The 111914-nt window shown below is 70.9% G+C and carries 100 protein-coding genes, 1 tRNA gene and 6 pseudogenes (2 of these 107 only partly in view); 50 read left to right on the top strand and 57 right to left on the bottom strand.

Going from position 1 to position 111914, the window contains the following annotated elements; translation table 11 throughout:
- Positions 1–541 carry the 5' portion of a DUF72 domain-containing protein gene (locus tag ABZ396_RS13765; protein WP_358915527.1) on the bottom strand. Its footprint begins 230 nt before the window's first position, so 541 of the gene's 771 nt are visible here — the first part of the coding sequence; the start codon lies at positions 539–541; the stop codon falls past the left edge of the window.
- Positions 542–556: 15 nt separating this feature from the next.
- The gene (locus ABZ396_RS13760; protein ID WP_358915525.1) at positions 557–1651 is read right to left on the bottom strand and encodes a DUF5925 domain-containing protein; all 1095 of its coding nucleotides are present in this window, start codon (positions 1649–1651) and stop codon (positions 557–559) included.
- Positions 1652–1824: 173 nt separating this feature from the next.
- Between ABZ396_RS13760 and ABZ396_RS13755 the strand changes: the two genes are divergently transcribed.
- Complete coding sequence (locus ABZ396_RS13755) at positions 1825–3258, top strand: xylan 1,4-beta-xylosidase (RefSeq protein ID WP_358915523.1); 1434 nt, start codon at positions 1825–1827, stop codon at positions 3256–3258.
- 6 nt (positions 3259–3264) lie between these two features.
- Here ABZ396_RS13755 and ABZ396_RS13750 read toward each other — a convergent pair whose 3' ends face one another.
- The 6 genes and pseudogenes from ABZ396_RS13750 to ABZ396_RS13725 all read right to left on the bottom strand — a co-directional run.
- Positions 3265–7062: a lipopolysaccharide biosynthesis protein gene (locus tag ABZ396_RS13750; protein WP_358915521.1), complete on the bottom strand. Its 3798-nt coding sequence runs from the start codon at positions 7060–7062 to the stop codon at positions 3265–3267.
- Positions 7055–7855: a polysaccharide deacetylase family protein gene (locus tag ABZ396_RS13745; protein ID WP_358915519.1), complete on the bottom strand. Its 801-nt coding sequence runs from the start codon at positions 7853–7855 to the stop codon at positions 7055–7057. Before ABZ396_RS13745 ends, ABZ396_RS13750 begins: the two co-directional genes overlap by 8 nt.
- Entirely contained in the window at positions 7848–8846 is a 999-nt protein-coding gene (locus ABZ396_RS13740) for a glycosyltransferase family 2 protein (RefSeq protein WP_358915517.1), read from the bottom strand. Before ABZ396_RS13740 ends, ABZ396_RS13745 begins: the two co-directional genes overlap by 8 nt.
- Positions 8843–9664: a glycosyltransferase family 2 protein gene (locus ABZ396_RS13735; protein ID WP_358915515.1), complete on the bottom strand. Its 822-nt coding sequence runs from the start codon at positions 9662–9664 to the stop codon at positions 8843–8845. Before ABZ396_RS13735 ends, ABZ396_RS13740 begins: the two co-directional genes overlap by 4 nt.
- 421 nt (positions 9665–10085) lie before the next feature.
- Complete coding sequence (locus ABZ396_RS13730; protein ID WP_358915513.1) at positions 10086–10520, bottom strand: hypothetical protein; 435 nt, start codon at positions 10518–10520, stop codon at positions 10086–10088.
- 139 nt (positions 10521–10659) lie between these two features.
- A pseudogene (locus ABZ396_RS13725) lies at positions 10660–11589 on the bottom strand (S8 family peptidase); the annotation flags it as partial.
- Positions 11590–12197: 608 nt separating this feature from the next.
- Here ABZ396_RS13725 and ABZ396_RS13720 point away from each other — a divergent pair.
- Positions 12198–12995 (top strand): SGNH/GDSL hydrolase family protein, encoded by a 798-nt coding sequence (locus ABZ396_RS13720; RefSeq protein WP_358915511.1) that lies wholly within the window; start codon positions 12198–12200, stop codon positions 12993–12995.
- Positions 12996–13047: 52 nt separating this feature from the next.
- On the opposite strand, the gene ABZ396_RS13715 is transcribed toward ABZ396_RS13720, so the two are convergent.
- From ABZ396_RS13715 to ABZ396_RS13700, 4 genes are all read right to left on the bottom strand, one after another.
- Positions 13048–14649: a serine/threonine-protein kinase gene (locus tag ABZ396_RS13715; RefSeq protein WP_358915509.1), complete on the bottom strand. Its 1602-nt coding sequence runs from the start codon at positions 14647–14649 to the stop codon at positions 13048–13050.
- A 46-nt stretch (positions 14650–14695) separates the two neighbouring features.
- A complete protein-coding gene (locus ABZ396_RS13710; RefSeq protein ID WP_358915587.1) occupies positions 14696–16231 on the bottom strand; it encodes a sulfite exporter TauE/SafE family protein in 1536 nt (511 codons plus the stop codon).
- A gap of 29 nt (positions 16232–16260) precedes the next feature.
- Complete coding sequence (locus tag ABZ396_RS13705) at positions 16261–17667, bottom strand: tetratricopeptide repeat protein (RefSeq protein ID WP_358915507.1); 1407 nt, start codon at positions 17665–17667, stop codon at positions 16261–16263.
- 175 nt (positions 17668–17842) lie between these two features.
- Complete coding sequence (locus tag ABZ396_RS13700) at positions 17843–19369, bottom strand: DUF4331 domain-containing protein (RefSeq protein ID WP_358915505.1); 1527 nt, start codon at positions 19367–19369, stop codon at positions 17843–17845.
- A 206-nt stretch (positions 19370–19575) separates the two neighbouring features.
- Here ABZ396_RS13700 and ABZ396_RS13695 point away from each other — a divergent pair, with 206 nt between their 5' ends.
- The 3 genes from ABZ396_RS13695 to ABZ396_RS13685 all read left to right on the top strand — a co-directional run bounded on the left by ABZ396_RS13695 (position 19576) and on the right by ABZ396_RS13685 (position 21315).
- Positions 19576–20118 carry a sigma-70 family RNA polymerase sigma factor gene (locus ABZ396_RS13695; RefSeq protein ID WP_358915503.1) on the top strand — a complete coding sequence of 181 codons (543 nt, stop codon included), beginning with the start codon at positions 19576–19578 and terminating at the stop codon, positions 20116–20118.
- A complete protein-coding gene (locus ABZ396_RS13690; RefSeq protein WP_358915501.1) occupies positions 20115–20918 on the top strand; it encodes an anti-sigma factor in 804 nt (267 codons plus the stop codon). The genes ABZ396_RS13695 and ABZ396_RS13690 overlap by 4 nt, the downstream gene beginning before the upstream one ends.
- Positions 20919–21045: 127 nt before the next feature.
- On the top strand, positions 21046–21315 hold the full coding sequence (locus ABZ396_RS13685) for a hypothetical protein (RefSeq protein WP_358915499.1): 270 nt from the start codon (positions 21046–21048) through the stop codon (positions 21313–21315).
- 15 nt (positions 21316–21330) lie between these two features.
- Here ABZ396_RS13685 and ABZ396_RS13680 read toward each other — a convergent pair whose 3' ends face one another.
- The 3 genes from ABZ396_RS13680 to ABZ396_RS13670 all read right to left on the bottom strand — a co-directional run bounded on the left by ABZ396_RS13680 (position 21331) and on the right by ABZ396_RS13670 (position 24330).
- The gene (locus ABZ396_RS13680; RefSeq protein WP_358915497.1) at positions 21331–22527 is read right to left on the bottom strand and encodes a CaiB/BaiF CoA-transferase family protein; all 1197 of its coding nucleotides are present in this window, start codon (positions 22525–22527) and stop codon (positions 21331–21333) included.
- Between the two features lie 94 nt (positions 22528–22621).
- Complete coding sequence (locus ABZ396_RS13675) at positions 22622–23398, bottom strand: ABC transporter permease (RefSeq protein WP_358915495.1); 777 nt, start codon at positions 23396–23398, stop codon at positions 22622–22624.
- Complete coding sequence (locus ABZ396_RS13670; protein WP_358915493.1) at positions 23395–24330, bottom strand: ATP-binding cassette domain-containing protein; 936 nt, start codon at positions 24328–24330, stop codon at positions 23395–23397. Before ABZ396_RS13670 ends, ABZ396_RS13675 begins: the two co-directional genes overlap by 4 nt.
- Positions 24331–24393: 63 nt before the next feature.
- On the opposite strand from ABZ396_RS13670, the gene ABZ396_RS13665 reads away from it, so the two are divergent.
- Positions 24394–25101: a TetR/AcrR family transcriptional regulator gene (locus ABZ396_RS13665; protein WP_358915492.1), complete on the top strand. Its 708-nt coding sequence runs from the start codon at positions 24394–24396 to the stop codon at positions 25099–25101.
- A 22-nt stretch (positions 25102–25123) separates the two neighbouring features.
- Here ABZ396_RS13665 and ABZ396_RS13660 read toward each other — a convergent pair whose 3' ends face one another.
- Genes ABZ396_RS13660 through hmgA form a run of 3 tightly spaced genes read right to left on the bottom strand, consistent with a single transcriptional unit; the run spans position 25124 to position 28419 of the window.
- Positions 25124–26275: a type ISP restriction/modification enzyme gene (locus ABZ396_RS13660; RefSeq protein WP_358915490.1), complete on the bottom strand. Its 1152-nt coding sequence runs from the start codon at positions 26273–26275 to the stop codon at positions 25124–25126.
- 12 nt (positions 26276–26287) lie between these two features.
- A complete protein-coding gene (locus ABZ396_RS13655; RefSeq protein WP_358915488.1) occupies positions 26288–27037 on the bottom strand; it encodes a GntR family transcriptional regulator in 750 nt (249 codons plus the stop codon).
- 26 nt (positions 27038–27063) lie between these two features.
- Positions 27064–28419 carry a homogentisate 1,2-dioxygenase gene (gene hmgA, locus ABZ396_RS13650; protein ID WP_358915486.1) on the bottom strand — a complete coding sequence of 452 codons (1356 nt, stop codon included), beginning with the start codon at positions 28417–28419 and terminating at the stop codon, positions 27064–27066.
- Positions 28420–28576: 157 nt separating this feature from the next.
- On the opposite strand from hmgA, the gene ABZ396_RS13645 reads away from it, so the two are divergent.
- From ABZ396_RS13645 to ABZ396_RS13600, 10 genes are all read left to right on the top strand, one after another.
- On the top strand, positions 28577–29140 hold the full coding sequence (locus ABZ396_RS13645) for a hypothetical protein (protein WP_358915484.1): 564 nt from the start codon (positions 28577–28579) through the stop codon (positions 29138–29140).
- Positions 29141–29204: 64 nt separating this feature from the next.
- Positions 29205–29822: a TetR/AcrR family transcriptional regulator gene (locus tag ABZ396_RS13640; protein ID WP_358915482.1), complete on the top strand. Its 618-nt coding sequence runs from the start codon at positions 29205–29207 to the stop codon at positions 29820–29822.
- Between the two features lie 109 nt (positions 29823–29931).
- Positions 29932–32172, top strand: coding sequence for a molybdopterin oxidoreductase family protein (locus ABZ396_RS13635; RefSeq protein ID WP_358915480.1), 2241 nt, complete (start codon positions 29932–29934; stop codon positions 32170–32172).
- A 122-nt stretch (positions 32173–32294) separates the two neighbouring features.
- Positions 32295–33674 carry a citrate:proton symporter gene (locus tag ABZ396_RS13630; protein ID WP_358915478.1) on the top strand — a complete coding sequence of 460 codons (1380 nt, stop codon included), beginning with the start codon at positions 32295–32297 and terminating at the stop codon, positions 33672–33674.
- A gap of 23 nt (positions 33675–33697) precedes the next feature.
- The gene (locus ABZ396_RS13625; protein ID WP_358915476.1) at positions 33698–34942 is read left to right on the top strand and encodes an MFS transporter; all 1245 of its coding nucleotides are present in this window, start codon (positions 33698–33700) and stop codon (positions 34940–34942) included.
- A gap of 101 nt (positions 34943–35043) precedes the next feature.
- The gene (locus ABZ396_RS13620) at positions 35044–35778 is read left to right on the top strand and encodes a hypothetical protein (protein ID WP_358915474.1); all 735 of its coding nucleotides are present in this window, start codon (positions 35044–35046) and stop codon (positions 35776–35778) included.
- Complete coding sequence (locus ABZ396_RS13615) at positions 35765–36412, top strand: class F sortase (RefSeq protein ID WP_358915472.1); 648 nt, start codon at positions 35765–35767, stop codon at positions 36410–36412. Before ABZ396_RS13620 ends, ABZ396_RS13615 begins: the two co-directional genes overlap by 14 nt.
- Before the next feature lie 148 nt (positions 36413–36560).
- The gene (locus ABZ396_RS13610) at positions 36561–37013 is read left to right on the top strand and encodes a DUF3574 domain-containing protein (RefSeq protein WP_358915470.1); all 453 of its coding nucleotides are present in this window, start codon (positions 36561–36563) and stop codon (positions 37011–37013) included.
- A gap of 90 nt (positions 37014–37103) precedes the next feature.
- Positions 37104–38492 (top strand): aldehyde dehydrogenase family protein, encoded by a 1389-nt coding sequence (locus ABZ396_RS13605; protein ID WP_358915468.1) that lies wholly within the window; start codon positions 37104–37106, stop codon positions 38490–38492.
- A gap of 13 nt (positions 38493–38505) precedes the next feature.
- Positions 38506–39594, top strand: coding sequence for a Zn-dependent alcohol dehydrogenase (locus ABZ396_RS13600; protein WP_358915466.1), 1089 nt, complete (start codon positions 38506–38508; stop codon positions 39592–39594).
- Between the two features lie 3 nt (positions 39595–39597).
- Here ABZ396_RS13600 and ABZ396_RS13595 read toward each other — a convergent pair whose 3' ends face one another.
- Together ABZ396_RS13595 and ABZ396_RS13590 are read right to left on the bottom strand one after the other, a co-directional pair.
- Positions 39598–40539: a DMT family transporter gene (locus ABZ396_RS13595; protein ID WP_358915464.1), complete on the bottom strand. Its 942-nt coding sequence runs from the start codon at positions 40537–40539 to the stop codon at positions 39598–39600.
- A gap of 1 nt (position 40540) precedes the next feature.
- A complete protein-coding gene (locus ABZ396_RS13590; protein ID WP_358915462.1) occupies positions 40541–41254 on the bottom strand; it encodes a TetR/AcrR family transcriptional regulator in 714 nt (237 codons plus the stop codon).
- Between the two features lie 66 nt (positions 41255–41320).
- Here ABZ396_RS13590 and ABZ396_RS13585 point away from each other — a divergent pair, with 66 nt between their 5' ends.
- Together ABZ396_RS13585 and ABZ396_RS13580 are read left to right on the top strand one after the other, a co-directional pair.
- Positions 41321–42472: an acyl-CoA dehydrogenase family protein gene (locus ABZ396_RS13585; RefSeq protein WP_358915585.1), complete on the top strand. Its 1152-nt coding sequence runs from the start codon at positions 41321–41323 to the stop codon at positions 42470–42472.
- A 127-nt stretch (positions 42473–42599) separates the two neighbouring features.
- A pseudogene (locus ABZ396_RS13580) lies at positions 42600–42833 on the top strand (transposase); the annotation flags it as partial.
- 13 nt (positions 42834–42846) lie between these two features.
- Here ABZ396_RS13580 and ABZ396_RS13575 read toward each other — a convergent pair.
- A complete protein-coding gene (locus ABZ396_RS13575) occupies positions 42847–43515 on the bottom strand; it encodes a peptidase E (RefSeq protein ID WP_358915460.1) in 669 nt (222 codons plus the stop codon).
- A gap of 151 nt (positions 43516–43666) precedes the next feature.
- On the opposite strand from ABZ396_RS13575, the gene ABZ396_RS13570 reads away from it, so the two are divergent.
- Positions 43667–43954 carry a YiaA/YiaB family inner membrane protein gene (locus tag ABZ396_RS13570; RefSeq protein ID WP_358915458.1) on the top strand — a complete coding sequence of 96 codons (288 nt, stop codon included), beginning with the start codon at positions 43667–43669 and terminating at the stop codon, positions 43952–43954.
- A 91-nt stretch (positions 43955–44045) separates the two neighbouring features.
- Complete coding sequence (locus ABZ396_RS13565) at positions 44046–44669, top strand: TetR/AcrR family transcriptional regulator (protein ID WP_358915456.1); 624 nt, start codon at positions 44046–44048, stop codon at positions 44667–44669.
- A gap of 19 nt (positions 44670–44688) precedes the next feature.
- On the opposite strand, the gene ABZ396_RS13560 is transcribed toward ABZ396_RS13565, so the two are convergent.
- Entirely contained in the window at positions 44689–45150 is a 462-nt protein-coding gene (locus ABZ396_RS13560; protein WP_358915454.1) for a MaoC family dehydratase, read from the bottom strand.
- 122 nt (positions 45151–45272) lie between these two features.
- Between ABZ396_RS13560 and soxR the strand changes: the two genes are divergently transcribed.
- Positions 45273–45731, top strand: a complete 459-nt coding sequence (gene soxR / locus ABZ396_RS13555; protein WP_358915452.1) for a redox-sensitive transcriptional activator SoxR — start codon at positions 45273–45275, stop codon at positions 45729–45731.
- 70 nt (positions 45732–45801) lie between these two features.
- Here soxR and ABZ396_RS13550 read toward each other — a convergent pair.
- Positions 45802–46379, bottom strand: a pseudogene (locus tag ABZ396_RS13550) (3-keto-5-aminohexanoate cleavage protein); the annotation flags it as partial.
- Between the two features lie 43 nt (positions 46380–46422).
- Positions 46423–47025: a hypothetical protein gene (locus ABZ396_RS13545; protein WP_358915450.1), complete on the bottom strand. Its 603-nt coding sequence runs from the start codon at positions 47023–47025 to the stop codon at positions 46423–46425.
- 268 nt (positions 47026–47293) lie between these two features.
- On the opposite strand from ABZ396_RS13545, the gene ABZ396_RS13540 reads away from it, so the two are divergent.
- Positions 47294–50083 (top strand): penicillin acylase family protein, encoded by a 2790-nt coding sequence (locus ABZ396_RS13540; RefSeq protein WP_358915449.1) that lies wholly within the window; start codon positions 47294–47296, stop codon positions 50081–50083.
- A 24-nt stretch (positions 50084–50107) separates the two neighbouring features.
- Here the strand turns inward: ABZ396_RS13540 and ABZ396_RS13535 are convergent, their stop codons facing one another.
- Positions 50108–51427 carry a serine-threonine protein kinase gene (locus tag ABZ396_RS13535; protein ID WP_358915447.1) on the bottom strand — a complete coding sequence of 440 codons (1320 nt, stop codon included), beginning with the start codon at positions 51425–51427 and terminating at the stop codon, positions 50108–50110.
- Between the two features lie 80 nt (positions 51428–51507).
- Positions 51508–52743: a DUF1343 domain-containing protein gene (locus tag ABZ396_RS13530; protein WP_358915445.1), complete on the bottom strand. Its 1236-nt coding sequence runs from the start codon at positions 52741–52743 to the stop codon at positions 51508–51510.
- A gap of 170 nt (positions 52744–52913) precedes the next feature.
- On the opposite strand from ABZ396_RS13530, the gene ABZ396_RS13525 reads away from it, so the two are divergent.
- Genes ABZ396_RS13525 through ABZ396_RS13515 form a run of 3 tightly spaced genes read left to right on the top strand, consistent with a single transcriptional unit; the run spans position 52914 to position 55974 of the window.
- Positions 52914–53678, top strand: coding sequence for an SDR family NAD(P)-dependent oxidoreductase (locus tag ABZ396_RS13525; protein ID WP_358915443.1), 765 nt, complete (start codon positions 52914–52916; stop codon positions 53676–53678).
- Entirely contained in the window at positions 53675–55351 is a 1677-nt protein-coding gene (locus ABZ396_RS13520; protein WP_358915441.1) for an AMP-binding protein, read from the top strand. The genes ABZ396_RS13525 and ABZ396_RS13520 overlap by 4 nt, the downstream gene beginning before the upstream one ends.
- A 29-nt stretch (positions 55352–55380) precedes the next feature.
- Complete coding sequence (locus tag ABZ396_RS13515; RefSeq protein ID WP_358915439.1) at positions 55381–55974, top strand: TetR/AcrR family transcriptional regulator; 594 nt, start codon at positions 55381–55383, stop codon at positions 55972–55974.
- An 84-nt stretch (positions 55975–56058) separates the two neighbouring features.
- Here the strand turns inward: ABZ396_RS13515 and ABZ396_RS13510 are convergent, their stop codons facing one another.
- From ABZ396_RS13510 to ABZ396_RS13500, 3 genes are all read right to left on the bottom strand, one after another.
- Positions 56059–57273 (bottom strand): acyl-CoA dehydrogenase family protein, encoded by a 1215-nt coding sequence (locus tag ABZ396_RS13510; RefSeq protein WP_358915437.1) that lies wholly within the window; start codon positions 57271–57273, stop codon positions 56059–56061.
- Between the two features lie 6 nt (positions 57274–57279).
- Positions 57280–58302, bottom strand: coding sequence for a phosphotransferase family protein (locus tag ABZ396_RS13505; protein ID WP_358915435.1), 1023 nt, complete (start codon positions 58300–58302; stop codon positions 57280–57282).
- Between the two features lie 169 nt (positions 58303–58471).
- On the bottom strand, positions 58472–58768 hold the full coding sequence (locus tag ABZ396_RS13500; RefSeq protein WP_358915433.1) for a hypothetical protein: 297 nt from the start codon (positions 58766–58768) through the stop codon (positions 58472–58474).
- 129 nt (positions 58769–58897) lie between these two features.
- Here ABZ396_RS13500 and ABZ396_RS13495 point away from each other — a divergent pair, with 129 nt between their 5' ends.
- Entirely contained in the window at positions 58898–59824 is a 927-nt protein-coding gene (locus ABZ396_RS13495; RefSeq protein WP_358915431.1) for an NADP-dependent oxidoreductase, read from the top strand.
- A gap of 82 nt (positions 59825–59906) precedes the next feature.
- Here the strand turns inward: ABZ396_RS13495 and ABZ396_RS13490 are convergent, their stop codons facing one another.
- The 4 genes from ABZ396_RS13490 to ABZ396_RS13475 all read right to left on the bottom strand — a co-directional run bounded on the left by ABZ396_RS13490 (position 59907) and on the right by ABZ396_RS13475 (position 62155).
- Positions 59907–60221 (bottom strand): DUF202 domain-containing protein, encoded by a 315-nt coding sequence (locus ABZ396_RS13490; RefSeq protein ID WP_358915429.1) that lies wholly within the window; start codon positions 60219–60221, stop codon positions 59907–59909.
- On the bottom strand, positions 60218–60610 hold the full coding sequence (locus tag ABZ396_RS13485; protein ID WP_358915427.1) for a DUF202 domain-containing protein: 393 nt from the start codon (positions 60608–60610) through the stop codon (positions 60218–60220). The genes ABZ396_RS13490 and ABZ396_RS13485 overlap by 4 nt, the downstream gene beginning before the upstream one ends.
- A 108-nt stretch (positions 60611–60718) precedes the next feature.
- A complete protein-coding gene (locus ABZ396_RS13480) occupies positions 60719–61228 on the bottom strand; it encodes an NUDIX domain-containing protein (protein WP_358915425.1) in 510 nt (169 codons plus the stop codon).
- A gap of 33 nt (positions 61229–61261) precedes the next feature.
- Positions 61262–62155, bottom strand: a complete 894-nt coding sequence (locus ABZ396_RS13475) for a DMT family transporter (RefSeq protein WP_358915423.1) — start codon at positions 62153–62155, stop codon at positions 61262–61264.
- A 446-nt stretch (positions 62156–62601) separates the two neighbouring features.
- Between ABZ396_RS13475 and ABZ396_RS13470 the strand changes: the two genes are divergently transcribed.
- The 3 genes from ABZ396_RS13470 (at position 62602) to ABZ396_RS13460 (ending at position 64919) form a co-directional block, all read left to right on the top strand.
- Positions 62602–63516, top strand: coding sequence for a hypothetical protein (locus ABZ396_RS13470; RefSeq protein WP_358915421.1), 915 nt, complete (start codon positions 62602–62604; stop codon positions 63514–63516).
- 73 nt (positions 63517–63589) lie between these two features.
- Positions 63590–64312, top strand: coding sequence for a molybdopterin-dependent oxidoreductase (locus tag ABZ396_RS13465; RefSeq protein WP_358915419.1), 723 nt, complete (start codon positions 63590–63592; stop codon positions 64310–64312).
- Positions 64296–64919, top strand: a complete 624-nt coding sequence (locus ABZ396_RS13460; RefSeq protein ID WP_358915417.1) for a cytochrome b/b6 domain-containing protein — start codon at positions 64296–64298, stop codon at positions 64917–64919. The genes ABZ396_RS13465 and ABZ396_RS13460 overlap by 17 nt, the downstream gene beginning before the upstream one ends.
- 73 nt (positions 64920–64992) lie before the next feature.
- Here the strand turns inward: ABZ396_RS13460 and ABZ396_RS13455 are convergent, their stop codons facing one another.
- The 4 genes from ABZ396_RS13455 to ABZ396_RS13440 are packed head-to-tail and all read right to left on the bottom strand — an operon-like array spanning position 64993 to position 68747.
- Positions 64993–66000 (bottom strand): L-idonate 5-dehydrogenase, encoded by a 1008-nt coding sequence (locus tag ABZ396_RS13455; RefSeq protein WP_358915583.1) that lies wholly within the window; start codon positions 65998–66000, stop codon positions 64993–64995.
- Between the two features lie 14 nt (positions 66001–66014).
- Positions 66015–66779, bottom strand: a complete 765-nt coding sequence (locus ABZ396_RS13450; RefSeq protein ID WP_358915416.1) for an SDR family oxidoreductase — start codon at positions 66777–66779, stop codon at positions 66015–66017.
- A 13-nt stretch (positions 66780–66792) separates the two neighbouring features.
- Positions 66793–68190, bottom strand: coding sequence for a gluconate:H+ symporter (locus ABZ396_RS13445; protein ID WP_358915414.1), 1398 nt, complete (start codon positions 68188–68190; stop codon positions 66793–66795).
- Positions 68191–68225: 35 nt separating this feature from the next.
- Entirely contained in the window at positions 68226–68747 is a 522-nt protein-coding gene (locus ABZ396_RS13440) for a gluconokinase (protein WP_358915412.1), read from the bottom strand.
- Positions 68748–68907: 160 nt separating this feature from the next.
- On the opposite strand from ABZ396_RS13440, the gene ABZ396_RS13435 reads away from it, so the two are divergent.
- Positions 68908–69609 (top strand): FadR/GntR family transcriptional regulator, encoded by a 702-nt coding sequence (locus tag ABZ396_RS13435; RefSeq protein ID WP_358915410.1) that lies wholly within the window; start codon positions 68908–68910, stop codon positions 69607–69609.
- Here ABZ396_RS13435 and ABZ396_RS13430 read toward each other — a convergent pair.
- From ABZ396_RS13430 to ABZ396_RS13415, 4 genes are all read right to left on the bottom strand, one after another.
- Positions 69606–70025, bottom strand: coding sequence for a YchJ family metal-binding protein (locus tag ABZ396_RS13430; RefSeq protein ID WP_358915408.1), 420 nt, complete (start codon positions 70023–70025; stop codon positions 69606–69608). The two genes, ABZ396_RS13435 and ABZ396_RS13430, sit on opposite strands and share 4 nt — an antisense overlap.
- An 83-nt stretch (positions 70026–70108) precedes the next feature.
- Entirely contained in the window at positions 70109–71482 is a 1374-nt protein-coding gene (locus tag ABZ396_RS13425) for a M1 family metallopeptidase (RefSeq protein WP_358915406.1), read from the bottom strand.
- Positions 71483–71559: 77 nt separating this feature from the next.
- On the bottom strand, positions 71560–75426 hold the full coding sequence (locus ABZ396_RS13420; RefSeq protein ID WP_358915404.1) for a Pls/PosA family non-ribosomal peptide synthetase: 3867 nt from the start codon (positions 75424–75426) through the stop codon (positions 71560–71562).
- Between the two features lie 405 nt (positions 75427–75831).
- Positions 75832–76161: an ATP-binding protein gene (locus ABZ396_RS13415; protein WP_358915402.1), complete on the bottom strand. Its 330-nt coding sequence runs from the start codon at positions 76159–76161 to the stop codon at positions 75832–75834.
- Between the two features lie 355 nt (positions 76162–76516).
- Here ABZ396_RS13415 and ABZ396_RS13410 point away from each other — a divergent pair, with 355 nt between their 5' ends.
- Both ABZ396_RS13410 and ABZ396_RS13405 read left to right on the top strand, forming a co-directional pair.
- Positions 76517–77383, top strand: coding sequence for a helix-turn-helix transcriptional regulator (locus ABZ396_RS13410; RefSeq protein ID WP_352220058.1), 867 nt, complete (start codon positions 76517–76519; stop codon positions 77381–77383).
- A 3-nt stretch (positions 77384–77386) separates the two neighbouring features.
- Entirely contained in the window at positions 77387–77614 is a 228-nt protein-coding gene (locus ABZ396_RS13405; RefSeq protein ID WP_358915400.1) for a DUF397 domain-containing protein, read from the top strand.
- Positions 77615–77778: 164 nt separating this feature from the next.
- Here ABZ396_RS13405 and ABZ396_RS13400 read toward each other — a convergent pair.
- Positions 77779–77916 (bottom strand): annotated as a pseudogene (locus ABZ396_RS13400) (2-oxoacid:ferredoxin oxidoreductase subunit beta); the annotation flags it as partial.
- A 6-nt stretch (positions 77917–77922) separates the two neighbouring features.
- Here ABZ396_RS13400 and ABZ396_RS13395 point away from each other — a divergent pair.
- Positions 77923–78120: a hypothetical protein gene (locus ABZ396_RS13395; protein ID WP_358915398.1), complete on the top strand. Its 198-nt coding sequence runs from the start codon at positions 77923–77925 to the stop codon at positions 78118–78120.
- Here ABZ396_RS13395 and ABZ396_RS13390 read toward each other — a convergent pair.
- Positions 78085–78169: transfer RNA gene (locus ABZ396_RS13390), tRNA-Leu, on the bottom strand. The genes ABZ396_RS13395 and ABZ396_RS13390 overlap by 36 nt on opposite strands.
- A 201-nt stretch (positions 78170–78370) precedes the next feature.
- Here ABZ396_RS13390 and ABZ396_RS13385 point away from each other — a divergent pair.
- The 3 genes from ABZ396_RS13385 to ABZ396_RS13375 all read left to right on the top strand — a co-directional run bounded on the left by ABZ396_RS13385 (position 78371) and on the right by ABZ396_RS13375 (position 80999).
- Positions 78371–79696 (top strand): M20/M25/M40 family metallo-hydrolase, encoded by a 1326-nt coding sequence (locus ABZ396_RS13385; protein ID WP_358915396.1) that lies wholly within the window; start codon positions 78371–78373, stop codon positions 79694–79696.
- Positions 79697–79841: 145 nt separating this feature from the next.
- Positions 79842–80075 carry a chaplin ChpH gene (gene chpH / locus ABZ396_RS13380; RefSeq protein ID WP_123978334.1) on the top strand — a complete coding sequence of 78 codons (234 nt, stop codon included), beginning with the start codon at positions 79842–79844 and terminating at the stop codon, positions 80073–80075.
- A gap of 135 nt (positions 80076–80210) precedes the next feature.
- Complete coding sequence (locus ABZ396_RS13375; protein ID WP_358915394.1) at positions 80211–80999, top strand: chaplin; 789 nt, start codon at positions 80211–80213, stop codon at positions 80997–80999.
- 84 nt (positions 81000–81083) lie between these two features.
- On the opposite strand, the gene ABZ396_RS13370 is transcribed toward ABZ396_RS13375, so the two are convergent.
- A complete protein-coding gene (locus ABZ396_RS13370) occupies positions 81084–81272 on the bottom strand; it encodes a DUF5703 family protein (protein ID WP_046732800.1) in 189 nt (62 codons plus the stop codon).
- Positions 81273–81319: 47 nt separating this feature from the next.
- Between ABZ396_RS13370 and ABZ396_RS13365 the strand changes: the two genes are divergently transcribed.
- Positions 81320–82024, top strand: a complete 705-nt coding sequence (locus tag ABZ396_RS13365; RefSeq protein WP_358915392.1) for a hypothetical protein — start codon at positions 81320–81322, stop codon at positions 82022–82024.
- A gap of 133 nt (positions 82025–82157) precedes the next feature.
- Here ABZ396_RS13365 and ABZ396_RS13360 read toward each other — a convergent pair whose 3' ends face one another.
- Both ABZ396_RS13360 and ABZ396_RS13355 read right to left on the bottom strand, forming a co-directional pair.
- Positions 82158–84350 carry a helix-hairpin-helix domain-containing protein gene (locus ABZ396_RS13360; protein WP_358915390.1) on the bottom strand — a complete coding sequence of 731 codons (2193 nt, stop codon included), beginning with the start codon at positions 84348–84350 and terminating at the stop codon, positions 82158–82160.
- On the bottom strand, positions 84347–85330 hold the full coding sequence (locus tag ABZ396_RS13355; RefSeq protein ID WP_358915388.1) for an aldo/keto reductase: 984 nt from the start codon (positions 85328–85330) through the stop codon (positions 84347–84349). Before ABZ396_RS13355 ends, ABZ396_RS13360 begins: the two co-directional genes overlap by 4 nt.
- A 264-nt stretch (positions 85331–85594) precedes the next feature.
- On the opposite strand from ABZ396_RS13355, the gene ABZ396_RS13350 reads away from it, so the two are divergent.
- Positions 85595–86650, top strand: coding sequence for an LLM class F420-dependent oxidoreductase (locus ABZ396_RS13350; RefSeq protein WP_358915386.1), 1056 nt, complete (start codon positions 85595–85597; stop codon positions 86648–86650).
- 228 nt (positions 86651–86878) lie between these two features.
- The gene (locus tag ABZ396_RS13345) at positions 86879–87667 is read left to right on the top strand and encodes a ferritin-like domain-containing protein (protein ID WP_358915384.1); all 789 of its coding nucleotides are present in this window, start codon (positions 86879–86881) and stop codon (positions 87665–87667) included.
- A gap of 45 nt (positions 87668–87712) precedes the next feature.
- Here ABZ396_RS13345 and corA read toward each other — a convergent pair whose 3' ends face one another.
- A complete protein-coding gene (corA, locus tag ABZ396_RS13340; protein WP_358915382.1) occupies positions 87713–88717 on the bottom strand; it encodes a magnesium/cobalt transporter CorA in 1005 nt (334 codons plus the stop codon).
- Positions 88718–88779: 62 nt separating this feature from the next.
- Here corA and ABZ396_RS13335 point away from each other — a divergent pair, with 62 nt between their 5' ends.
- The 6 genes from ABZ396_RS13335 to ABZ396_RS13310 all read left to right on the top strand — a co-directional run bounded on the left by ABZ396_RS13335 (position 88780) and on the right by ABZ396_RS13310 (position 93416).
- Entirely contained in the window at positions 88780–89466 is a 687-nt protein-coding gene (locus ABZ396_RS13335; protein WP_358915380.1) for a histidine phosphatase family protein, read from the top strand.
- A gap of 108 nt (positions 89467–89574) precedes the next feature.
- Complete coding sequence (locus tag ABZ396_RS13330) at positions 89575–90165, top strand: DUF3090 domain-containing protein (protein WP_358915378.1); 591 nt, start codon at positions 89575–89577, stop codon at positions 90163–90165.
- The gene (locus ABZ396_RS13325) at positions 90129–90944 is read left to right on the top strand and encodes an SCO1664 family protein (RefSeq protein WP_358915376.1); all 816 of its coding nucleotides are present in this window, start codon (positions 90129–90131) and stop codon (positions 90942–90944) included. The genes ABZ396_RS13330 and ABZ396_RS13325 overlap by 37 nt, the downstream gene beginning before the upstream one ends.
- Positions 90945–91047: 103 nt before the next feature.
- On the top strand, positions 91048–92277 hold the full coding sequence (gene mshC, locus ABZ396_RS13320) for a cysteine--1-D-myo-inosityl 2-amino-2-deoxy-alpha-D-glucopyranoside ligase (RefSeq protein ID WP_358915374.1): 1230 nt from the start codon (positions 91048–91050) through the stop codon (positions 92275–92277).
- Positions 92278–92478: 201 nt separating this feature from the next.
- Positions 92479–92883, top strand: a complete 405-nt coding sequence (locus ABZ396_RS13315) for a hypothetical protein (RefSeq protein WP_358915372.1) — start codon at positions 92479–92481, stop codon at positions 92881–92883.
- Positions 92877–93416, top strand: a complete 540-nt coding sequence (locus ABZ396_RS13310; RefSeq protein ID WP_358915370.1) for a hypothetical protein — start codon at positions 92877–92879, stop codon at positions 93414–93416. The genes ABZ396_RS13315 and ABZ396_RS13310 overlap by 7 nt, the downstream gene beginning before the upstream one ends.
- A 56-nt stretch (positions 93417–93472) precedes the next feature.
- Here the strand turns inward: ABZ396_RS13310 and ABZ396_RS13305 are convergent, their stop codons facing one another.
- From ABZ396_RS13305 to ABZ396_RS13270, 8 genes and pseudogenes are all read right to left on the bottom strand, one after another.
- Positions 93473–94513, bottom strand: coding sequence for a PAC2 family protein (locus tag ABZ396_RS13305; RefSeq protein WP_358915368.1), 1041 nt, complete (start codon positions 94511–94513; stop codon positions 93473–93475).
- Between the two features lie 163 nt (positions 94514–94676).
- Entirely contained in the window at positions 94677–95348 is a 672-nt protein-coding gene (locus ABZ396_RS13300; RefSeq protein WP_358915366.1) for a FadR/GntR family transcriptional regulator, read from the bottom strand.
- 104 nt (positions 95349–95452) lie between these two features.
- A pseudogene (locus ABZ396_RS13295) lies at positions 95453–95614 on the bottom strand (purine-nucleoside phosphorylase); the annotation flags it as partial.
- Between the two features lie 16 nt (positions 95615–95630).
- Positions 95631–95846, bottom strand: a pseudogene (locus ABZ396_RS13290) (SMI1/KNR4 family protein); the annotation flags it as partial.
- Between the two features lie 178 nt (positions 95847–96024).
- Positions 96025–97641: a glycerol-3-phosphate dehydrogenase/oxidase gene (locus ABZ396_RS13285; RefSeq protein ID WP_358915364.1), complete on the bottom strand. Its 1617-nt coding sequence runs from the start codon at positions 97639–97641 to the stop codon at positions 96025–96027.
- A 53-nt stretch (positions 97642–97694) separates the two neighbouring features.
- A complete protein-coding gene (glpK, locus tag ABZ396_RS13280) occupies positions 97695–99233 on the bottom strand; it encodes a glycerol kinase GlpK (protein WP_358915362.1) in 1539 nt (512 codons plus the stop codon).
- 64 nt (positions 99234–99297) lie between these two features.
- The gene (locus tag ABZ396_RS13275) at positions 99298–100092 is read right to left on the bottom strand and encodes an MIP/aquaporin family protein (RefSeq protein WP_358915360.1); all 795 of its coding nucleotides are present in this window, start codon (positions 100090–100092) and stop codon (positions 99298–99300) included.
- Between the two features lie 377 nt (positions 100093–100469).
- Positions 100470–101234, bottom strand: a complete 765-nt coding sequence (locus ABZ396_RS13270; RefSeq protein ID WP_358915358.1) for an IclR family transcriptional regulator — start codon at positions 101232–101234, stop codon at positions 100470–100472.
- Positions 101235–101598: 364 nt separating this feature from the next.
- Here ABZ396_RS13270 and metH point away from each other — a divergent pair, with 364 nt between their 5' ends.
- The 3 genes from metH (at position 101599) to ABZ396_RS13255 (ending at position 107981) form a co-directional block, all read left to right on the top strand.
- Complete coding sequence (metH, locus tag ABZ396_RS13265) at positions 101599–105114, top strand: methionine synthase (protein ID WP_358915356.1); 3516 nt, start codon at positions 101599–101601, stop codon at positions 105112–105114.
- Between the two features lie 137 nt (positions 105115–105251).
- Entirely contained in the window at positions 105252–105953 is a 702-nt protein-coding gene (locus ABZ396_RS13260) for an HAD family phosphatase (protein ID WP_358915354.1), read from the top strand.
- Between the two features lie 423 nt (positions 105954–106376).
- The gene (locus ABZ396_RS13255; RefSeq protein WP_358915352.1) at positions 106377–107981 is read left to right on the top strand and encodes an ABC transporter substrate-binding protein; all 1605 of its coding nucleotides are present in this window, start codon (positions 106377–106379) and stop codon (positions 107979–107981) included.
- A gap of 91 nt (positions 107982–108072) precedes the next feature.
- Here ABZ396_RS13255 and ABZ396_RS13250 read toward each other — a convergent pair whose 3' ends face one another.
- Together ABZ396_RS13250 and ABZ396_RS13245 are read right to left on the bottom strand one after the other, a co-directional pair.
- Positions 108073–108744, bottom strand: a complete 672-nt coding sequence (locus ABZ396_RS13250; protein ID WP_020939010.1) for a response regulator transcription factor — start codon at positions 108742–108744, stop codon at positions 108073–108075.
- Between the two features lie 15 nt (positions 108745–108759).
- Positions 108760–109701: a RecB family exonuclease gene (locus tag ABZ396_RS13245; protein ID WP_358915350.1), complete on the bottom strand. Its 942-nt coding sequence runs from the start codon at positions 109699–109701 to the stop codon at positions 108760–108762.
- A gap of 140 nt (positions 109702–109841) precedes the next feature.
- Between ABZ396_RS13245 and ABZ396_RS13240 the strand changes: the two genes are divergently transcribed.
- Both ABZ396_RS13240 and ABZ396_RS13235 read left to right on the top strand, forming a co-directional pair.
- Positions 109842–111548, top strand: coding sequence for a site-2 protease family protein (locus ABZ396_RS13240; RefSeq protein WP_358915348.1), 1707 nt, complete (start codon positions 109842–109844; stop codon positions 111546–111548).
- A gap of 73 nt (positions 111549–111621) precedes the next feature.
- Positions 111622–111914, top strand: the beginning of a protein-coding gene (locus tag ABZ396_RS13235) for a tRNA (adenine-N1)-methyltransferase (RefSeq protein WP_358915346.1). The gene runs 610 nt beyond the window's last position; 293 of the gene's 903 nt are visible here — the first part of the coding sequence; its start codon is at positions 111622–111624; the stop codon falls past the right edge of the window.

The following is a 111914-nucleotide window of genomic DNA, read 5'->3' as shown; positions in this document are numbered from 1 at the left end:
CGTAGGCCCAGTCGGTGGTGCGCCACAGGGGGGTCATGGGGCGGGCCTGGATGTCGGCCCAGCAGAGCGCCGCGGCCCGGGACTCCAGGACCTTGCGGGTCTCCCGCGTCCACCATGAGTCATGGCGGGGTTCCACCGCCACCCTCGTACCGCGCGGGAAGCACGCCAGGCAGGCGTCCAGCAGGGGCGGGTCGGCCTTCAGGGTCGGTGGGAGCTGGAGGAGGACCGGGCCCAGCCGGTCGCCCAGGCCCGCCGCGTGGGTCATCAGGCGGTCGACCGGCTCCTCAGGATCCTTCAGGCGTTTGATGTGCGTGAGATAGCGGCTCGCCTTGACCGCGATCACGAAGTCCGCGGGGACCCGGTCCCGCCAGGACTCGAAGTTCTCGCGGCTCGGCAGCCGGTAGAACGCGTTGTTCAGCTCAACGGTCGTGAAGTGTTCCGCGTACACCTCCAGCCACGAGCGCATGGGCACGTCGGCCGGGTACAGGACGTTCCGCCAGTCCTTGTACTGCCAGCCCGAGGTTCCGATGAACAGGGGCATACCCCCATCAAAGCACTACAGGTACAGGCCCGCGTCCGAGCCCTCCCGGGCCCCCGGCACCGACGTCGGCGCCGTGCCCCGGCGCAGCGCGTACAGCTCCGCCAGGCTCGCCCCGTCGCGGCCCACGCCCTCTTCCGTACCGAGCCAGTTCACCGCCTCGCGGTGGGTCAGCGGGCCCACTTGGATACGGGCGAGGCAGCGGCCGGGGCGGACGACGGCGGGATGCAGACGCTCCAGGTCCTCGTTGGTGGTGACGCCGACCAGGACGTTACGGCCCTGGCCGAGCAGCCCGTCGGTGAGGTTCAGCAGCCTCGACAGGGCCTGCCCCGCCGTGTGCTTGGCCTCGCCGCGGATCAGCTCGTCGCAGTCCTCCAGCAGCAGCAGCCGCCACCGTCCCTTGCCGGCGCCGTCCTCCTCGCCGATCGCGATGTCCATCAGATAGCCGACGTCGGAGAAGAGCCGTTCGGGGTCGAGGACACAGTCCACCTGGCACCAGTCCCGCCAGGAACGGGCGAGCGTGCGCAGGGCGGAGGTCTTGCCGGTGCCGGGCGGGCCGTGCAGCAGCAGGAGACGGCCGGCGATGTCCTCCGGGGTCGTCTTCATCAGGTGGTCCATCGCGTCCGCCACCGGTGCCGTGTAGTTGGCGCGTACCTCGTCCCAGGTGCCGGCGGAGATCTGCCGGGTGGTGCGGTGCGGGCCGCGCCTGGGGGAGACGTACCAGAAGCCCATCGTCACGTTGTCCGGCTGGGGTTCCGGCTCGTCCGCCGCGCCGTCCGTCGCCTCGTTCAGCACCTGCGCGGCCAGCTCGGCGCTGGTCGCGGTGACGGTGACGTCCGCGCCCCGGTTCCAGCGGGAGACCAGCAGCGTCCAGCCGTCGCCCTCCGCGAGCGTCGCGCTGCGGTCGTCGTCGCGGGCCACCCGCAGCACCCGCGCCTCCTTCGGCAGCAGGGTCGCCCCGGTGCGCACCCGGTCGATGTTGGCCGCGTGCGAGTACGGCTGCTCGCCCGTCGCGAAGCGGCCGAGGAACAGCGCGTCGACGACGTCGGACGGTGAGTCGGAGTCGTCGACGTTGAGCCGGATCGGCAGCGACTCGTGCGGCTTGGCAGACATGCCGCCATGATCCGCCACCGGCGCCCGCCGCGCACCCGTTTTCCGAAGTGGGCGGAGAGTGCCGGATGTGCGCCGAGCTTCCGGAGTGTCCGGAGTGCCCCCCGCCCCTGTTACACAGCTGTCGATCCCCGATACCTGCCCCCGGGACGATTTCCGCCATTAGTGTGTCCTTGATGAGACGGCATGGGTGGAATTCGGGGGCTCGGCGGTGGCGGCTCACCGCCCTGCTCGGTGTGGGCGTGGCCGCTCTCGCCCTGATCGTGACACTGATCAACACGCTTCCCGGGGGCGGCGGCAGCACCGCGGGCACGACCCGCGACGGCGACAAGGTGCACGGCACCCCGGCCACCCCGCCCGACTCGACGGAGCCGTATGTCGGCTGGGGCTTCACCCACACCCAGTACAGCGCCGACGAGGGCAGTGCGACCGCCACCGGCCGGGTCGAGAACATGCTGGCCAAGGACGGCGGGCTGCCTCAGGACCAGGCCGTCATGGGCTGGGGCGCCGACAACCCCGAGCCGGTGCAGGGGCGTTACGACTTCGGCGCCCTCGACCGCCGGGTCGACTTCATGCGCAGGTCCGGCGGCACCCCGGTGATCACCCTGTGCTGCTCGCCGGACTGGATGAAGGGCGGCAAGGCCGGTGTGAACAACACCGACTGGAGCCAGGCCGCCCTGGAGACCGCCCCCACCCCCGACCACTACCAGGACTACGCGAACCTCGCCGCGACCGTCGCCAGGCGCTACCCCGATGTACGGCACTTCGTCGTCTGGAACGAGTTCAAGGGCTTCTGGAACAACGACAAGGCGCGCTGGGACTACGAGGGCTATACCCAGCTCTACAACCTGGTCTACAAGGCGTTGAAGGCCGTCGACAAGGACATCATGGTCGGCGGGCCGTATCTCGTCATGGACAGCTTCGACCCGCGCCAGACCGAGAACGCCTCCACCACCCTCAAGGGCGCCTGGGGCGTGCTGGACCAGCGGGTCATCGATGCCTTCGGCTACTGGAACACCCACAGGGCCGGCGCCGACTTCGTGGTCGTCGACGGGTCCAGCTACACCAACGACGACGACATGCTGCCGAACGAGTTCGCGGCCACCGAAAAGCTGACGTACGTCAGCGAGTGGGTACGGCAGCAGACGCACGACCTGCCGCTGTGGTGGGCCGAGTACTACGTGGAGCCCGCCGACGGCAACGACGAACGCAACGGCTGGACCGAACCGCACCGGGTCGCCGTCCAGGCCACCGGCATGATCGCCCTGGTGAAAGGCGGCGCCGACTCCGGCTTCTACTGGAACCCGGAGGACGAGAAGGGCGGCGACTGCGCCGGCTGTCTGTGGACCACGACCGACAGCGCCGGAGGCGGACGGCGACTACCCATGTACGACCTGGTGTCGAGGTTCGGGAAGGCGTTCTCGCCGGGGACCGGGTACGAGACGGTCTCCGTCGCGAAGGACGACGTGCCCAACGTGCGTGTCCTCGCGAGCGACAGGACCGTCCTCGTCGTCAACACCCTCGGCCGGACGATCAGCGCGCAGGTGGACGGGAAGCAGTTCGACATGAAGGGGTACGAGGTCAAGTGGCTCACCAGGTCAGCCACTTGACCCCTTCTACTTGAGCGTCAGGAACCGCTGCGCCAGCGACGCCAGCAGTACCGCGAGCAGCGGCAGCGAGAACCAGAAGCTGCCCTGCAGCCACCGCAGTTGACGCACCCCTGGCCGGACCGCGACCCGGAGCACCTCGCGTGCCGTCAGCAGCAGGATCAGTGCCACGGCGGCCAGACCGCCGACCACCGACCACGGCGTCCAGGTGATCCGCGGCCCGATCGGCCCCGGATCCGGTTGCTCCACCGCGCCCGCCGGCTGCGTCCGCAGCGCGTACATGGTCACGTCGTCGTTGACCAGGACCTGCGTCAGATCCTGCCGGCCGTCCAGGTTCCGGATCAGCCGGCTCTCCCAGGCCGCCGAATAGCCGGCATCCATCTGGAGATAGGTGATCTGACTCCTGTTGATCATCAGATACGAGTTCGGGCCCGCGTCCTTGAGTGCCTTGACCAGGCCCGACACCAGCACCGGGTCGGTCGGCGCCGGCGTCGGCACATAGTCGACCCGCTCCATGTCCTTCGCGCCCCACGGCATCGCCGGGGTCACGTCGTTGACCGTGTCGTTGCTCAGCCACAGCAGCCGTACGGTCGGCTTGTCATGGGCGTAGACATAGTCCATCGCGGCGACCTCGCCGGGCCGGACCCGCTCGAAGGGCTCGTTTCCCCAACGGGCCACCAGGAAGCCGCCCATGAGCAGCAGACCCGCCATCAGCGCGGCCACCGGGGCCAGGCTGACCCGGTCCTTCTCGCGCTCCTTCGCCGTGGCGCCGGTCCGCGGGAACAGGGCGAGAGCCGCCAGCAGGGCCGCGCCCGGCAGGGCGAACATAAAGACCCGCAGAGCCATTTCGCCGCCGTACGACTGCATGCCGAAGCCCAGGAACGGGACGAAGGTCAGGACCGGCAGGGAACGCTCGCGGTACTTGTGGAAGCGGCGGCGCCACCAGCCCCAGACGGCGAAGGCCATCATGCCCCCAGCCAGCAGGACCCGGACGTACAGGACCAGCTTGTGGGTCGAACTGCCGCCCTGGATACGGCCGGAGACCGAGGTCGAGACATTGCTGCCGACCCCGCCGACCCCACCGAACAGGTCGTTGAAGTGACCGGACCAGTACGGCTCGGCCATGAACCCCAGCCAGACGGCCGCGACCACCCCGAACAGGACGGGCAGACCGCGCAGTTCGGACCTGCCGGCCAGGACCAGGGCCGCCAGCACGCCCAGCATCACGAACGGCGTCAGCTGGTGTGCCGGGACGGTCGCCGCGTACAGGCTGATCAACACCAGGAGCAGCACGGCCTGTTGACGGCGGTCGGTCGGCTCGACCTCCGCCTCGCCGGGGCGGTACCTCGTCCAGATGACGTGCGGGGCGCGGAACCAGACGAGCAGGACCGCCACGAAGACCAGATACAGCAGATACGTGAAACCCTGCGGGGAGAAGTAGTCTTGGCCGACCCAGCCGCACAGCACGAAGATCCAGATGCCGGTCCACTTCGCCCGCCAGCTCGCCCGCAGCGACCGTACGAGCAGGAACATCGGTGCCAGATAGGCGAGTTGGACGAAGGTCGGCCACCAGCGGATGACCTCGGTGAAGTCCGAGACCCCGCAGGCCCTGCCGATGAAGGCCGCCGCCGCGAAGAAGCCCGGCCAGCTCCAGCGGGCGTCCAGATCGGGCACGGCCGACCCGGTGCGGTCGATGTAGTCGATGAACCCGAGGTGCTGCCAGGCCGTCGGGAACCGCGGCTCCGTCTCGATCACGGCGGGCAGCGCATGGAGCGATACCACCGTCGCCAGCAGGGTGACCAGGAGCAGCGCCTTGTGCTCGCGGCGCAGCCACAGCAGCGCGGCGAACACCGTGACCAGCAGCGCCGCCCCGACCAGCGTCGGCAGCGGCAGCACCGAGACCAGCCCGAGCCCGCCCATCCGGTCCAGGCCGGCGTCGTCGAGCCGGGCGGCCGGCACCCAGTAGAGCAGGAGGGCGGCGATCAGGAGACAGCCGAGGACGACCCCCGGGCGGGTGGGGACCAGCCGCTCCCGCAAGGAGCGCGCGGGCTCCTCCGGAGGCTCGGCCGGCATCACGTCTTCCCCCGGTACCACCGCCTCCCCGAACGGCGCGTCGACCTCCGCCTCCGGCAGCAGCGAGGCCTCGGCCGGTCCCAGCGAGGCCTCCGAGCCGGGCTCCCTCTCCTCCACCGGCAGCCCCGGGTTCCGCGGTGGCCGCAGCGCCCAGGTGGGCAGGTCGTCCGGGCGGGCAACGGGCGTACCCGTGGGCGGGGTTCCCGGCCCCGGACGGACGTCCGGCCGCCGCTCCAGATGGTCGAAGTCCACATGGACGCCGAGGGCGAGCGTGTCGGTGTCCAGCGCCCAGGCCGGACCCCGCTTGTGCGGTGCGGCGGCGGACGGGACCTCGCGGGCCCCCAGGTCGGCGAGGTCTCCGTCCGGTGCCGCGTCCTCGGGGACCTCGGCCGGGGCCGCCCGGAGCGTCCTCCACAGCCGGGGCGCCGCGATCGTCACGACCACCGCGAGGCTGGAGATCTCGGCCACGCCCGCGCCGGTCAGCCCCATCCGGGGCAGGAGCAGCAGGGTCAGTCCGAGCACCAGCGCGCACAACAGGCCCTGCATCCAGGCCAGTCCGGCGGTACGGCTCTGTGCGCGCAGCACCGCGAAGTACGTCTCCATCACGACCCTGAGCAGCGCGCCGACCGCGAACCAGCGCAGCAGCGGGGTCGCCGCGTCCGCGTAGCCCGTGCCGAACACGCCCAGGATCCAGGGCGCGCCGAAGAAGAGCAGCGAGCAGATGGGGATCATGATCCGGGCCATCCGCTTCAGCGCGGCCCGGGTGTTGGCGGCCAGCCGGGCCGGGTCGTGCGAGCCCTCGACGGTCAGCGAGGCGCCCATGTTGATGGCGAGCAGGTTGGTGGTGCCGCCGATGGTGGTGGTGATGTAGAAGTACGCATTGTCCTCGGAGCTGACCTGGGAGGCGATGATCACCGGGACCAGGTAGACCACGGCGAGGGAGAACAGCGAACCGGTGTAGTCGCCGGCCAGGAACCTGCCGATCTCCTTCAGCGTGGGCGGCTTGGCGTGCTCCTCGGTCGCCTTGACGCGCCGGGGCACCAGGCGCCGGAACACCAGCCAGCCGAGCGGGATCACCGAGGTGGCGATGGCGGCGACCCAGGAGACGAAGACACCGGCCGTCGGGATCGCCACGGACAGCGCGACCAGCAGCCCCAGCTTGACCGCCGAGAACATGGTGTTGCCCACCGGCACCCAGGGCGCGTTGCGCAGGCCGGTCAGCACCCCGTCCTGGAGCGTGAGCAGGTTCCAGGCGACGACCGCCACCACGAACCCGAGCCCGTTGAGCGGCCCGTGCAGGAAGCGGTACGACGGCCCCCACACGTCCAGCGTCAGCAGGAACACGCCGGCCGCCAGCGCCACGATCAGCGAACTGCCCGCGTAGGTACGGAGGATGAGCCGCCCGGTGGCCTTGCCCGCCACCGGGATGAAGCGGGCCAGGGCGCCGGTCAGGGTCACCGCGGTCAGGCCCGCGAGGAGCTTCATCGCGGCGATCGCGGCGGAGCCCTGACCGACCGCCGACTCGGAGTAGTAGCGGGCCGCCGCCAGCCAGAAGCCCAGGCCCAGTACGGCGGAGATGCCGGTGTTGAGCATCAGCGCGTAGGCGTTCCGGAAGAGCGGGCTGCCTCCGGACGAACTGCCCCTGCCCGGCAGGCGAAGGCGGCGCCCCGACTGCTCGGGCGCCGCTGTGCCGTTGGTCGCGGCCTCGGTTGTGGTGGTCGTCGTGTCAGACACGGGAACGGATGGCCTTCCGGCGGACCTGGCGGGCTCTGCGGAGAACGGCGTAACCCTTGGTGAGGGCACGGTCCCTGGCGAAGTTGCGGGCGATCGCGCGGCCTTCGAGCAACCGTACGAACTCCGCGGTGTCCGTGCTACGGCGTACGGTGACGCGGCGCAGCGCGTACGGACCCTGACGGCGGCGGGCGAGGCCGTTCTCGACGGCGAGTGCCTGGGCGAATCCGGACGCCCGCACGGCCTGCCGGACCCGGCGGCTGGAGTAGCCGTACGGATACGCGAACGAGGCGGGTGCGGAACCCAGTTGCTCGGCGACGATCTTCCGGCAGCCCACCAGCTCCGCGCGCAGCCGCTCGTCGTCCAGCTGGTCGAGCTGCGGATGGGTGTGGCTGTGCCCGCCGATCTCGCAGCCGGCGTCGGCGAGTTCGCGCACCTGGTCCCAGTCGAGCATGGCGTCCAGGCCGCCCCCGGTGGCGTACGGGCCCTCGATCCAGCCCGTCGAGACGAACAGGGTGGACACGAAACCCTGCTTGGCGAGGACGGGGAGGGCGTGCCGGTGCACGCCCTCGTAGCCGTCGTCGAAGGTGATCAGGACGGGGCGGTCGGGGAGCGGGCCGCCCGAGCGCCAACTCGCGGCGAGGTCAGCCGTGTTGAGGGGGGTCAGGCCCATCTCGGCGATGAGTGCCATCTGCTCGGCGAAGGCCTCCGGCGCCACCGACAGTGCGCGGGTGGCCTCGTTCGGCGCGGTCGCGACCGAGTGGTACATGAGGATCGGCACCGGCGCCTCAGCCATGGGACACCCCCTCGGTCTCGACGACGGTGAAGGTCGCCCCGCCCCGCCGGGCCCGCACACTCCCCACCACATAGCCGCCCGCGGCCGTCAGCACCCCGGTGACGATCGCCCCGGCCCGGCCGGCGCCCCCCGGCCGGCCCAGCAGCGCGTCCCGCAGGCCGCGAGCGACCCCAGCGGGCAGCACACGGGCGGTGTACCGGCGTTCGGACTCAAGTCCCTTGCCGGCGCCCACACTCCGGGCGACCAGGGCCTTGGAGAGGCCCTCGGCGTAGGCGCGGATGCGGAAGTAGCCGAAGTGCTCGCGGGCTTCCGGCACCCGATGGTGGATCACCGCGCGGTCGTCGATGAGCAGCACCGCGTCCGGGCGGGCCCGGGTGAGCCGGATGCACAGCTCCGTCTCCTCGCAGCCCAGCGGACGCTTGTCGCCGTCCCGGCCGATGCCGGTGGCGAAGCCACCTGCCGCGTCGAAGGCCGTACGCCGGAAGGAAGCGTTTCCGCCGAGTACGTTCCGGACCCGGACGCGGCCGGGCGGCAGGCCCTTGTAGGTGCAGCCGACCACCCAGTCGAACTCCTCCGGGAACCAGTCCGGGCGGCGCCCCGAGGCCCAGACGGGCAGGGTCCGGCCGCCGACCGCCATCACCCTCGGGTCGGCGTATCCCTCGGCGAAGCGGCGCAGCCAGTCCCGTTCGGCCACGGCGTCGTCGTCGAGGAAGGCGACCACCTCGCCGTAGGAGCAGGCGATGCCGGTGTTGCGGCCCGCGGACAGGCCGCGGGGGCCCGCGTTGGCGAGCACCCGGACGGAGGCGCTGTTTGCGGACTCCTTGTACTCCTTCGTGAGCCGTTCCAGGAGCTCCGGGTTGTGGTCGACGACCAGCAGGGTCTCCAGCGCCGGAAACGACTGTGCGCGCACCGAGGAGACCGCCGCGAGGATGTCCTCCCAGCGCTCCTCGGTGTACACGCAGATCACGACGGAGATGCCGGGATCGCTCAAGACGACTCTCCCCGTCCCGTGACGAGCATCGGGGAGTGCCGCACCCGCCGGCGCAGGGCACGCCGGTTGGAGCGCTCCCCGAGGATCACCTTGAGGACCCGGAACCCGTCCCGCACGGCGCGCAGATTGCTGGTGCCGTGGATGCGCAGGTACTCGTAGCTGGGGATCTCCTGCACCTTCAGGCCCGCCTTGACCACCCGGATGTTGATCAGGGTCTCGATCTCGAAGCCGGTGCAGTCGAGGTCGATCTTGTCGAGGCAGTGCCGCCAGAACGCGTTGTAGCCATAGCAGAGGTCGGTGTAGCGGGCGCCGAACTTGCGGTTGACGATCGTGCACAGCGCCCAGTTGCCGAGCTTGCGGATGAAGGTCATGTCGTCGGTGCCGCCGCCGTTGGCGAAGCGCGAGCCCTTGGCGAAGTCGGCGCCCGAGACCAGCGCGGAGACGTACGACACGATCTCGTGGCCGTCGGCCGAGCCGTCCGCGTCCACCATGACGATGATGTCGCCGGTGCACGCCTCGAACCCGGTGATCAGGGCATCCCCCTTGCCCTTGCCGCTCTGTTCGACGACTTTCACGCCGGGCCACAACTCCCGGGCCACTTCCACGGTGTCGTCGGTGGAATTTCCGTCCACGAGGACCACTTCGTGTATCCAGCCGGGAAGTGTCTTGAAGACGTAGGGGAGATTCTCCGCCTCATTCATCGCGGGGATCACCACGCTCACCGGTGGTGTGATCGCCAGGTGAGAGGAGATCGGTCGGTATTCGGCCGCCATTAACGGATCTTGGTCCGAGGTCGGCGGGCGCAGAACAGAACTCATGAGTCTTGTCCCTCTCGTCCGGTGGACCACCCGCCCCTGGGGCGGCCCGCTTCTGTGTCCGGTTCGAAAGGGGGGTTCTCACCAGTGGCACGGAAAATGGATCTCCGTATCCGCAGGTGAGCTGGCAAAGCTGGCCGGTCTGCCGGAAAACGGCAGCCGGTCGCGCGGCACGGCTCGGAAACGACAGTAATCACACTCGAAACGACGGTGGTCATTGCGGTCACCGAGCACGGCACCCCCCTACCGCGCCCCGCTCCGGAACGTCGCGGTCCTGAGCCCTCCCCTTGAGCCGCTTGGTGACGATCCGATGCGGGTGAGATGTATGACGGTATTGATGATTGAACCAGTATGGCAAGGCCTGGAACTGGGCCTCACGTTTTTGTTGGTTTGGCCGTTACGCAACTTTGGCCGAGTTTGTTCTTCAACTCGAACGGATTTTCCCGGTCCGTCGGAGAATTCGTTCCACTGGTCGCAGCCGTACCAGCAGAAGCAGGAGAATGCTGATCCCGGTCACGGCGATGATTCCGCCGCGCCAGGACCAGTGGTGCGTGGCGAGCATCCCCTGGGCGATCAGCATGTCCAGGGCGACGGCGCCCGCCAGTGCGGTGAGCGTCCGGGCGAACGGATCGAGCCCGCGCAGCGCCAGGCCGATCGCCACGGCCGGCGCGGCGAGCAGGAAGAAGAGCGTGAACGGCACGCGCGGTGGCGAGCCCGAGCCGGTCAGTGCGAGCAGCGCGCCGGTCCCGGCGACGGCTGTCGCGGCGCCCGCGAGCAGCGGCCCCAGGTCCCTCCCCGGTCCTGGCCGTGCCCGGTCGTCACCCTCTGGCGATGGTGTCTTGAGCCGTATGGTCTGCATGGCCGACTTTGCCCCCCAAGGCGCCGGATGCCGGGCTTCAATGTCGCGCAGGAGAACGGGGGGCGTCAAGCGGGTCTCCGGACAAGACCGTTCCCCGGAGACGCCTGGTGCCTCCGGGGAACAAGTCGTTGGACTTCCTTTACGACACGCGCTTCAGGAGCTTGTTCGGCGAGCCGGTGCGCACGCCGGTGAGCACGTTGGACGTGGCTCCGTTGACCAGAGCCGTGGCGACCTGGGACGGGGTGGCCGAGGTGTGGCCCGCGAGGTACACGGCGGCCGCGCCCGCCACGTGCGGGGTGGCCATCGAGGTGCCCGACAGGGTGGCGGTGGCGGTGTCGCTGGTGTTGTAGCCCGCGGTGATGGATGAGCCGGGCGCGAAGATGTCCAGGACCGAGCCGTAGTTGGAGTAGCTGGCCCGGGCGTCGGAGCTGGTGGTGGCGCCGACGGTGATCGCGGTCGCGACCCGGGCCGGGGAGTACGAGGAGGCGTTGGCGTTGCTGTTGCCCGCCGCGATCGCGTAGGTCACCCCACTGGCTATGGAGTTGGAGACCGCGGTGTCGAGCGAGGTGGAGGCCGAGCCGCCGAGCGACATGTTGGCGACCGCCGGGGTGGTGTGGTTCGAGGTCACCCAGTCGATGCCCGCGATCACGCCGGCGGTGGTGCCCGAGCCGTTGTTGTCCAGCACCCGCACCGCCACGATCTTGGCCTTCTTGGCGACGCCGTACGTCGAGCCCGCTATGGTCGTCGCCACATGGGTGCCGTGGCCGTTGCCTTCGGAGGCGATGGTGTCGCCGTCGACCGCGTCGTAGCCGTAGGAGGCACGGCCGCTGATCTGGGTGTGGGTGATGCGCACACCGGTGTCGACGACATAGGCGGTCACCCCACTGCCCGCGGTGGCCGGGTAGGTGTAGGTGCCGGACAGCGGAAGGCTCGTCTGGTCGATGCGGTCCAGGCCCCAGGGGGGCGCTGGACCGCCTGATGTCAGACGGACCGTCTGGTCCTGCGCGACCGCGGTCACCGCCAGGTCGGCGGCTAGTCTCACGGCCAGGATTGCCGAGAGCTTGGCCGATTGACGCCCTCGCCAGCCCAAGGGCTGGAGATTTCAGTCCGTACCGCTTCGCGGTACCACCACGGGTTCCTGCTTCACAGGCCCTTGCCGGTCTCCGGGGAGATCGGTCTTACACGGGCCTCCACAGGTGTCACTTCCCGCCCGTCCGGCGGTAGGTCCGCCAACTGCGCTGTCGGACAAGTCGACTTTAGTAGCGGTTCTGCGCCCCTCCGGGCTGCCGGGACGAGGATGTCCGTTGCTCCATCCTGAAGAGTGGAGCAACGGACAGGAGTTCGATGGCAGCCCTTAGTGGCTATGTGAGGCGGCGCGCGTCCGGGTCCGGCGCGCGCAGGTGTGGGGGTGTGCGCACGGCTTCGCGCACACGGCCCGGGAGTGTCGCGTTCCGCTCGGGGGCCGAGTAAAGAATCGGTTTTCCGCAGGCAAAGGGCAGGGAGTTGACGACGCGTCAGACACCTGTCATGGACACGTAATCAAGCACGCCGGGAACGCACAGGATCGGTCCGGTTAGGGCTGGTTGAGGGTCTGAAAAGTTTTGGCATGAACACTTCCCGTCAACACGCGTAGTTGGTACGACAGTTGTGGCAGAGATCCTGCTAAAGGGAGGTTCCATGAGACGTTCCCGAATTACGGCATACGTGACTTCGCTCCTCCTCGCCACCGGCCTCACTCTCGCCGGTGCCGCAACGGAGGCGCAGGCCGCGTCCGGGGGTTATGTGGCGCTCGGCGACTCGTACTCGTCAGGCGTCGGCGCCGGCAGCTACATCAGCTCAAGCGGCAGCTGCGACCGCAGCACGAACGCCTACCCCTACCTGTGGAACGCCGCCCACAGTCCGTCCTCGTTCTCGTTCCTCGCCTGCTCGGGCGCCACCACGGGCGACGTGCTCTCCGGTCAGCTCGGCTCGCTCAGCTCCTCGACCGCCCTGGTCTCCATCACCATCGGCGGCAACGACGCGGGCTTCGCCGATGTCATGACGACCTGTGTGACCAGCTCCGACAGCACCTGTCTGTCCCGGATCAACACCGCGAAGGCCTACGTCGACTCGCCGCTCCCCGGCAAGCTCGACAACGTCTACAACGCGATCAGCGCCAAGGCCCCCAACGCCAGGGTCGTCGTCATCGGTTACCCCCGCTTCTACAAGCTGGGCACCACCTGCCTCGGCCTCTCCGAGACCAAGCGCTCCGCGATCAACAACGCCGCCGACTACATCGACGCCGCGATCGCCAAGCGCGCCGCCGACCACGGCTTCGTCTTCGGCGACGTCCGCTCCACGTTCTCCGGCCACGAGATCTGCTCCGGCAGCTCCTGGCTGCACAGCGTCAACTGGCTGGACATCGGCGTGTCGTACCACCCCACCGCGGCCGGCCAGTCCGGCGGCTATCTGCCGGTCCTGACCAACAACGCGTGAGGCCGTAGTACGTCAGTGCGCTTCACCAGGCTTCGGCACGAGTGAGTACGAGTCAGTACGAGCTTGAAGGTGAAGGCGAAGAGGAGGCCCCGCCGGTCGGGGTCTCCGTCGTCTCGGTACAGGTCACCGAGAACGGCACCGAGTTGGACGTGGTCGTCACCGGGCTGCGTACCTCGACGGCGATCGTGTCGTTCAGCGTCCCGCGGTCGGACCAGGTCGTCACGGTCACCCTGGTCTGCCGGGTCTTCCCGCCGCCGTCCGGGAAGGACAGCGTCTTCCACCCCTGGTCGTCGAGCGACCCGTTCTTCAACACCCACCGGTACTGCACCTCCGTGGGCACGCTCCCGACCGTGAACGTCGCCGTGAAGGCGGGCGCCTGCGCCGTCGACGGCGGACAGGTCCCCGAGTAGTCGGTGCGGGACCCGGCCACGCTGACCTTCACACTCTGCGCCGGCGCGCTGCTGCTCGCGGACGGCGACGGCGACGGCGACCCGGACTCGGCGCCACGGCTCGGGCTGGGCGCCGGGGAGTCGAGGTTGCCGGCCGACTGGCTCGCGCCGGTGTTGCCGCCGTTCCCGCCACCGTCGCCACGGTTGAGCAGGACGTACGTCAGCCCGCCCAGCGCCAGGACGACCAGCACCAGGCAGACGAGCAGCAGCACCCCGGCGCTGCGGGAGCGGTCGCGGTCGACAGCGGGCGGTTGGGTGGCTGTGGGGATGGGCGTGGGCAACGGTGGTGTGGGGAAGGGAGGCTGAGGATGGCGGACGGCCCGGGTCGGGGCGTCGTACGGCGCCGGAATCGGAATGGTGGCCGCTGTATGGGGCGTGCCCCCGGCCGCGACCGACCGCAGGTCCCGCTCGGCCTGTTCGGCCGGCAGCCGGTCGGCCGGGTCCTTGCGCAGCAGTCCCTCGATGACGGGGGCGAGCGGCCCGGCCCGGTACGGCGGCGGCAACTCCTCGTCCACCACGGCACGCAGAGTGCTCAGCGGGGTGTCCTGCCGGAACGGGGAGGTGCCCTCCACCGCCGCGTACAGCAGCACACCGAGCGACCACAGATCGGACTCCGGGCCCAACGCCCGCCCCAACGCCCGCTCCGGGGCGAGGAACTCGGGTGAGCCGATCACCTCGCCGGTCATGGTCAGCGCCGAGCTGCCCTCGACGGTGGCGATCCCGAAGTCGGTGAGCACCACCCGTCCGTCGTTCGACAGCAGCACGTTGGCCGGCTTCACGTCCCGGTGCAGCACCCCGGCGGCATGCGCGGCCCGCAGCGCGGACAGCACCTCGGCGCCGATGCCGGCGGCCCGCTGCGGGGACATCGGGCCCTCCGCGTCCAGCACGTCGGCGAGGGACACCCCCCGGACCAACTCCATGACGATCCAGGGCCGTCCGCCCTCCATCGCCACGTCGTATACCGTCACCACATTGCGGTTCGCGACCCGGGCCGCGGCCCAGGCCTCGCGCTCCAGACGGGCGTACATCCGCTCGACGTCGGGGCCGGGCAACCCGGCCGGGGCCCGCACCTCCTTGACGGCGACCTCACGGCCGAGCACCTCGTCCCGGGCCCGCCACACGGTGCCCATGCCGCCCTCGCCCAGCGGGGACACCAGTCGGTAGCGGCCCGCGATCACTCGCTCACGGCCCGGCTCTTCGGTCACGGGTGCCCCCCCACGGCAGCTCGCGCGAACTCATCACAAACGTAACTCAGCCCAGCGCGGACGCGGCCCCCTTGAGCACCAATCCGGTGCCCAGGGCCACGACCACGAGCGCCGAGGCGAGCGGGGTGGTCCTGCGGACCAGCGTGACCACGGGGTGGGTGGTCCAGCGAGGGCGTTTGTCCAGCGCCCGGGTCATTCCCGTACCCAGCCTGACGACGGCGAACCCGGCGGCGGTCAGCGTCAGGGCGAGACCGACGCCGTAGGCGACGACGAGAAGCAGCCCGAACCAGGCCTGCCCGAGGGCGGCGGCAGCGACGAGCACCACGACGGCGGAGGGGCTGGGGACGAGGCCGCCGGCGAAGCCGAGGAGGATGGTGCCGCGGAGAGTGGGGGCCGTGGGGTGGGTGTGGGTGTGGCCGCCATGGGTGTGGGTGTGTAGATGGTCCTGCGCGTGATCGTGGTCGTGCGCACGATCGTGGTCTGGCCCATGACCGTGATCGTGGGTGGGCCCGCCGCTGTGTGCCGTGCCGACAAGGGCCAGTTGGCGTTCCTCGGTCTCCGCGTGGCTGTGCCCGTGGTGCCGATGCTGGTGGACCCTGTTCCGCCAAGCCCTTCGCGACAGGCTCAGGCCCGCGAGCAGCACCAGGGCGCCGCTCGCGATGCCCAGCCATGCGATCACCGACGGGGTGGCCGCCGAGCCTGCTGTGACCAGTACGCCCAGGGCCACCACGCCCAGCGTGTGGGTGACCGTGACGGACGCGGCCAGGGGGAGGACGTCGCGGAGGCGGGCGCGGCCGCCGCGGGCCGCCGCCGTCGCGGCCATGAGGGTCTTGCCGTGGCCGGGTGCGAGCGCGTGCATCGCGCCGAGGCCCATCGCGATGAACAGCGCGAGCGCCGCGAAACCGACGGTGAGGTGGTTGCGGGCGACCAGGTCGGTGAGGGCCTGGGTCCAGCGGTCGACGCCCCGGGGGAGGATCGCGGCGCCCGGGGCGTCCTGCCGTTCCTCGGTGAGGGCCGGGCCGCCCGGCCGGATGTGCACGGCGGCGGTCGCGATGTCCGCGGGGGAGGAGAGCAGGTCCTTCGGGTAGCTGGTGAGTTCATGGGAGACGGACGTCTTCGGTACGTCCGTCCTCGTCAGCGTCATCCGGTCCCCGCGCGCGGTGATCTCGCGCCAGCCTGGACCGGTGGTGGTGCCCGCGCCGTGGAAGGTGAGGGCGGCCGTGGTGCCCTTGGGGAGGGACGCGGTGAAGCGGCACTCGACGCGCAGGGTGTTCAACCCGGCCTGACCGGGGCGCATTTCGGCCTGGCTCGACCCGACAGTCAGGGGCGTCGCCTCGCCGTCGATGGTGAGCCTGCTGCCGCCGGCCGCGGTCGCGCAGCGCTGCTCGGCCCACTCGGCCGTGCCCAGCCGCTTCAAATCGGGCTTGGCCTGGGTCGCCGGGATCTCGGCCAGGTCCTCTACGTGGTCGACACGGAGCTGTCCGGGGGCGGCGACGAGACCGTCGTACCGGTTGACGGTGAAGTTGCCGAGCGGGTGGGCGCTCGCGGCCGTGGCCGGGAGGAGCGTGAGGCCGCAGGCCATGACGAAGAGGGCTGCGGTGCGGCGGAGGTTCACTTCGGGGCCTCCAGCGCCTCACGGGCCGCGCGGGCACCCAGCGGGGAGAAGCCGGGGTTGAGCTTGAGGGCCTTGGTGAGGGCGGCCCGGCCGGCTGCCTTGTCGCCTTCGGCCAGTTCGATCACGCCCATGTGGTAGATGAAGGAGGCGTTGCGGTAGCCGGTGGCGGTGGCCCGGCGGGCGTACGGCAGTGCCTCCTTGTCCTTGCCGTTGACGTGCAGCGCCCAGGCCAGCGCGTCCGCCGTGTGCATGGTGTGGCGGCGGGCCCACTCGGCACGGGCGGCGCGCAGGGCGGCGGCCTTGTCGCCGTGGTCGGCGGCGGCGAGCGCGGTGTCGAGGTCGGCGTTGACACCGTTGGCGCGGGCGAGCGCGATCCAGGCCTCGACCAGGGCGTACTGGTCCTCGGCCTTCGCCCCGTCGCCCTTGACACCCCGGTCCTCGTACAACTCACCGAGCTCGACGAGCGGTTGGGGCAGCGGATAGCGGGAGACGACCAGTTCCATGCCCTTGACGGCGGCGGCCCGGTCGCCGTTCGCCGCCTGGGCGCGGGCCCGGCCCTCCAGCGCCGGGAGGTAGTTCTCGTCGGCGGCCAGGGCGCGGGTGTAGTGGTCGAGCGCGCTCTTGTAGTCGCCCTGGTTCCAGGCGAGTTGACCGAGCTGCCCGGCCACGTAGGCGATGTCACCCTTCGAGGTCGCGGCGGACAGCGCCTGTCGCAGCACGCGCTGCGCGGACTTCACGTCACCCCGCAGCTCCCGCACATAGGCGTACCGCGTGAACACCGGTACGCCCGGCTTGCGTTGGTCGGCCAGGTCGGCCGCCGTCGCCGCCTCGTCGTAGCGGCCGAGTTCGACCAGGGCGTCGACACGGGAGGACAGGGCGCGTTCGCTGTACGGGTTCTGCTTGAGGGCCTGGTCCGCGTAGGTGAGCGCTTTCTCGAACTGGTGCCGGGCGGCGGCGAGCGCGGCCTCGCCGGCCAGCGCCTGGTCGTTGTCCGGGGTGATCCGGAGCGCGCGTTCGAGAGCCTTCTCGGCCTGCGGGTAGCGGGACGGATCGCCCTTGGTGCGCGCCTGCTCGACATAGGCGAGGCCCAGGGTGGCCCAGCCGTCGGAGTCCTTCGGCTGGGTGCGGAGATGGGCCTGAAGGGAGGCGATGCTCGTCTCGAGATCCCCTGCCGCGAGCAGCGCCGGTGACACGGCGCTCGACGAGGCCATCGGCGTACCGCGGTCCCGGGCCGCCCCGAAGGCGATCGCTCCGCCGGTCAGCGCGATGGCCAACAGCACGGCGGAACCGGCGAGTCGGGCGCGCCGCCAGTTCCGGCCCGCGGCGGCGAAGCGGCGCAGGGCGGTGACCCGCTCGTCGTCCTTCGGCTCGGTGGGCTGCTTGTCGTTCGTACCCGGGGCCATGCCCTCTCCTAGTGGCTGTCGCATGGGTGGCGCGGCCCGCGCCGTGGGGGATTGGGCGGGTGCGGGCCGCGCCGGTCAATGGGGGCGCATTCGGCGCACGTCAAGGGGCGCGGGGAACTGCCTGATCAGCCACTGCCGATCCGCGGTCGCCCGGCTGCCCCGGACACACCGCCGCTCAGTACGGCCGTTGCATCCGACGGCGCCACCAGCCGAACGCCGTCCCGATCAGCAGCACACCCGCCGCACCCGCGGCCGCGGACCCGGCGATCAGCGTCGTGTTGTTACCCTCGGAGCCGGCCAGGGCGTCACCCAGCGCGCTCTTCGTGCTGCTCCCGGCGGCCGTGCCCTTGGCGAGCGCACCGCGCGAACCTGCCGTCGGCTCGGCCACGTACGGGAAGTACTTCTCGAAGCCCTTGTCGTTCTTGTCGACCGCGTCGCCCAGGTCGTTCTTGGAACCGACCAGTTCGCCCTCGACGACCTGCAGCGCCTCGTCGATCACGTCGTCCGTGAGCCGGCGCCCGTTCGGGAAGCCGGCGTTGTCGCCGTCCAGGACACCGAGCCGCTTGGGCTGGGCCGTGGGCTTGATGGACGTGTTCAGGCGGAGCATCTCCGAAGGGGTCACGTACGACACCTGGTTGAGGCCCTTGACGCCCTTGAGGAACACGTCGACGAGGTCGTTGCGGGGCTCGGACGGCGCCTTGATGTTGTAGGTCTGCTGGATGAGCTTCGGCAGTTCCGGGTTGGTGACGTTCTTCAGGAACTGCCCGTCGTCCTTGGGCTGGGACGCGTTGAACTTGTCCTTGTCCTTCTGCGGGTTGACGACCTCGTTGACCAGCGGGTTGCCGAGACGCGAGACCTGCGAGTAGTAGCCCTGCGCGTTCCTGCGCCGGGTCGTCGCGTAGATGCCGACGACCGGCTGCTTCGACGACTCCTGGATCAGGTCGTTGGGCACCTGGAGGGCGATCGTGTTGACGTTGTAGCCCTTGAGGCTGTCCCGGCCGACCTCGCTGAGGTTGCCGCCGTACAGCAGGTCGAAGACGCGCAGGTCGGCGAAGAACGGGTCGTCGGCCTGGCCGGCGAAGGTCGCGCCACCGTTGGCCGTCTTGTAGACGGCCTGGGAACGCAGCTTCGCGTAGTCCGGCATCGACGCCTTGCCGACGTCCGACGGAGCCGCCGGGATGTCGTCGGCGATCTTCGTCTTGTACTGCTCATTCCCCTTCTTCAGCTTGATGAGGTCGATGTCGTACGACTGCGTGACGTTCAGGTCGGGGTCGGTCAGGTTGCTGACCACACCGGTGTTGTAGAGGAACGTCTTCTTGTTCTTGATCTGGGTGTGGAAGGTGTAGCGGAAGATCATGTCGTCGAGCGCGTCGCCGTTGTTGTCGACGTGGATGTCGTACTGGGCGTCGTCGGCGAACTGGTAGAAGTTCGGGCCGCCGGCCGGCTCCTCGAAGGGGATGTAGTCCGACACGATCGTCGTGGTGTCGGGCTTGTCCGGGCTGACGAAGGCGTACAGGTCGGTGTTGTCGTACTGCGGGGTCCCCGAGATGAGCGGGGCTTCCCGGTGGGAGGAGGCAGAGGCCGCTCCCGGTTCCAGCGCGGCGACGCCGGCGGCTGTGATCCCGCCGGTGGCCAGTGCCCCACAGACGAGCGAGACAAGGCCCTTGCGCCCCGCACCGCTCCTGGAGATTAGAGGTGTCATGCCGTCCGTCCCTGGGTCCCAACTTGCTTGACGGACGGGTATACGGAGCACGGGGGCCGTTCGGATTGGTCCGAAGGAAAAATTCTTTCCTTCCTGCTCGACCCGCGTTTTCGGCACTTGGATACGTACTTCTGCCGGAGGTGCGTCAGTTGCGAATGCCTGGTGTGGGAGGACGGCCCGGGTGCGGCCACAGAAGGGGGGACGGGGTGGAGGCGGACGAACTGCTGGTGCTCGTCGCGGCCGGCGACCAGAAGGCGTTCGAGGACCTCTACGGACTGGTGTCCGGTCCGGTGTTCGGTCTCGTACGACGGGTGGTCCGCGACCCCGCCCAGTCCGAGGAGGTGGCCCAGGAGGTGCTCCTCGAACTCTGGCGCTCCGCACCCAAGTTCGACCCCGGCCGGGGCAGCGCCCTGTCCTGGATCCTCACCCTCGCCCACCGCCGCGCCGTCGACCGGGTGCGCAGCGCCCGCGCGGCCGGCGAACGCGAACAGCGCGAGGCGCTGCGGGCGGGCGAACCCGCCTTCGACCAGGTCGCCGAGGAGGTGGAGGCCGGCCTGGAGCGCGAATGGGTACGCCGCTGTCTGGACCGCCTCACCGCCCTCCAGCGGCAGTCGGTCACCCTCGCCTACTACGACGGCTACACGTACCGTGAGGTCGCCGAGCGGCTCAAGCTGCCGCTGGGCACGGTCAAGACACGGATGCGCGACGGACTCACCCGGCTGCGCGACTGCCTGGGAGGTGCCGCGTGAGCCTGGTCCGCCGCCTGCTGCACCGCGAGGACCTGCACTCCCTGGCCACGCCCTACGCCCTGGACGCCCTGGAGCCCGGCGAGCGGCGCCGCTTCGAGAAGCACCTCGAGGACTGCGAGCGGTGCGCCACCGAGGTCCGGGTGCTGACCGAGGACGCGGTACGGCTGGCCTGGTCCGCGGCCGCCCCGCCGCCCCTCGCGATGCGCGACCGGGTACTGGCCGCCGTACGCGCCACCCCGCAGGAACCGGCCCCCGGCCGCGAGCGCGTCCCCAATCTGCCGCCGCATGTCTGGGGCGTGCAGCCCCCGCCGCCGCGCAGGCGGCCGCGCCCCCTGTTCGTGCCGTTCGCCACCGCCACCGCGGCCGCCGCGCTGGTCGTCGCCTCCCTCTTCGCCGTGCAGGCCGGCAGGACACAGGACCAGCTGGACGCCGAGCGGGCCCAGTCGCGTGAGATCGCCCACGTTCTGGCCGCGACCGACGCCCGTGCGACCAGCGGAAAGGACGCCCAGGGCCGCAGTATCGGAGCGGTGGCCTCCGCATCGGAGGGGCAGGCCGTCGTCACGCTCAGCGGATACGGCACCCTGTCGCAGGGGCGCGTGCACCAGCTCTGGCTCATGCGCCCCCATGCGCAACCGCGCTCCCTCGGGCTTTTCAAGGCCGACACGCCCTTGGTCGCCACGGGTCTCAACAGGTCCGCCACGTCACTCGCCGTGACCGTCGAGCCCGCGGGCGGCTCAGAGCAGCCCACCAGCCAGCCACTTGTCCAACTCGCCCTGAAATCGGTTGGATTCCGAGAGTGATCGAAGAGGGGTCGTCAACACCCTTGCGGGGAAAGGTGAATCCTGTGACCGCGATACACGAGTGCCCCATCGGGGCGATAGGGTTACCCTGCCCGGGCCGGGTGGACTCGTACGGGTGGGGAGTGACATGGAGCAGATAACACGCAGCAGGGCGAGGGTTCCTGCGATCACCTGCGGGAGCAGCGCGACCAGTTCGCGTCTCGACCGCCATCTGTCGGTACTGGCGGGTCCCGCCATACCGCAGCAGCAGGCGGTCGAGGCGACGTCGCTGATGCGTGAGCTGACCTCGCGTGAACCCGCGCAGCGCAGCGACCGGGGTGTGCGGGTCAGTCGCGTCTCCCTTTTCGCGCCACTGCGTCGGCTGCGCCGTTCGCTGTTCGGCGGCAACAAGCACTGACCGGCAGGCTCGCGCTCAGGCAGCCACACCGTCCCGGCGCAGCGCTGCTATCTCGGCGTCCGTCATCCCCACGGCACGCAGCAGCGCCTCGGTGTGCTGCCCGAGCGCGGGCACATCCCCCATCCGCGCCTCGTCCCCGCCCGGCAGCGTGATGGGCGGCAGCAGCGCAGGCAGCGGCCCGACCGGCGACCCCACTTCCCGCCACCGCTCCCGGGCCGCCAGCTGCGGATGCTCCGCCACCTCGTGCAGATCCCGCAGCCGCGCGCACGCGATGCCCGCGGCTTCGAGCCGGGCCACCGCCTCGTCGGCGTCGACCGTCTTGAGTGCCGTCCCGACCAGCTCATCGGTCCGCGCGCGGTTCGCCACCCGCGCCGCGTTCGTCGCGAACGCCGGATCCGTACCCAGCTCCGGCCGCCCGACGACCTGGTCGGCCAGCCGGCGCCACTCCCGGTCGTTCTGCACCGACAGCAGCACCCGGCCGCCGTCCGCGGTCGGATAGGCGTCGTACGGCGCGATCACCGCGTGCGCGAGACCGGTGCGCTCGGGCGGGGTCCCGCCGTGCAGGGTGTGATGCAGCGGATGCCCCAGCCACTCGGCCAGAGCGTCCAGCATCGACACCTCCACCGGCCCGCCCCGCCCGGTCGTCCCGCGCCGCACCAGCGCCGCGAGGACGCCCGAAAAGGCGTACATGGCCGCCGCGATGTCCGCCGCCGGGATCCCGGCCTTCACCGGCTGCTCCGGCGTCCCGGTCACCGACACCAGTCCGGCCTCGCACTGCACCAGCATGTCGTACGCACGTTTGCCGGCGTACGGCCCGGTCGCGCCGTATCCGGAGATGTCCACGGCGATCAGGCGGGGGTGCGCGGCGCACAGCGTGGCCGCGTCGAGACCGAGCCGGGCGGCGGCCCCGTGCGCGAGGTTCTGCACGAAGACGTCCGCGTCCGCGACGAGTCTTCTCACGACGTCCAGGCCGCGCGGGTCCTTCAGATCCAGCGCGATGGACTCCTTGCCCCGGTTGCACCAGACGAAGTGCGAGGCGAGCCCTTGGGCGGCGGTGTCGTAACCGCGCGCGAAGTCGCCGCCGTCGATCCGTTCGACCTTGACGACCCTTGCACCCAGATCAGCGAGCTGCCGGGTGGCAAAGGGGGCGGCCACGGCCTGCTCGACGGCGACGACGGTGATGCCCTCCAGGGGCAGCGGGAGACGGTCCATGGGCTGGATCATGTCCCGTGACCGGCGGTTCTGTCAGCAGCGCAGCTACCGCGGGTCGGCCGACGCGCGGTAGCTGCCAGTGCTGCCGGTCCTGTCAGCCGCGGCCGTACCGGCGTACCGCCAGTGGCAGGAAGACGGCGATCAGGACCGCGCTCCAGGCGAGCGAGCCCGCGACCGGGTGGGCCACCGGCCAGGCCGCACCCTCGGGGACGGGCGCGTTGCCGAAGAGGTCGCGCAGGGCCGTCGTCACCGCGCTGATCGGGTTCCACTCGGCCAGCGTGCGCAGCCAGCTGGGAAGGTTGCCGGTGGGAATGTAGGCGTTGGAGAGCAGCGGCAGCACGAAGGAGGATGCGCCGAGCTGACCGGCCGCGTCCTCGCTGCGGGTGAGCAGACCGAGGAAGATGCCGACGGTCGTGCAGGCGAACCGGAACAGGAGCAGCAGGCCCACCGCGCCGGCGGCCGCGAGGGCCGATCCCTCGACCCGCCAGCCCACGGCGAGGCTCACCAGGAGCAGGGGCACGGTACCCGCCGTGGTGACGACGAGATCGGCCACGGCCTGCCCCAGTGGTACGGCGGCCCGGCTCACCGGCATGGTCCGGAAGCGGTCCATCACACCCCGGTGGGTGTCCTGGGCGGCCTGGAACATCCCGGTCATGACCCCGCCGGCCGCGGTCGCCACCAGCAGCCCCGGCACGAGGAAGGAGCGATATTCCGTGCCCGGCATCGCCAGCGCGCTGCCGAAGACGTAGCCGAAGAAGAGCAGCATGTTGACCGGCATCATCTGGGTGAGGACCGCGAGGCCCGGGCTGTTGCGGACCCGGCGCAGCTGCCGGCCCACCATCGCCGCGCCGTCGTACGCGAGCGCGCTCATGCGGGACTTCCCGTCAGTCGGAGGAAAACGTCGTCCAGGGTCGGCGGCCTGAGGTTCGCGTCGAGCAACGGCACTCCTGCCGCGTCGAGTTCGCGTACCAGGCGGGGGAGCGTGAGCGTCGGGTCGGTGGTGAGGGCGCCGACGGTGTGCCGGTCGTGGTCGAACTGGGGCTCGGTTCCGGTGAGGTGGTCGAGAACGGCGGCGGCCTTCGGCAGTGCGTCCGGATCGGCGACCACCGCCTCCGCGTACCAGCCGATGAGCGCCTTGAGTTCGGCGGGTGTGCCGGTCTGCGCCACCCGGCCCTCGTCCATCAGCACGATGTCGTCGGCGAGCTGGTCGGCCTCCTCCAGGTACTGCGTGGTCAGCAGAACGGTCGTACCGTGCGCCGCCAGCTCCCGCACCGCGTCCCGGATGCCGTTCCTGCTGACCGGGTCGAGGCCGGTGGTGGGCTCGTCGAGGAACAGCACCTCCGGGCGGCGGACCAGGCTCGCCGCGAGGTCGAGGCGCCGGCGCATACCGCCCGAGTACGTGGCGGCCTTGCGGTCGGCGGCACCGGTGAGGCCGAAGCGGTCGAGAAGTTCGGCCGCCCGGTCGTTCGGTCCCCGCACCCGGTGCAGCCGGGCGAAGAGGCGCAGGTTCTCGCGGCCGGTGAGATCGCCGTCGACCGAGGCGTACTGGCCCGTGACGGCGATGCTGCGGCGCACGGCCGCCGCCTCCCTTACGAGATCGTGCCCCGCGATGTGGGCGGAGCCGGCGTCGGGGCGAAGGAGCGTGGTCAACAGCCGTACGGCCGTCGTCTTCCCCGCTCCGTTCGGCCCGAGCAGTCCGCAGACCGAGCCCTGCCGGACGGCCAGATCGAGGCCGCGCAGGGCGTGCACAGCGCCGAAGCGCTTCTCCAGACCTTCACTAAGTACAGCGTACGCAGTAGTCATGGGGTGACCATAGCGCACTACGTACGGCGTACGTAACTAGCATGGTGGACGAGGTGATGATCGATGTCAGTCCGAGGGGCCGGACCCGAGGTGATCTGGGCGCGCCCCGAGCGGGCGGGGCGGGGGCCGAAGCCGGCGTTCACCCGCGCCGACATCGCGGCGGCCGCGGTGCGGATCGCCGATGCGGAGGGGCTGGACGCCGTGTCGATGCGGCATGTGGCGGCCGCGGTCGGGTGCGGGACGATGTCCCTGTACAACTATGTCCCCCGCAAGGAGGACTTGTACGAGCTGATGGTTGACGCGGCCAGCTCGGAGCACGAGTTGTGGGAGCCGACGGGGGACTGGCGGGCCGACATGCTGCGGGTCGCCGAGCAGACGCGGGAGTTGATGCACCGGCATCCGTGGATGCCGCGTCTCATGTCACCGGTCTATGGGTTCAGCCCCCATGCGCTTCGGTATCTGGAGCACTGTCTGGCCTGCCTGGATCCGCTGGACGCGCCGTACGGGACGAAGCTGGAACTGGTCGCCATGGTGAACGGGGTGGTGACCACCTATGTGCGCAACGAGATCGACACGGCCGAGCGGGCCCGGAGTCTGCCGTGGTCGGAGGAGCAGGAGAACGCGGTGCGGATCGCCTATCTCGGGGGGCAGATCGCTTCGGGGGCGTATCCGAGGATGGCCGCGGCGTTCGCGGAGGATTCGGGGCCGATCGATCTGGAGGGGGTCCTCAGACGGGCTCTGGAGAGGGTTTTGGACGGGTTCGCGTCGTAGTGGGCCGCGGGGTCTTGGCCAGTCACAGCAGCGTGAGCTGGCCGGCCGGCCCTTCTTCCGTGTGCTCCAGGATCGATGCCGGTTTGCGGGACGCTTCCGGTGGTGGGAGTACGCCCGCTGCCGTCAGGTCCGCTGACGTGATCGGTGCCCTGATCTCCAACTCGGCCTGACGGTCGCGTACCTCGGACAGCAAGGCCAGGACAGCGATCAGTTCGAGCAGGTCCGACGTCCATGCCTGGGGCCAGGTCTGCGGAGCGATCGCCGCCAGAGTTCCTGGTTCCGCCGTCGTCGTCCGTGCCGCGAACCACGCCTCCAGAATCTTCACCTCACCCATCGCGAACTCCCACGCCTCCGGCGGCACCGGGGAGATGCGGCCCTCGTCGATGCGGATGGTCTCCTCCTCGGGGTCGTAGAGGATCGTGAGCGGGCGGGAGGGGAGGGGGGACCGGACGTAGGGGCGGCGGCCGCCGGGGAGCTTGGGGCGTTCGCCGTCGCGGCGGAGCAGCCAGAGGGCTCGGCGGCCCAACTCCACGCCCTGCGACCAGAGGCCGGGGTCCTCGGTGAGCGGAACCGTGTGGTCCGGGCGGATCGTCGCCAGGGTCCAGGCCAGGACGTCCAGCGGGGTGAGAGCGCGGTCCAGACGGTCCGCAAGGTGCCTCAGCAGGCCCGGTGTCAGGTTCGGTTCCGTGCCGCCGGGGCGGCGGTACAGCGGGCGGATACGGCCGGCGCGCAGGGTGGGAAGCAGGGAGGTCGCCAGCAACGGCATGCCCTCCGCCGACTCCACCGCGAAGATCTGGTGGTCGTCCGCCGTCCGCCACAACTCCGGGCGGGCCGTGTCGATCAGACGGTGGTCCGGGATCAGCCACTGTTCGTCGAAGGGGGCCGAGAGCACGCGGACCGGGTCAGGGCAGAGGGACGAGGCCTGCTCCAGCCGCTCCGTGCCGGTCGGCCGGCCCGGGAGCTGGGCCACCGCCGAGTGGACCGTCCGGGCGCGCGTCGGCTCGAACAGGGTCTCGCGGTCGGGGCCTTCTGCCCTGAGGAGGGCGTCCCAGCGCGCTTTGAGGGTCGCCGGGTCGGGGGCCGTCGGCCACCCCCGGCCGAGCCGTAGTGGTGCGACGGACCACGGCATGAGGTCCGCCAGCAGCGGAGCGTCGTCGTGCGTCACGCCCGGCATCGTACGACGAGTTCAGGTGGCGTCGAGGGTGACCGTGAAGGAGAAACGGTCGCCCCGGTAGTGGATGACCGCCAGGTCCAGGACCCGGCCGGCGGTGTCGTAGGTGACGCCCGTGTAGTGCAGGATCGGGCTGAGGAGCGGGACCCGGAGCAGCCGGGCGGTCTCCGGGTCGGCCAGACGGGCCTCGATGGTGTCCGTGATACGGCTGATGTCCGCGCCGACCACATCGCGGAGCACCTTGGTCATGGGCCGGCGGGCCAGGTCCTCCGGGTCGATGCGCGCGGCCAGTTCGGGGCGGACGTGGTTGCGGGCGTGGTTGGTCGGCTCACCCGTCTGTTGGTCGCTGCGGAGGCGGTGGTACGTCGCCACCTCGTCGAGATCCGGGAAGTACTCGGTGAGTTCGCCGGTCACGGGTGCCGTGCCGTGGTCCAGCAGCTCGGCCGTCATGCCGGACTGCTGGGCCACGATCGCGTCCACCGAGCCGAGCAGCCGTACCGGGGTGCCCCGCCGGGCGTCCGCTTCGATGAAGGTGCCCCGGCGGCGGTGCCGGCTGATCAGGCCCTCGTCCTCCAGCTCCTTCAGCGCCTGCCGCATGGTCAGCACGCTCACCCCGTAGTGCTCCGCCAGCTGTTCCTCGGTGGGCAGCCGGAGCGGGTCCCGGGGCGAGCGGCCGAGTATCGAGGCGCGCAGCGACTGCGACACCTGATACCAGAGCGGCAGCTTGCGGTTCAGGACGATCGAGTCCGGGGCGAAGGAGGTCACGGGCCATCCGTACCGGTAGGGCATCTTCAGTGCAAGGGCCGGAAGTGGCGCTCCAGGCCCTGCCACACGTCGTCGTAGCGCTGCTGCAGGTGCTCGGCGGTCGCCGCCTGCGGGGTGAGCGTCACCGGCCAGCGGGTCTCGAACATGAACGCCAGACCGTCGTCGACCTTCTGCGGCCGCAGCTCGGCCGCGCTCGCCCGGTCGAACGTCTCCCGGTCCGGACCGTGCGCCGACATCATGTTGTGCAGGGACCCCCCGCCCGGCAGGAACCCCTCCGCCTTCGCGTCGTAGGCGCCCTCGATCAGGCCCATGTACTCGCTCATCACGTTCCGGTGGAAGTACGGCGGCCGGAAGGTGTTCTCGCCCACCAGCCAGCGCGGGGCGAAGACCACGAAGTCGACGCCCGCCAGGCCGGGAGTGTCCGACGGGGAGGTGAGCACCGTGAAGATCGACGGGTCGGGGTGGTCGTAGGAGATGGTGCCGATCACATTGAAACGGCGGAGATCGTAGATGTACGGCACATGTGTGCCGTGCCAGGCGACCACATCCAGTGGGGAGTGGTCATATGTGGCGGTCCACAGGTTGCCGCAGAACTTGTTGACCACCTCCACCGGGCCCTCGACGTCCTCGTAGGAGGCGACGGGGGCCTGGAAGTCCCGGGCGTTGGCGAGACCGTTGGCGCCGATCGGGCCCAGGTCGGGGAGGCGGAACGGCGAGCCGTAGTTCTCGCACACATAGCCCCGGGCCGTGGCATCCAGCAGTTCCACACGGAAGCGGACCCCACGGGGGATCAGCGCCACATGTCCCGGCTCCGCATGCAGCAGGCCGAACTCCGTGCGCAGCAGCAGTCCGCCGTGCTCCGGGACGATCAGCAGCTCGCCGTCCGCGTCGGAGAAGACCCGCTCCATCGACGAGTTGGCGTGGTAGAGGTGCACGGCCATGCCGGTGCGCTGGGTCGCGTCGCCGTTGCCGCCGAGGGTCCACAGGCCCGCGAGGAAGTCCGTACCGGGCTCCGGCTCCGGCAGCGGGTTCCAGCGCAGCCGGTTCGGGTCCGGGGCGACGTCCGTGAAGGGGCCGGTGCGCAGCGCCCCGTCGCCGGCGGCCCGGGTGAACGCCGGGTGGGCGGCCGAGGGGCGGATCCGGTACAGCCAGGAGCGGCGGTTGTGGGCCCGTGGCTCGGTGAAGGCCGTACCGCTGAGCTGCTCCGCGTACAGGCCGAGGGGGGCGCGCTGCGGGGAGTTGCGGCCCTCGGGCAGGGCGCCCGGCACCCCCTCCGAGGAGTGCTCGTTGCCGAACCCCGGGAGATACGTCAGTCCCTCGGCGGTCTTCCGCGCTTCCTCACGCTCGAACACGTTCGCGCGGGAGGTGCCCCCATCGCTCATGATCGCTCCCTGGGCCTGTGAGTCCCTGATTCCTATGCATCACCGTAGGATTGAGTGGGGGCCGGTGCAAGAGGGCCGGGATCATCCCCGCGGGGGAGGACGAGAACCCGACTTCAGGGGGATCCGGTCTCCGGCGCGCTGTTCTACGCTCCCGGGCATGTCGTGGACGCGTGGACTGCCTGGCGCGCTCGCGGTCTGCGTGCTGCTGGTCGCGGCGGCGGGGTGCGGGACCGGGGAGGCGCACGAGCAGCGGGAGACGGGGTCGCCCTCACCGGTGGGCAAGATCCTCGAGAACACGGACCGGAGCGGACGCCACTACCGGGAGATCGGCAGGAAGCAGGCCCCGGAAGTGGGCACGGTGGTCACGCCCGACAACGCCGGAGGCTGGGACGTACGGCTCGACGTGCGCCGCTTCCACTTCTCCCGGGCCGGCACCGCGGCGCGGGCGGTCGCCGGGCGCGGCCTCGCCTACCTCTTCGTGGACGGCGGCCTGGTGACCCGGCTGCGCACCGCCGCCTACCACCTCCCCGCCCGGCTCGTCCCGCACGGCACCCACCACATCACCGCCCGGCTCTACGCGGACGACGGCACGGTGTGGGCCGTGCACGGCAAACCGGTCGAGAGCACGGCGGACGTCACGGCGTCCGGCGCGGAGACGTCGGCATCGGCATCCGCGGCGACCCGCACGATGACCGGTACGAGCGGCACGCCCGCCGGATGAGTGCAGGGGCCATCCGTCTCCGTACTGGGGGGTGAGGTTCACCTGATCCCCGCGGAAAGGCATCATGAAGCCCGTGCCCCAAGCGCCCTCGCTTCGCAAAGCTCCCGTCCAGCGCCGCAGTGCGGAACGGCTGACCAGGATTCTCGACGCCTGCGCCGCCCTCCTCGACGAGGTGGGCTACGAGGAGCTGAGCACCCGGGCGGTCGCGGTGCGCGCCGGGGTGCCCATCGGCTCGGTCTACCGCTTCTTCGGCAACAAGCGGCAGATGGTCGACGCGCTCGCCCAGCGCAACCTGGAGCGCTACACCGAGCAGGTCACCGAGCGCCTGAAGGACGCCCCGAAGGGCGACTGGCGGGCGGCGATGGATGCGGTCCTTGACGAGTACCTGGCCATGAAGCGCACCGCCCCCGGCTTCTCGCTCGTCGACTTCGGCAACCAGATCCCGGTCGGCGCCCGCCATGTCGAACCCAACCGCAGGGTCGCCGACCGCCTGACCGACCTGCTCTCCGACTACATCGGCCGCGCCCCGGACGAGGCCCTGCGCCGCACGTTTCTGGTGGCCGTGGAGACCGCCGACACCCTGGTCCACCTGTCCTTCCGGATGGACCCGGAGGGCGACGAGACGATCATCACGGAGACGCGGGAACTGCTGCGGGCCTATCTGGCGCGCGTGCTGGACTGATGCTCCGGGCAACCCGCGGATTTCCGACCTCGTCCCCGGCAGGGGCTCCCCACCCGGCATACCGCTCGGTATGCTCGGCGCGAGTTCCATGACTCCCGGGAGGCCCCCCATGCCCCGCACCGCCCTGCGCATCTGCCCTCTGTGCGAGGCCACCTGCGGCCTGACCCTCACCATCGAGGGCACCCGTGTCACCGGCGCCCGCGGTGACCGCGACGACGTCTTCAGCAAGGGCTTCATCTGCCCCAAGGGCGCCTCCTTCGGTGCCGTCGACGGCGACCCCGACCGGCTGCGCACGCCCCTCGTCCGCCGGGACGGCGAACTGCGCGAGGCCACCTGGCAGGAGGCCTTCGACGCGGTCGCCGCCGGGATCCGGCCCGTCGTCGAACGCCACGGCGCCCACTCCGTCGGCCTGGTCCTCGGCAACCCCAACGTCCACACCATGGCCGGCGCCCTCTACCCGCAGGTGCTGCTCGCCGCCCTCGGCACCCGGAGCGTGTTCACCGCGTCCACGGTCGACCAGATGCCCAAGCACGTCTCCAGCGGACTGCTCTTCGGCGACGCGAACGCCATCCCCGTGCCCGACCTGGACCACACCGACCATCTCCTCCTCATCGGCGCCAACCCCCTGGAGTCCAACGGAAGCCTGTGCACCGCCCCGGACTTCCCGGGCAAGCTGAAGGCCCTCAAGGCCCGCGGCGGCACCCTCACCGTCATCGACCCGCGCCGCACCCGCACCGCCAGGCTCGCCGACCGGCATCTCGCCATCCGGCCCGGCACGGACGCCCTGTTGCTCGCCGCGATGGCCCAAGTCCTCTTCGAGGAGGGTCTGGTGAACCTCGGCGACCTCGCCCCGCACATCGAGGGCCTTGACGAACTCCGCGCCGAACTCGGCGACTTCACGCCGGACGCGGTCGCCCACGCCTGTGACGTCGACGCCGGGACCATCCGTGTCCTGGCCCGTGAACTCGCCACCGCCCGGGCCGCCGCCGTATACGCCCGGATCGGCAGCTGCACCGTCCCGCACGGCACCCTCGCCAGCTGGCTCGTCGACGTCCTCAACGTCCTCACCGGCAACCTCGACCGCCCCGGCGGCGCGCTCTTTCCGCAGGCCGCCACCGACAGGACCCCGCGACCGGCCGGGCCCGGCCGTGGCTTCGCGCTCGGGCGCTGGCACTCCCGGGTCAGCCAACACCCGGAGGCGAAGGGCGAGTTGCCGCTGTCCGCGCTCGCCGAGGAGATCGACACCGCGACCGCCGAGGGCGAGCCGGTCCGGGCCCTCATCGCCGTCGCCACCAACCCCGTGCTCTCCGCCCCGGACGGCGCCCGCCTCGACAAGGCCCTGGACTCCCTCGACTTCATGGTCAGCGTCGACCCCTACCTCAACGAGACCGCGCGCCACGCCGACGTGGTGCTGCCCCCACCACCGCCCGCGCAGAGCCCGCACCACGACTTCGCCTTCAACACCCTCGCCGTACGCAACCAAGTCCGCTACACCCGCCCCGCCGTCCCGCTCGAGCCCGGCCGGATGGCGGAGACCGAGATCCTGGCCCGGCTGGTGCTGGCGGTCAGCGGTATGCACGGCGCCGACCCGTCCGCCGTCGACGACATGGTCATCGGCCAGACCCTGGGCAAGGCGGTCAAGGAGGCCCACTCCCCGGTGCACGGTCGCGACCCGCAGGAACTCGCCGCCCAGTTGACCGGGGACACCGGCCCCGAGCGCCGGCTCGACATGATGCTGCGCCTCGGCCCCTACGGCGACGGCTTCGGCGTCCGGCCCGACGGGCTCTCCCTGGAGCGGTTGCTCGACCACCCCCACGGCATCGACCTCGGACCCCTCAAGCCCCGCCTGCCGCAGCCCCTGAAGACCAGGAGCGGCAAGATCGAACTGCTGCCGCGGCCGCTCGCCGACGACCTGCCCCGGCTGCGCGATGCGCTCGCCCGGCGCCCTGACGGCCTGGTCCTGGTCGGCCGCCGGCACCTGCGCTCCAACAACAGCTGGATGCACAACGTGCCCGCCCTCACCGGCGGCACCAACCGCTGCACCCTGCACATTCACCCCGAGGACGCTGAACGGCTCGGCGTGCGCGACGGGGCCGACGTACGCGTCAAGGGCGCCGGGGGAGAGGTGGTCACCCCCGCCGAGGTCACCGACGGCGTCCGGCCCGGTGTCGTCAGCCTGCCGCACGGCTGGGGCCACGACCGCCCCGGCACCCGGCTCAGCCACGCCGCGACCGTCCCCGGCGTCAACGTCAACCAGCTCCTCGACGGCAGCCTGCTCGACCCGCTGTCCGGCAACGCCGTCCTCAACGGAGTGCCCGTGGACGTCACAACGATCACCGCAACCTCGTGACCTGGAGTTTTGCGCTTATTGCTCGCGTGTCAACGTCTTGTTAACGACGTTTGACGGGACCTAACGTCATCGCACCGCCGGCCCTGGTGGGAGTTCAAGGGCGAACGTTAGGTATTCCACTCATGCTGACCATCCTCGGCTTCACCATGATCGCGACCTTCCTGGTCCTGATCATGCTGAAGAAGATGTCGCCGATCGCGGCGCTCGTGCTGATCCCCGCGCTCTTCTGCGTGTTCGTCGGGAAGGGCGCCAAGCTCGGCGACTACGTCATCGACGGCGTCACCAGCCTCGCCCCCACCGCGGCGATGCTCATGTTCGCGATCGTCTACTTCGGTGTGATGATCGACGTCGGCCTCTTCGACCCGGTCGTCAAGGGGATCCTGAAGTTCTGCAAGGCCGACCCACTGCGGATCGTCGTCGGTACGGCCCTGCTCGCCGCGATCGTCTCCCTCGACGGCGACGGCTCCACCACCTTCATGATCACCGTCTCGGCGATGTACCCGCTGTACAAGCGGCTGAAGATGAGCCTGGTCGTGATGACCGGTGTCGCCGCGATGGCCAACGGCGTGATGAACACGCTCCCTTGGGGCGGTCCCACCGCCCGTGCGGCGACCGCCCTGAAGGTGGACGCCAGCGACATCTTCGTGCCGATGATCCCGGCGCTCGCCGTCGGCCTGGTCTTCGTGATCGCCCTCGCGTACGTCCTCGGCCGCCGTGAGCGCAAACGGCTCGGTGTGCTGACGCTGGACGAGGTGCTGGTGGAGGAGACCGAGACGGTCCTCGTGGGTGCCGGCAAGTCCCTCGCGCGTACCGGTGGTTCGGGCCCGGGTCTGCCCGAGGAGCCGGCGGCCGACGACGACGTCAAGGGCCTCGACCCGCACCGCGAGACCCTGCGCCCCAAGCTGTACTGGTTCAACGCGCTGCTCACGGTCGCCCTGCTCACCTCCATGATCATGGAGTGGCTGCCGATCCCGGTGCTGTTCCTGCTCGGCGCGGCGCTGGCGCTGACCGTCAACTTCCCGCAGATGCCCGCCCAGAAGGCCCGACTCGCCGCCCACGCCGAGAACGTCCTCAACGTCTCCGGCATGGTCTTCGCCGCCGCCGTCTTCACCGGCGTCCTCCAGGGCACCGGCATGGTCGACCACATGGCCACCTGGCTCGTCGACAACATCCCCGACGGCATGGGCCCGCACATGGGCCTCGTCACCGGCTTGCTGAGCATCCCGCTCACATACTTCATGTCCAACGACGGCTTCTACTTCGGCATCCTCCCGGTCCTAGCCGAAGCCGGCCACGCCCATGGGGTCTCCTCCCTGGAGATCGCCCGCGCCTCGATCATCGGCCAGCCGCCGCACATGTCCAGCCCGCTCGTGCCAGCCGTCTACGTCCTGGTGGGCATGGCCAAGGTCGAGTTCGGCGACCACACGCGCTTCGTCGTCAAGTGGGCCGTGCTCACATCACTCGTGGTACTCGGGGCAGGAATCCTGTTCGGGATCATCTGACCTACTCCGCGGAGGACTTCACCATGGCGCCCGGCAGGAACCGCGGCTGGCTGCTCCGTCTCGTCATCGCCTTCGGCTTCGCGCAGGGCGCGGTGTCGATGGCCCGGCCCGCCGTCTCCTACCGGGCCCTCGCGCTGGGAGCGGACGAACGGGCGGTGGGCGTCATCGCGGGCGTCTACGCGCTGTTGCCCCTCTTCGCCGCCGTACCGCTGGGCCGCCGTACCGACCACGGCCGCTGTGCGCCCCTGCTGCCGATCGGTGTGGTGCTGATAGCCGGCGGCTGTGCGCTCAGCGGTCTCGCGAACTCCCTCTGGGCAATGGCCCTGTGGAGCGGGGTGATGGGCCTCGGCCACCTCTGTTTCGTGATCGGCGCCCAGTCGCTGGTGGCCCGGCAGTCGGCCCCGCACGAACAGGACCGCAACTTCGGTCACTTCACCATCGGTGCGTCGCTGGGCCAGCTGATCGGGCCGATCGCGGCGGGTGCGCTGATCGGCGGCCCCGACATGGCGGGCAGCAGCGCGCTCGCCCTCGTGGTGGCGGGCGCGGGCGCGGCGATCGCGTTCACCTCGCTGTGGCGCATCGAGGACAGTACGGCGGTGACGTCCCGCCCCGGACAGGGTGGCCGCGTCCCGGTCGGTGGCATCCTGCGCGCCCGGGGCGTACCGGCGGGCATGCTGATCAGCCTGTCGGTCCTCTCCACGACCGACATCCTCACCGCGTACCTTCCGGTGGTCGGCGAGCACCGGGGCATCGCACCGGCGGTGATCGGCGTGCTGCTCAGTGTGCGGGCGGGGGCGACCATCGCGTGCCGACTGGTCCTCACGCCGTTGCTACGACTGCTCGGCCGGCCGGTGCTGTTGACGGTGACGTGCTTCCTGGCGGCCGTGCTCTGCGCGGGGATCGCGCTGCCGGTACCGGTGTGGGGGCTCGGGCTGATGCTCGCCGCGCTCGGGTTCTGTCTCGGGGTGGGGCAGCCCCTGTCGATGACGACGGTCGTCCAGGCAGCGCCCGACGGCGCCCGGTCCACGGCGCTCGCCCTGCGGCTGACCGGCAACCGGCTGGGGCAGGTGGCGGCGCCGGCCGCGGCGGGTCTGGTGGCGGGGGTCGCGGGGGTGGCCGCGCCGTTCGTGATGCTGGGGGCGTTGTTGCTGGTGTCGGCGGGGGTGGCGGTGCGTTCGCCGGCGGCTGTGGGGCGGTCGGACGGGGCCGGTCAGGCGCCGCGGACGCGGCGCAAGGGTTCGGCGTTGCGCCGCACGAGCGATATCTGACGGCGCGTCGGGCGTTGATGCCATGGGCCGTGGAGTGCATGAGTGACAGTCCAGTCGAAAGGCCGATTTGTATGAAAATCGTCTAACTTGGAGGAGCCTGCATGCCCACCCTCACACTTCCACGCTCCGCCGGTTCCCGTGCGGGTGCCACCGTCGTCCTCAGCGCCCTCGCCGCGGCGGGCGCGTCGTGGGTGGCGGCGCCGAACGCGGTGGCCCTAGGGGAGAACGGCGACATCAGGCTCCACCATGTGGGCGTACCCTTCGGCGTCTCGAAGGACGACCCGGTGGTCTGCAGGTTCTACCTCGACGCCGTCAACTTCGACGTCTTGCCCGCCATCGCCTACACCATCACGCCGCAGCCGCCGCTGCCCACCGCCGCCACCGTCGCCGGCACCATCCAGCTCGCCGGAGGCGCCGGTCACACCGACCCGCTGGGTCTGGCGGATGGGCAGTACAAGATCACGTGGACCGTGGCCGGCGCGTTGAAGGAGAAGGTCTTCCGGCTCAACTGCCACGACGGCAAGCAGGACGGGGCGCACGGCCAGAACGGCCCGAACGGACCGAACGGCCCGAACGGGCAGAACGAGCAGAACGGTCCGAACGGGCAGAACGTCACGAACGGGCAGATCGAGGACAATCAGCGCAGTGACACTGGCTGGGGGCAGGGTGACGACCACAGTGGCCCGAAGGGCGGTGTGCACGCGGGTGGCGGCGGCCTCGTCGACAGGGCGGCCGCGTTCTCGCCGGTGGCCGCGGCCGCGGCCGTGGGTCTGGTCGCGGCCAGCGGCGTGGTGTACGTCCGGCTGATCCGCCGTCGGCCCCATGGCGCCGCGTAGGCGCAGACGCAGGCCCTGGTACCGGACCCGCGCCTACCGCCTCGCCAGGACGGCCCTGCTGGCGATCGTCCTGGTGACAGTGGTCCGGTGCGGGGGGTACGACGGGCCGGACGCCGGCCCGGGCGGGTCCGGTGGGGCCCGTCCCGCGGCCCGGCCCGTGCCCCCACCCCGTCCGCTGTCCCGGTCCCGGCCGACGTCGTTGCGCATCCGGTCCGTGGGTGTCGACGCGCCGGTCATCGGCGTCCGGCTCGACCGGGGCCGGCAGTTGGGGACGCCGCCGGTCGACAACCCGAAGCTGATCGGCTGGTACGAGGGCGGCGCCACGCCGGGCGAGGCCGGCCTCGCGGTCGCCGTAGGCCACCGTGACACCAGAACGGGACCCGCCGTCTTCGCGGCGCTCGCCCAGGTGAAGCCCGGCAAACGGATCGAGGCCAGGCGCGCGGACGGCCGTACCGCCGTCTACACCGTGGACCGGGTGAAGGTCTATGACAAGGCCGGTTTCCCCGACAAGGAGGTGTACGGCCCGACCCGGCGTCCCGAGCTCCGCGTGATCACCTGCGGTGGGCTCTTCAGCCGGAGGACGGGCTACACCAGCAACGTGGTGGTCTTCGCCCACCTGACCGCGACGGAATGACCGGACGGTGCGGGCAGTCGTCCGCACCGGTTCCCGGCCCGCCGTCCTGTGCGATTCTGCCCGTGCCCGGCGCGGCCGCCCGACCTGGATGAGTGAAACCCGGTGGGAATCAGGGACTTGGAAGGGGCAAACCCCCTAGGAAGGGGGCATGCACACTTATTCCCTCCGTAACCGGTCGGCCCTCGCTCTGGCCGGAGTCCTGCTCGCCGGCACCCCGAACGCGTACACGGCCTTGGCCGACGACCGGCCCGCGGCCGCGCCGACGCGCGGAAAGCCCTGTGTCGAGACCCGGCTGTTCTTCGGTACCGCCCGGCCGGACGGTGGCGCCGCCGTCACCGACCGGCAGTTCACGGCCTTCGTCGACAAGGAGGTCACGCCCGACTTCCCCGACGGACTCACCGTCCAGAACGGGCGCGGGCAGTGGCGGGACACGCACGGCAGGATCGAGAAGGAGCGGTCGTACGAGCTGATCCTGCTGTATCCGGAGTCGGCGGCGAAGGGCAGCGACCGGAAGATCGAGGAGATCCGGCGGGCGTATGAGAAGGCCTTCGCGCAGGAGAGTGTGGGGCGGGTGGACGAACGGGCCCAGGTCGACTTCTGACGGCCTTGCGACTCCGGTGTCTCTGGCGCCGAAAAACTATCGCCGCTAGTTTGTGAGGCCGGAGACGCAGCCCCGCCGGGAGGAAGCAGTATGAAGGCACACGACGGCCTGTACATCGACGGTGCCTGGCGCGCCGCCGAGAGCCAGGACGTGATCGAGGTCGTGAACCCGGTCGACGAGCGCGTCATCGGCCGGGTCCCGGCGGGTGGCGCACTGGACGTCGACGCCGCGGTGCGTGCCGCCCGTGCCGCCCTCCCGGCGTGGGCCGCAACCCCGCCCGCCGAGCGGGCCGCCCGGCTCGGCGCGCTGCGCGATGTCCTGGCGGCCCGCAAGGACGAGATCGCCGAGACGGTCACCGCGGAGCTGGGCTCGCCGCTGAAGTTCTCGCAGACCGTGCACGCGGGGCTGCCGATCGCGGTCGCGGGCTCGTACGCCGAGCTGGCCGCGACCCATCTCTTCGAGGAGAAGGTCGGCAACTCGACCGTCCACCAGGAACCGGTCGGCGTGGTCGCCGCGATCACGCCCTGGAACTACCCCCTGCACCAGATCGTCGCCAAGGCCGCCCCGGCGCTCGCCGCCGGCTGCACGGTCGTACTCAAACCCGCCGAGGACACTCCGCTCACCGCCCAGCTGTTCGCGGAAGCGGTGGCCGAGGCGGGCTTCCCGGCCGGTGTGTTCAACCTGGTCACCGGCCTCGGTCCGGCCGCCGGGCAGGCCCTCGCCGAGCACCCTGGTGTCGACCTGGTCTCCTTCACCGGCTCCACGGCCGTCGGCAGGCAGATCGGCGCGACGGCCGGCGCCGCCGTGAAGAAGGTGGCCCTCGAGCTGGGCGGCAAGTCCGCGAACGTCATCCTATCGAGCGCCGACCTCGCCAAGGCCGTCAACGTCGGGGTGGCCAACGTGATGTCCAACTCCGGCCAGACGTGCAGCGCCTGGACGCGGATGCTGGTGCACACCGACCAGTACCCGGAGGCGGTGGAGCTGGCGGCCGCCGCTGCCGCCAAGTACGGGGAACGGATCGGGCCGGTCGTCAGCGCCAAGCAGCAGGCGCGGGTGCGCGGTTACATCGAGAAGGGCATCGCGGAGGGCGCCCGGCTGGTCGCGGGCGGTCCCGAATCCCCGCGCGAGCAAGGCTATTTCGTCAGCCCGACGGTGTTCGCCGACGTCACCCCCGAGATGACCCTCGCGCAGGAGGAGATCTTCGGCCCGGTGCTGTCGATCCTGCGCTATGTGGACGAGGAGGACGCGCTCCGTATCGCCAACGGCACGGTCTACGGGCTGGCGGGGGCCGTCTGGGCCGGGGACGAGGCGGAGGCGGTGGCCTTCGCCCGGCGTATGGAGACCGGGCAGGTCGACATCAACGGCGGCCGCTTCAACCCCCTTGCGCCCTTCGGCGGTTACAAGCAGTCGGGTGTCGGCCGCGAACTCGGCGCGCACGGCCTCGCCGAGTACCTCCAGACCAAGTCCCTTCAGTTCTGAGGAGGTTGCTTTCATGCCTGACAAGGTCCGAGCCGCCGTACTGCCCGCCGTGGGCGCCCCGCTCGCGGTCACCGAGATAGACCTCCCGGATCCCGGCCCGGGCCAGGTCCGGGTCCGTCTCGCCGCCGCCGGTGTCTGTCACTCCGACCTCTCCCTGTCCGACGGCACCATGCGGGTGCCGGTCCCGGCGGTCCTCGGCCACGAGGGCGCGGGCACCGTGGTCGCCGTGGGGGAGGAGGTCACCCGGCTGTCACCCGGCGACCCGGTCGTCCTCAACTGGGCGCCCTCCTGCGGACGTTGTCATGCCTGTGCGCTCGGCGAGGTCTGGCTGTGCGCCAACGCGCTGGCCGGCTCCGCCGATGTCTACGCCCGTACGGCGGACGGCACCGACCTGCACCCCGGCCTGAACGTCGCCGCGTTCGCCGAGGAGACGGTGGTCGCCGAGTCCTGCGTCCTGCCGCTCCCCGCCGGCATCCCGCTCACCGACGCGGCGCTGCTCGGCTGCGCGGTGCTCACGGGCTACGGCGCCGTCCACAACTCGGCGCGCGTCCGCGAGGGCGAGACCGTCGCGGTGTTCGGCGTCGGCGGGGTGGGCCTGGCCACGGTGCAGGCGGCCCGGATCGCGGGCGCGTCCCGGATCATCGCGGTGGACGTCTCGGATGAGAAGGAGAAGCTGGCCCGGGCCGCCGGAGCCACCGACTATGTGGTCGCCTCCGACACCACGCCCCGCGAGATCCGCGCCCTCACCGGCAAACAGGGCGTCGACGTCTCCCTGGAGTGCGCCGGCCGCGCGGTCAGCATCCGCGCCGCCTGGGAGTCCACCCGCCGGGGCGGTCGTACGACGGTGGTCGGCATCGGCGGCAGGACGGAGCAGGTCACCTTCAACGCCCTGGAGCTCTTCCACTGGGGCCGCACCCTCTCCGGCTGCGTCTACGGCAACTCGGACCCGGCCCGCGACCTGCCGGTGCTCGCCGAACACGTCCGGGCGGGTCGCCTGGACCTGAGCGCGCTGGTGACGGAACGGATCGCCCTGGAGGGCATCCCCGCGGCGTTCGAGAACATGCTGGCGGGCAAGGGCGGCCGGGCACTGGTCGTCTTCTGACCGTCACGGCACCTGTTCGGAGCGCGGCTCCCCAGCCACCGGAACGGTACGGGGAGCCCTCGTCCGCGCGCGGGACCGGGACACCGCCACACCGGCCAGGCACAGCGCCCCGCCCACCAGGGTGACCGGTCCCGGCACCTCGCCGAGGGCCAGCCAGGACATCAGCACGACCAGCGCCGGCACGGCGTACGTCGTCGCGCCCATCCGGCTGGCGGTGGTCCGGGCGAGGGCGTACGCCCAGGTAGTGAAGGCGAGCGCGGTCGGGAAGATGCCGAGATACACCATGTCGAGCGTGGCGGACAGCGGCGCGTCGGCGGCCTGGCGCACCAACTGCCCGGCGAACGGAAGACAGGCCACGGTGCCGACGAGACACCCGTACGTGGTCACCTGGAGCGCGCTCGCCCGGGCCAGGGCGGGCTTCTGGGAGACGACACCGGCCGCGTAGGCGACCGCCGCGAGCAGACACAGCACCACGCCCAGCACCGAGGAGCCGCCCCCGCCGGCCATCGACAGTCCCACGGTGACGGCACCCGCGAACGACACCGCCATCCCCGCGAGCAGCCGGGGCGGCATGGGATCGCCGAGCAGCCGGGCCCCCAGCAGGGCGATCAGCAAGGGACCGACGTTCACCACCAGGGCGGCCGTCCCCGCGTCCACCTGCTGCTCGCCCCAGTTCAGGGCGACCATGTAGAAGCCGAACCACAACACGCCGGATATCCCGATACCGCGCCAGGCGGACCGGGGCGGCAGCCCTTCGCGCCGCACCAGACAGAACAGGCCGAGCGCGAGAGACCCGGAGAACAGCCGGCCGAGGGCGAGGGCACCGGGGGAGTAGGAGTCACCCGCACTGCGGATGGCCACGAAGGCGGAGGCCCAGAGCACGACCGCGACGACGGCGGCGAGGGCGGGGAGCGGGCGGGTTGCGGGGGCGGCGCGATCGGTCATGTCACCGAGGGTAGGGAGAAGAGGCGGGTGGGGGCTCGCGAATTTCGGACGGGGTGCCGGTGGGTGGGAGCTGGGTCTCCTTCACGCGCGCGAACTGCTGGGCCAACCCGTCCAGCAACGCCCGCAACCCCGTCTCGAACGCCCGCTCGTCGATCTTCTCCTGCTGTTCCGCCAGCAGATGCGCCTGCCCGAGATGCGGATAGTCGGCCGGATCGTACGCGCTCGCGTCGTCCACGAACCCCCCGGCGAACGACCCCAGCGCCGACCCCATGATGAAGTACCGCATCAGCGCCCCGATCGACGTCGCCTGCGCCGGCGGCCACCCCGCGTCCACCATCGCGCCGTAGACCGCGTCCGCGAGCCGCAGTCCGGCGGGGCGGCGGCCGGGGCCCCGGGCCAGAACCGGGACGATGTTCGGGTGGTCGCGGAGCGCGGCCCGGTACGACACCGCCCAGTCGTGCAGCGCGGCCCGCCACTCCCGGCCGTCGCCGCCCTCGAACATCGACAGGTCGACCTGCGCGCTCACCGAGTCCGCGACCGCCTCCAGGATCTCGTCCTTGGTGCGGAAGTGGTTGTAGAGCGAGGGTCCGCTCACCCCCAGCTCGGCCGCGAGCCGGCGGGTGGAGACGGCCGCCAGACCCTCCGCGTCCACGAGTTCCCGTGCCGCCCGGACGATCCGGTCGGTGCTGAGGAGGGGCTTGCGCGGTCGGGCCATGACGCACATAGTAGGGCTGCACCAAAGAAACTAGCAGTGCTAATTTAAATGTGGGGTGATCGCATGGTGAACCTGGGACTCAGCGAGGAGCAGACCGCCGTACGGCAGCTCGCCCGGGACTTCGTCGATCGTGAGATCACCCCGCACGTGATCGCCTGGGACCGTGCCGAGGAGGTGGACCGGGGGATCGTGAAGAAGCTCGGCGAGGTCGGCTTCCTCGGCCTGACCGTCGACGAGGAGTACGGCGGCTCGGGCGGCGACCACCTGTCGTACTGCCTCGTCACCGAGGAACTCGGCCGTGGCGACTCCTCCGTGCGCGGAATCGTGTCGGTCTCCCTGGGCCTCGTCGCCAAGACCCTCGCCGCCTGGGGAAGCGAGGAACAGAAACGGCGCTGGCTGCCGGGGCTGACCTCCGGCGCGTACGTCGGCTGCTTCGGCCTCACCGAACCCGGCACCGGCTCCGACGCGGGCAACCTCACCACCCGCGCCGTTCGCGACGGCGACGACTACGTCGTCAACGGCTCCAAGATGTTCATCACGAACGGCACCTGGGCCGACGTGGTCCTGCTCTTCGCCCGCTCCACCGACGCCCCGGGCCACAAGGGCGTCTCCGCCTTCCTCGTCCCGGCCGACACCCCCGGCCTCAGCCGCCGCGCCGTCCACGGCAAGCTCGGCCTGCGCGGCCAGGCCACCGCGGAGCTCGTCCTGGAGGACGTCCGTATCCCCGCCTCCGCGGTGCTCGGGCCCGAGGGCAAGGGCTTCTCGGTCGCCATGTCGGCGCTGGCCAAGGGGCGGATGTCGGTCGCCGCCGGCTGTGTCGGCATAGCCCAGGCCGCGCTCGACGCGGCCGTGCGGTACGCGGGGGAGCGCGAGCAGTTCGGCACGCCGATCGCCGGTCACCAGCTGGTCCAGGAGCTCATCAGTGACATCGCCGTCGACGTGGACGCGGCCCGGCTGCTGACCTGGCGGGTCGCCGATCTGATCGACCGCGGCCTGCCATTCGCCACCGAGTCCTCCAAGGCCAAGCTCTTCGCCTCCGAGGCAGCCGTGCGCGCCGCCAACAACGCCCTCCAGGTCTTCGGCGGTTACGGCTACATCGACGAGTACCCGGCCGGCAAACTCCTGCGTGACGCCCGGGTGATGACCCTCTACGAGGGCACCAGCCAGATCCAGAAACTGCTCATCGGGCGCGCGCTGACGGGCGTTTCGGCGTTCTGAGCGAGCCGATGACCTGGGCTGTCGCTGAGCACGGTCCTCAGCTACCGGTTCGCCTCCCATCGCTGGCCCGAAGGCCCCGGCCCGCGCGTCCGCAGCACTCCCCACCCGGACCGGGCCCCGCCTCCTCATGCGCAAGCCCCGCTACCCCTCCGACATGACCGACGCCGAATGGGCCATCGAACCGCTGCTTCCCGTCCCGGCCTGCCAGAAACCGACCGGAGGACACCCCGAGGCCCACCCCCGACGGGAGATCGTCGACGGCATCCGCTGTCTCGTCGACAACGGCATCAAGTGGCGCTCCATGCCCGCCGACTACCCTCCCTGGCGACCGATCTACGGGTTCGCGCGACTCTGGGCCGCCACCACGCGTTGAGTCACGGATGGAACCGCCACTGACCTTCGGAAATGACATCCACTTTGTCGTCCCGGACGCGAATGGCCGTCTCGTCGTCGATGAAGTAGATCGGGAAATCCGCCCGCGCGGCGATAAGGTCGGCCCAGGCGTCGTCCCGCTCGGGGAAATCCGGCGAGTACAGGTGGGGCTTGAGATACCAGTCGAAGAGGCCGAAAGGCGGCTCCACGGTCGTCGCGCCGAGCACGTTCAGGTCCGGAGTGTCCCCGATGACGTCGGCGGAGTGCTCGGTGAGATTCCGGCTGAAGATCATAGATCCAGCGCTCACCCCCACATAGACCCGGCTCTCCAACGCCTCCAGGAAGCCGCCGGCCAGGTCGTTGCCGGTGATGCTGCGCGCGAGGTGGTAGTGGCTGCCGCCCTCGACATAGATGACGTCGGCGTGGAGCAGCCGGTCGAGCACCATCTGCCGGGGCAGGCCGTTCAGCTCCAGGACATCGAACTCCCGCCAGCCGAGGCCGTGCAGCCGGTTCATGTCCTCGACGACCCACCCGTGGTCCCCGGGCTCGGCGACCGACGCCGTGGGAACGAACACGACGTTCGCAGATCCGAACGGCTTTCCCAGCATGTCCCGCAGTGCATCCCGCAGCGTCTCGTTGCGCAGGCCGCTCGCCGTCAACAGAAGGTTCATCGGGCGAGCCAAGCACGGTTAACGGGCGCGCGCAACGAACCCCAGAACCCACCAATGCCGTCATTACATGGCTGCATCAGGAACAAGTACTGAGTACGTCGTGAGTACGTCGGCGGATGTGGCGCGGCCCACATCCGGCGATGCTCGACCCATGAGTGACACACCGGTCAGAAACCAGAACACGGCCGCCTTCTACGGTCAGGCCGTCGCCTCCTTCGCCATCGCCATGACGGCCACCGTCATCGGCATCTTCCAGCTCCACGCGGACGCCTGGGTGCGCGGCTTCCTGGGTATTGCCGTCCTCTACCTCGTCACCTCGGCCTTCACGCTCGCCAAGGTCATCCGCGACCGCCAGGAGGCCGGGCAGATCGTCAGCCGCGTCGACCAGGCCAGGCTGGAGAAGCTGCTCGCCGACCACGACCCCTTCGAGAAGCTCTGAGCCGCGTGACAAGCTCTGAGCGGGCACGCTAAGCGCTCGCTCAGCTTCGGCGGTATGGTGGAGCTCCGGTACCGAGAGGGGCGAGCTAGCGATGAGTACGGTGGAGGAGACGACCGGCGGCGAGGTCGAGCCGTGGGAAGAGGTCACCCCTGACGCGGCCCGGCGCCTGCTGGTCGCCGCCGTGGAGGCCTTCGCCGAGCGCGGCTATCACGCCACCACCACCCGCGACATCGCGGGCCGCGCCGGTATGAGCCCCGCCGCGCTCTACATCCACTACAAGACCAAGGAAGAGCTGCTCCACCGGATCAGCCGCATCGGTCACGACAAGGCCCTGGAGGTCCTCCGGACGGCCGCCCGGCGCGAAGGCACCGCCGCCGAGCGGCTCGCGGACGGCGTCAGCTCCTTCGTCCGCTGGCACGCCGGGCGGCGCACCACCGCCCGGGTCGTGCAGTACGAACTGGACGCCCTCGGTCCCGATGCCCGCGCCGAGATCGTCGCGCTGCGCCGCCAGGTCGACGCCGAGGTGCGCGGGATCATCCAGGAGGGCGTCGAGTCCGGGGAGTTCGACGTCATCGACATCCACGGCACCACCCTCGCGGTGCTCTCCCTCTGTATCGACGTCGCCCGCTGGTTCAACGTGAACGGCCCCCGCACACCCGAGCAGGTCGGCGCGCTCTACGCCGACCTCGTGCTCCGGATGGTGGGGGCCAGGTAGTCCTGCAGGCCGGGTAGCGCTACAGGTAGTACCGGGACACCGACTCCGCCACGCAGACCGGCTTGTCGCCGCCCTCGCGTTCCACGGTGAAGGCGACGGTCACCTGGACGCCGCCCGTGACGTCCTCCACGCCGGTGATCGTGGCGGTGGCGCGCAGCCGGGAACCGACCGGGACGGGGGCGGGGAAACGGACCTTGTTGGTGCCGTAGTTCACGCCCATCTTCACGCCCTCGACCTTGATCAGCTGGGGGCCGAAGAGCGGCAGCAGCGACAGGGTCAGATAGCCGTGCGCGATGGTCGTCCCGAACGGGCCCGCGGCCGCCTTCTCCGGGTCGACGTGGATCCACTGGTGGTCGCCCGTCGCCTCCGCGAACAGATCGATCCGCTTCTGGTCGACCTCCGCCCAGTCGGTGTGGCCCAGCTGCTCGCCCACGGCCGCCTTCAGCTCGTCGGGGGAGGTGAAGATCCTCGGTTCTGCCATATCGCCGGCCCTCTCGCACTCACGGGATCACACACGCATTGTCTAAGCAACTGCTTAGCATGGTCCGGTGGGGGTCCGCTGTCAACGGACCGCGACCTGGGCGGTTGGGTAGTCTCTGCGGGGTGCCGCAGATTCCCGAGAAGATTCACGAGCTGAGCGTCGGCCAGTTGTCGGCGCGCAGCGGCGCCGCCGTCTCCGCACTGCACTTCTACGAGGCCAAGGGTCTCATCAGCAGTCGGCGGACCACCGGCAACCAGCGCCGCTACACCCGTGACGCACTGCGCCGCGTGGCCTTCGTACGGGCGGCACAACGGGTCGGCATCCCTCTGGCCACCATCCGCGAGGCCCTCTCCGAACTCCCCGAGGAACGCACCCCGACCCGGGAGGACTGGGCCCGTCTCTCGGAGGCGTGGCGCGCGGAACTGGACGAACGCATCAAGCACCTCAACCGGCTGCGCGATCACCTCACCGACTGCATCGGCTGTGGCTGTCTGTCACTGGACACCTGTGTGCTGTCCAACCCGGACGACGCCTTCGGCCGGCGCCAGGCGGGTTCACGTCTGCTGCCGGAGGGCCCCTGAGCCCCGCCGGCGAGAGCGCTCGTACGACCGCGGCCTGCCGGTCGGGGGAGAGAACCACCGTACTGGCCCGCCCTTCGGCCACCAACTGGGCGTTGGACAGGGCCCGCTCGCCGCCGGGCAGCAGCAGCGTGTCCTCAAGGCCGATCCGGGTCGCCGGCCCCAGCCGCGCCGCCATCCGCGACACCGGACAGGTGCCCGCCTCCATGTCGATCCCCATGGCCGACAACGCCCCGGCGAGTTCCGCCGCGCCCGGCTCGTGCCAGTTGACCGAGGCAAGTCGGGCCGTACCGACCAGGACCGGACGCGCTCCCGGCGTCGCGACGGACCGGTTCCGCCCAGGCGCCCGTGTTGACCCCGGCCGGCACCCGCACCGACCGGCACCCGCGCCCGCGCCCGCGCCCCGATCATCTCCAGCGTCGGGCCGACCACCCGAGCGGACAGGCTCTCCCGCCCGCACGGTGTTCTGGGGTGGAGATGGATCTCCGTGGCCCCCGCCGCGACCGCCTCGGCCGCCGACCGGGCCGGCGCCGCCGACGCCGACGGTACGCCCGCGCAGTCCGCGCCCGCACGGCGTCCGTTGAGACATGCCTGCGGCCGCCGTGCCCTACCCCGATGGTGCCGGCCACCACTGACGAGGCCCGGTCGCAGCGGCAGTTGGGGGGTGCGGCGTCCCCGGCGCACCCCCACGTGGTCAGGCCGACATGAGCAGCCGCCCGCGCCGGGCGTAGGCCAGGGCCTCGGGGGTGAGCACCGGACGCGGTACCAGAATCCCGCAGTCGGCGCAGACCGGACCGGTGGCGGGCTCATGGTCCAGGTCGTACTTCCAGAAGAGGCGCTCCCCTTCGCACACCGGGCAGACCGCGCCCGGTTCGCGCTTCAGGGCGGCGATCAGCCGTCGCAGCACCTCGGCCAGTGGTTCGTCGGGATGGACCCGTGGGTCGTCGCACCAGGCCACTCCGAATCCGCCCCAGGTCAGCCGGTGCCAGTCGTCCACGCTGCCCGGGCGGCGCAGCCCGTCGTGCTTCTCCTTCTTGCGGCGCTCGGCGAACTCGACCTCGTAGGCCAGCCAGACCGCCCGCGCCTCTTCCAACTCATCCAGTGCGCCCACGAGACGCGCCGGATCGGGGGACCGGTCCTCAGGACCGAACCCGGCCCGCGAGCAGAGATGGTCCCAGGTCGCGCGGTGCCCGTAAGGAGCGAACCGCTCCAGGCACTTGCGCAGCGAATAACGCCGTAGCGCCAGATCGCACCGTGGGTCTCGCACCTGTCTCGCCAGACTCCGGAAACCGGCCATCGCCCTGCACCTCCGTCACACCTGCGGCTGTACTTCGGTCACTTCGGCGGCGTCGCACGGACTTCGCGCGGCGTTGCCGTATAGACGTATCGACACTCGATTCGGCTCCATCCGATTTCCGATGCCGCCCATAAGGCCGCCGGCCTTGACCGACGGGAGGCCGCGTCGCCACCGGGGGCGACCACTCCAAAACTTGACGCATGTTCATCTTCAATCGCGGGGATACCGGCGGTAACGTCCAGCCCACCCCCCGTCGTGAGGAGCTGCCATGCCCCGGCGCACCAGACATCACGCGTTGTTCGACAAACTGAGAACTCCCCGCAAGCTCCACGGGTTCCTGAAAGCGGCATCCGTATGCGTCCTCGTGGCGGGCCTGCTCTCCCCGCTGGCCCAGGCGACTCCGGCCGCGGCTGCCACCGCCTCCAACGACTACTGCGGCGGCCAGTGTTCGGACATCCTGCCGCCCGGTGAGAACGGCAACGCCACCCTCGCCCAGATCCTGCTCAACCAGGTCTTCGGCACCCAGCCCGACCACGCCGAGGACCAGCTCGGCCCCTACGCCAACCTGGCCACGGGTTACTCCGGCATCACCGACGCGAAGATCAACACGTTCTTCAACGACTCGTCGTTCGGGGTGGCTTCCGATCAAGTCGCCTCCACGGAGAGTCCGGCGGGTCGCGCCGACGTGACGATCGTCCGAGACAAGAAGACGGGGGTACCGCACATCACCGGTACCACCAGATACGGCACCGAGTTCGGGGCGGGTTATGCAGCGGCTGAGGACCGGCTGTGGCTGATGGACGTGTTCCGGCACGTCGGGCGCGGCCAGCTGACCACCTTCGCCGGCGGCGCCCCCTCCAACCAGGGCCTTGAGCAGGAGTTCTACCGCGACGCCCCGTACACGGAGGCCGACCTCCAGGCGCAGATCGACAACGCCGTCGCCCAAAACGGCACCCGCGGCCAGCAGGCCCTCGCGGACGCAAACGCCTATCTCGCCGGAATCAACGCCTACATAGACGGCTCCGACAGCGGCCGTTACTTCCCCGGCGAGTACGTCCTGACCGGACACAAGGACTCGATCACCAACGCCGGCACCATCGACCACTTCAAGATCACCGACCTGGTGGCGCTGGCCTCCGTCATCGGCGCGCTGTTCGGCTCCGGCGGCGGTGGTGAGGTCAACAACGCCATGTCGCTGCTCGCCGCCCAGGAGCAGTACGGCGTCGAGCAGGGCACCAAGGTCTGGGAGTCGTTCCGTGAGCGCAACGACCCCGAGGCCGCGCTCACCGTCCACAACGGCGAGAGCTTCCCGTACGGCACCAAGCCGTCCGACCCGCAGGGCGGGGCACTGCCGGACGCCGGTTCGGTGGCGACCGAGCCACTGGTCTACGACGCCACGGGCACCGGCGCCGACCAGAGCGCCGGCGCGGCCTCCGCGACGGCCACCGCGAACGCCCTGAGCTCCGCCAGGCGCGGGATGTCCAACGCCCTGGTCGTCAGCGGCAAGTACACCGCGAGCGGCCACCCCGTCGCCGTCTTCGGACCGCAGACCGGCTACTTCGCCCCGCAACTGCTCATGCTCCAGGAGATCCAGGGCCCGGGCATCAGCGCCCGCGGCGCCTCCTTCGCGGGCCTGAGCATGTACGTCGAACTCGGCCGGGGACAGGACTACGCGTGGTCCGCCACGACCTCCGGCCAGGACATCATCGACACCTACGCCGTCGAACTCTGCCAGGACGACTTCCACTACCTCTACCACGGCACCTGCACGGCCATGGACAAGATCGAGCAGAAGAACTCCTGGAAGCCGACGACCGCCGACGGCACGGCCGCCGGCTCGTACACCATGCGCGTGTGGAAGACGAAGTACGGACCCGTCGAATACCGCGCGACCGTCGGCGGGAAGAAGGTCGCCTACACCACCCTGCGCTCCTCCTACATGCACGAGGCCGACTCGATCATCGGCTTCCAGATGCTCAACGACCCCGGCTATGTGAAGAGCCCGCAGACCTTCCAGAGCGCGGTGCAGCACATCAACTACACCTTCAACTGGTTCTACGCCGACTCCACGCACACCGCGTACTACAACAGCGGTGACAACCCGGTGCGCGCGAGCGGTGTCGACCCCGAGTTCCCGGTCTGGGGCCAGGCGGCCTACGAGTGGCAGAACTGGGTTCCGTCCACCAACACGGCCGACTACACGCCCGCCTCCCAGCACCCCCGGTCCGTCGACCAGGACTACTACATCTCCTGGAACAACAAGCAGGCGCTGAACTACACGACAGCGAGCTGGGGTGACGGGTCCGTCCACCGCGGCGACCTCCTTGAGGACCGGGTGAAGAAACTCGTCGCGGCCGGGGGCGTCACGCGCTCTTCGCTTGTCAAGGCCATGGCAGACGCGGCGCTCGCGGACCTGCGGGCCGAGGACGTGCTGCCGAATCTGCTGAAGGTGATCAACAGCAGTACGGTGACCGACTCCACGGCCGCCGCGGCCGTCAGCAAGCTGCAGACCTGGCTGAACGCGGGCGGCAAGCGCACGGAGACCTCGGCGGGTTCCAAGGCGTACGCCAACTCCGAGGCCATCCGGATCCTGGACGCCTGGTGGCCGCTGCTGGTGAAGGCCGAGTTCCAGCCCGGCCTCGGTGACGGCCTGTACACCGCGATCACCGCCAACCTGCCGGTCGACGAGGCCCCGTCGGCCGCCCACGGGCCCACCGGCTCGCACGCGGGAAGCTCCTTCCAGTACGGCTGGTGGAGCTATGTCGACAAGGACATGCGGTCCGTGCTCGGGCAGAGCGTGCCGGGGCCGCTGGCCGAGCGGTACTGCGGCGGCGGCAGCCTAAGCGCCTGCCGGGACATCCTGATCAGCACGCTGAAGACGGCGGCCGGCACGAGTGCGTCCACGGTCTATCCCGCGGACTCCCTGTGCTCGGCGGGCGACCAGTGGTGCGCCGACTCGATCGTCCAGCGCACCCTGGGTGGCATCAAGCACTACAACATCAGCTGGCAGAACCGGCCGACCTTCCAGCAGGTCGTGGAGTTCACCTCGCACCGCTGAGCCGTTACGCCCATGGCGGCGGGGTCAGGCGATCCGCCCCGCCGCCAGCACCACCCTCGCCAGTTCGGGGTGCACGATGTCGCTGTGTGCCCCGGACGGCGGGCCGCCCTTGCGTACCACCGCCGCCGCGTCGACGTTCACGCAACCCGACGCGGCGAGCGGACCGCGCAGGGCCGCCGCCAGGTCCAGCGACCGGGTTCCCGGCACCGCCTGGACACCGTCGTGCCCCATCGCCCCCCACCTGGCACCCAGCGTCCCGCCCACGTCCACGCCCAGGACCGACTCGTCGTCGTCCGCCATCCGCGAGGCCAGCGGATACAGCGTGCCCAGCGACCCGTCGAAGCGGGAGTAACAGCACACCAGCGGACCGTCGATCCGGTTCTGCTGGCCCTGCAGCACCCCGCCCGCACGCGGGTCGTGAGGCAGCCGGGTGGCGAACGCGTAGTGGGAGAAGGCCCCTTGCAGCAGCGTCACGGACTTCACCGTACGCACCCCGTCCGGCAGCCCGCGCAGCGCGAACGACACCAGCCGGCCGCCGAAGCTGTGCCCGACCAGATGCACCCGCACCTCCGGGGCGGCCCCCGCCAACTGCCCCACGACCCGCCCGAGTCCGCGCTCCCCGACGGTGCCCGCCCGCCGCTTCATCGCGTAGTACGTCGCCTGCCGCAGCAACTCCTTCGCGCCGTCCCACGGGTCGGGCAGCGCGAACTCGGCCACGCCGGCGCCCTGCTGGAGGGAGGCCAGCGCCTGCGCGAACTCCTCGCACAGGGCCGCCGTGTCCCCGGTGAACAGCACCGGCTCGCTCTGCGGGGCACCCTCACGAAGCGTGTCCGCCGCGAACAGGGGCTGGGGCCCGCCCGGCAGGACCTCGACGAGCAGCCGTACCAGCCGCCCGAACTCCGTGAGTTCGTTCACCGGGCGCTGGTCCAGCATCCGGGCGATCTGGTCGACCACGGTGGCCCGCCCGGGGAACGTCTCAAGCAGTGCGTGCCGTGTGTCCTTGTCGAGGACGGGGGCCGGTCTTTCCTCCGCCTCCGTGGCCACCACGGACTTCGGGAAGTCGGGGATCGGCTCGTCGCAGAACCGCATCGACGGCCACACCACCCCGACGTACCCGATCCTCGCCTTCGGCAGGAGCTTCGGGATCGGTGCGAGGAACCGCCGGTACAGGGCGGTCGCCCCTGAACGGTCGTTGTTCCAGCCGTGCGCGAAGACGATCAGGTCATGGACGCCATGACCCGTGAGCTCGCCCAGCAGCCGGTCGCGTTCGCCATCGTCCGGGTCCCCGTCCGCGTCGAAGGTCAGCTCCCAGTAGGGAGCCACGCTCATCCCACGATCCGCCATGCCGGGCTCCTCGTCCCCCGAACCGGTCCGATGTGCGCGCATCGTCCCGCCGCCGCGCAGGGTTGGCCATAGAACGCGCCTCACCTGTAGAGCAGAAATTCCTTTCGGATGCGGCGGAACGCGGCGAGTTCGTCCTGCCACGCGCCGACGATCTCGTCCGTGCCCGCGCCCGCGTCGGTCATCGTGCGCACGGTCGTCGATCCGGTGAGCTTGTCGATCCAGTTGTCCGACCGCCAGGCGAAGCCGCTCCACACCTTCTTGGCGGTGACCAGGAGTGCGATCCCGGTGCGTACGGGGTCGAACGCGGCCCGGTCGTGCACATGGATCTGCACCCCGCCGACGGTCCTGCCCTGGAACTTGGAGAAGGTGGGCGCGAAATAGGCCTCCCTGAACCGCACGCCCGGCAGGCCGAGTCCGTTGACGGCGGCCGCCCACCGCGCGTCGACTCCCTCCGCGCCCAGCAGTTCGAACGGGCGGGTCGTGCCCCGTCCCTCGGACAGGTTCGTGCCCTCGAAGAGACAGGTTCCCGCGTACACGAGGGCGGTGTCCGGGGTGGGCATGTTGGGGCTCGGCGGCACCCAGGGCAGTCCGTAGGCGTCGTAGAAGCGGGAGCGCTGCCAGCCCGTCATGGTGACGACGTCCAGAGCGACCGGTGTGCTCAGGAACTCCGCGTTGAACAGCCCGGCGAGCTCGGCGACGGTCATCCCGTGCGCCTGCGCGATCGGCTGCCGGCCGACGAAACTGGCGAACTCCTTGTGCAGGACCGGCCCCTGGGCCGTGCGGCCGGTCACCGGGTTGGGGCGGTCGAGCACGACGAAGCGCCTGCCGGCGAGCCGGGCGGCCTCCATGCAGTCGTACAGCGTCCAGATGTACGTGTAGAAACGGGCGCCGACGTCCTGGATGTCGAAGACGACCGTGTCGACGCCGGAGGCGGTGAAGATGTCGGCGAGGGGCCGGCCGCTCTTGAGGTAGGTGTCGTAGACGGGGAGGCCGGTCGCCGGGTCGTCGTAGCGGCCCTCGGAGCCGCCGGCCTGGGCGGTGCCGCGGAAGCCGTGCTCGGGGCCGAAGACCGCCGTGAGTTCGACCCGCGGGTCGGCGTGCATGACGTCGACGATGTGGCGGACGTCGGTGGTGATGCCGGTGGGGTTGGTGACGATGCCGACTTTTTGGCCGTCGAGGAGGGTGTAGCCGGTGGCGGAGAGACGGTCGAAACCGGTGCGGAGGTGATCCTGGGTGTCGGGTGCGGTTGCCGTGGGCGTGAGGGGCACGGCCGCCGCCGTGGCCGCGGCGAGCAGACTTCGTCTGGAAGGGCGCATGGGGTGACCTCCACGTCGGTTGCTACCGCACGCAGTGTGCTACGCGCTGGCCGTATGCGGCTGGTCGCGCAGCTCCCCGGCGCGATTCCGTCACCCTTCCCTCGCACATACCGACCGGTTAGTGTGTCGATCCTGAGCCGAGTTTTGTCGCGTCGTGTCGAAGGAGACCGATGGTGGGAGCCGTGCAGGATGCGGGAGTCGTCGTCACCGGAGCGGGGGGTGGCATCGGGGCGGCCCTTGCCCGGCGGTTCGCCGCCGAGGGTGCCCGGGTCGTGGTGAACGACCTGGACGGCGCCAAGGCCGCCGCCGTGGCCGAGGAGATCGGCGGGATCGCCGTCCCGGGTGACGCGTCCGGCATCGTCGGCGCCGCCCGGGACGCGCTCGGCGGGAGCGTGGACGTCTACTGCGCCAACGCCGGGCTCGCCTCCGGGGGGTCCGAGGCGGCCGAGGCGGGGGTCTGGGCCGCCGCCTGGGACGTCAACGTCATGGCCCATGTGCGGGCCGCGCAGGAGCTGCTGCCCGACTGGCTGGAGCGGGGCAGCGGCCGGTTCGTGTCCACCGTGTCCGCCGCCGGGCTGCTCACCATGATCGGGGCCGCGCCGTACAGCGTGACCAAGCACGCCGCGTACGCCTTCGCCGAGTGGCTGTCGCTGACGTACCGGCACCGTGGGCTCCAGGTGCACGCGATCTGCCCGCAGGGGGTCCGTACCGACATGCTCGCCGCCACCGGCAGCGCGGGCGACCTGGTGCTCCAGCCGACCGCGATCGAGCCGGAGGCCGTCGCGGACGCGCTGTTCAAGGGGATGGCGGAGGAGCGGTTCCTGATCCTGCCGCACCCCGAGGTGGCCGAGTTCTACCAGGCGCGGGCCGCCGGTCCGGACCGCTGGCTCGCCGGCATGAACCACATCCAGCAGAAGTGGGAGGCCACCCTGTGACCCGGTCGGAGACGGAATCCATCTATGCGGGCCGGCCCTGGCTGGCGTTGCTCAACGAAGCCCAGCGCGGCCCGGTCGATCCCCCCGACTCGATGGTGCAGGCCCTGCGGGCCGCCGTCGCCGAGGCGCCCGAACGCGCCTTCCTCGCCTACTTCGACGCCCGTCTCAGCTTTCGCGAGGTCGACGAGCTGACCGACTCCATCGCCGCGTATCTCGCCGAGCGCGGTCTGGAGCGCGGGGACCGGGTCGCCGTGATCCTGCAGAACTCACCGCACTTCGTGCTCGCCCTGCTCGGTGCCTGGAAGGCGGGCGCGACCGTCGTACCGGTCAACCCGATGTACAAGTCGGGGGAGGTCTCCCACGTCCTGCGGGACGGAGAGGTGGCCGCGCTGGTCTGCTCGCAGCGGGCCTGGGAGTCGTATCTGCGCGACACGGCCGCCGACTCGACGGTGCGGACCGTGCTCACCACGAGCGAGCTGGACTTCCAGACGCGTGACGACGCGCGCGTGCTGGCCTTCGAGCGGCTGCCGCAGGCCGCCGACACCGAGGACCTGGTGGCCGTCGCGCGCCGGGGCGGCAAGGCCCCCGAGGGGCGGGACCCGGTACCGTCCGACATCGCGCTGATCAGCTACACCTCCGGAACGAGCGGCACCCCCAAGGGCGCCACCAACCTGCACGGCAACATCATGTACAACGCCGAGCGGCAGAAGACCGGCCTCGCGCTGCCCGAGGGGCCGGTCTACTACGCCCTCGCGCCCCTCTTCCACATCACCGGCATGGTCTGCCAGCTCGGCGCCTGCCTGACCAGCGCGGGCACGCTGGTGCTGACGTACCGCTTCGAGCCGGGCCTGGTCCTCGAGGCGTTCACCGAGCACCGGCCGCACTACACGGTCGGCCCCTCCACCGCCTTCATGGCGCTTGCCGCCCACCAGGACGTCACCCCGGAGCACTTCGCCTCCTTCGTGAACATCTCCTCCGGCGGCGCGCCCCTGCCGCCCGCGCTGGTGGAGAAGTTCCGGGCGGGCTACGGGCCGTACATCAGGAACGGCTACGGGCTCACCGAATGCACCGCGCCCTGCGCCTCCGTGCCGCCGCGCCTTGAGGCACCCGTGGACCCAGCCTCCGGGACCCTCGCCGTCGGGGTGCCCGGCCCCGACACGGTCGTCCGGATCGTCGACGACGAGGGCAACGAACTGCCCTTCGGCGAGCAGGGCGAGATCGTCGTACGCGGGCCGCAGGTCGTGCCCGGGTACTGGCGGAGGCCCGAGGCGACCGCCGAGACCTTTCCGGACGGCGAGTTGCGCACCGGCGACATCGGCTTCATGGATCCGCAGGGCTGGCTGTACGTCGTCGACCGCAAGAAGGACATGATCAACGCGTCCGGCTTCAAAGTCTGGCCGCGCGAGGTCGAGGACGTGCTGTACACGCATCCGGCGGTGCGTGAGGCGGCCGTCGTCGGGGTGCCTGACGGATACCGCGGGGAGACCGTCAAGGCCTACATCAGTCTTCGCCCCGGTGCTGCAACCGATCCCGGCGATCTGGCCCTCTATTGCAAGGAGAGGCTGGCCGCTTACAAGTATCCGCGGCTCGTGGAGATCCTGCCCGACCTGCCGAAGACGGCAAGTGGGAAGATCCTCCGGCGGGAACTTCGTTCCCGGCCGCAACAGGGTTAGCAGACATACGAGAGAGGCAGGTGGCGGCAGTGCCCAGGACGACGGACGGCGACGGAGCTCCTGTTCCGCAGCGGCTCCTGGCCGCCGCCACCCGGCTCTTCGCCGAGCAGGGCTACGACCGCACGTCCGTGCAGGAGATCGTGGAGGCGGCCGGCGTCACCAAGGGGGCGCTGTACCACTACTTCGGCTCCAAGGACGATCTCCTGCACGAGGTGTACGCGCGCGTGCTGCGCGTACAGCAGGAGCGGCTCGACGCCTTCGCGAACGCGGACGAGCCGATCGAGAAGCGGCTGCGGGGCGCGGCCGCCGACGTCGTGGTGACGACGATCGAGAACCTCGACGACGCGATGATCTTCTTCCGGTCCATGCACCATCTGAGCCCGGAGAAGAACAAGCAGGTGCGCGCCGAGCGCCGGCGCTACCACGAACGCTTCCGCGCGCTGATCGAGGAGGGCCAGCGCGAGGGCGTCTTCTCCACGGCGACCCCGGCCGACCTGGTCGTGGACTACCACTTCGGCTCGGTACACCACCTGTCGACCTGGTACCGGCCGGACGGCCCCATGACCCCTCAGGAGGTCGCCGACCAGCTGGCCGACCTGCTGCTGCGGGCACTGCGTCCCTGACGCAGCGGGCTTACGGGAGCGCTCCCCAGCCGGTGGGCGAACGGGGCCTGACCGAGTACGGTCCGGCCCCGTTCGCCGCGTCAACTACAGGTACTTCTTCAGCTCCCGGCGTGCCAGCGACCGCTGGTGCACCTCGTCCGGGCCGTCGGCGATCATCAACGTGCGGGCTCCGGCGTACAGTTCGGCCAGCGGGAAGTCCTGGCTGACACCGCCCGCGCCGTGCAGCTGGATCGCGCGGTCGATGATGTCGACGACCGCCCGCGGGGTGGCGATCTTGATGGACTGGATCTCCGTGTGGGCGCCCCGGTTGCCGGCCGTGTCCATCAGCCAGGCGGTCTTCAGGACCAGCAGCCGCAGCTGTTCGACGGTCACCCGCGCGTCCGCGATCCAGTTGTGGACCACGCCCTGCTGGGCCAGCGCCTTGCCGAAGGCCGTCCGGGAGACGGCCCGCCTGCACATCAGCTCGATCGCCCGCTCGGCCATGCCGATCAGCCGCATGCAGTGGTGGATACGGCCGGGGCCGAGCCGGGCCTGGGCGATGGCGAAGCCGCCGCCCTCCTCACCGATCAGGTTCGACACCGGCACGCGCGCCTGGTCGAAGATCACCTCGGCGTGGCCGCCGTGGTAGTGGTCCTCGTACCCGAACACCCGCATCGCGCGCTTAACGGTGACGCCCGGGGTGTCGCGCGGGACCAGGACCATGGACTGCTGGCGCCGGATGTCGGCGCCGTCCGGGTCGGTCTTGCCCATCACGATGAAGATCTTGCAGTCCGGGTTCATCGCCCCGGAGATGTACCACTTGCGGCCCGTGATGACGTAGTCGTCGCCGTCGCGCTCGATGTGCGTGGTGATGTTGGTGGCGTCGGAAGAGGCCACCTCCGGCTCGGTCATGGCGAACGCGGAACGGATCTCACCGGCCAGCAGCGGCTCCAGCCACTGCTTCCGCTGCGCCTCGTCGGCGAACTGGGCCAGCACCTCCATGTTGCCGGTGTCCGGGGCCGCGCAGTTCAACGCGGTGGGCGCCAACTGCGGGGAACGGCCGGTGATCTCGGCGAGGGGCGCGTACTGGAGGTTGGTGAGACCGGCGCCGTACTCGGCGTCCGGCAGGAAGAGGTTCCACAGACCCTGCCTGCGCGCCTCCGCCTTCAGTTCCTCGACCACGGCCGGGGTGTCCCACGGCGAGGCGAGCGCGGCGCGCTGCTCCTCGGCGACCGCCTCGGCCGGGTAGACGTGCTCGTCCATGAAGGCCAGGAGCTTGGCGCGCAGCTCCTCGGTGCGTGCGTCGAACGCGAAGTCCATGGCCGGTCAGCCTTCCTGAAGAGTGGTCAGTCCGTGCTCGATGAAGACGGGGACGAGTTCGCCGATGCGGTCGAAGCCCTGCCCGAGCGTCTGGCCCTGCGTGTACCGGTAGTGGATGCCCTCCAGGATCACGGCGAGCTTGAACCAGGCGAACGCGGTGTACCAGGAGATGTGCGAGACGTCCCGCCCCGAGCGGGCCGCGTAGCGCTCGACCAGCTCCCGCGGATCCGGGTGGCCGGGCGCCTCGGCGGTCGTCGACACCGGTGAGTCGGGCGCACCCAGCGGCTGGCTGTACATCACCAGCAGGCCCAGGTCGGTCAGCGGGTCGCCGAGTGTGGACATCTCCCAGTCGAGGATCGCCCTGATCGTGTCGTCGTCGCCGATCAGGACGTTGTCGAGGCGGTAGTCGCCGTGGATAACGGTGGGCGCGGGGGAGCCGGGCAGTCGGCGGCCAAGCGTGGCGTGCAGCTCGTCGATGCCGGCCAGCTCACGGTTGCGGGAGGCGTCCAGCTGCTTGCCCCAGCGGCGGAGCTGCCGGTCCAGGAAGCCCTCCGGGCGGCCGAAGTCGGCGAGACCGACCGCTTCCGGGTCCACGGCGTGCAGTTCGACGAGCGTGTCGACGAGGGACAGCACGGCGTCCCGGGTGCGCTCGGGGCCGAGCGGGACGAGCTGTTCGGAGGTGCGGTACGGAGTGCCCTCGACGAACTCCATGACATAGAACGGCGCGCCGAGGACCTCCTCGTCCTCGCACAGCAGCACCGGCCGCGGCACCGGCACCTCGGTCGGGTACAGCGCGCTGATCACCCGGTGCTCGCGCTTCATGTCGTGCGCGGTGGCCAGGACGTGGCCCAGCGGCGGCCTTCGTACAACCCACTGCGAGGTGCCGTCGGAGACCGCGTAGGTGAGGTTCGACCGTCCGCCCTCGATCAGCCTTCCGGTCAGTGGACCGGTCACCAGACCGGGGCGCTCGCGGTCGAGCAGCCCGCGCAGCCGGTCGAGATCCAGTCCGGGCGGGTGGTCGGGGCTCATGCATCGCTCCTACGAACGAGTGAACAGGACCCGACTTATGATGCCGACCAGTCGGTATGCCGTCCAGCAGGTGAGCCAAACGTGACCGGGACCACCCCGGGATCCGGCCGGTGGGCGACGGCTCCCCGCGCGCGCAGAGCGGGGAGCCGCCGTCCGGCTCGGGACCGTCTCAGTGATCGTCCCAGTGACCGTTGTGCTCGGCGTGCCGGTGGCCGTCGTGCAGATAGTCGATGTGGTCGCCGTGCAGCACGCCGGTGTGGCCGCAGCCGTCGCCGTGCCGGTGGTCGTGGTCCTCGTGGGTCACATGCCCGTCGGGCTCGCACTCGTCCCAGTGGCCGCTGTGCTCGCGGTGCAGATGCCCGTTGTGCGCGTAGTCGACATGGTCACCGTGCGGCACCTGGTCGTGCCCGCAGCCCTGTCCATGGCTGTGGCCGTGCGCGGTGTGTTCCTGATGAAGCGTGGTCATGGTCTTTCGCCTTCAGCCGTACGGGGTTCAGGGGTGTGGCGTGACGCCGACGGAAAGGCTGCCACGCGAACGGCACATATGCGGGCATCCCGGTTGCGTGGCGTCCGAGTACCCCGGAGGGTCATTCGCATGAAGGGCATCAGCTACAGACGGTACGGCGGACCCGAGGTGCTGGAGTACGGCGAGGTCAGGGATCCGAAGGTCGGCCCCGACACGGTGCTGGTGAAGGTCCGGGCGGCGGCCGTCAACCCGGTCGACTGGAAGTGCCGCGAGGGCCGTCTGAACGCTGTCCTGGACGCCGTCTTCCCGGTGATCCCCGGCTGGGACGTCTCCGGGATCGTCGTCCAGCCGGGCATCGCCGTGCCCGAGTTCGCGGTCGGCGACGAGGTGATCGGCTATGTGCGCGAGGACTTCCTCTCCCGGGGCACCTTCGCCGAGTACGTCGCCGCCCCGGTGCGCACCCTCGCCCACAAGCCGCGCAACCTCTCCTTCGAGGAGGCCGCCGGGCTGCCGCTGGCCGGCCTCACCGCCTACCAGGTGCTGATCCACGCCCTGGAGGTCAAGCGCGGCGAGACGGTCCTGGTGCACGCCGCCGCCGGCGGGGTCGGCTCCCTCGCCGTCCAGATCGCGGCGCACCTCGGCGCCCGGGTCATCGGTACCGCGAGCGAACGCAACCACGACTTCGTACGGGGCCTCGGCGGCGAGCCGGTGACCTATGGCCGGGGCCTGGCCGAACGCGTGCGGGGGCTGGCCCCGGAGGGCGTGGCCGCGGTCTTCGACACCGTCGGCGGCGAGGCCCTGACCAGCTCGGCGAACCTGCTCGCCCCCGAGGGCCGGATGGCTTCCATCGCCGACCCGGACGTCGTCGACTTCGGCGGCCGCTACTGCTTCGTCCGCCCCGACGCCGAGGACCTGAAACGGCTTGCCGCGCTCGCCGAACAGGGGGCGGTGACCGTGCACGTCACCGAGACGTTCCCGCTCGAGCAGACGGCCGACGCGCACCGGCGCAGCCAGGAGGGGCACACCCGGGGCAAGCTGGTGGTCACCGTGGGCTGAACGGAGGGCTGGGCCTTCGGTAGGGACAGTGCGTTCCGTAACGACCGGGGCTATGGCCGGGACCGGCGGTGGTGGCGGTGGCCTACACGACCAGCGCGGCGGCGCAGAGGGCGAGGGCGACCGTGCACAGCACCGCCGCGGTCGCCTGCCGCGGGAGCAGCGCCGAAGGACGGTCGGTGGCCGCGAGGGCGCGGATACGGCGGTTGGCGACCAGGAGGAAGCCCAGCCACAGCGTGCAGCAGGCCGCGCAGGCGACCACTCCGCCGGCCGAGGCGCTGCCGTGCAGGGCGGTCTTCGCCGCGAGTATGGCGGCGACGGTCGCCGAGAGTGTCGTACGACGCCAGGCCAGCCGGGTCCGCTCCGGCTGGAGCCCCGGGTCACGCGTCGGCGCCGTCATCCTTCCCACCCGACGAGCACCACGATGACCATCGCTACGGCGACCACGGCGATGACCACGCTGAGCAGCGCCGGGAACCGGGACACCGGCAGATCCTCACCGCGCCGCATCGCCCGCTCGCAGCGGATCCAGTGGTTCACGGCCCGCAGCGAGCACAGCACGCCGGCCGCGAGGAGCGCGAGCGCGAGACCGACACGCCAGCCCCAGCGGAGGTCGGGCAGGAACTGGTCCACGGCGAAACCGCCGCCGATCAGGGCGAGGGCAGTGCGCAGCCAGGCCAGGAAGGTCCGCTCGTTGGCGAGGGAGAAACGGTAGTCGGGGGTCGTTCCCTCTTGGCGCACCTCTTCGGGGGCGAACCACAAACGGACGTTCCGCGCGAATTCGATCACGTGCAGGAAGACTACCGGGGGGTGCGGCCGTGGTCGGTCGGCTGCGGATGGGTGGGGCTGGTCGCACAGTTCCACACGCAGTTCCCCGCGCCCCGACGCCCCCCCGCCTCAGCCCCGCCACTCCCGCAGCCGCTCCCACGCCGCCAAGCCGTCCGGCACCCACTTCCACTCGGCGAGCCGCTCCGCCAGTTCCTCCTCCGTGAGGAAGGCGTGCCACGCCACTTCCTCCACCTGCGGCCGTACCGGCAAGTCGCAGCGGACCTCGTACACCGCCGACCACCAGCTGTGGCCGGCGCCGTCGTCGTACCGGAACTTGAAGAGGAACGTCGGCCTGGGCAGCCCGGACACGCCCAGTTCCTCCTCGGCCTCGCGCAGGGCCGCGTCGTCGTAGGACTCGCCCGTGCCCACCACGCCTCCGACGAACATGTCGTACAGGGACGGGAAGACCAGCTTGGTCGCCGTGCGGCGGTGGACGAAGACGCGGCCGGCGGCGTCGCGGGCCAGGATGAAGGCGCAGCGGTGACGCAGGCCCCGGGCGTACGCCTCACCCCGTGGGGCCTGTCCGATCACCCGGTCGTGCTCGTCGACGATGTCGAGGATTTCGTCAGCAGCGCTCATGCCGCCATCCAAGCAGGGCGGCGGGCGGGGGCGTCAGCGCGGCTGGAGGTCCCGCGAGGGCTCCTGCGGCGCCGTACCGCGCGGCATCGCGGGGTGCAGCCCGAGCAGCACGATGCCCGCCACGATCGCCGCGAGCCCGGCCGCCTCCCAGGCCAGTGCCCCGGTGTCGGTGCGCAGCCGGTCCCCGAGGAAGCCGACGCCGCAGAGGATCCCGGCGAGCGGCTGGGCCGCGGTGAGCGCGGGCAGCGACATGCGCAGCTCCGCGGTCTCGAAGGCGCTCTGGACGAGGATCAGCCCGGTGACCCCGAGCACCAGCACGCCGTACGGCTGCCAGCCGGTGAGTACCTCGGTGAGGCCGCCCTCGGAGAAGCGTGTGCCGGTGACCCGGGTCAGCGCATCCTGTACGCCGTACAGCAGGCCGGCGGCGAGGGCGAGCAGCGTCGGCCCGGCGCTGAGGCGGGACCGCTTGGCGTAGGTGGTGAGGAGCAGGGCGATGCCGACCATCACGCCGATGATCAGCCAGTGGCGCAGTGGGTTGGTGATGGCATGGCCGCCGCGTGGCTCGCCCGCCAGGATGAACGTGGTGACGCCGCCCGCGAGCAGGATGAGGCCCGCCCAGCCCTGGTGGCTCAGGGGATGCTTGGTCTGGTGCCGGGAGAGCGCGAGGGCGAAGAGGAGGTTGGTCGCCAGCAGTGGTTCGACGAGGGAGATCTCGCCCTTGCCGAGGGCGATCGCGCCGAGGATCATGCCGGCCACCATCAGGCCGATACCGCCGAGCCAGCGCGGCACCTTCATCAGGTCGAGCAGCAGCCGGGGCGAGAGGAAGTCGCTGAGCGGTGCCTTCTGGGCGACGTTCTGCTGGAGTACGAACCCGAAGCCCAGGCAACAGGCCGCGCTCACGGCCAGAGTCAGAACCAGAACGGACACGCTGCGTACCTCGATCATGCGGCCGGGCTACGGGGTGCGTAGTGGCCGACTGTAGCGTTCCCGGATGGGTGTTGCCCTGGGAGTACCCGGAACCGGGCAGTTGACTCGGTCACGTCGCCCGAGCCGATCACGGCGGGTGGATCAGGGCGGTGGCGGACCGTACGGCCATGGTCCGACGTCCGGGCGGCCCGCGCCATGGCGTACGCCACAGCCGGAACCCGGAGCCCCACGGCCACGGTACGCCGGACGGCCTGAGGCGCGCGTCAAGTTCCGGCCCGTTCAAGGTAGTTGAACGGGGTACCAGCCCGCCCGGCTTGACGTAAAGCCTTGGCTGGGGATTGGCTGTGCGTGATCGGCCGATGGCAGCCCGACAACCAGGAAGTTCCGCGGTGCCCCCAACCCCGCCCCTCTTAGGCCCAGGCCGGACCGTCGCCGAAGGTCCCCTCGTGGCAGCGCACCCCCAGTGCGAACACTGTCCCGACGACGCCCTCGACGACGCCGAACTCATCTCCGCGCGAGCCGCGTTGGCCCAGGGCCGCTGGCAGTTCGCCCGTTCCCTGCTGCTCCACACGGGTGACGACTGGGACCGCCGGGGCCACCGGGTCACCGTCCTCGCCCGCGAGCCCTACGCCGCCGCCTGGGCCCACGATTGGCTGCTCGCCGAGCCCGGCTCCGCGGCTGCCGCCACCCTCTACGCCCTGGCTCTGGTCCGGCGCGCCCTGCGCGGCAGGGAAGCCTCCGACCGGGCCCGCGAGGCCTGCTCCGGCGCCGCCGAGCTCGCCCCGGCCGACCCCACCCCGTGGCTGGGCCTCCTCCTGCTGGCCCGCCACCTCGGTAGCGACGACCAGACGCGCCGCATGTTCGACGAGGTGCGCGGCCGCCATCCCGAGCACCATCACGCCCACCACCTGATGGCCGCCCGCATCGCGGAGACCGAGACAGAGGGGACGTACGAACTGTGCGCCTTCGCGGAACGCTCGGCTGCCGCCGCCCCGGCCGACTCCCCGCTCGCCGTGCTCCCCGTGGTCGCATACACCGAGCGGCACCGCGTGCTCGCCGCCACCGGCCAAGCGCCCGCCGACCCGGCCGCCGCCGGCCACTGGGCCGAGCCGTCCGCCCGTCGTGCCCTGAGCGCGGCCTTCGACTGGTGGCTGGAGTGGGGGATCGAGGAACACCCGCGCCGCCACATCGACCTCAACCACCTCGCCCACGCCACCTCCGGCGCCGGCCGGTACGCGGAGGCGGCGGCCCTGTTTCAGCGCATCGGCCGCCATGTCACCCAGGTGCCGTGGTCCTACCCGGACCGTGACCCGTGCGAGGCGTTCCGGGCGGCCCGGGAGCTCGCGCTCGGAAGTGCATGAGAAGAGGTTGTGGATTTCTTACGGCCGTGCGATTTCCTGGCCTGGCCCGCCCCAAGGGTGTTCGAATGAGTACGTGAACTCTGAACAATCCGAGTCGGGCCGCCCGATCGGCCGCCGGGTGTTCCTCGGCACCATCGGCCTGGGCGCCCTCGGTGTCGTGGCCGCGCCGGTGCTGCAGCGCGGCACCGAGGCGTTCCTGGGCACCCTGTCCGGCAAGGACCCCACGGGCCTGACCGGCCTGCTCCCGAACGGCGGCGGCTTCCGCTACTACTCGGTGGCCGCGTCGGTGCCGGACAAGACCGCCGCGGACTACCAACTGAAGATCGACGGCCTGGTCGACAAGCCGCACACCTACAGCCTGGCCGACCTGCGCGCGCTGCCGCAGACCCGGCTGGTCAAGGACGTCCAGTGCGTGACCGGCTGGCGGGTCCCCGGCACGCCCTTCGAGGGCGTCCGCCTCTCGCACCTGCTGGACCTGGCCGGCGTCCGCGGCACCGCCAAGGCGATCCGTTTCACCTGCTTCGACGGCGTGTACACCGAGAGCCTCACCCTGGACCAGGCGCGGCGGCCGGACATCCTGGTCGCGCTGCGCATGCAGGACAAGGTCATCGGCCACGACCACGGCGGCCCGGTCCGCCTCTACGCCGCCCCCATGTACTTCTACAAATCGGCCAAGTGGCTCTCCGGCATCACGGTGACCGACAAGGTGCAGCCGGGCTACTGGGAGAACCTCGGCTACGACGTCGACGCCTGGGTCGGCCGCTCGAACGGACGTGACGATGAGCCTACGAGCTGAGGCACCGGCCGCCACGGGCCGGCTGCACCGCTTCACCGCCACCGAGCGCTGGATCCACCGCACGACGGCCGCGCTGATGGGCATCTGCGTCCTGACGGCCGCCGTCCTCTACATCCCGCAGCTGGCGATCCTGGTCGGGCGCCGCGAACTGGTCGTGCGCGTCCACGAGTGCGCGGGCCTGGCCCTCCCGGTCCCGGTCCTGCTCGGCCTCGCCTCCCGAGCCTTCCGCAGGGACCTCGGCTTCCTGAACCGCTTCGGCCCCCACGACCGGCTCTGGCTGCATGCCGCCCTGAGCCGCGACAAACGCCCGTCCTCCCGCCCGGCGGGCAAGTTCAACGCCGGCCAGAAGATCTTCGCGAACTGGATCGCCGGCGCGACCCTGGTCATGCTCGCCACGGGCCTGCTGATGTGGTTCACCCACCTCACCCCGCTGATGTGGCGCACCTCGGCCACCTTCGTCCACGACTGGCTGTCCCTGACGGTCGGCGTCGTCCTGGCGGGCCACATCGGGATGGCCATGGCCGACCCGGAGGCGAGACAGGGGCTGCGGACGGGGAAGGTGAGCAGGGAGTGGGCCAAGCGGGAGCATCCGCTGTGGCGGCCGTAGCTCTACCGTTGAGCCGGCACGGCGGAACCCGGCGGTGCCCGGCCGGCCGCACCGTCGGACCCCGCCCACACCCTCAGGTTCCGAAATCCAGCAGCACCTTGCACGACCGGTCCCGGTCGGCCGCCAGCGCGAAGGCGTGCTCCGCCTCCGGTACCGGCACCACCGCGCTGATCAGTCCGTCGAACGTCGGCTCCCGCGTCAGCAACTGCAACGCCTCGTCGAACTCCCCGTCGAAGCGGAACGCGCCCCGTAGTTCGATCTCCCGGGTCACCACCAGGTTCCCGGCGAACGGTGACGGACCCGGCGGCAGCATGCCCAGCTGGACGACCACACCACCGCGCCGCACCAGCCGCAGGCACGTGTCCAGACCCGCCGCCACCCCCGACGCCTCGACGGCCGCGTCCACCTCGGCGGGCCACCCCGCGTCGGCAGGGTCGTCCGCACGTACGACCGTGTCCGCGCCCGCGACCGTCGCGTAGCGCAACGCCTGAGGGAGCAGGTCGGTGACCGTGACCCGGGCCGCCCCGGCCGCCCGCAGCGCCGCCACCACCAGACAGCCGATCGGTCCCGCCCCGGTCACCAGCACATGTTTCCCGGCGACCGCCCCGGCCCGCCGTACCGCGTGCAGCGCGACCGACAGCGGTTCCGCCAGCGCCGCACGGCGCAGGGGGAGACCCTCCGGCAGCGGCCGCAGCTGCTCCGCGGGTACGGCCAGGCGTGCCGCGAAGCCGCCCTGGACGTGCGGGAAACGCGCCGCGCTGCCGAGGTAGCGGGTGTCCCGGCAGACGTTCCGGCGGCCGTCCGCGCACTCCGGGCAGAGCCCGCACGGAGTCGCCGGGTGCACCGCGACCGGCTGACCCGCGAGCGGTCCGGTGACCGCTGTGCCCACTACCTCGTGGCCCAGCACCATCGGCTGCCGCAGCCGGAAGTCGCCGACCCCGCCATGCCGCCAGTAGTGCAGGTCGGAGCCGCAGACACCCCCGTAGCGGACGGCGACCAGGGCCTCGCCGGGGCCGGGCTCCGGGACCGGCAGCTCCGTCACCCTCAGGTCACCCTCGCCATGGATCACACAGCCCAGCATCGCCGTGGCCCCCTTCACAGCACGCTCGTCATACCGCCGTCGACGTACAGCACCTGTCCGCTCACGAAGTCGGCGGCCGGGGAGGCCAGGAACAGCACCCCGCCCACCAGGTCCTCCGTACGGCCCCAGCGGCCGGCCGGGGTGCGGCGGCGCACCCAGGCGCTGAACTCCCCGTCCTCCACGAGGGGCTGGGTCAGCTCGGTCTCGATGTAACCCGGGCCGAGGCCGTTGACCTGGACGCCGTAGGGGCCCCAGTCGGCGCACATGCCCTTGGTGAGCATCTTCAGCGCGCCCTTGGTCGCCGCGTAGGGGGCGATACCGGGGCGCACCACCTCGCTCTGCAGCGAGCAGATGTTGACGATCTTGCCGTGGCCGCGGGCGGTCATGTGCCGGGCGGCTTCCCTGCCCACGAGGAACGCGCTGGTCAGATTGGTGTTCAGGATGCGGTGCCAGTCCGCGTCGGTGAACTCCAGCAGGGGGGCGCGCAGTTGCATGCCCGCGTTGTTGACCAGGATGTCGAGCGGGCCCACCCGCTCCTCGACGTCCGCGATGCCGGCGGCCACCGAGGGCCCGTCGGTCACGTCGAACACCGCCGTGTGGACACGGTCGCCGGGCACCGAGGCCGCGGCCTTCGCCAGCCGGTGCGGGTCCCGGCCGTTGAGGACCACCGTGCATCCGGCCTCCGCCAGGCCCCGGGCCAGCGCGAGGCCGATGCCCCGGCTGGAGCCCGTGACCAGAGCGGTCCGGCCGCCGATGTCGAAGAGGGGGTGAGCCGTCATCGTCGTAGCCCGCCTAGATGATGAGGGAGAGGAGGAGGACCAGGCCGCCCGCGACCACCGAGATGATCGTCTCCATGATCGACCAGGTCTTGACGGTCTGCCCGACGCTCAGCCCGAAGTACTCCTTGACCAGCCAGAACCCGGCGTCGTTGACATGGCTGAAGAAGAGCGAACCGGCGCCGATGGCCAGGACCAGCAGGGCCGTGTGGGCGGTCGACATGTCGGCGGCCAGCGGGGCCACCAGACCGGCCGCCGAGACCGTGGCCACCGTCGCCGAGCCCGTCGCCAGCCTGATGGCCACCGCGATCAGCCAGGCCAGCAGCAGCGCCGGGATCGACCAGTCCTTGGATATCTCCAGGATCATCTGGCCGACACCGCAGTCGATCAGCGTCTGCTTGAAGCCGCCGCCCGCGCCGACGATCAGGAGGATGCCCGCGATGGGCATCAGGCCCTTCTCGACCGTCTGCTGGAGCCGACCCTTGGAGAACCCGGCCGGCCGGCCCAGCGTGAAGAAACCGACGATCACGGCCGCGAGCAGGGCGATCAGCGGGGAGCCGATGACATCGAAGACGCGCTGGACGGTGTGGTCCGGGTTGTCGACGACGATGTCCACCAGCGCCTTGGCCAGCATCAGCACGACCGGGAGCAGGATCGTGGCAAGCGTGGCGCCGAAGCCGGGGCGCCTGTCCAACTCCTCCGAGGGGCGCTGCGGCAGCATCCGGTCGGGGGCCGGGACATCCACCCAGCGGGCCGCGACCTTGGAGAACAGCGGACCGGCGATGATCACGGTCGGGATGGCGACCAGAACGCCGAGGGCCAGGGTCACGCCCAGGTTGGCGCCGACCGCGTCGATCGCGACCAGCGGGCCGGGGTGCGGCGGCACCAGGCCGTGCATCACGGAGAGCCCGGCCAGCGCCGGGATGCCGATGCGCATCAGGGAGTAGTTGCCGCGCTTGGCGACCATCAGTACCACCGGGATCAGCAGCACGATGCCGACCTCGAAGAACAGCGGCAGACCGATCACGGAGGCGATCAGCACCATCGCCCACGGCATGGCCCGCCCGCCGGCCTTGGCGAGGATGGTGTCGACGATCTGGTCGGCGCCGCCGGAGTCGGCGAGCAGCTTGCCGAGGATCGCGCCGAGGGCGATCAGCACACCGACGCCGGCGACCGTGGAGCCGAGGCCGGTGGTGAAACTGGTGATGACCTTGTCCAGCGGCGCCCCGGCGAACGCGCCGAGCGCGAGCGAGCCGATGGTCAGTGCCAGGAAGGCGTGAAGCTTGAACTTGGTGATGAGCAGGACGATGACGGCGATGCCCGCAAGGACGGCGATGCCGAGCTGGGCATGTCCGGCCGAGGTGATGGGCGCGACGGTGTCCGCTGCCAGCATCTCGACGCTGAGTCTGGTCACGGGGTTTCCTTGAAGTTATGGGGACAGAAGGGGAGTTACTGCGGGGTGAGGTCGGGCAGCGCGTCCAGCGCACGCACGGCCCGTGCGGTGATCTCCTCGGGGCTGCCGATGACGTCCACGGCGACGCCCGGCTCGTCCGCCTCCAGCGGCTGGAGCGCGGCGAACTGGGAGTCCAGCAGGGCGGTCGGCATGAAGTGACCCTGCCGGTGCGACATCCGGTCCTCGATGAGCTTCCGGTCACCGGTGAGGTGCACGAAGACGACGCCCGGGGCGGCGGCGCGGAGCCGGTCCCGGTACGACCGCTTCAGCGCGGAGCTGCTGACCACCCCGCCCAGCCCTTCCCGCCCGTGCGCCCAGGTGCCGATGGCGTCCAGCCACGGCCACCGGTCGGCGTCCTCGAGCGGGTGCCCGGCCGACATCTTCGCGATGTTGGCCGGCGGGTGGAAGTCGTCGCCCTCGGCGTACGGGACGCCGAGCCGGGCGGCGAGCAGGGGACCGATGGTGGTCTTGCCCGTGCCGGCGACGCCCATCACCACGACGACGTGGGGGGTCCGCATCACTGCCTCGCTGTCTTCCTCGGGATTGCTCAACGAGAGGCACCGGCGTAGGACATCCGGTGTCGGCCTCACTGAAACCCATTAGGTACGATGAATTCAAGAGTCTGTGACAAATAAGTCTGACTTTTTGGCCCTGTGATCCACTCGGTACGCTGAGTGCATGAGCACCATGGGCCGGGGGCTGCACGGCCGCGTACTGGACACCCTCGGCCCCGCCATCACTGCGGGTGAGTACCCGCCGGGCAGCGTCCTGCGCACGGACGAGCTGGCCCAGCACTTCGAGGTGTCGCGCTCCGTGATGCGCGAGGCGGTCCGGGTCCTCGAATCCATGCACCTGGTCGAGTCCCGCCGCCGGGTCGGCGTGACGGTCCTCCCCAAGGCCGAGTGGAACGTCTACGACCCGCAGGTGATCCGCTGGCGGCTGGCCGGCGCCGACCGCCCCCACCAGTTGCGCTCGCTCACGGTGCTGCGCTCGGCGATCGAGCCCGTGGCCGCGCAGCTGGCGGCGAAGAGCGCCACGGCGGAGCAGTGCGCTGAGCTCACCGAGTGCGCTCTCGGCATGGTGGCCAACTCACGCGGCCACCGGCTGGAGCAGTACCTCATCCACGACATGGCGTTCCACCGGGTGATCCTCAATGCCTCCGGCAACGAGATGTTCGCCCGGCTCGGCGATGTCGTCGCCGAGGTCCTCGCGGGCCGTACCCACCACGAGGTGATGTTCGAGGACCCCGACCCGGCCGCCGTCACCCTCCATGTGCAGGTCGCCGAGGCGGTACGGGAGGGCGACGCGGTCCGCGCGGAACAGCTGACCCGCGAGATCACGGTGGGCGCCCTCCAGGAGCTGGACATCCTGGCGCCCTAGTCCAGGAAGTCACCGTCCACGTACACCCAGGCTCCGTCGACACGCTCGAACCGGCTGAGTTCATGCAGGGACCCACCCCGGTACGACGCCCGGAATTCCACGGTCCCCGCGGAGTGGAACGCGGACCCGTCACCCGCCCCCAGGATCTCCAGGCCCGTCCATCGCACGCCCGGGTCGAGGTCGAGCCGCGCGGGCCGCGTCCGCGGATGCCAGGTACGCAACAGATACGCCGAGTCCTCCGTCACGAACGCGCTGTACCGCGACCGCATCAGCGCCTCGGCGGTCGGCGCGGCAGCACCGGAGTGGTACCGGCCGCAGCACTCGTCGTACGACCGGGGCAGACCGCAGGGGCAGGAGGGGTGGTGATCGGGGGCGGAGCCGTGCTGCCGCGGGGACCGCGAGCTACGTCGGGACATGGGATCCAATCTGGTGCGTTCAGAGCCCGCTCTCCATCGCGATCCGAGGAAGCCGCGACTTTGACTGGGACGCAGCCGCCCCCCTACGCCGACTCGGCGTTGGTGGGCGGCTGCGCCGGACGCGCCGGCACGGCCGGGGTCGGCAGCGCGGGCAGCGCCGCGCCGTGCACCCAGGCGTCGAAGAGCCCGTCCAGCGGCTCGTCCGCGAACCGGTTGACGTGCGCCGTGAACATGGCGGTCGTCACGCTCCCGCCCCGGTGCAGCCCCGCCCAGGCCCGCAGCATGTGGAAGAACCGCTCGTCGCCGAGCGCGCAGCGGATCGCGTGGATCGTGACCCCGCCGCGCTCGTAGAGCCGGTCGTCGAACATCGCCTTGCGGCCCGGATCGGCGATCCGGATGTCCTGCGGCAGCCCGGACAGCAACCGGTGTGCGACGGCCGCCAGTTGCTGGGCGCTGCGACCGCCGGACCGCTCCGACCACAGCCACTCCGCGTACTTGGCGAGCCCCTCGTTCAGCCAGATGTGCCGCCAGTCCGCGATGGACACGCTGTTGCCGAACCACTGGTGCGCCAACTCGTGCGCCACCAGCCGCTCCGAACCCCGCGCCCCGTCCACGTGGTTGACGCCGAACAGCGACAACCCCTGTGCCTCGACGGGGACGTCGAACTCCTCGTCGGTGACGACGACGGCGTATTCCCCGAACGGGTACGGCCCGAACAGCCGCTGGAACAGGTCCATCATCGCGGGCTGCCGCGCGAAGTCCCGCGAGAACTCGGGCAGCAGATGCGCGGGTATGTGTCCGTGCATCGGAATCCCGCCGAAGCCCGGGTCGCCCAGCAGCACCGTCTGGAACTTGGCGATCGCGAGGCCCACCAGATAGCTCGACGTCGGAGCCGCCTGCTCGTACACCCAGGTCGTCGTGGACGCCTTCGTGGTGCGGGTCAGCAGCTTGCCGCCGGACACCACCGAGTAAGCCGACGGGCAGGTGACCGAGATCAGGTAGGACGCCTTGTCGGCCGGCCGGTCGTTGCACGGGAACCAGGAGGGCGCGCCGATCGGCTGGCTCGCCACCATCGCGCCGTCCGTCAGCTCCTCCCAGCCGATCGCGCCCCAGGGGCTGTTCACCGGCTTGGGGTTGCCCGACCAGTGGATCTCCACGGTGAACGCGGCCCCGGCCCGCAGCGGCTTGGCGGGCTTCACCCGCAACTTGCCGCCCCGGTGCGTGTAGTGGGGCTGGCGGTCGTCCACCCGGATCCGGCCGATCTTGAAGTCGGCCAGATTCAGCTGGAACTCGGACAGGGCCGCCCGGCCCGCAATGGCGTTGATCCGGACCGAGCCGGCCAGTCGGTTGGGGCCGGGCCGGTAGTCCAGCGTGAGTTCATAGCGATGCACCCGGTACCGGGGATCGCCGTTGTCCGGGAAATACGGGTCCGGACCCACTGACTGCTGCACTGCCACTTCCGTGTTCGCTCCCTGCGCCTTGCTCGAACCGTCCCTCGGTGCACCGATGCCCGCGGCCACCGAACGGCCCGCGCTCAGGGACGCCATGCCTCGATCGGGTTGCCGAGCCAGCGGGTGTCGTCGGGGACCGACTCCGCCGCCATGACGAGCGACGCCGGACCCAGGGTGGTGCGGGCCCCGATCGTGCTGCCGGGCAGCACGATCCCGCCAGGACCCAGCGTGGCGCCCTCACGGAGTACCACAGTATCCGTCCGCAAGATCCGGTCGTGGAAGAGGTGAGTCTGCAGGACACAGCCGCGATTCACGGTCGCCGCGTCCTCCAGGGTCACCAGATCCGTCTCCGGCAGCCAGTAGCTCTCGACCCAGACGCCCTCGCCGATCCGCGCGCCGAGGCCGCGCAGCCAGGCCGTCATCACCGGAGTACCCGGAACGGAGCCGGCCAGCCACGGCACCGCCAGCACCTCGACGAAGGTGTCCGCCAGCTCGTTGCGCCACACGAACGAGCTCCACAGCGGGTGCTCCGCACTGCGGTGCCGCCCGACCAGCAGCCACTTGGCCAGCACGGACACCAGGCCCGCGGCCGCACCGGCGGCGAGCAGCACCAGACCGGACAGCACCGGAGCCCACGCACCCAGCGCGCACAGCGTCGCCACCGTCAGCCCGGCCAGCGCCGCCGAGCACAGCACCGGTACGATCCTGCACAGCTCCACCAGAGCGCGCGCCCACAGCATCCGCGCGGGCGGCTCGTAGGTCCGGCTCTGGTCCCCGTCCGCCGCACTGCGCGGCAGCTTCACCGGCGGCAGCCCCAGGTACGACGTGCCCTTCTTGGCCTTCTTCGGCGTCGCCGACAGCACACCCACCAGACCGCCGTCCGGCACACTGCGGCCCGGCGCGGTCATCCCGGAGTTCCCCAGGAACGCCCGCCGCCCGATCTCCGCACGCCCGATCCGCATCCAGCCGCCACCGAGCTCGTACGGCGCGGTCAGCGTGTCGTCGGCCAGGAACGCGCCCTCGCCGACTGTCGTCAGGCTCGGCAGCGCGAGCACCGTCGACACCTCCGCGCCGCGCCCGATCCGCATCCCGAGCAGCCGCAGCCACACGGGCGTGACCAGACCGGCGTAGAGCGGGAACAGGGTGTCACGGGAGCGGTCCATCAGCTGGGAGACCGTCCAGGCCTGCCAGCCGATCCGGCTGTGCGTCGGATGCGTGCCGACCCTGAGGCCCAGGCTGAGCAGCCGTACGGCGACCAGGATCAGCAGCGCGTACACGAGCCCGAAGGTCAGCGTGGCCGGGACCAGCGCGACGGCCGCGCCCCGCAGGGCCTCGGCGAGGCCGTTCCCGGGGGCCACGAAACGCCCGGCCACCAGCAGCGCGGCGGCACCCGCGAGCACCGGCATCGCGCTGAGCCCGAGGCCCGTCAGGCCGTACATCACCCGCCAGTAGGTGCCGCGCTGCGGCCGCTGCTTGGGCCAGTTCCGCTTGGCCTTGCCCAGCTTGACCGCCGGGGCGCCGGCCCAGCGCTGGCCGGTCGGGATCTGCCCGGTGACCGCCGAGCCGGGGGCCACCTCGGCACGCTTGCCGACGCGGGCGCCCGGGAAGAGGATGCCGCGCGTCCCGACGACCGCGTGGGCGCCGATCCTGACCGGGCCGATCACCAGCCGGTCACCGTCCAGCCAGTGGCCGGACAGGTCCACCTCGGACTCCACGGCCGCGCCACGCCCCACCTTGAGCAGGCCGGTGACCGGCGGCAGCGAGTGCAGATCCACCTCGGGACCGATCCTGGCGCCCAGCGCCCGTGCGTACCGCTCCAGCCAGGACCCGGTCAGCGTGGTCGCCCCGGTGAACTCGGCCAGCCGCTCCGCCGTCCACAGCCGCAGATGGACGGAGCCACCGCGCGGGTACCTGCCGGGCCTCACACCCCGCAGCAGCAGCCGCGCGCCACCGGCGGCGACCGCGATCCGGCCGGGCGGCGTGTACAGGACCAGGGCCCCCACGGCGACCAGCCACCAGGGCGCGGTGGGCAGCCAGCCGTAGCCGCTCAGCACATTGCCGAGCGCGGCCAGCACCACGGTCCAGCGCAGCCCGAGCAGGGTGAACAGCGGGAGCAGCACCATGAGCTGCACCAGCTGGGCGGCGCGCGGCACCGGCGCGACCGTCCGCCGGGCACCGTCGTCCTGCGCGGACCCCTCCAGGTGGCGGGCGAGCTTGCGCAGCACCGGCTGCTGGTAGATGTCGAGGACGGCCGCGCTCGGGTAGCGGGTGCGCAGCCGGGTGGTGAGCTGGGCGGCGGACAGGCTGCCGCCGCCGATCGCGAAGAAGTCGTCGCAGGCACCGCTCACCGGGATGCCGAGGACCTCGGTCCACTGCTCGGCGAGCCAGGCCTCGGTGCCGTACAGCTGCTCGGCCTTGCCGGCCGTCTCCAGGCCTTCCAGGGGCCAGGGCAGGGCGTTGCGGTCGACCTTGCCGGAGGTGCGGGTGGGCAGCTCGTCGACGGGCGCGAGCAGCGGGACGAGGGCCGCGGGCAGCTCGGCGCGCAGCTTCTCCACGGCGGCCGCGTGGTCCCAGCCGTCCTGGGTGACGACATAGCCGACGAGCAGCTGGTTGCCGCCGCGCGCGGTCCGTACGGCCGCCGCGGCGCCCGCGACGCCGGGCAGCGCCTGGAGGGCGGCGTCGACCTCGCCGAGCTCGATACGACGGCCGCCGAGCTTGATCTGCTCGTCCGCGCGCCCGATGAACACCAGTCCCTCGCGGTCGGCGCGCACCAGGTCACCGCTGCGGTACGCCCGCTCCCAGCCCAGCGACTCCAGGGGCGCGTACTTCTCCGCGTCCTTCTCGGCGTCGAGGTACCGGGCGAGGCCGACCCCGCCGATCACCAGCTGACCGCTCCCGCCCAGGGACACGGGCGCGCCGGCGTCGTCCACGACGGCGAGCTCCCAGCCGTTCAGCGGCAGCCCGATACGAATCGGCTCCGCGCCGGTCATCAGGGCGGCACAGGCCACGACGGTGGCCTCGGTGGGCCCGTAGGTGTTCCAGACCTCGCGGCCCTCGGTGACCAGCCGCTGCGCCAGCTCGGGCGGGCAGGCCTCGCCGCCGAAGATCAGCAGGCGGACGTCGTTGAGGGTCTCGGGCTCCCAGAGCGCGGCCAGGGTCGGCACGGTCGAGACGACGGTGATCTCCTGCTCGACCAGCCAGGGGCCGAGATCGGCGCCGCTGCGGACCTGGGAGCGGGGCACCGGCACCAGGCAGGCGCCGTAGCGCCAGGCCAGCCACATCTCCTCGCAGGAGGCGTCGAAGGCCACCGAGAGGCCCGCCATGACCCGGTCGCCCGGGCCGATCGGATCCTCGGTGAGGAACAGCGCCGCCTCGGCGTCCACGAAGGCGGCGGCGCTGCGGTGGGTGACGGCGACGCCCTTGGGCTTGCCGGTGGAGCCGGAGGTGAAGATGATCCAGGCGTCGTGCTCGGGGCCGGGCCGGCCGGCGGTACGGCCCTGCGCGCGGCGGACATCGATGTGCAGGCCCGCGCCGAGGACGGCCGCGACCTCCGCCTCCCCGAACACCAGTGCGGCCCGCTCGTCCGGGTCCTCGGCGTCCACCGGGACATAGGCGGCACCGGCCGCGAGCACGCCGAGCACGGCGATGTACAGATCGTTGGTCCCGGACGGCACCCGGACGCCCACGCGGTCGCCGAGCCCGATCCCGGCCTCGGCGAGCCGCCGCCGCAGCCGCTCAACCTCGACCGCGAGCGCGCGATAGGTGAGCTGGGCGCCGCCGTCGTCCAGTGCGGGCTCGTCAGGGTGGGCCCGCACAGTTGCTTCGAACACGTCCACGAGCGTGCGCGGCGAGGCCGCCGCTCCCGCCGAGAACCGTGCCTTGTTCCCGAACTCCTCGCGGATCTCTTCGTCGAGCAGGCCGAGAGCATTGCTCTCGTCAATGGCTGCCATCCGGTCCTCGCGTCTCGTTCCCGGAACCTCCGGGGTGCCGGCGGGCCCTCAGGTCTGCCTGGGGTTATCCGGCTCCGGCTTGGTGACAAGCCGGAAATATTAGTACGACGCTAGGCTGTCGTTCATCTTGCGGCCATTTCAAAGCAGCCGTTCGGAGCAGTCTGTTGAATCTTAAGCCACCTCTGACCGGGCCTTCTCGGAGCGTGACGAGAGATGAGACACACAGCGTGAGATGGGTCAACGCAGTGTAAAGAAGGTCAACGCACCGTGAGGCGGGCCGATTCCACGGGCCCGATGCCACTGCCCCGACTCCACTGGCGCGACGGCGCGCACGACGACGGCCGGTGCCGTGGCGGGGAGGGGAGATCGCCGCGGAACCGGCCGTCGCCGTCGGGGCGGTGCGGATCAGGCGGCGCTGACCTCGGCCCAGATGGACTTGCCCCAGGGCAGATTGCCCACGCCCCAGCGGCCCGAGCACAGCGTGTCCAGGATCAGCAGACCGCGCCCTCGGTCGCGTTCGACGGAGATGGGCCGCAGTCGCGGATGGTGGTTCAGCGGGTCGTGGACCTCGACCCGGGTCCGGGAGCCGTCGGTGTCGATGAGGAGGCGCACCGGGTCGTCCGGGTCGGTCTCATAGCGCAGGGAGTTGGTGACCAGCTCGCAGGTGACCAGGGCGACGGCGTCGACATGGTCGCGGGAGGCGGCCGGGGTGTGATGGGTGATGAAGTCGCTCACGAACAGCCGTGCCGCCCTGGCCGACTGAGGCTCGCTCGCCAATAACAGGACCGGCGACGGGGCGACTTGCAGTGCACGGGTTTCGGTCGTGGTGCTCCGCTGGCGTTCGATCATGTAGATCCCCTCACGGGCATGTCCCAACGCAGGCAGGGTGGTTCGCCATGCGAGTGCGGTCACTTTCGCATTTCCCGGATTCATGGTGCCTTCACGGCACGGTAGACCGCAATACGTCCCGCGTGATGTGAAAAATTGCGCACCCCTGCGAGAGACTTGCGGGACAACCCGTCAGCCGGTGGCGAGGGTTGGGGCGGCACGGCAGACTGTCGGGCAGTTCACCGGACAGAAGGGGGAAGCCGTGAGCACGCCCACGGTGCGCCGGCGACGGCTCGGTGCGAAGTTGCGCGAACTGCGCGGCGAACTCACCCTCGACGAGGTCGCGGAGCACTCCGAAGGCGCGTTCGTCTCCTCGAAGCTGTCCCGGATGGAGACCGGCAAGACCGCCCCCAAGGCAGCGGACATCCAGGCGCTGCTCGACCTGTACACCGCACTCGGCCGCGACGTGAGCGACGAACTGCGCGCGGCCCTGATCACACTCACCAAGGAGGGCGGCCGCCGCGACTGGTGGCACTCGTACCGGGGTGTCCTCACGCCGGTGTACGAGGACCTGATCAGTCTGGAGGCCGAGGCAGAGACGGTCTCCACCTGGCAGTTGGGAATGATCCCAGGACTGCTCCAGACCGCCGAGTACGCCCGGGAGATCATCCGGGCGACCGCCATGTCCGAGGCGGTCGAGGCACGGGTCGACGCGCTGGTCGAAGTGCGGCTGGCACGCCAGGCCGTCCTCACCCGCGACAGCGACCCGCTGGCGCTCTGGGCGATCATCTCCGAACAGGCCCTGCGCTGCACCACCGAGGATCCTGCCCTGATGTACGAGCAGTTGGGGCGCCTGCTTACGATGGGACGGCGCCCGAACATCAACATCCAGGTACTGCGCTCGGACGCCCCCCTGCACGCCGGACTGACCGGCACCTTCAGCATCCTGGGCTTCGGTCCGCACACGGACCTGGACGTCGTCCACCAGGAAGGGCTGACCTCCGCCCTGTACATCGAGGAACGTGATCGGGTCAGCACGCACCGGGCCGCGTGGCAACGCCTCACGTCTGCCGCCGAGTCCGTCGAGGCGTCGGTGGAACTGATCACCCAGATAAGGAAGAACGAATAGCGAATGAAGCACGTTGACGACGCGTCGACTCTGCCGGTGACCTGGTGGAAGTCCTCGGCGTCCGCATCACAGTCCGACTGCGTGGAATGCGGGATCGTCGACGAGGCGACGGTCGCTGTCCGCGACAGCAAGCGGCCCTACGGGCCCGCGCTGCTGCTGGGCCGAGCGACACTCTCCGCATTCACCTCGGCCGTGACGCTCGGGCACGGCCGAATAGGCCGCCTCGGCTGAGCAAGCGGCCGAAAGGCTCCAACCGGGTACGGCGAGCAGCGGGTACGGCGAGAGCCACCGGGAGGTGGCCGCCCGTGCCTCCCCCGAAAACCAAGAAACCCCTGCTCAGCAGGGGTTTCTTCATGGCGCCCAAGGGGGACTCCTACGCGTGTCACGATCGCCGGTCAGCCGACGATCGTCCAGGTGTCCCCGCCGGCCGGCAGTGCCGCCAGGTCGCCCGTGCCGTGCTGCTCCACCGCCGTGTCCAGCCGCTCGGACATCTGGGTGTCGTGGACAGGCCTCTGCACCGAGCGGAAGATGCCTCGGCAGTGGTCACATCACTCGGCGACATCCGAGACGTGCTCGCCGCCGCCGCACAGGACAAGGCCGACGTCTACCAGAACCTCGGACTCAAGCTCACCTACGAGCGCGGAAAAAAGCTTGTGCGGGCCGAGGCTCAGCTCGACCCGCACAAGTTGGAATATCGTCAGTGTCCGAGGGGGGACTTGAACCCCCACGCCCGATAAAGGGCACTAGCACCTCAAGCTAGCGCGTCTGCCATTCCGCCACCCGGACAAGGTGTCTGTCGCGCGGAGTTTCCCCTCGCGGCGACGAAGGAAACACTACCAGGCTCTCGAGGGTGGCCGATCACACCCCGTTCCGGGGACGGGCGGGCGTGAACGGCGTGTAACCGGACCGGGACCGGTCTTGGGCTCGGAGCGGGAAGGGAGAGAGGATGACAGGGACCGGCCGGCAGTGACAGCGGAGGGAAGCAGCGTGAGCGAGACGGACACGGCCAGGAGCGTCACCGGCGAGGACGAGGTCGTGGACCTCTGCCGCGAGCTGATCCGCTTCGACACCAGCAACTACGGCGACCACTCCGGGCCGGGCGAGCGCAAGGCCGCCGAGTGGGTGGCCGAGAAGCTCGCCGAGGTCGGGCTGGAACCGAAGATCTTCGAGTCGCACCCGGGCCGCGCCTCGACGGTGGCCCGCATCGAGGGAGCGGACCCGACCCGGCCCGCCCTGCTGATCCACGGCCACCTGGACGTCGTACCGGCCAACGCCGACGACTGGACGCACCACCCGTTCTCCGGCGAGATCGCGGACGGGTGCGTGTGGGGCCGGGGCGCGGTCGACATGAAGGACATGGACGCGATGACCCTGGCGGTCGTACGGGACCGGCTGCGCAGTGGCCGCAAGCCGCCCCGGGACATCGTGCTCGCGTTCCTCGCCGACGAGGAGGCCGGCGGCACCTGGGGCGCCCGGCATCTCGTCGACCATCACCCCGACCTCTTCGAGGGCGTCACCGAGGCGATCAGCGAGGTGGGCGGCTTCTCCTTCACGGTGAACGAGCAGCGGCGGCTCTATTTGATCCAGACGGCCGAGAAGGGCATGCACTGGATGAGGCTGAAGGTGGCCGGCACCGCCGGGCACGGCTCGATGATCCACCGCGACAACGCGATCACCGAGCTGTCGGAGGCCGTGGCCCGGCTCGGCCGGCACCGGTTCCCGGTGCGGGTCACCAAGACCACCCGGGCCTTCCTGGACGAACTGGGCGACGCGCTCGGCACCGAACTGGACCCGGAGGACATGGAGTCGACGCTGGCCCGGCTCGGCGGCATCGCCAAGCTCATCGGCGCGACCCTCAGCAACACCGCCAACCCCACCCAGCTGAACGCCGGTTACAAGGTCAACGTCATCCCCGGCGAGGCCACCGCGCACGTGGACGGCCGCTTCCTGCCCGGCCACGAGGAGGAGTTCCTCGCCGACCTCGACCGGATCCTCGGCCCGCACGTGGTCCGGGAAGACGTGCACTCCGACAAGGCGCTGGAGACCTCCTTCGACGGCGCGCTGGTGGACGCCATGCAGTCCTCACTGCTGGCCGAGGACCCCACCGCCAAGGCGATCCCCTACATGCTCTCCGGCGGCACCGACGCCAAGTCCTTCGACGACCTCGGCATCCGCGGCTTCGGCTTCGCGCCGCTCAAGCTGCCGCCGGAGCTCGACTTCGCGGGCATGTTCCACGGGGTGGACGAGCGGGTGCCGGTGGACGGTCTGCAGTTCGGCGTCCGAGTACTCGACCGATTCATCGACGCGTCGTGAAGCAGTGGCTTCAGCTAATCGGGCGGCTGTGCGAGCCGGACTGAAAAGAGTGAATGCGACGATAAGCTCGTAGCTCCATTACTCCCTCCTCGTTACAGGTGATGCGATCCGCTACTTGGGACCGCATTGCCAACAAGGAGGAATAATGCTCAAGAAGGTCGTCGCTGCTGCGGCTGCCACTGGTGGTCTGGTTCTCGCGGGTGCGGGCCTGGCCGTCGCCGACTCGGGTGCCCAGGGCGCTGCCGTGGGTTCACCGGGCGTTGTCTCCGGCAACGTGATCCAGGTTCCCGTGCACGTCCCGGTGAACGTCTGCGGCAACACGATCTCGGTGATCGGGCTGCTGAACCCCGCCTTCGGCAACACCTGCATCAACAAGTGACGCCGACTCCCTGAGGGGCGTCTTTCCGTCGGCCCCGGAGCGCGCGCCACGCGCTCCGGGGTCGACCGGTTTTTCCGCGGGCACTTTCCGCGAGGAATGCAACGGTCAGGATCCAAGGCAGGGGGGAATTCAGAAATGCGACAGAGCACCCGCAAGGGTCTCATGACAATGGCTGCGGCCACCGGCGTGATCGCCGCGGCGGGCGGTTACGCCCACGCCGACTCGGGGGCCGGCGGCTCCGCCTCCGACTCACCCGGTGTGCTGTCCGGCAACACGGTGCAGGCGCCGGTGCACGTGCCGGTGAACGTCTGCGGCAACACCGTGAACGTCGTCGGCATCCTCAACCCGTCGGTCGGCAACAAGTGCGCCAACCACGGTGGCGGGGGCGGTGCTTCCGTGGGCGACGGCGGGTACGGGGGACACCCCGGACACGGTGAGCACGGCGGCTCGCACGCCGGGGGCCACACCGGGGGCTCGCCCGGTGTCGGTTCGGGCAACACCGTCCAGGTGCCGATCGACGTTCCGGTCAACGTGTGCGGCAACAGCGTCGACGTCATCGGCGTCGGCAACACCGCCGTGGGCGACCAGTGCGCCAACGAGGGGAGTCCCGGACATTCCGGCGGCGGTCACCCCACGCAGCCGCCCGGACACGGCACGCCTCCGGGACACGGAGGCAACCCGCCCGGGACTCCGGGGCACCCGGGCACGCCGCCCGGTCACTCCGGGAGCGGGACCGTCACGACCGGCCCTCATGGCTCCACGCTCATCAACCCGCTGGGCAGCCACTCGGTGACCCAGCCCGTCACGGCCGCGCAGCTCGCGCACACCGGCAGTGACCTGCCTCTGGGCCTCGCGCTCCCGGCGGGCGCCGGCGCGCTGCTCGTGGGCGCGGTGCTGTACCGCAGGGCGCGCGCCTCGGCGTAGCGCACGGACGGTGACGCACCCACGACGGTGCGTGAACGGAGCGGGCCCCGTCCATGCGGGGCCCCTTCCGTCATACGGCCTGTCTCACCATGTGGCACGCACCTGACGGATGATCCGCCGACGCAACCGCACCCTGCGGCTGCCGTCGCGCATGAGGCTCAGTCGGTCCAACTCCCAGTGTCCGTACTCGGCATGGTCCGTCAGCAGACGCGTCGCCTCCTTGCGGGACACTCCGCGAGGTACGTACACGTCGACAAATTCGTATTCCGGCATCGCATCTATTGTGCGGGCTGGTGCCCGGTACGGATAGCGTCTGCACTATGTCTGATGCTGCGCAGCCCACCGCTGCCGAGGTACGCGCCGCCGCCGAGGCGGTCAAGACCGCGCTCGACCGCCATCTGGCCGCGGTCGAACGCAGGTCGGGGGAGGACGACCCGGCTGTCTACGAGGCGTTCAACCAACTGGCCGCGGCCGCCGAGGTCTACGACGAGCTGCTCTACGACCTCTACGACGAGGTCACCCCGTTCGAGATCCCCGGTACCGAGGACTCGCTGCCACCGTACGCGGGGCCCGAGGAGCCGAACGCGATCAGCGTGCTGATCCGCCGCGACTACGCCGTGGCGGAACCACAGCGGCTGCTGGCGCAGGCCCAGCGGGTTGAGGCGGCTGAGTACGGCGACGGCCCCGGCACGGACCAGGACGTCGCCGGCACGCTCCACGGGGCGCTGGGGGTCCTGTTCGGCGAGTTCGAACCGGACGAGATCGCTTCCCGGCACAAGGAGTTCGGCCTGGAGGAGGGCGACTCCACACTCTGGGTGACCGCGGCGGACGAGCCGACCGAGCCCGGCGAGTGGCTGGAGGCCCCGTTCGAGGGGGTCGATCCGCAGCGGGTGGTGTGCCGGTTCGACGTCAGCGCGGTGTTCGACGACGAGGACACCGAGGACACCGAGGACGCGGACCAGGTGGAGGACGACCTCGACCTGGATGAGGACGAGGACCTGGAGCCGTTGGACGCCGAGCGCTGACCTTCCGGTCGCCCGGCGGTGCCTTACGGCTGTAGAGGCCGGTCAGGCACCGCCGGTCACCGCCGGCCACCACTGTGGTGGCCGATCGCCGTCGCGGCGGGTGAAGCACCGCGGAAAGAGGGGAAGCGCCGGGTCAGGCTTCAGGCGTCGCCGGTACCTGTGTCTTGAGCAGCAGCGGCAGGCGGGTTGTCCGGGGCTTCGGCAGAGTCTCGGCCACCGCCTTCGGCAGGGCCTGTTCCACGCCGTGCACCACCGACAGATGGCGCTCCGCCCGGCTGAACGCCGTGTACACCCAGGGGCGGTTGAGGGACTGGGCCGCGTCCCCGGGGAGGACCACCACCGCCGCCGGCCAGCGGCTGCCGGCCGCCTGGTGGGCGGTCAGGGCCCAGCCGTGGCGTACGGCCTGCTCCACCCGCTCCTGCGGTACGACCACGGGCTCGCCCGCGCACGACAGGTGCAGCCCGTCGGCTTCGGCCTTCACCACCTGGCCCGGGACCGTACGACCCGGCGCGGGGGAGTACGCGATGCGGTCACCCGGGTCGAAGCCGCCGAAGCGGCCGGGGCCCGGATTGAGCCGTTCCTTGAGGACGGTGTTGAGGGCGCGGGTGCCCGCCGCTCCGCCATGGCCCGGGGTGATCACCACGGTCTGCTCGGCGGGGACGCCGATGGCGCGCGGGACGGAGTCGGCGACCAGCTGCACCGTCCGGTGCACCGCCTCGCCCGCGTCCCGCACCGGCACGATCACGACCTCCTTGCCCGGCGCCTCGATCTGGCTGAGCTCGCCGGCGCCGATCCCGGAGAGCAGTTCGCCGAGCGGGCCGGGGTCGGGCGTGCGCGAGGCGATGTGCGGGCACACACGGGCCGCCAGCAGGTCGGCGAAGACCCGCCCGGGGCCCGCCGACCACAGCACCGCCGGATCCCCGCTGAGCACCAGCCGGGCCCCGTCGGGCAGCGCCTCCACGAGCATCGCCGCGCCCTCCACGTCCAGCTGGGGCGCGTCCAGCACGATCAGCAGATCGAGGTCCAGTGCACCGTCCGTGTCCCTGCCCGGCCCCTCGACGCCGGAGAGGAGACCGGCGACCGTGCCGACGGCTGCCTCGCCGTCCTCCAGCAGGGCCGTCAGGCGGCGGTGTCCCTCCGGGGTGTGGGTGGCGGCGAAGGCACGCAGTCCGGCCCTCCGGGCGGCGGTCAGCAGGGCCGCCGGTTCGGCGCGGGCCGTCTCGCCGCCCGTGTGCAGCACCAGGCCGTGTCCGGCGACCGCCGCTGCCAGCTCGGCCGCGCCGCCGGAAGCCGCCGCAGCGACCGCCTCCCAGGGCTGCGAGGCGTCCTTGGACAGCGAGTTGACCAGTCGGGCCAGTCCGTCGGCGAGGCTCTCCTCGGCCAGCGCGTACCGCTCCAGACCGACCAGGACCCGGACCGGCCGCTCCTCCTCGTCGTCCTCGGGCTCGGGGGCGTCCGGATCCAGGGCGTCCTGGAAGACCAGCGCCTCACCCTCCGCGATCGCGCTCCGCACGGCCGCCTCCGGGTCGGGCACCGCCCGCTGGGCCAGCGCGGCGGTGAGCGCCGGCATCTCCAGCGCGGTGTGCCCGGCCAGGGCGGCCTGCTCCAGGAGCCAGCCGGTCACCGCCCGGCCGCGCCGCTCGTCGTCCGGACCGCACTCCGCGCCCAGCAGCGCACGCGCGAACCCGTCCGCCTGGTCCGGCCGTACGCCGCCGACCCGGAGCAGCTGCCAGGGGTCCTCCCGCAGCAGCGTGGCCGCTCCCTCACCGAGGGCGGCGGCGACCTGGGGGGCGAGCGACTCGGGCGCACCCCCCTCGGTCAGCACACCCCGTACCGTCGCGACCGTCTCCGAGGCGGGGGCGGTGATGGCAGGCGCCGGCTGGGGCCTGCGGACGGGCTCCGGGGCGGGCGCCCGGCGCGGGGCGGGCTCAGGGCCGGCGAACACGGTGGCCGCCGGCTTCTCCCCGCCCTCCACCGCCCGGATCGCCGCGAGCAGGTCGGCCGCCTTGCCGCTGAGCCTGGCCCCGCTCTCGATGGGAGCCTTCTCCGCCTTCCGGCGCTCGATCCGCTCCCGCTCGATCCGCTGAGCGGCCAGCTCGGCCTCGGCCTCGGACTGCTGCGCCGCGCCTTCGCCGCCGGCGGCCGCACCGGCGGCCCCGGCCTCGGCGGCCCCGGCCTCGGCGGCCCCGGCCTCGGCGGCCTCAGCGGTTCCTGCCGCGGTGGCCTCACGGGTCCCGCCGGCTTCCGCAGCCGTACCCCCGGCCGTCGCGCCCTCGTCGGCGTCGGGTCCCTCGCCCGGCCCCGTGGTCTCCGGCTCCGTGCTCACAGCGTGCTCCAGTCGTGATCGGGATAGCGGTGCACGGGCGCCGACACGTCGTCGAGCGCCCGGCAGATCTCGTCAGGAAGACTAAGCGCCTCCACTGACAATGCGGCCGTGAGCTGCTGCGCGTTGCGCGCGCCCACGATCGGCGCGGCCACGCCCGGCCGGTCCCGCACCCAGGCGAGCGCCACTTGGAGCGGTGTCACCGCGAGCCCGTCCGCTGCCGTCTGCACGGCGTCCACGATCCGGGTCGCGGTGTCGTCGAGATACGGCGCGACGAACGGCGCCAGATGCTCCGAGGCGCCCCGCGAGTCCGGGGGAGTGGAGTGGCGGTACTTCGCGGTCAGCACGCCCCGGCCCAGCGGGGAGGACGGCAGCAGGCCGATGCCCAGGTCCAGCGCGGCCGGCAGCACCTCACGCTCCACGCCCCGCTGGAGCAGCGAGTACTCCAGCTGTGTGCTGGCCAGCCGGGTGCGGGTGCCCGGCGCCGCGAGCTGCCAGGTCGCCGCCTTCGCGAGCTGCCAGCCGCAGAAGTTGGAGATGCCGGCGTACCGGGCGCGGCCGCTGCTGACGGCCAGGTCGAGCGCCTGGAGGGTCTCCTCCAGCGGGGTGCCCGGGTCGTAGGCGTGCACGTGCCAGACGTCGACGTAGTCGGTGCCGAGGCGGGCCAGGGAGGCGTCGAGCGCGGCGAGCAGATGGCCGCGCGAGCCGTCGAAACGGCGGTCCGGGTCGGGGACGCTGCCCGCCTTCGTCGAGATGACCAGGTCCCGGCGTGGCACCAGCCCTTCTATGAGCTGTCCGAGCAGATACTCGGCCTCTCCGTCGCCGTACACGTCCGCGGTGTCGACGAGGGTTCCGCCGGCCTCCCAGAATGCCTTCAGCATGTCCGCGGCGTCGTGCTCGTCGACGTCCCGGCCCCAGGTGAGGGTGCCGAGTCCGATCCGGGACACGCGCAGGCCGGTACGGCCGAGATGCCTCTGCTCCATGCCCGCGAGATTACTGGCCGGAGTTGGTGCGTTGGGTTGCCTGTGGATAACCGATTTCCCAGGAAGAAGGCGTGTTGGAGGGGGCTGGGCTCGACCGGTCGGCAGGGGCGCGCGGCCGGGCCGATCCGCGGCCGGCGCCGCGTGGGCGCGACCAGCCGCCGCTGATCGCGGTCGCACTGACCGATCCCCGGATCCCCCGCACCGAAAATCCCCACGCTATGGTCTCTCCAACAGCGACGTTACTGATCGGTAAGGGGATCGGCCATGAAGCTCGGGATCAACCTCGGCTACTGGGGAGCCGGGATGGACGGGGACAACCTGGCCGTGGCGCAGGAGGCCGAGCGGCTCGGCTACGCCGTCTGCTGGGCCGCCGAGGCCTACGGCTCCGACGCCGCCACCGTGCTCAGCTGGGTCGCCGCCCAGACCGAGCGCATCGACGTCGGCTCGGCCATCTTCCAGATCCCGGCCCGGCAGCCCACGATGACCGCGATGACCGCCGCGACCCTGGACTCCCTCTCCGGCGGCCGCTTCCGGCTCGGCCTCGGCGTCTCGGGACCGCAGGTCTCCGAGGGCTGGTACGGCGTCAAGTTCGACAAGCCGCTCTCCCGCACCCGTGAGTACGTGGAGATCGTGCGCAGGGCGATGAGCCGCGAGCGGCTGTCGTACGAGGGCGAGCACTGGACCCTGCCGCTGCCGGGCGGTCCCGGCAAGCCGATCAAGCTGACCGTGCACCCCGAGCGCGAGCACATCCCGGTCTACATCGCCGCGATCGGGCCGAAGAACCTGGGGCAGACCGGCGAGATCGCCGACGGCGCCCTGCTGATCTTCCCCTCGGCCGAGCACCTGGAGGAGACGGCCGTCAAGTACCTGCGCGCGGGGCGGGAGAAGGCGGGCCGGACCCTCGACGGGTTCGACATCTGCCCGACGCTGCCGCTCGCCGTCGGCGACGACAAGGACGTGGCCTCGCTCGCCGACACCTTCCGGCCCTACACCGCGCTGTACGTCGGCGGTATGGGCAGCCGCAAGCAGAACTTCTACAACCAGCTCGCCCAGCGCATGGGGTACGAGCAGGAGGCCGCCGAGATCCAGGACAAGTACCTGTCCGGGGACAAGAACGGGGCCGCGGCCGCCGTTCCGCACGACCTGATCGACAAGACCACGCTGCTGGGGTCCGTGGACCGGATCGCCGACCGGATGAAGGCCTACGCGGCCGCCGGGGTCACCACGCTGTCCCTCGCGCCCGCCGGGTTCGCCCTGGACGAGCGGCTCGCGTCGCTCCGGGCCGGCGCCGAGGCCGTGGAGCGCGCCGGGCTCGCGTGAGCGCCTCGGCGAGAGGAAAGTCCGCGGCCGTGGTGGGGGCTCGGGGGTCTTCCCCGCCACGGCCGTCACGCAGAACAACGCGCCCGCGCCCGCGCGGTTACGCCCCCGGCGTGACCCCGGTGCTGCGCCTCTCGGCCGAGTTCACCCGCACAGCTGTTGCAGCGATCTCGATGCGGCATTTGACTCGTTCTTTACGGGTCTGGTGAGTCCTCCGGAGAGGTGCCCACGATGCTTTCGGCCAAGAGTCTGTTCCTGGAGATCCTCGACAACGACGAGTCCTTCCGGCTCTTCTGCTCCATCGCGGCCAGCGGGGAGTCGCAGGGCGGCTGGGAGAACGCGCGCATCGCCGCACTGGTACCGCGGAGCGAACGCGACTTCGCCCGCAAGATCACCCGCCATGGCGCGGACGAGGACAAGCACGGGCGCATCTTCAACGCCCTCATGAAGAAGCGCGGGCTCACCCCCGTCCCGGTCCCGCCCGACACCGACTACACGATGCTCCTGGAACGGCACGGCATCGGGCTGGCCCACGACAGGCTCAGGGCCGACCGGCCGCTCACCGTGCGGGACATCGTCACCTACCTCGCCCACAGCAGGGTCACCGAGCAGCGCGCCTCCGAGCAGATGGCGCTGTTGCGCAGGCACTTCGCCGACCACCCGGACGTCGGCCGGGCGGTGCGGATGATCTCCGACGACGAGGACAACCACCTCGCCTACTGCCACGAGGAACTGCTGCGGTTCGCCGCCGCCGGGCACGGCCGCGCCATCCAGCGCAGCCTGCGCGAGTGCGCGTCCGCCGAGATCCGGATCTACCGGGACGTCAGCCTCGCCGTCATGGCCCACATGGGCCGCATCCTCGGCTGGTCGAAGGGCAGGTCCGCGCTCCTCGCGTTCGGCATCCGCGCCGTCTACGCCTACGAGTGCGCCGTCGGCCGGCGCCGGATGGTCTCGCTGCGGATGCCGGAGCGCAGGAACGCCCTGGGCGGCCCCGCGACCCCGGCCCCGGAGTTCGCCTGAGCAGCGGGGCGGCAGCGGGGCGGCAGCCCGGCCGCCGCGAACCTCTCACATCCAGCCGCGGCGCTTGAACTGCCGGTACAGCACCATCTCCAGGGCGGCCATGATCAGGATCACCGCCGGGTACGACCAGACCCAGTGCAGCTCGGGCATGTGGTCGAAGTTCATGCCGTAGATTCCCGCGATCATCGTGGGGACCGCGGCCATGGCCGCCCATGCGGAGATCTTCCGCATGTCGTCGTTCTGCCGCACGCTCATCTGTGCGAGATGGGCGCTGAGGACGTCGGACACCAGCCGGTCCAGGGCCTCCACACTCTCGTTCACCCGCGTGAGATGGTCGCTGACGTCCCGGAAGAACGGCCGGGCGTCCTCGTGGACGAAGGGCACCGTGAGGCCACTGCCGGAGGGGCCCGTTCCCGCCAGCTTGTTCATGGGCACGGTCAGAGGCGCGGTCGCCCGGCGGAACTCCAGGATCTGCCGCTTGAAGGTGTAGATCCGCGACGCGGTGTGCCGGGAGCCGCCGCCCCTCGGTGAGAACACCTCCGCCTCCAGCTCCTCCAGGTCGGTCTGCAGCTCGGTAGCGACCTCCAGATAGTTGTCGACGACCGCGTCGGAGATCGAGTACAGCACCCCCGTCGGCCCGTGCTTCAGCAACTCGTGCTGCTCTTCGAGATGCCGCCGGATGTCCCCGAGCGGCGAGAGGGTCCCGTGGCGCACGGTGACCACGAAGGAGTCCCCGATGAAGATCATCAGCTCGCCCGAGGTCACCGTGTCGCTCTCCGGCTCATACACCACCGGCTTCAGGACGACGAACAGCGAGTCGTCGTACACCTCCAGCTTGGGCCGCTGGTGGGCGGTCAGGGCGTCCTCGACGGCCAGCGGATGCAGCCCGAACTCCTCGGTGACCAGGCCGAACTCGCGCTCCGTCGGCTCGTACAGGCCGATCCACAGAAAACTGTCGCCACGCGCGCGTGCCTCGGCGAGGGCGTCGGAGAAGTCCTGGGGGGTCTCCGTCCGCTCCCCGTCCCGGTAGATGGCACAGTCGACGATCACGGAGAGTATTCTCCCGTCGCCCGGCCCGCATCGCATTCCGGCATGCGCCTACCCTGGGCGGCATGCCCACGCTGATCCTCGTAAGGCACGGACGGTCCACCGCCAACACCTCCGGGCTGCTCGCCGGCTGGACGCCCGGCGTCGCCCTCGACGAGCGCGGAGCCGCACAGGCCGCCGCGCTGCCCGGCCGGCTCGCCGGGCTGCCGATCTCGGAGGTCGTCACCAGCCCCCTGCAGCGCTGCCAGGAGACGGTCCGCCCGCTGCTGGACGCCCGCCCCGAACTCACCGCCCACACCGACGAGCGGATCGGGGAGGCGCACTACGGAGACTGGTCCGGCCGCAAGCTCGCCGAGCTCAAGGACGAGCCGCTGATGGAGGTGGTGCAGGCGCACCCGTCGGCGGCCGCCTTCCCGGGCGGGGAGTCCATGCGGGCCATGCAGACCCGCGCCGCCGAGGCCGTACGCGAGTGGAACGCGCGCGTGGAGCGCGACCACGGCGCCGACGCCGTCTACCTGATGTGCTCGCACGGCGACATCATCAAGTCGCTCGTCGCGGACGCGCTCGGACTGCATCTCGACCTCTTCCAGCGGATCTCCGTCGAACCGTGTTCCATCACCGCGATCCGTTACACCCGTCTCCGGCCTTTTCTCGTTCGTCTCGGGGACACCGGGGATTTCGCCTCCCTTGCACCCCGCGAGGAACCTCCGGGGGAGGAAGCCCCGGTCGGTGGCGGTGCCGGCGCGCCGTGATCGTCGGCCGCAGTAGGGTGAAGCGATCCACGTAGTCGCCGACCGACGCCCGCCACGGTCCGTCGCCCTTCCGATCCCAAGCACTCTCGATTCCCATGGAGACAGGACGTGTCCCGTCAGGTGTTCCTCTACGATCCGCCGGACCGCTTCGTCGCGGGCACCGTCGGACTGCCCGGACGCCGTACGTTCTTCCTCCAGGCCACGGCCGGCCCCCGGACGACCAGCGTGGCCCTGGAGAAGACACAGGTCGCCGCGCTCGCCGAACGCATGGACGAACTCCTCGACGAGGTCGTACGGCGCAGCGGCGGCAACGCGGCCGTTCCCGCCGTCGCACCCACCGAGGTCGCGGACAGCGGCCCGCTGGACACCCCCATCGAGGAGGAGTTCCGCGTCGGCACGATGGCGCTCGCCTGGGACGGCGAGGAAGAGCGCATGATCGTCGAGGCGCAGGCACTCGTGGAACTGGACGCCGACTCCGAGGAGGACCTCGCCGAGGCCGAGGAGCGGCTCCTCCAGGACGAGGAGAACGGGCCCCCGATGCTGCGGGTCCGGCTGAGCGGCGCGCAGGCCCGGGCCTTCGCCAAGCGCGCCCTCGACGTCGTCAACGCCGGGCGGCCGCCGTGCCCGCTGTGCAGCCTCCCGCTCGACCCGGAAGGACACGTATGTCCGCGCCAGAACGGATACCGCCGCGGAGCGTGACCGCCGCCGAACTGCTCACCCACGGTGAGCTGAAGGTACGCGGCCGCATCCGCGACGCCTCCAACGCGGCACTGTTCTGCACGGTCGCGCACGACGGCGAGGAGGCATCCTGCGTCTACAAGCCGGTCGCCGGTGAACGCCCGCTGTGGGACTTCCCCGACGGCACCCTCGCCCAGCGCGAGGTCGCCGCCTACGAGGTCGCCGCGGCCACCGGCTGGGACCTGGTCCCGCCCACCGTGCTGCGCGACGGGCCTTACGGCGAGGGCATGTGCCAGCTGTGGATCGACGTCGACCCCGAGGGCGCCGACCTGCTCGCCCTGGTGGACGCGGAGGAGCCGGAACCCGGCTGGAAGGCGATCGGGTTCGCCGAGGTCGGCGACGGCAAGACAGCGCTGCTGGTGCACGCCGACGACGAACGGCTGCGCCGGTTCGCCGTTTTGGACGCCGTGATCAACAACGCCGATCGCAAGGGCGGCCATCTGCTGCCCACCGCCGACGGGCGGCTGTACGGCATCGACCACGGGGTCACCTTCAACGTCGACAACAAGCTGCGCACCCTGCTGTGGGGCTGGGCTGGGGAGCCGCTCACCGGCGAGGCCGTCGGGGCCCTCGAGGGGCTCCGTGAGGCCCTCGGCGGGGGCCTGGGGGCCTCGCTGGCCGAGCTGATCACCGCCGCCGAACTCGACGCCACGCGCGCACGTGTCGACGCACTCCTCACCGCCGGAAAGCACCCTGAACCGAGCGGCGAGTGGCCGGCCATCCCCTGGCCACCCGTGTAACCACCCCGCAGCACATCGCGGACGCAAGATCAAGGGTGCCTTCCCGGCCATCTGGCCCGGTCCGGTTCGTATACCGAACTCGGGTCCGGTTACGCTCATGTACATGCATGCCTGGCCCGCTTCCGAGGTCCCCGCCCTGCCTGGTCAGGGCCGCGACCTGAGGATCCACGACACCGCGACCGGCGGTCCGGTCACCCTCGACCCCGGCCCCGTCGCCCGTATCTACGTCTGCGGCATCACGCCGTACGACGCGACCCACATGGGGCACGCGGCGACCTACAACGCGTTCGACCTGGTGCAGCGCGTGTGGCTCGACACCAAGCGGCAGGTGCATTACGTCCAGAATGTGACGGACGTCGATGACCCGCTCCTGGAGCGCGCGGAGCGTGACGGCGTCGACTGGGTCGCCCTCGCCGAGAAGGAGACGACCCTCTTCCGCGAGGACATGACCGCCCTGCGGATGCTGCCACCGCAGCACTACATCGGCGCGGTCGAGGCGATACCCGGCATCGTGCCGCTGGTAGAGCGGCTGCGCGACCTCGGCGCCGCCTACGAACTCGAAGGCGACATCTACTTCTCCGTCGAGTCCGACCCCCACTTCGGCAAGGTCTCGAACCTCGATGCCGCCGCCATGCGGCTGCTGGCCGCCGAGCGCGGCGGCGACCCCGACCGCCCCGGCAAGAAGAACCCCCTCGACCCGATTCTGTGGATGGCCGCCCGCGAGGGTGAACCCAGCTGGGACGGCGGCTCCCTGGGCCGCGGCCGGCCGGGCTGGCACATCGAGTGCGTGGCCATCGCCCTCGACCACCTCGGCATGACCTTCGACGTCCAGGGCGGCGGCTCCGACCTCGCCTTCCCGCACCACGAGATGGGCGCCTCCCACGCCCAGGTGCTCACCGGCGAGTTCCCGATGGCCAAGGCGTACGCCCACGCCGGCATGGTCGGCCTCCACGGCGAGAAGATGTCCAAGTCCAAGGGCAACCTGGTCTTCGTCTCCCAACTGCGCCGCGACGGCGTCGACCCGGCCGCCATCCGCCTCACGCTGCTCTCCCACCACTACCGCTCCGACTGGGAGTGGACCGACCAGGTCCTGGTGGATGCCGAGGCCCGCCTCGACCGCTGGCGCGCGGCGGTCTCACGACCGGACGGCCCGTCCGCCGACGCACTCGTCGAGGAGATCCGCGAGGCCCTGTCCAACGACCTGGACGCCCCGGCGGCGCTGGCCGCGGTGGACCGCTGGGCAGCTCTCCAGCAGGCGGAGGGCGGCACGGACACGGGCGCGCCCGGGGTCGTATCGCGAGCGGTGGACGCGCTGCTGGGCGTTGCCCTCTGAGATACGACGGCACCCGCGCCCCTGTCTTTCGGGGGCGCGGGTGCCGGCCAGGCGCCCCACAACGGGCACCGTGCAACTGTCGAAACCCTGTGGATCGACCCACGTCGGTGTGCTCAGTGCGACCCATGTGATGGGCTGCAACGGTCAGTTGACCGTCGGACCGGCCAACTGCCGGCCGGTCCCCACGCGGAACGCACCCCCGTGGCCCACCCCTTGAGCCGACGCCGGCTCCTCACGGCCGGCGCCGCAACCCTCGCCGCCCTGACGATCGGCACGCGCGCCGACGCAACCGCCCGCCCCACCTCCCTCACCCTCCCGAACGGATGGCAGCCGGAAGGCATCGCCGTCGGCGCCGCCCCCTACGCCTACCTCGGCTCCCTCGCCGACGGCTCCATCTACCGCGCAGACCTGCGCACCGGTACCGGCAAGGTGATCTCCACCGGCCCCGGCACCCCCGCCGTCGGCCTCAAAGTCGACGCCGTGGACGGCTGTTCGTCGCCGCGTGCGGCTTCGGCGCCCGCGTGGTCGACGCCCGCAGCGGCGAGACCCTCGCCTCCTAAACACTCGCCACCGCCACCCCGAGCTTCGCCAACGACCTCGTGCTGACCCCGCGCGCCGTCTGGTTCACCGAGTCCTACCAGCCGGTGCTCTACGGCCTCCCGCTGAGCCGCGACGGCGCGCTGCCGGCCGCTGAGGACGTCGTACGGCTGCCTCTGACCGGCGACTGGAGCCAGACGACCGACGGCGCCATCAACGCCAACGGCATCGCCCGCACCCCCGACGGCTCCGCGCTGCTCGTCGTCCAGGCCGGAGTCGGTCTGCTGCACCGCGTCGACCCGGACACCGGGGTCGCCCAGGTCGTCGACCTCGGGGACGCGGCCCCGCTCACCAACGGCGACGGCCTGCTGGTCCGCGGGCGCACGCTGTACGCCGTACAGAACCGGCAGAACGCCATCGACGTCTTCCGGCCGGCCCCGGACGGCCGCAGCGGGGTCTTCCAGCGGCGGATCAGCGACCCGGGCTTCGACGTCCCGACCACCGTCGCCGCGTACCGCGGCCGTCTCTACCTGCCCAATGCACGCTTCACGACCACGCCGACGCCCGACACGACGTACTGCGTCACCGCGGTCGATGCCTGAGGCCAAAGAAATCGGGGCGGTACGCGTCGCGCGTACCGCCCTCGTCCGGTGCTCGTTCAGTCCTCGGAGGTGTCCTCGCCGTCCGGACCCGGGTCCCCACCGGAGTCCGCGGAGTCGTCGGTGTCCGCGGAATGCTCGGTGTTCCCGGGCGTGTCGGGCTTCGGCGGTCTCGGGGGCCGGGGCTTGCCGCTCGGGTTGTCCCGAAGGTACGAGGCGCTGTCGGTGCCGTCCGCCGTGGCGTGGCCGCCGGGCGGGTTCCCGTCCCGGCGCCGCAGATAGCGCTCGAACTCACGCGCGATCGCCTCGCCCGACGCCTCCGGCAGCTCTGCGGTGTCCCGGGCCTCCTCCAGCGTCTGCACATACTCCGCGACCTCGCTGTCCTCGGCGGCCAGCTGGTCCACGCCGACCTGCCAGGCACGCGCGTCCTCGGCCAGCTCGCCCAGCGGGATCCGCAGGTCGAGCAGGTCCTCCAGGCGGTTCAGCAGGGCGAGTGTGGCCTTCGGGTTGGGCGGCTGGGAGACGTAGTGCGGGACGGCCGCCCAGAGCGAGACCGCCGGGACACCCGCGTGGGTGCAGGCCTCCTGGAGGACGCCGACGATGCCCGTCGGACCCTCGTACTTGGTCTCCTCCAGGTCCATCCGCTGGGCCAGGTCCGAGTCGGACGTGACCCCGCTGACCGGCACCGGACGCGTGTGCGGGGTGTCACCGAGCAGGGCGCCCAGGACGACCACCAGCTCGACGCCCAGCTCATGGGCGAAGCCCAGCAACTCGTTGCAGAACGAGCGCCAGCGCATGGACGGCTCGATGCCTCGGACCAGCACCAGGTCGCGCGGCTTCTCGCCGCCGACCCGGACCACCGACAGCCGTGTCGTCGGCCATGTGATCTTGCGCACGCCGGCGTCCATCCACACCGTGGGGCGGTTCACCTGGAAGTCGTAGTAGTCCTCGGCGTCGAGTGCCGCGAACACCTCGCCCTTCCACTCCCGCTCCAGATGCGCGACCGCGGTGGAGGCGGCGTCGCCGGCATCGTTCCAGCCTTCGAACGCGGCCACCATGACTGGGTCGATCAGCTCGGGAACCCCCTCCAGCTCGATCACCCAGTGCCTCCTTCCGACGTGCCCTCGCGTACGCCCCAACCTTACGGCGTCGGGCGGGGGCGCCCGCAGCCCCCTTGCACGGGGGAGTGAACGGATCACTGCCCCGTTCGCCACCCTCGAACACCCCTGTGCGGGGAGGAACCGTCCACGGGCAGTAAGCGCTTCACAGGCTGCTGCGCAGCCACTGCTCCACGCTCGCGACGTGCACGGTCGCCCAGGAGCGGGCCGCCTCCGCGTCCCGGTCGCGCAGCGCGGCCAGGATCGCCCGGTGCTCGCGCAGGGTCCGGGCGACCGCGTCCTCCTGGGTCAGTCCGCGCCAGATCCGGGCCCGGGTGGTCGGCCCGGACAGCCCGTCCAGCAGTGAGCAGAGCACCGAGTTGCCGGAGCTCTGCACGATGCCCCGGTGGAACTCCAGGTCGCAGGCGACCAGCTCCTCCACCGAGGGCTCGGCCCCGAGCGCGTCCAACTGGGCGGCCAGCGCGTCCAGTTGCTGCTCGCTGATCCGGGCGGCCGCCATCGCCGTCGCGGCCGGCTCCAGGATCCGGCGCACCGCCAGGAACTCCAGGACCGTGTCGTCCCGGTGGAAGTCGACGACGAAGCTCATCGCCTCCAAGAGCAACTGCGGGTCCAGACTGGTGACATAGGTGCCGTCGCCCTGCCGTACGTCCAGGATCCGGATCAGCGACAGGGCCCGCACCGCCTCCCGCAACGAGTTGCGGGACAGGCCGAGTTCGGCGGCGAGTTCGCTCTCCTTCGGCAACCGGTCACCGGGGCGCAGCGCACCGGAGACGATCATGTCCTTGATCTTCTCGATCGCCTCATCGGTGACGGCCATACCGGCCTCCTTGTCGCTTAGACATCGGATGTCTCAGCCACATTATGCGGCCTGGTCAGAGCGCCGTCAGACCGTGGCCGGGCACTGGCCGGGGCCGGGGAGCGTCCGCCGGTGAGGTGCGCGTCGACCAGTTCACCGGGGTTGACCGCGTCGACGACCACCACTCCGCCCGCCACCAGTCCGCGCAGCGAGGCCGTCACCAGCAGCACGGACAGCTCCATCTCGATCGTGGCGAGCCCCGCGCCCCGGTAGGAGAACAGCGGCATGGCACTCGGCGGCCATCGCCAGCTCCCACAGGCCGTACTCGGGTGGCCCCTGGCAGGAGCCGTCGGCGGTCTCCGCCACGAACCTGCCGTACGGCTCCGGCAGCACCACCCCGTGTCTCGCCTCGAACGCGTGCACCCCCTCCCAGCCGAGCGCCGACGCGCCGCCGTCGGCCACGCCGAACGCCTCGCGCAGGGCCGCCAGCTCGGCCGGATCGGCTTGATCGGTCTTCATGCGTCCATGGAAGCACCCGGCACTGACAACGGACGCGCGAAAGGGGCGGCTCCCTAGGGGAGAGGAGCCGCCCCCTCGCAGACCCGGCCCCGGTACGGCGGGGCCAGGGCTCCAGCGGCTGCCGGGCCGGTCAGGGAGGACCCGGCGCACCGCCCGTATCTCGTCGCCTCGCGGCGGGTTACCGCTTGTCGAGCAGGTCCTGGACCCTGGCCTTGACGTCGTCCGTGGCCAGGCCGCGGATCGTCAGGGTCGTACGTCGGCGCAGCACGTCGTCCGTGGTCTCGGCCCACTCGTGGTCGCGGGCCCAGACGACCTGCGCCCAGATCTCCGGGGCGTCCGGGTGGACGCGCTCGGCCAGTTCCGGGTGCTCGTTGGCGAGCCGGGCTATGTCGAAGGCCAGCGAACCGTAGTGGGTGGCCAGGTGCTTGGCCGTGTCTGCGGCCATGCGCGGGCCGGGCGCCGGGTTGTCCACCAGCAGGCGGTGGGCGACGGCGCGCGGGTTGGCGACACCGGGCAGCGGCAGCTTCTTCGGCAGCGAGGAGACCGGCTCGAAGTCGTCGCCCAGCGGGTGGCCCGGCAGCGCCTCCAGCTTCTCCATCACCGTACGGCCGATGTGCCGGAACGTCGTCCACTTGCCGCCCGCGACGGACAGCATGCCGCCCCTGCCCTCGGTCACCACGGTCTCCCGCTTGGCCTTGGCGGTGTCGCCGGGACCGCCCGGCAGCACCCGCAGACCCGCGAAGGCGTAGGTGATCAGATCGCGCTGGAGCTGCTGGTCCCGGACCGAGAACGCGGCCTCGTCCAGGATCTGGGCGATGTCCTTCTCCGTGACGGCGACGTCCGCCGGGTCGCCCTCGTACTCCTCGTCGGTCGTACCGAGCAGGAGCATGTCCTCCCAGGGGAGGGCGAAGGTGATCCGGTACTTGTCGATCGGCGTGGCCAGCGCGGCCTTCCACGGGGCGGTCCGCTTCAGGACCAGGTGCGCGCCCTTCGAAAGGCGGATGGACGGGGCCGCGTTCGGGTCCTCCATCCGGCGCAGGTGGTCGATCCAGGGGCCGGTCGCGTTGAGCACCAGGCGGGCGTTGACGCCGAACTCCTCGCCGGAGACCGCGTCCTTCAGGTCGGCGCCGGTCACCCGGCCCCTGGTGAAGCGCAGGCCGGTGACCTGGGCGTGGTTGAGGACGACCGCGCCCGCCTCGACGGCCGCGCGGACCGTCATCAGCGCCATGCGCGCGTCGTTCATCTGGTCGTCGCCGTACACGGCCACGGCCTTGAGGTTCTCGGTGCGCAGCTCCGGCACGTCCCGTTGCGCCCGCGCGGGCGAGAGCAGGTGGCCGACACCGTCACCGAACGCGGAGAGTGCGGAGTAGGCGAACACGCCCGCCCCGAGCTTTGCCGCGCCGTGCGGACCGCCCTTGTACACGGGGAGGTAGAACGTGAGCGGGTTCGCCAGGTGGGGGGCCACCTGACGGGAGACCGCGCGGCGTTCGAAGTGGTTCTCCGCCACCAGCTTCACCGCGCCGGTCTGCAGATAGCGCAGACCGCCGTGGAGGAGCTTGGAGGAGGCGGAGGAGGTGGCGCCGGCGAAGTCGCCGGCGTCGACCAGGGCCACCCTGAGGCCGGACTGCGCGGCGTGCCAGGCGGTGGAGATGCCCAGGATGCCGCCGCCGATCACGAGAAGGTCGTACGACGCCTTGGAGAGCTGCTCCCTGGTCTCGGCCCGGCTCGGAACGGAGCCGGAGGCCGGGTGCGTCCCCAGGGCAGGCACGGACTGCAGGGTGGACTGACTGGTCATGTCGGGTTCTTACTCCTCGTCAGAGCTCGATCGTGAGAGCGTGTGCGCTCTCGTCAGCTCTCGTCGTCGATCCAGCCCATGGTCCGGTCGACGGCCTTGAGCCAGTTCTTGTACTCACGGTTGCGGGTCTCCGCGTCCATGTGGGGGGTCCACTCGGCGGCCCGGCGCCAGTTGGCGCGCAGTTCGTCGGTGCTGGACCAGAAGCCGACGGCGAGGCCGGCGGCGTAGGCGGCGCCGAGGCAGGTGGTCTCGGCGACCATCGGGCGCACCACGGGCGCGTCGAGGACGTCGGAGAGGATCTGCATCAGCAGGTTGTTGGCGGTCATGCCACCGTCGACCTTGAGCGTGACCAGCTCGTCGCCGGAGTCCTTGACCATGGCGTCGGCGATCTCGCGGGTCTGCCAGGCGGTGGCCTCGAGGACCGCGCGGGCCAGGTGCGCCTTGGTGACGTACCGGGTCAGGCCGGCGATCACACCGCGGGCGTCGGAGCGCCAGTGCGGGGCGAACAGACCGGAGAAGGCCGGCACGAAGTAGGCACCGCCGTTGTCCTCGACCGAGAGCGCGAGCGTCTCGATCTCGGCCGCGGTGGAGATCAGGCCCATCTGGTCGCGCATCCACTGCACCAGCGAGCCGGTGACGGCGATCGACCCCTCCAGCGCGTACACGGTCGGCTGGTCGCCGATCTTGTAGCCGACCGTGGTCAGCAGGCCCGCGTAGGAGTTGATGATCTTGTCGCCGGTGTTCATCACCATGAAGGTGCCGGTGCCGTAGGTGGACTTGGTCTCGCCCTCGGAGAAGCAGGTCTGGCCGAACAGGGCCGCCTGCTGGTCGCCGAGCGCGGAGGCGACCGGGATGCCGCCGAGCAGGTCGCCCAGCGGTCCGCCGGTGACCTCGCCGTAGATCTCGGCGGAGGAGTGGATCTCGGGCAGGATCTGCAGCGGCACACCGATGGACTCGGCGATCTTCGGGTCCCACTGCATGGTGTGCAGGTTCATCAACAGGGTGCGGGAGGCGTTGGTCACGTCGGTGACGTGCCTGCCGCCGTCGACGCCGCCGGTCAGGTTCCAGATGACCCAGCTGTCCATGGTGCCGAAGAGGATGTCGCCCGCCTCGGCGCGCTCCTTGAGGCCCTCGACGTTGTCGAGCAGCCAGCGCGCCTTGGGGCCGGCGAAGTAGGAGGCCAGCGGGAGGCCGGTCTCGCGGCGGAAGCGGTCCTGGCCGACGTTGCGCGCGAGTTCCCTGCAGAGAGTGTCGGTGCGGGTGTCCTGCCAGACGATGGCGTTGTGGACGGGCTCACCGGTGTTCTTGTCCCACAGCACGGTGGTCTCGCGCTGGTTGGTGATGCCGATGGCCTTGATGTCGTCGCGGGTGATGCCGGCCTTCTGGATGGCTCCGGCGACGACCTCCTGGACGTTGGTCCAGATCTCGTTGGCGTTGTGCTCGACCCAGCCCGGCTTCGGGAAGATCTGCTCGTGCTCCTTCTGGTCGACCGAGACGATACGGCCGTCCTTGTCGAAGACGATGCAGCGGCTGGAGGTCGTGCCCTGGTCGATCGCGGCGATGAAGGGTCCTGCGGTGTGAGCGTCGGTCACTGTGTGCTCCTCAAAGATCCGGGGTGTGTGGCGGTACGTCTGCTGCTTGAGCGGAGGTCTGCTTCTAAGCGAAAGCGACGTTGTAGATGCCTGCGGCTATTGCTCCGCCGATCAGCGGACCGACCACTGGGATCCAGGCGTAGCTCCAGTCGGAACCGCCCTTGTTGGGCAGGGGGAGGAGTGCGTGCACGATGCGCGGGCCGAGGTCACGGGCCGGGTTGATCGCGTAGCCCGTCGGGCCGCCCAGCGACAGACCGATGGAGACGACCACCAGCGCGGTGATCAGACCGCCCAGCACACCGAGGCCGTTGCCGTTGTCGTTGAGGCCCTGGGTGAGGACCGCCAGGATCAGCACGACGGTGCCGATGATCTCCGTGGCGAGGTTCTGCGCCACGTTCCGGATCTCGGGACCGGTGGAGAAGATGCCTAGGACCGGGCCGGCGCCCGACTCCTGGGCCTCGACGGCCTTGACCTCGGTGGCCTGGGCGCCCGGACCGCCGACGATCTCCTTGTCGGTCAGGTGCGCGTGGAACTGGCCGTAGTAGGCGGCCCACACCAGGGCCGCGCCGATCATCGCGCCGAGCAGCTGGCCGGCGAAGTAGACCGGAACATTGCTCCAGTCGCTGTTCTTGATCGCGAGGGCGACGGTGACAGCCGGGTTGAGGTGGGCACCGGACAGCGGTCCGGAGATGTAGACGGCCGTCAGGACGGCGAAGCCCCAACCGAAGGCGATGGCGAGCCAGCCGGCGTTACGGGCCTTGGAGGCCTTGAGTGTGACGGCGGCGCACACACCGCCGCCGAGCAGGATGAGTATGGCGGTACCGATGGTCTCGCCGATGAAGATGTCGGAGCTGGACACCCGCGACTCCTTTGTCCTTCGTCCAGGGAAGCCGAACCCCGAATCCCGTCGGGGTGTTGGCGCCCTCATTGGGTGAGAGCAAATCCGGCCCTTGGCGTTGTCACACCCTAGCGCGTATTGCCGGTAGGTGTTCGACAATGCCGACCGATGGACGGGAGTCTTGCTCCGGCGTTACGCGTGCGTCAAGAGTTCTATTCCTGAAAGCGCGATCGTTATCGATTGCCGTGGGTTGTCGATCTATGTCGGGGTCGTGTGCCGGATGGGCTGGATGGCGTCACTGAACTGCGGTTTTATCCTGCTTTATACATTTCAGAGTACGACTGAGGCCGGTTCGCCGACACGCGAACCGGCCTCGCCCGTCCGTCGGTGGCGGGCGGTCAGAACCGCCCGGCGCCCAGGTCCCGCGACACCGCGCGGGCGCAGTCCCGCACCGCGGCGATCAGCTCGGGCCGCAACTCGCCGTCCTGGCACAACCGTTCCACCGCGCCTGCGACGCCCACCGCGCCCACCGGCATGCGCCGCCGGTCGTGGATCGGCGCAGCGACCGACGCCACGCCCTCCCAGGTCTCCTCGACGTCCGCCGCGTACCCTCGCGCGCGCGTGATGTCGAGGATGTACTCGAAGGCGTCCGGATCGCAGGTCGTACGGTCCGTGAAGGGCTTGCGGTCGGCCTCCAGGGCCTCGCTGTGCGCCACCGGGTCGTAGGCCGAAAGGACCTTGCCGAGGGCCGTGGAGTGCAGCGGCTGCATCGCCCCGATCTCCAGCACCTGCCGGCTGTCGTCGGGCCGGAAGACGTGGTGCACGATCAGCACCCCCTGCTGGTGGACAACGCCCAGGTAGACGCTCTCCCCGCTGGACCGGGCCAGGTCGTCGGTCCACACCAGCGCCCGTGCCCGCAGCTCATGGACGTCCAGATAGGTGGTGCCGAGCCGCAGCAGCTCGGCGCCCAGCTGATAGCGCCCCGAGGCCTCGTCCTGCTCGACGAACCCCTCGTGCTGGAGGGTGCGCAGTATGCCGTGGGCGGTGCCTTTGGCCAGACCCAGTGACGAGGCGATGTCGGACAGGCCGAGCCGTCGCTCGCCGCCCGCGAGCAGCCGCAGCATCGCGGCCGCCCGTTCGAGCGACTGGATGTTCCGTGCCATCGCCGTCCTGCCCTCCGTCCCCTTGGACCCTCAGCGCCGACCGCGCAACTCGCCCGGCAACCTCGCGTAACCGCCGTTCGGCAATGCCGAACACTACCGGTCCATGCCGACTCTCCGCTAATGGTCGGTCGGCACCTGTCACATCACCCGTGGTCCGCGCTTGCCTCACGCATGGTCCGCGTGCGCCCTGCGGACTCCATGGCCGGCGATCCGATCCGCCCACCCGCCGTCTCACCCGTCCGGCACATGGACGCGCCCTGCCCATCCAAGCCCACACCCGGTTAGGCTGGCGCAGTGCGTCCATGCCCGGGCCCGGGCCGCAGGACCGCATAGCCGACAGCCGTCGCATCCAAGGGAGCCCTTCATGGCCTCGTTGCCGCCGTCCCCTTCCGCCGACAGCCGGACCCGGGTGTCCGCGCTCCGAGAGGCGCTCACCACGCGTGTGGTGGTCGCCGACGGAGCCATGGGCACCATGCTCCAGGCCCAGGACCCCACCCTCGACGACTTCCTGCAGCTCGAGGGCTGTAACGAGATCCTGAACCTGACCCGCCCCGACATCGTCCGCTCGGTGCACGAGGCGTACTTCGACGCGGGTGTGGACTGCGTCGAGACCAACACCTTCGGCGCCAACTACGCGGCGATGGCCGAGTACGACATCCCCGAACGCGTCTTCGAACTGTCCGAGGCGGGCGCCCGTATCGCCCGTGAGACCGCCGACGGCTATCTCGCCCGCGACGGCCGCCAGCGCTGGGTGCTCGGCTCCATCGGCCCCGGCACCAAGCTGCCCACCCTCGGTCACATCGGGTACACCACGATCCGCGACGCCTTCCAGCAGAACGCCGAGGGCCTCATCGCGGGCGGCGCGGACGCGCTGATCGTGGAGACCACCCAGGACCTCCTCCAGACCAAGGCGGCCGTGATCGGCGCCCACCGCGCCCGCGAGATCTCCGGCCTGGACGTCCCGATCGTCGTCTCCGTCACCGTCGAGACGACCGGCACCATGCTGCTGGGCTCCGAGATCGGCGCCGCGCTCACCGCGCTGGAGCCGCTCGGCATCGACATGATCGGCATGAACTGTGCCACGGGCCCCGCCGAGATGAGCGAGCACCTGCGCTATCTCTCCAGGCACTCCCGTATCGCGCTGTCCTGCATGCCCAACGCCGGCCTGCCCGTCCTCGGCAAGGACGGCGCCAGCTACCCGCTCACCCCCTCGGAGCTGGCCGACGCCCACGAGACCTTCGTACGGGACTACGGCCTCTCCCTCATCGGCGGCTGCTGCGGCACCACCCCCGAACACCTGCGCCAGGTCGTCGAGCGGGTCCGGGGCGTGACCCCGCCCGAGCGCAGCCCGCGCCCCGAGCCCGGCGCCGCCTCCCTCTACCAGACTGTCCCGTTCCGCCAGGACACCTCGTACCTGGCCATCGGCGAGCGCACCAACGCCAACGGTTCCAAGAAGTTCCGCGAGGCCATGCTGGAGGCCCGCTGGGACGACTGTGTGGAGATGGCCCGTGAGCAGATCCGCGAGGGCGCCCACATGCTGGACCTCTGCGTGGACTACGTCGGCCGGGACGGGGTCGCCGACATGCGGGAGCTGGCCGGCCGCTTCGCCACCGCCTCCACCCTGCCGATCGTCCTGGACTCCACCGAGGTCCCCGTCCTCCAGGCCGGCCTGGAGAAGCTCGGCGGCCGCGCGGTCATCAACTCCGTCAACTACGAGGACGGCGACGGCCCGGAGTCCCGCTTCGCGAAGGTCACCAAGCTCGCCCGTGAGCACGGCGCCGCGCTGATCGCGCTGACCATCGACGAGGAGGGCCAGGCCCGCACCCCGGAGAAGAAGGTCGAGATCGCCGAACGGCTGATCGAGGACCTGACGGGGAACTGGGGCATCCATGAGTCGGACATCCTCATCGACACCCTGACCTTCACCATCTGCACCGGCCAGGAGGAGTCCCGAAGGGACGGCATCGCCACCATCGAGGCGATCCGCGAACTCAAGCGCCGCCACCCGGACGTCCAGACCACCCTCGGCCTGTCCAACATCTCCTTCGGCCTCAACCCGGCCGCCCGCATCCTGCTGAACTCCGTCTTCCTCGACGAGTGCGTCAAGGCGGGCCTGGACTCGGCGATCGTGCACGCGAGCAAGATCCTGCCGATCGCCCGCTTCACCGAGGAGGAGGTCCAGACCGCCCTCGACCTCGTCTACGACCGCCGCACCGAGGGCTACGACCCGCTGCAGAAGCTGATGGCCCTCTTCGAGGGCGCCACCGCCAAGTCCCTGAAGGCCGGCCAGGCCGAGGAACTGGCCGCGCTTCCGCTGGAGGAGCGCCTCAAGCGCCGCATCATCGACGGCGAGAAGAACGGCCTGGAGGCCGACCTGGACGCGGCCCTCCAGGACCGCCCCGCCCTCGACATCGTCAACGAGACCCTCCTGGACGGCATGAAGGTCGTCGGTGAGCTGTTCGGCTCCGGCCAGATGCAGCTGCCGTTCGTCCTCCAGTCCGCCGAGGTCATGAAGACCGCCGTGGCCTATCTCGAACCGCACATGGAGAAGTCGGACGCCGAGGGCAAGGGCACCATCGTGCTGGCCACAGTGCGCGGCGACGTCCACGACATCGGCAAGAACCTCGTCGACATCATCCTGTCCAACAACGGCTACAACGTCGTCAACCTCGGCATCAAGCAGCCCGTCTCCGCGATCCTGGAGGCCGCCGACGAGCACCGGGCCGACGTCATCGGCATGTCCGGCCTGCTGGTCAAGTCCACGGTGATCATGAAGGAGAACCTGGAGGAGCTCAACCAGCGCGGCCTGGCGGCCAGTTACCCGGTGATCCTGGGCGGCGCCGCCCTTACCCGCGCCTATGTCGAGCAGGACCTGCACGAGATCTACGAGGGCGAGGTCCGCTACGCCCGTGACGCCTTCGAGGGCCTGCGTCTGATGGACGCGCTCATCGGCGTCAAGCGCGGAGTACCCGGCGCCAGCCTGCCGGAGCTGAAGCAGCGCCGGGTGCGGCAGACCGCCACCGCCGAGGTCGAGGAGCGGCCCGAGGAGGGCCATGTCCGCTCCGACGTCGCGGTCGACAACCCGGTTCCCACACCGCCGTTCTGGGACACCCGCGTCATCAAGGGCATCCAGCTCAAGGAGTACGCGAGCTGGCTGGACGAGGGCGCCCTCTTCAAGGGCCAGTGGGGTCTCAAGGAGGCCCGCACCGGCGACGGACCGTCGTACGAGGAACTCGTCGAGACCGACGGCCGCCCCCGGCTGCGCGGTCTCCTGGACAGGCTCCAGACCGAGAACCTGCTGGAAGCGGCCGTCGTCTACGGCTACTTCCCCTGTGTCTCCAAGGACGACGACCTGATCATCCTGGACGAACGCGGAAACGAGCGCACCCGGTTCACCTTCCCCCGCCAGCGCCGTGGCCGCCGGCTGTGCCTCGCCGACTTCTTCCGCCCGGAGGAGTCGGGGGAGACGGACGTGGTCGGCCTCCAGGTCGTCACCGTCGGCTCCCGCATCGGTGAGGAGACCGCCAAGCTCTTCGAGGCCAACTCCTACCGCGACTACCTCGAACTGCACGGCCTGTCCGTCCAGTTGGCCGAGGCCCTCGCCGAGTACTGGCACGCGCGCGTCCGTTCGGAGCTGGGCTTCGCCGGCGAGGACCCCGGCGACGTCGAGGACATGTTCGCCCTGAAGTACCGGGGCGCCCGCTTCTCCCTCGGCTACGGCGCCTGCCCCAACCTGGAGGACCGCGCCAAGATCGCCGACCTGCTGCAGCCCGAGCGGATCGGCGTCCGGCTGTCCGAGGAGTTCCAGCTGCACCCCGAGCAGTCCACGGACGCCATCGTGATCCATCACCCGGAGGCGAAGTACTTCAACGCCCGCTGAGCCGTATGTGTGCCGTGCGACGCCGAGACGCGTGCCACACAGCACACTGATCGGATAAGTCGTACACTGGTCGGTCCACAGCAGGCCGGTTCCCGGTATGGGAACCGGCCTGGTCGTCCCTCAAGGAGGTGCGCCGGATGACCAGCACGGTCCCCGCGCTCGGAACCCGTACGGCGGAAGGCTCGGCGCTTCAGGCGGTGCTCCTCGACATGGACGGCACTCTGGTGGACACCGAGGGCTTCTGGTGGGACGTCGAGGTCGAGGTCTTCGCCCGCCTCGGCCACACCCTCGACGAGTCCTGGCGCCATGTGGTGGTCGGCGGCCCCATGACCCGCAGCGCCGGGTTCCTCATCGAGGCCACCGGCGCGGCCATCACGCTCGTCGAACTCAGTGTGCTGCTCAACGACGGCTTCGAGCAGCGCATCGGCACCGCCTTGCCGCTGATGCCGGGCGCCAAGAGGCTGCTCGCCGAACTCCACGAGCAGCAGATCCCCACCGCCCTGGTCTCCGCCTCGCACCGGCGCATCATCGACCGCGTCCTGACCTCACTGGGCGCCCATCACTTCACCCTGTCCATCGCCGGCGACGAGGTCTCCCGCACCAAGCCCTATCCGGACCCGTATCTGCTCGCCGCCGCCGGTCTCGGGGTCGATCCTGCCAGGTGCGCGGTCGTCGAGGACACCGCGACCGGGGTCGCCGCAGCCGAGGCAGCCGGCTGCCAGGTGGTCGCCGTACCGTCCGTCGCACCCATCGCCCCGGCCGAGCGGCGCACCGTGGTCGCCTCCCTGGAAGAGGTCGACCTGGCCTTTCTGCGCGGACTGATGACGGAAATGCGCTAGCCGTTCACCCAGCGTGCGAAGAGCATTGGGTGAAATCCAGGCGGAGGTCATTCAACGGAATTCGCAACTGTTCAACCGGCTGAATTCCCATACCCGTCGCCCCGATCAGGCGTGTGATGTTCCCCACGCGCGAGATGCTCGACAACGTTGCCCGGGTGTGCCGCTGACGCCCGATCATAGGGAATCCGGGCGCCCTTGTGTCCCGATTGGGGAGAGGCTGCACTAATCCTGCCGCTGTCGGGTTTTCGGTGTGTCCGCGGCCGGTTTCACTGCGTGATGGGACCTCAACTCACGCGCCTGTGAACCCTCCTGCGGGCGCGGACTAACCTCGTCGCGAGAACATCGCCGTTACCCCGCGTGATCCGCATCGACACCCCTGCATGCCGGATACACGGACTCGAACAGCTCTGGAGAACTTCGAGCATGAACCGCAAGACTTTGGTGCTGCCGGCCGTGGTCGGCCTGCTCACTCCGGTTCTCGCCGCGTGCGGTGGATCCAACAGTGGGAGCAACAGTGACGGCTCGATCGTCGTCGGCACCACCGACCGGTTCACCGCCACGAAGGAAGACCCGGCGCCGGTCGACCCCGCCTACGCCTACGATGTCGGCACCTGGAACATCCTGCGTCAGACAGTGCAGACCCTCATGACGCAGCCCAAGGGCGAGGGCGATCCGGTCCCGGACGCCGCCGAGAGCTGCTCCTTCACCGACAGCGGCAGTGAGCGCTACGCCTGCAAGCTGCGCGAGGGCCTGAAGTTCTCCGACGGCCAGGCTGTCACCGCCGCGGACGTCAAGTACTCCATCGAGCGGGCCCTGCGCATCAAGGCCGACAGCGGTGTTTTCGCCCTCCTCTCGAACATCGACACCATCGAGACCCAGGGCGACCGCGAGGTCATCTTCCACCTCAAGTCGGCCGACGCCACCTTCCCTTACAAGCTGTCCACTCCGGTCGCGGGCATCGTGAACCCCAAGGACTACGAGAAGGACAAGCTCCGCGACGGCTTCGCCGTCGACGGCTCCGGCCCCTACACCTTGAAGGCCGACGTCAACAACGACGCGGCCGACTCCCTCACCTTCACCAAGAACCCCGACTACAAGGGTGCCGTGACGGTGAACAACGCTCAGGTCGTCATGCGCTCCTACGACGACGCGAACGCCATGGGCACCGCGATCGACAAGGGCGACATCGACGTGATGACCCGCACCATGTCGCCGTCCCAGATCAACAAGCTCGACGCCGGCAGCGACGCCAACGTCGACCTCGTCGAGATGCCCGGGCTGGAGATCCGCTACCTCGGCTTCGACACCGCGGCGCCCACGGTCAAGTCCAAGGCCGTGCGCCAGGCGATGGCCCAGATCATCGACCGCGCCGGACTCGTCGCCAAGGTCTACGGCTCCCAGGCCGAGCCGCTGTACTCGCTGGTCCCGGCCTCCGTGACCGGCCACTCCAACTCCTTCTTCAACAAGTACGGCGACCCCAGCGTCGCCAAGGCCAAGAGCCTGCTGACCGCGGCGAACATCACCACTCCCGTGAAGCTGACGCTGCACTACACGACCGACCACTACGGCTCCGCCACCAAGGAGGAGTTCGAGGTCCTGAAGAAGCAGCTCAACGACAGCGGCCTGTTCGACGTCAGCATCGAGGGCACCGCCTGGGTGACGTACCAGACCGCCGAGCGCAAGCAGGAGTACGACGTCTACGGCATGGGCTGGTTCCCCGACTTCCCGGACGCCGACAACTTCCTCGCGCCGTTCCTCGACAAGAACAACTTCCTCGGCTCGCCCTACGCCAACGGCAAGATCATCAACACGCTGATCCCGGCGTCCCGCCGCGAGGCCGACCGGCTCAGCGCCTCCAACAGCCTGACCGACATCCAGGACATCGTCGCCGACGACGTCCCGGTGCTGCCGCTGTGGCAGGGCAAGCAGTACGTCGCCGCCCGCAACGACGTCACCGGCGTCGCCTACGCCCTCAACTCCTCCGCCACGCTCCAGCTGTGGGAGCTGGGACGCGGTGCCAGCAGCTGACGCCCAGTCAGACGACGGGAAGGGCGCCCCACTCGGTGGAGTGGGGCGCCCTTCCCGTCGTAGCGCGTCCTGCTGGGCGTCGTAGCGGGTTCTACTGGGCGCCGGGACGCACCAGGCCGCTCTCGTACGCGTACACCGCCGCCTGCACCCGGTCCCGCAGCCCCAGCTTGGTCAGCACATGCCCCACATGAGTCTTCACCGTGGTCTCGCTGACGAACAGGTCGGCGGCGATCTCCGCGTTCGACAGCCCCCGCGCGACCAGCTTCAGCACCTCCACCTCGCGGTCGGTGAGCGTGTGCAGGGTGTCCGGCACCGGCTCCTCACCGGACGGCAGATGTGTGGCGTACTTGTCGAGCAGCCGGCGCGTGATGCTCGGCGCCAGCATCGCCTCGCCGCCCGCCACCACCCGGATCGCCTGCACCAGCTCATTGGCCGGGGCGTCCTTCAGCAGGAAGCCGCTGGCGCCCGCGCGCAGCGCCTCCACCACGTACTCGTCGAGATCGAACGTGGTCAGCACCAGCACCTTCGCCGGTCCGTCCCGGCCGGGCCCGGTGATCTGCCGGGTCGCCTCCACGCCGTCCATCCGAGGCATCCGGATGTCCATCAGCACCACATCGGGCTGGAGGGCGCGCACCTGGTCGAGAGCCTGAAGGCCGTCTCCGGCCTCGCCCACGACCGCGATGTCCTGCTCGGCCTCCAGGATCATCCGGAACCCGGTTCGCAGCAGCGGCTGGTCGTCGACCAGTAGGACGCGGATGGCCACGGTGAGTCTCCTTAGCTAGTCCGCGCTCATTCTGCCCTGCGCGAGGTCCCCGGATTCGACCGGCCTCACCGGCAGCGGGTACGGCGGGGGAGTGCCGCCGAACTCCGGGCAGTGCGCCTGGTGGTCGCACCAGCCGCACAGCTTCGTCGGACGCGGCCGCCAGTCCCCGGACTCCGTCGCCTGCCGGATCGCCTCCCACAGCGCGAGCAGCTTGCGCTCCACCCGCTCCAGATCGGCGAGCACCGGGTCGTACGTCAGCACATCACCGCTGCCGAGATAGACCAACTGCAGCCGCCTCGGCACCACGCTCTTCAGCCGCCATACCACCAGGGCGTAGAACTTCATCTGGAACAGCGCGCCCTCGGCGTACTCCTGCCGGGGCGCCTTGCCGGTCTTGTAGTCGACGATCCGCACCTCACCCGTCGGCGCCACGTCGACCCGGTCGATGATCCCGCGCAGCCGCAGCCCCGAGTCCAGCTCGGTCTCGACGAACAGCTCCCGCTCCACCGGCTCCAGCCGGGACGGATCCTCCAGCGTGAACCAGCGCTCGACGAGCTGCTCCGCCTCACCCAGCCAGCGTGCCAGCCGTTCGCCCTCCGGATCGTCCGCGAACAGCTCACCGACCTCCGGCCTGCTCTCCCGCAGCCGGTCCCACTGCCCCGGAATCAGCGACTTGGCCCGCGGCGCCGTCCGCTCCGGGGCGGGCGCGTCGAAGAGCCGCTCCAGGACCGCGTGCACCAGGGTGCCCCGGGTCGCCGCCTCGCTCGGCTTCTCCGGCAGCCGGTCGATGACCCGGAACCGGTACAGCAACGGACACTGCATGAAGTCACTGGCCCGCGAGGGCGACAGCGAGGCGGGCGGCCCGCCTGCCGTCGCCTGCACCGCCGTGACCGGCCCTTCCCCCTGCGCGGCGTCCGCGCCCTGAGGCCGCGAGGCGTCCTCGATGCTGCTCTCCATGACCACAGACCATACGGCCCGCCACTGACAGTCACCCAACCCGCACGACGCCCCGGCCAACACAAAGGGTGCCGGGGCGAAACGCGCCACGACGGCCGCATACCATCGACCAGAGACGATGCTTCTAACGAGGGGACACCGTGGACGTGAGCGGCGGGAGCGGGCAGCCCCGGTCGGACGACGCCGAACCGACCGAGCACCCCGCAGGTCCTACGGCCCCGACCAACGACGGAGGCCCGGACCCCACCGACGCCCCGACGGCGGGCCCCGGCCGGGCCGGGACATCCACCGACAGCGGGAAACCGGCGCCGGAACCCGAGCCGTCCCCGGAGACGCCCGCGCCGGAGAACGAGAACGCCCAGACACCTCCCGGGCCATCGACCGAACCACCGGCCTGTGGCCCCGGCGGGACCGGTGCCTCCCGACCTGAGGAGACCGGCGCCTCCGGCCCCGACGAGGACGACGGGACCGGTGCCTCGGGGCCCGACGAGGTCCCTCCCTCCGCCGCCGACGAGTCCATGGCCCCCGAGTCCCGCCCGGAAGCGGCCCCAGAGCGCACCCCGGAGCCCACCCCGCGCCCCGCCCCGGTCGCCGCGGCCCGCAAGGACTCGCCCTCCGGAGCCCCGGAGGAGACCGACAACCGCGCCCACGCGCACTCCGGCATGGCCAAGGGGCGGCCGCCGAAGCGGCCCAGGGAACCCGGCGGCGGGCTGCTCATGGGGCGGCCCTTCGGCGTACCCGTGTACGTCGCCCCCAGCTGGTTCGTCGTCGCCGCGCTGATCACCTGGGTCTTCGGCGGCCAGCTCGACCGCGTGCTGCCCGGACTCGGCGCCGCCCGCTACCTCGTCTCACTCTTCTTCGCGATCGCCTTCTACGCCTCCGTCCTGGTCCACGAACTCGCCCACACGGTCGCCGCGATCCGCTTCAAACTCCCCGTCCGCCGCATCCAGCTCCAGTTCTTCGGCGGCGTCTCCGAGATCGAGAAGGAGGCCGAGACCCCCGGACGGGAGTTCGTGCTGGCCTTCGTCGGCCCGCTGCTCTCCCTCGTCCTCTCCGGCCTCTTCTACCTCGCCATGCAGCCCGTCGAACCCGGCACCGTCCCAGGCGTCCTGCTGGCCGGCCTGATGGTCTCCAACCTCATCGTGGCCGTCTTCAACCTCCTGCCCGGCCTGCCCCTCGACGGAGGCCGGATGCTCCGCGCCGTCGTCTGGAAGATCACCGGCAGACCCATGAGCGGCACCATCGCCGCCGCCTGGGTCGGCCGCGCCCTAGCAGTCTCCGTCCTGATCGGTCTGCCGCTGCTCAACTACTCGGGCGTCTTCGGCGGCGGCACCGCGAACGCCAACGGCATGGACGCCCTCACCGACGGCCTGCTCGCCGCCGTCCTCGCCGCGATCATCTGGACCGGCGCCGGCAACAGCCTGCGCATGGCAAGGCTGCGCGAACACCTCCCGGAGCTGCGTGCCCGCACCCTCACCCGCCGTGCCGTCCCCGTCGAGACCGAGACGCCTCTGTCCGAGGCCCTGCGCCGCGCCAACGCCGCCGGGGCCCGCGCCCTGGTCGTCGTCGACGCCGACGGCACCCCCCTCTCCCTGGTCCGCGAGGCCGCCATCGTCGGAGTACCCGAGCACCGCCGGCCCTGGGTCGCCGTCAGCGGCCTCGCCCAGGAACTCACCGACGGCATGCGCGTCTCCGCGGAACTGGCGGGCGAGGACCTCCTCGACGTCCTCCGTGCCACCCCCGCCACCGAGTACCTGGTGGTGGAGGAGACCGGCGAGATCTACGGCGTCCTGTCGGCGGCGGACGTCGAGCGCGCCTTCGTGCGGGCCATGGCCCGCCCCAGCTGAGAGCGGCAGCGGGCTCGCAGAACCAGCGTTCCCCGTGGTCGGTGGCCTTCACAAACCCCGGTAGGCTGTTCACATGTCCGAACCGACCGGTGCCGCCCGCAGGCGCGGGCCCTTCAAGGTCGGGGACCAGGTTCAGCTGACCGACCCCAAGGGCCGCCACTACACGTTCACGCTCGAAGCCGGGAAGAATTTCCACACCCACAAGGGCTCCTTCCCGCACGACGAACTGATCGGCGCTCCCGAGGGCAGTGTTGTCCGCACCACCGGCAACGTCGCCTACCTCGCGCTGCGCCCCCTGCTCCCCGACTACGTCCTGTCCATGCCCCGCGGGGCAGCCGTCGTCTATCCCAAGGACGCGGGGCAGAT

This window comes from Streptomyces sp. NPDC005866 (assembly GCF_040629895.1).
Taxonomy (GTDB): Bacteria; Actinomycetota; Actinomycetes; order Streptomycetales; family Streptomycetaceae; genus Streptomyces.
Note: the sequence above shows the minus strand (reverse complement) of the source record. Positions and strands in the feature narration are given on the sequence as shown.

What these genes read in the sequence shown, in the direction of transcription:
- ABZ396_RS13760 (WP_358915525.1), bottom strand. Translation starts at nt 1,651, where the DNA reads ATGTCTGCCAAGCCGCACGAGTCGCTGCCGATCCGGCTCAACGTCGAC.
- ABZ396_RS13755 (WP_358915523.1), top strand. Translation starts at nt 1,825, where the DNA reads ATGAGACGGCATGGGTGGAATTCGGGGGCTCGGCGGTGGCGGCTCACC.
- ABZ396_RS13745 (WP_358915519.1), bottom strand. Translation starts at nt 7,855, where the DNA reads ATGGCTGAGGCGCCGGTGCCGATCCTCATGTACCACTCGGTCGCGACC.
- ABZ396_RS13735 (WP_358915515.1), bottom strand. Translation starts at nt 9,664, where the DNA reads ATGAGTTCTGTTCTGCGCCCGCCGACCTCGGACCAAGATCCGTTAATG.
- ABZ396_RS13730 (WP_358915513.1), bottom strand. Translation starts at nt 10,520, where the DNA reads ATGCAGACCATACGGCTCAAGACACCATCGCCAGAGGGTGACGACCGG.
- ABZ396_RS13720 (WP_358915511.1), top strand. Translation starts at nt 12,198, where the DNA reads ATGAGACGTTCCCGAATTACGGCATACGTGACTTCGCTCCTCCTCGCC.
- ABZ396_RS13710 (WP_358915587.1), bottom strand. Translation starts at nt 16,231, where the DNA reads ATGGCCTGCGGCCTCACGCTCCTCCCGGCCACGGCCGCGAGCGCCCAC.
- ABZ396_RS13705 (WP_358915507.1), bottom strand. Translation starts at nt 17,667, where the DNA reads ATGGCCCCGGGTACGAACGACAAGCAGCCCACCGAGCCGAAGGACGAC.
- ABZ396_RS13700 (WP_358915505.1), bottom strand. Translation starts at nt 19,369, where the DNA reads ATGACACCTCTAATCTCCAGGAGCGGTGCGGGGCGCAAGGGCCTTGTC.
- ABZ396_RS13685 (WP_358915499.1), top strand. Translation starts at nt 21,046, where the DNA reads ATGGAGCAGATAACACGCAGCAGGGCGAGGGTTCCTGCGATCACCTGC.
- ABZ396_RS13680 (WP_358915497.1), bottom strand. Translation starts at nt 22,527, where the DNA reads ATGGACCGTCTCCCGCTGCCCCTGGAGGGCATCACCGTCGTCGCCGTC.
- ABZ396_RS13675 (WP_358915495.1), bottom strand. Translation starts at nt 23,398, where the DNA reads ATGAGCGCGCTCGCGTACGACGGCGCGGCGATGGTGGGCCGGCAGCTG.
- ABZ396_RS13670 (WP_358915493.1), bottom strand. Translation starts at nt 24,330, where the DNA reads ATGACTACTGCGTACGCTGTACTTAGTGAAGGTCTGGAGAAGCGCTTC.
- ABZ396_RS13665 (WP_358915492.1), top strand. Translation starts at nt 24,394, where the DNA reads ATGTCAGTCCGAGGGGCCGGACCCGAGGTGATCTGGGCGCGCCCCGAG.
- ABZ396_RS13660 (WP_358915490.1), bottom strand. Translation starts at nt 26,275, where the DNA reads ATGCCGGGCGTGACGCACGACGACGCTCCGCTGCTGGCGGACCTCATG.
- hmgA (WP_358915486.1), bottom strand. Translation starts at nt 28,419, where the DNA reads ATGAGCGATGGGGGCACCTCCCGCGCGAACGTGTTCGAGCGTGAGGAA.
- ABZ396_RS13645 (WP_358915484.1), top strand. Translation starts at nt 28,577, where the DNA reads ATGTCGTGGACGCGTGGACTGCCTGGCGCGCTCGCGGTCTGCGTGCTG.
- ABZ396_RS13640 (WP_358915482.1), top strand. Translation starts at nt 29,205, where the DNA reads ATGAAGCCCGTGCCCCAAGCGCCCTCGCTTCGCAAAGCTCCCGTCCAG.
- ABZ396_RS13635 (WP_358915480.1), top strand. Translation starts at nt 29,932, where the DNA reads ATGCCCCGCACCGCCCTGCGCATCTGCCCTCTGTGCGAGGCCACCTGC.
- ABZ396_RS13630 (WP_358915478.1), top strand. Translation starts at nt 32,295, where the DNA reads ATGCTGACCATCCTCGGCTTCACCATGATCGCGACCTTCCTGGTCCTG.
- ABZ396_RS13625 (WP_358915476.1), top strand. Translation starts at nt 33,698, where the DNA reads ATGGCGCCCGGCAGGAACCGCGGCTGGCTGCTCCGTCTCGTCATCGCC.
- ABZ396_RS13620 (WP_358915474.1), top strand. Translation starts at nt 35,044, where the DNA reads ATGCCCACCCTCACACTTCCACGCTCCGCCGGTTCCCGTGCGGGTGCC.
- ABZ396_RS13615 (WP_358915472.1), top strand. Translation starts at nt 35,765, where the DNA reads ATGGCGCCGCGTAGGCGCAGACGCAGGCCCTGGTACCGGACCCGCGCC.
- ABZ396_RS13610 (WP_358915470.1), top strand. Translation starts at nt 36,561, where the DNA reads ATGCACACTTATTCCCTCCGTAACCGGTCGGCCCTCGCTCTGGCCGGA.
- ABZ396_RS13605 (WP_358915468.1), top strand. Translation starts at nt 37,104, where the DNA reads ATGAAGGCACACGACGGCCTGTACATCGACGGTGCCTGGCGCGCCGCC.
- ABZ396_RS13600 (WP_358915466.1), top strand. Translation starts at nt 38,506, where the DNA reads ATGCCTGACAAGGTCCGAGCCGCCGTACTGCCCGCCGTGGGCGCCCCG.
- ABZ396_RS13595 (WP_358915464.1), bottom strand. Translation starts at nt 40,539, where the DNA reads ATGACCGATCGCGCCGCCCCCGCAACCCGCCCGCTCCCCGCCCTCGCC.
- ABZ396_RS13590 (WP_358915462.1), bottom strand. Translation starts at nt 41,254, where the DNA reads ATGGCCCGACCGCGCAAGCCCCTCCTCAGCACCGACCGGATCGTCCGG.
- ABZ396_RS13575 (WP_358915460.1), bottom strand. Translation starts at nt 43,515, where the DNA reads ATGAACCTTCTGTTGACGGCGAGCGGCCTGCGCAACGAGACGCTGCGG.
- ABZ396_RS13570 (WP_358915458.1), top strand. Translation starts at nt 43,667, where the DNA reads ATGAGTGACACACCGGTCAGAAACCAGAACACGGCCGCCTTCTACGGT.
- ABZ396_RS13565 (WP_358915456.1), top strand. Translation starts at nt 44,046, where the DNA reads ATGAGTACGGTGGAGGAGACGACCGGCGGCGAGGTCGAGCCGTGGGAA.
- ABZ396_RS13560 (WP_358915454.1), bottom strand. Translation starts at nt 45,150, where the DNA reads ATGGCAGAACCGAGGATCTTCACCTCCCCCGACGAGCTGAAGGCGGCC.
- ABZ396_RS13545 (WP_358915450.1), bottom strand. Translation starts at nt 47,025, where the DNA reads ATGGCCGGTTTCCGGAGTCTGGCGAGACAGGTGCGAGACCCACGGTGC.
- ABZ396_RS13540 (WP_358915449.1), top strand. Translation starts at nt 47,294, where the DNA reads ATGCCCCGGCGCACCAGACATCACGCGTTGTTCGACAAACTGAGAACT.
- ABZ396_RS13535 (WP_358915447.1), bottom strand. Translation starts at nt 51,427, where the DNA reads ATGGCGGATCGTGGGATGAGCGTGGCTCCCTACTGGGAGCTGACCTTC.
- ABZ396_RS13530 (WP_358915445.1), bottom strand. Translation starts at nt 52,743, where the DNA reads ATGCGCCCTTCCAGACGAAGTCTGCTCGCCGCGGCCACGGCGGCGGCC.
- ABZ396_RS13525 (WP_358915443.1), top strand. Translation starts at nt 52,914, where the DNA reads ATGGTGGGAGCCGTGCAGGATGCGGGAGTCGTCGTCACCGGAGCGGGG.
- ABZ396_RS13510 (WP_358915437.1), bottom strand. Translation starts at nt 57,273, where the DNA reads ATGGACTTCGCGTTCGACGCACGCACCGAGGAGCTGCGCGCCAAGCTC.
- ABZ396_RS13505 (WP_358915435.1), bottom strand. Translation starts at nt 58,302, where the DNA reads ATGAGCCCCGACCACCCGCCCGGACTGGATCTCGACCGGCTGCGCGGG.
- ABZ396_RS13500 (WP_358915433.1), bottom strand. Translation starts at nt 58,768, where the DNA reads ATGACCACGCTTCATCAGGAACACACCGCGCACGGCCACAGCCATGGA.
- ABZ396_RS13495 (WP_358915431.1), top strand. Translation starts at nt 58,898, where the DNA reads ATGAAGGGCATCAGCTACAGACGGTACGGCGGACCCGAGGTGCTGGAG.
- ABZ396_RS13490 (WP_358915429.1), bottom strand. Translation starts at nt 60,221, where the DNA reads ATGACGGCGCCGACGCGTGACCCGGGGCTCCAGCCGGAGCGGACCCGG.
- ABZ396_RS13480 (WP_358915425.1), bottom strand. Translation starts at nt 61,228, where the DNA reads ATGAGCGCTGCTGACGAAATCCTCGACATCGTCGACGAGCACGACCGG.
- ABZ396_RS13460 (WP_358915417.1), top strand. Translation starts at nt 64,296, where the DNA reads ATGAGCCTACGAGCTGAGGCACCGGCCGCCACGGGCCGGCTGCACCGC.
- ABZ396_RS13455 (WP_358915583.1), bottom strand. Translation starts at nt 66,000, where the DNA reads ATGCTGGGCTGTGTGATCCATGGCGAGGGTGACCTGAGGGTGACGGAG.
- ABZ396_RS13450 (WP_358915416.1), bottom strand. Translation starts at nt 66,779, where the DNA reads ATGACGGCTCACCCCCTCTTCGACATCGGCGGCCGGACCGCTCTGGTC.
- ABZ396_RS13440 (WP_358915412.1), bottom strand. Translation starts at nt 68,747, where the DNA reads ATGCGGACCCCCCACGTCGTCGTGGTGATGGGCGTCGCCGGCACGGGC.
- ABZ396_RS13435 (WP_358915410.1), top strand. Translation starts at nt 68,908, where the DNA reads ATGAGCACCATGGGCCGGGGGCTGCACGGCCGCGTACTGGACACCCTC.
- ABZ396_RS13430 (WP_358915408.1), bottom strand. Translation starts at nt 70,025, where the DNA reads ATGTCCCGACGTAGCTCGCGGTCCCCGCGGCAGCACGGCTCCGCCCCC.
- ABZ396_RS13420 (WP_358915404.1), bottom strand. Translation starts at nt 75,426, where the DNA reads ATGGCAGCCATTGACGAGAGCAATGCTCTCGGCCTGCTCGACGAAGAG.
- ABZ396_RS13405 (WP_358915400.1), top strand. Translation starts at nt 77,387, where the DNA reads ATGAAGCACGTTGACGACGCGTCGACTCTGCCGGTGACCTGGTGGAAG.
- chpH (WP_123978334.1), top strand. Translation starts at nt 79,842, where the DNA reads ATGCTCAAGAAGGTCGTCGCTGCTGCGGCTGCCACTGGTGGTCTGGTT.
- ABZ396_RS13375 (WP_358915394.1), top strand. Translation starts at nt 80,211, where the DNA reads ATGCGACAGAGCACCCGCAAGGGTCTCATGACAATGGCTGCGGCCACC.
- ABZ396_RS13370 (WP_046732800.1), bottom strand. Translation starts at nt 81,272, where the DNA reads ATGCCGGAATACGAATTTGTCGACGTGTACGTACCTCGCGGAGTGTCC.
- ABZ396_RS13365 (WP_358915392.1), top strand. Translation starts at nt 81,320, where the DNA reads ATGTCTGATGCTGCGCAGCCCACCGCTGCCGAGGTACGCGCCGCCGCC.
- ABZ396_RS13355 (WP_358915388.1), bottom strand. Translation starts at nt 85,330, where the DNA reads ATGGAGCAGAGGCATCTCGGCCGTACCGGCCTGCGCGTGTCCCGGATC.
- ABZ396_RS13350 (WP_358915386.1), top strand. Translation starts at nt 85,595, where the DNA reads ATGAAGCTCGGGATCAACCTCGGCTACTGGGGAGCCGGGATGGACGGG.
- ABZ396_RS13345 (WP_358915384.1), top strand. Translation starts at nt 86,879, where the DNA reads ATGCTTTCGGCCAAGAGTCTGTTCCTGGAGATCCTCGACAACGACGAG.
- ABZ396_RS13335 (WP_358915380.1), top strand. Translation starts at nt 88,780, where the DNA reads ATGCCCACGCTGATCCTCGTAAGGCACGGACGGTCCACCGCCAACACC.
- ABZ396_RS13325 (WP_358915376.1), top strand. Translation starts at nt 90,129, where the DNA reads ATGTCCGCGCCAGAACGGATACCGCCGCGGAGCGTGACCGCCGCCGAA.
- mshC (WP_358915374.1), top strand. Translation starts at nt 91,048, where the DNA reads ATGCATGCCTGGCCCGCTTCCGAGGTCCCCGCCCTGCCTGGTCAGGGC.
- ABZ396_RS13300 (WP_358915366.1), bottom strand. Translation starts at nt 95,348, where the DNA reads ATGGCCGTCACCGATGAGGCGATCGAGAAGATCAAGGACATGATCGTC.
- ABZ396_RS13285 (WP_358915364.1), bottom strand. Translation starts at nt 97,641, where the DNA reads ATGACCAGTCAGTCCACCCTGCAGTCCGTGCCTGCCCTGGGGACGCAC.
- ABZ396_RS13270 (WP_358915358.1), bottom strand. Translation starts at nt 101,234, where the DNA reads ATGGCACGGAACATCCAGTCGCTCGAACGGGCGGCCGCGATGCTGCGG.
- metH (WP_358915356.1), top strand. Translation starts at nt 101,599, where the DNA reads ATGGCCTCGTTGCCGCCGTCCCCTTCCGCCGACAGCCGGACCCGGGTG.
- ABZ396_RS13260 (WP_358915354.1), top strand. Translation starts at nt 105,252, where the DNA reads ATGACCAGCACGGTCCCCGCGCTCGGAACCCGTACGGCGGAAGGCTCG.
- ABZ396_RS13255 (WP_358915352.1), top strand. Translation starts at nt 106,377, where the DNA reads ATGAACCGCAAGACTTTGGTGCTGCCGGCCGTGGTCGGCCTGCTCACT.
- ABZ396_RS13245 (WP_358915350.1), bottom strand. Translation starts at nt 109,701, where the DNA reads ATGGAGAGCAGCATCGAGGACGCCTCGCGGCCTCAGGGCGCGGACGCC.